The organism is Streptomyces sp. NPDC001380 (genome assembly GCF_042895785.1).
Classification (GTDB): Bacteria; Actinomycetota; Actinomycetes; order Streptomycetales; family Streptomycetaceae; genus Peterkaempfera.
The window spans coordinates 100,219-198,879 of the sequence record NZ_JBIAWP010000011.1 but is presented as its reverse complement, the minus strand read 5'-3'; the positions used below and the strand labels follow the sequence as shown (position 1 = coordinate 198,879).

At 76.2% G+C, this 98,661-nt stretch carries 81 protein-coding genes and 4 tRNA genes (1 of these 85 only partly in view); 33 read left to right on the top strand and 52 right to left on the bottom strand.

The features are described from left to right. The coding region (locus tag ACFY07_RS16300) for a carbohydrate-binding protein (RefSeq protein ID WP_390869254.1) at positions 1 to 340 on the top strand (340 nt) is incomplete at its 5' end. Between the two features lie 163 nt (positions 341 to 503). On the opposite strand, the gene ACFY07_RS16295 is transcribed toward ACFY07_RS16300, so the two are convergent. The 4 genes from ACFY07_RS16295 to ACFY07_RS16280 all read right to left on the bottom strand — a co-directional run bounded on the left by ACFY07_RS16295 (position 504) and on the right by ACFY07_RS16280 (position 5,836). Beyond that, positions 504 to 2,378, bottom strand: a complete 1,875-nt coding sequence (locus ACFY07_RS16295) for a putative bifunctional diguanylate cyclase/phosphodiesterase (protein WP_390869253.1) — start codon at positions 2,376 to 2,378, stop codon at positions 504 to 506. A gap of 659 nt (positions 2,379 to 3,037) precedes the next feature. After that, positions 3,038 to 3,463, bottom strand: a complete 426-nt coding sequence (locus tag ACFY07_RS16290) for an OsmC family protein (RefSeq protein WP_390869252.1) — start codon at positions 3,461 to 3,463, stop codon at positions 3,038 to 3,040. 121 nt (positions 3,464 to 3,584) lie between these two features. Next, positions 3,585 to 4,352: a VOC family protein gene (locus ACFY07_RS16285; protein ID WP_390869250.1), complete on the bottom strand. Its 768-nt coding sequence runs from the start codon at positions 4,350 to 4,352 to the stop codon at positions 3,585 to 3,587. A 425-nt stretch (positions 4,353 to 4,777) separates the two neighbouring features. After that, complete coding sequence (locus ACFY07_RS16280) at positions 4,778 to 5,836, bottom strand: SMP-30/gluconolactonase/LRE family protein (RefSeq protein ID WP_390869249.1); 1,059 nt, start codon at positions 5,834 to 5,836, stop codon at positions 4,778 to 4,780. 141 nt (positions 5,837 to 5,977) lie between these two features. Here ACFY07_RS16280 and ACFY07_RS16275 point away from each other — a divergent pair, with 141 nt between their 5' ends. Then, positions 5,978 to 6,328, top strand: a complete 351-nt coding sequence (locus ACFY07_RS16275; RefSeq protein WP_390869248.1) for a chorismate mutase — start codon at positions 5,978 to 5,980, stop codon at positions 6,326 to 6,328. A gap of 560 nt (positions 6,329 to 6,888) precedes the next feature. Here ACFY07_RS16275 and ACFY07_RS16270 read toward each other — a convergent pair. From ACFY07_RS16270 to ACFY07_RS16245, 6 genes are all read right to left on the bottom strand, one after another. Next, a complete protein-coding gene (locus ACFY07_RS16270; RefSeq protein ID WP_390869247.1) occupies positions 6,889 to 7,722 on the bottom strand; it encodes a ParB/RepB/Spo0J family partition protein in 834 nt (277 codons plus the stop codon). After that, positions 7,722 to 8,765, bottom strand: a complete 1,044-nt coding sequence (locus tag ACFY07_RS16265; RefSeq protein WP_390869246.1) for a ParA family protein — start codon at positions 8,763 to 8,765, stop codon at positions 7,722 to 7,724. Before ACFY07_RS16265 ends, ACFY07_RS16270 begins: the two co-directional genes overlap by 1 nt. Before the next feature lie 288 nt (positions 8,766 to 9,053). Next, positions 9,054 to 9,545, bottom strand: a complete 492-nt coding sequence (locus ACFY07_RS16260) for a GNAT family N-acetyltransferase (RefSeq protein WP_390869245.1) — start codon at positions 9,543 to 9,545, stop codon at positions 9,054 to 9,056. A 66-nt stretch (positions 9,546 to 9,611) separates the two neighbouring features. After that, the gene (locus ACFY07_RS16255; RefSeq protein ID WP_390869244.1) at positions 9,612 to 10,733 is read right to left on the bottom strand and encodes a DMT family transporter; all 1,122 of its coding nucleotides are present in this window, start codon (positions 10,731 to 10,733) and stop codon (positions 9,612 to 9,614) included. 273 nt (positions 10,734 to 11,006) lie between these two features. Further along, a tRNA-Lys gene (locus ACFY07_RS16250) sits at positions 11,007 to 11,079 on the bottom strand. A 44-nt stretch (positions 11,080 to 11,123) separates the two neighbouring features. Beyond that, a complete protein-coding gene (locus ACFY07_RS16245) occupies positions 11,124 to 11,666 on the bottom strand; it encodes a DUF4232 domain-containing protein (protein WP_390869243.1) in 543 nt (180 codons plus the stop codon). 471 nt (positions 11,667 to 12,137) lie between these two features. On the opposite strand from ACFY07_RS16245, the gene ACFY07_RS16240 reads away from it, so the two are divergent. Both ACFY07_RS16240 and ACFY07_RS16235 read left to right on the top strand, forming a co-directional pair. After that, positions 12,138 to 12,503: a hypothetical protein gene (locus tag ACFY07_RS16240; RefSeq protein WP_390869242.1), complete on the top strand. Its 366-nt coding sequence runs from the start codon at positions 12,138 to 12,140 to the stop codon at positions 12,501 to 12,503. A 434-nt stretch (positions 12,504 to 12,937) separates the two neighbouring features. Continuing rightward, positions 12,938 to 14,014 (top strand): nitrous oxide reductase family maturation protein NosD, encoded by a 1,077-nt coding sequence (locus ACFY07_RS16235; protein WP_390869241.1) that lies wholly within the window; start codon positions 12,938 to 12,940, stop codon positions 14,012 to 14,014. A 305-nt stretch (positions 14,015 to 14,319) separates the two neighbouring features. On the opposite strand, the gene ACFY07_RS16230 is transcribed toward ACFY07_RS16235, so the two are convergent. Beyond that, a tRNA-Lys gene (locus ACFY07_RS16230) sits at positions 14,320 to 14,392 on the bottom strand. Positions 14,393 to 14,549: 157 nt separating this feature from the next. On the opposite strand from ACFY07_RS16230, the gene ACFY07_RS16225 reads away from it, so the two are divergent. Further along, a complete protein-coding gene (locus ACFY07_RS16225; RefSeq protein WP_230651777.1) occupies positions 14,550 to 15,746 on the top strand; it encodes an acyl-CoA dehydrogenase family protein in 1,197 nt (398 codons plus the stop codon). 98 nt (positions 15,747 to 15,844) lie between these two features. Here ACFY07_RS16225 and ACFY07_RS16220 read toward each other — a convergent pair. The 6 genes from ACFY07_RS16220 to ACFY07_RS16195 all read right to left on the bottom strand — a co-directional run bounded on the left by ACFY07_RS16220 (position 15,845) and on the right by ACFY07_RS16195 (position 21,754). After that, positions 15,845 to 15,917: transfer RNA gene (locus ACFY07_RS16220), tRNA-Lys, on the bottom strand. Between the two features lie 18 nt (positions 15,918 to 15,935). After that, positions 15,936 to 16,514: a bifunctional DNA primase/polymerase gene (locus ACFY07_RS16215; RefSeq protein WP_390869240.1), complete on the bottom strand. Its 579-nt coding sequence runs from the start codon at positions 16,512 to 16,514 to the stop codon at positions 15,936 to 15,938. A gap of 297 nt (positions 16,515 to 16,811) precedes the next feature. Then, complete coding sequence (locus tag ACFY07_RS16210; RefSeq protein ID WP_390869239.1) at positions 16,812 to 17,183, bottom strand: hypothetical protein; 372 nt, start codon at positions 17,181 to 17,183, stop codon at positions 16,812 to 16,814. Between the two features lie 257 nt (positions 17,184 to 17,440). After that, positions 17,441 to 18,793, bottom strand: a complete 1,353-nt coding sequence (locus ACFY07_RS16205; protein ID WP_390869238.1) for an AAA family ATPase — start codon at positions 18,791 to 18,793, stop codon at positions 17,441 to 17,443. A gap of 7 nt (positions 18,794 to 18,800) precedes the next feature. Continuing rightward, positions 18,801 to 20,471 carry a hypothetical protein gene (locus ACFY07_RS16200; protein WP_390869237.1) on the bottom strand — a complete coding sequence of 557 codons (1,671 nt, stop codon included), beginning with the start codon at positions 20,469 to 20,471 and terminating at the stop codon, positions 18,801 to 18,803. Then, on the bottom strand, positions 20,468 to 21,754 hold the full coding sequence (locus tag ACFY07_RS16195; RefSeq protein WP_390869236.1) for a hypothetical protein: 1,287 nt from the start codon (positions 21,752 to 21,754) through the stop codon (positions 20,468 to 20,470). The genes ACFY07_RS16200 and ACFY07_RS16195 overlap by 4 nt, the downstream gene beginning before the upstream one ends. A gap of 449 nt (positions 21,755 to 22,203) precedes the next feature. On the opposite strand from ACFY07_RS16195, the gene ACFY07_RS16190 reads away from it, so the two are divergent. After that, positions 22,204 to 23,463: an MFS transporter gene (locus ACFY07_RS16190; RefSeq protein ID WP_390869235.1), complete on the top strand. Its 1,260-nt coding sequence runs from the start codon at positions 22,204 to 22,206 to the stop codon at positions 23,461 to 23,463. 193 nt (positions 23,464 to 23,656) lie between these two features. Here the strand turns inward: ACFY07_RS16190 and ACFY07_RS16185 are convergent, their stop codons facing one another. Then, complete coding sequence (locus tag ACFY07_RS16185) at positions 23,657 to 24,592, bottom strand: phosphatase PAP2 family protein (RefSeq protein WP_390869234.1); 936 nt, start codon at positions 24,590 to 24,592, stop codon at positions 23,657 to 23,659. Positions 24,593 to 24,737: 145 nt separating this feature from the next. Between ACFY07_RS16185 and ACFY07_RS16180 the strand changes: the two genes are divergently transcribed. Further along, the gene (locus tag ACFY07_RS16180; protein WP_390869233.1) at positions 24,738 to 25,619 is read left to right on the top strand and encodes a TetR family transcriptional regulator; all 882 of its coding nucleotides are present in this window, start codon (positions 24,738 to 24,740) and stop codon (positions 25,617 to 25,619) included. A gap of 15 nt (positions 25,620 to 25,634) precedes the next feature. Then, the gene (locus ACFY07_RS16175) at positions 25,635 to 26,273 is read left to right on the top strand and encodes a histidine phosphatase family protein (RefSeq protein ID WP_390869232.1); all 639 of its coding nucleotides are present in this window, start codon (positions 25,635 to 25,637) and stop codon (positions 26,271 to 26,273) included. A gap of 80 nt (positions 26,274 to 26,353) precedes the next feature. Here the strand turns inward: ACFY07_RS16175 and ACFY07_RS16170 are convergent, their stop codons facing one another. Further along, complete coding sequence (locus ACFY07_RS16170) at positions 26,354 to 27,772, bottom strand: tetratricopeptide repeat protein (RefSeq protein WP_390869231.1); 1,419 nt, start codon at positions 27,770 to 27,772, stop codon at positions 26,354 to 26,356. 250 nt (positions 27,773 to 28,022) lie between these two features. Between ACFY07_RS16170 and ACFY07_RS16165 the strand changes: the two genes are divergently transcribed. After that, positions 28,023 to 28,448, top strand: coding sequence for a hypothetical protein (locus ACFY07_RS16165; protein WP_390869230.1), 426 nt, complete (start codon positions 28,023 to 28,025; stop codon positions 28,446 to 28,448). 72 nt (positions 28,449 to 28,520) lie between these two features. After that, positions 28,521 to 29,399, top strand: a complete 879-nt coding sequence (locus ACFY07_RS16160) for a spermidine synthase (protein WP_390869229.1) — start codon at positions 28,521 to 28,523, stop codon at positions 29,397 to 29,399. Between the two features lie 250 nt (positions 29,400 to 29,649). On the opposite strand, the gene ACFY07_RS16155 is transcribed toward ACFY07_RS16160, so the two are convergent. The 5 genes from ACFY07_RS16155 to ACFY07_RS16135 all read right to left on the bottom strand — a co-directional run bounded on the left by ACFY07_RS16155 (position 29,650) and on the right by ACFY07_RS16135 (position 35,397). Then, positions 29,650 to 29,964: a hypothetical protein gene (locus ACFY07_RS16155; RefSeq protein ID WP_390869228.1), complete on the bottom strand. Its 315-nt coding sequence runs from the start codon at positions 29,962 to 29,964 to the stop codon at positions 29,650 to 29,652. 277 nt (positions 29,965 to 30,241) lie between these two features. Beyond that, complete coding sequence (locus ACFY07_RS16150; RefSeq protein ID WP_390869227.1) at positions 30,242 to 31,720, bottom strand: GH1 family beta-glucosidase; 1,479 nt, start codon at positions 31,718 to 31,720, stop codon at positions 30,242 to 30,244. 206 nt (positions 31,721 to 31,926) lie between these two features. Continuing rightward, on the bottom strand, positions 31,927 to 32,856 hold the full coding sequence (locus ACFY07_RS16145; protein ID WP_390869226.1) for a carbohydrate ABC transporter permease: 930 nt from the start codon (positions 32,854 to 32,856) through the stop codon (positions 31,927 to 31,929). A 5-nt stretch (positions 32,857 to 32,861) separates the two neighbouring features. Beyond that, entirely contained in the window at positions 32,862 to 33,863 is a 1,002-nt protein-coding gene (locus ACFY07_RS16140) for a carbohydrate ABC transporter permease (RefSeq protein ID WP_390869225.1), read from the bottom strand. A 193-nt stretch (positions 33,864 to 34,056) separates the two neighbouring features. After that, on the bottom strand, positions 34,057 to 35,397 hold the full coding sequence (locus ACFY07_RS16135) for an ABC transporter substrate-binding protein (RefSeq protein WP_390869224.1): 1,341 nt from the start codon (positions 35,395 to 35,397) through the stop codon (positions 34,057 to 34,059). 432 nt (positions 35,398 to 35,829) lie between these two features. Here ACFY07_RS16135 and ACFY07_RS16130 point away from each other — a divergent pair, with 432 nt between their 5' ends. Continuing rightward, a complete protein-coding gene (locus ACFY07_RS16130) occupies positions 35,830 to 36,882 on the top strand; it encodes a LacI family DNA-binding transcriptional regulator (protein WP_390869223.1) in 1,053 nt (350 codons plus the stop codon). A 361-nt stretch (positions 36,883 to 37,243) separates the two neighbouring features. Further along, on the top strand, positions 37,244 to 38,248 hold the full coding sequence (locus ACFY07_RS16125; protein ID WP_390869222.1) for a slipin family protein: 1,005 nt from the start codon (positions 37,244 to 37,246) through the stop codon (positions 38,246 to 38,248). A gap of 108 nt (positions 38,249 to 38,356) precedes the next feature. Here ACFY07_RS16125 and ACFY07_RS16120 read toward each other — a convergent pair whose 3' ends face one another. The 4 genes from ACFY07_RS16120 to ACFY07_RS16105 all read right to left on the bottom strand — a co-directional run bounded on the left by ACFY07_RS16120 (position 38,357) and on the right by ACFY07_RS16105 (position 41,534). Beyond that, positions 38,357 to 38,809 carry a DUF4442 domain-containing protein gene (locus ACFY07_RS16120; RefSeq protein ID WP_230651833.1) on the bottom strand — a complete coding sequence of 151 codons (453 nt, stop codon included), beginning with the start codon at positions 38,807 to 38,809 and terminating at the stop codon, positions 38,357 to 38,359. A gap of 419 nt (positions 38,810 to 39,228) precedes the next feature. Continuing rightward, a tRNA-His gene (locus tag ACFY07_RS16115) sits at positions 39,229 to 39,304 on the bottom strand. 239 nt (positions 39,305 to 39,543) lie between these two features. Continuing rightward, positions 39,544 to 40,146 carry an oligoribonuclease gene (gene orn / locus ACFY07_RS16110; protein ID WP_230651837.1) on the bottom strand — a complete coding sequence of 201 codons (603 nt, stop codon included), beginning with the start codon at positions 40,144 to 40,146 and terminating at the stop codon, positions 39,544 to 39,546. A gap of 5 nt (positions 40,147 to 40,151) precedes the next feature. Then, a complete protein-coding gene (locus tag ACFY07_RS16105) occupies positions 40,152 to 41,534 on the bottom strand; it encodes a GlxA family transcriptional regulator (protein WP_390869221.1) in 1,383 nt (460 codons plus the stop codon). A gap of 952 nt (positions 41,535 to 42,486) precedes the next feature. On the opposite strand from ACFY07_RS16105, the gene ACFY07_RS16100 reads away from it, so the two are divergent. After that, positions 42,487 to 43,371 (top strand): GNAT family N-acetyltransferase, encoded by an 885-nt coding sequence (locus tag ACFY07_RS16100; RefSeq protein WP_390869220.1) that lies wholly within the window; start codon positions 42,487 to 42,489, stop codon positions 43,369 to 43,371. Here ACFY07_RS16100 and ACFY07_RS16095 read toward each other — a convergent pair. Beyond that, positions 43,311 to 44,219: an HAD family hydrolase gene (locus ACFY07_RS16095; RefSeq protein ID WP_390869219.1), complete on the bottom strand. Its 909-nt coding sequence runs from the start codon at positions 44,217 to 44,219 to the stop codon at positions 43,311 to 43,313. The genes ACFY07_RS16100 and ACFY07_RS16095 overlap by 61 nt on opposite strands. 579 nt (positions 44,220 to 44,798) lie before the next feature. On the opposite strand from ACFY07_RS16095, the gene ACFY07_RS16090 reads away from it, so the two are divergent. Together ACFY07_RS16090 and ACFY07_RS16085 are read left to right on the top strand one after the other, a co-directional pair. Continuing rightward, positions 44,799 to 45,275 carry a universal stress protein gene (locus ACFY07_RS16090; protein ID WP_390869277.1) on the top strand — a complete coding sequence of 159 codons (477 nt, stop codon included), beginning with the start codon at positions 44,799 to 44,801 and terminating at the stop codon, positions 45,273 to 45,275. Positions 45,276 to 45,323: 48 nt separating this feature from the next. Further along, positions 45,324 to 46,168, top strand: a protein-coding gene (locus tag ACFY07_RS16085; RefSeq protein ID WP_390869218.1) for an IS5 family transposase whose coding sequence is annotated in 2 segments (ribosomal slippage) — positions 45,324 to 45,668 and positions 45,671 to 46,168 — 843 coding nt in all. Because the reading frame shifts where the segments join, the coding sequence is not laid out codon by codon here. Here ACFY07_RS16085 and ACFY07_RS16080 read toward each other — a convergent pair. The 5 genes from ACFY07_RS16080 to ACFY07_RS16060 all read right to left on the bottom strand — a co-directional run bounded on the left by ACFY07_RS16080 (position 46,150) and on the right by ACFY07_RS16060 (position 53,166). Beyond that, entirely contained in the window at positions 46,150 to 46,602 is a 453-nt protein-coding gene (locus tag ACFY07_RS16080; RefSeq protein ID WP_390869217.1) for a DUF5959 family protein, read from the bottom strand. The genes ACFY07_RS16085 and ACFY07_RS16080 overlap by 19 nt on opposite strands. Before the next feature lie 234 nt (positions 46,603 to 46,836). Next, positions 46,837 to 48,027 (bottom strand): acyl-CoA dehydrogenase family protein, encoded by a 1,191-nt coding sequence (locus ACFY07_RS16075; protein ID WP_390869216.1) that lies wholly within the window; start codon positions 48,025 to 48,027, stop codon positions 46,837 to 46,839. Between the two features lie 80 nt (positions 48,028 to 48,107). Then, positions 48,108 to 49,070 carry a hydroxymethylglutaryl-CoA lyase gene (locus ACFY07_RS16070; RefSeq protein ID WP_390869215.1) on the bottom strand — a complete coding sequence of 321 codons (963 nt, stop codon included), beginning with the start codon at positions 49,068 to 49,070 and terminating at the stop codon, positions 48,108 to 48,110. Continuing rightward, positions 49,067 to 51,301 (bottom strand): acetyl/propionyl/methylcrotonyl-CoA carboxylase subunit alpha, encoded by a 2,235-nt coding sequence (locus ACFY07_RS16065; RefSeq protein ID WP_390869213.1) that lies wholly within the window; start codon positions 51,299 to 51,301, stop codon positions 49,067 to 49,069. The genes ACFY07_RS16070 and ACFY07_RS16065 overlap by 4 nt, the downstream gene beginning before the upstream one ends. Before the next feature lie 200 nt (positions 51,302 to 51,501). Continuing rightward, on the bottom strand, positions 51,502 to 53,166 hold the full coding sequence (locus ACFY07_RS16060; RefSeq protein WP_390869212.1) for a carboxyl transferase domain-containing protein: 1,665 nt from the start codon (positions 53,164 to 53,166) through the stop codon (positions 51,502 to 51,504). A 96-nt stretch (positions 53,167 to 53,262) separates the two neighbouring features. On the opposite strand from ACFY07_RS16060, the gene ACFY07_RS16055 reads away from it, so the two are divergent. Further along, positions 53,263 to 54,030, top strand: a complete 768-nt coding sequence (locus ACFY07_RS16055) for a TetR/AcrR family transcriptional regulator (RefSeq protein ID WP_390869211.1) — start codon at positions 53,263 to 53,265, stop codon at positions 54,028 to 54,030. Between the two features lie 94 nt (positions 54,031 to 54,124). Here ACFY07_RS16055 and ACFY07_RS16050 read toward each other — a convergent pair whose 3' ends face one another. Next, entirely contained in the window at positions 54,125 to 54,517 is a 393-nt protein-coding gene (locus ACFY07_RS16050) for a VOC family protein (RefSeq protein ID WP_230651866.1), read from the bottom strand. 127 nt (positions 54,518 to 54,644) lie between these two features. Between ACFY07_RS16050 and ACFY07_RS16045 the strand changes: the two genes are divergently transcribed. Then, a complete protein-coding gene (locus ACFY07_RS16045; RefSeq protein ID WP_390869209.1) occupies positions 54,645 to 56,384 on the top strand; it encodes a molybdopterin-dependent oxidoreductase in 1,740 nt (579 codons plus the stop codon). A gap of 166 nt (positions 56,385 to 56,550) precedes the next feature. Further along, on the top strand, positions 56,551 to 57,207 hold the full coding sequence (locus ACFY07_RS16040) for a fasciclin domain-containing protein (RefSeq protein ID WP_390869208.1): 657 nt from the start codon (positions 56,551 to 56,553) through the stop codon (positions 57,205 to 57,207). Positions 57,208 to 57,301: 94 nt separating this feature from the next. On the opposite strand, the gene ACFY07_RS16035 is transcribed toward ACFY07_RS16040, so the two are convergent. From ACFY07_RS16035 to ACFY07_RS16020, 4 genes are all read right to left on the bottom strand, one after another. Further along, on the bottom strand, positions 57,302 to 58,201 hold the full coding sequence (locus tag ACFY07_RS16035) for a phosphatase (protein ID WP_390869207.1): 900 nt from the start codon (positions 58,199 to 58,201) through the stop codon (positions 57,302 to 57,304). Positions 58,202 to 58,224: 23 nt separating this feature from the next. Further along, complete coding sequence (locus tag ACFY07_RS16030; protein ID WP_390869276.1) at positions 58,225 to 59,772, bottom strand: protein kinase; 1,548 nt, start codon at positions 59,770 to 59,772, stop codon at positions 58,225 to 58,227. Positions 59,773 to 59,828: 56 nt separating this feature from the next. Continuing rightward, entirely contained in the window at positions 59,829 to 60,503 is a 675-nt protein-coding gene (locus ACFY07_RS16025; RefSeq protein ID WP_390869206.1) for a hypothetical protein, read from the bottom strand. A 145-nt stretch (positions 60,504 to 60,648) separates the two neighbouring features. Beyond that, positions 60,649 to 62,649 carry an N-6 DNA methylase gene (locus ACFY07_RS16020; RefSeq protein ID WP_390869204.1) on the bottom strand — a complete coding sequence of 667 codons (2,001 nt, stop codon included), beginning with the start codon at positions 62,647 to 62,649 and terminating at the stop codon, positions 60,649 to 60,651. Positions 62,650 to 62,807: 158 nt separating this feature from the next. Here ACFY07_RS16020 and ACFY07_RS16015 point away from each other — a divergent pair, with 158 nt between their 5' ends. The 5 genes from ACFY07_RS16015 (at position 62,808) to ACFY07_RS15995 (ending at position 70,954) form a co-directional block, all read left to right on the top strand. Next, the gene (locus tag ACFY07_RS16015) at positions 62,808 to 63,581 is read left to right on the top strand and encodes a hypothetical protein (RefSeq protein WP_390869203.1); all 774 of its coding nucleotides are present in this window, start codon (positions 62,808 to 62,810) and stop codon (positions 63,579 to 63,581) included. Between the two features lie 172 nt (positions 63,582 to 63,753). Further along, positions 63,754 to 64,209 carry a PPOX class F420-dependent oxidoreductase gene (locus tag ACFY07_RS16010; RefSeq protein ID WP_390869202.1) on the top strand — a complete coding sequence of 152 codons (456 nt, stop codon included), beginning with the start codon at positions 63,754 to 63,756 and terminating at the stop codon, positions 64,207 to 64,209. 11 nt (positions 64,210 to 64,220) lie between these two features. Further along, a complete protein-coding gene (locus ACFY07_RS16005; protein WP_390869201.1) occupies positions 64,221 to 68,276 on the top strand; it encodes an ABC transporter transmembrane domain-containing protein in 4,056 nt (1,351 codons plus the stop codon). 352 nt (positions 68,277 to 68,628) lie between these two features. Continuing rightward, complete coding sequence (locus ACFY07_RS16000) at positions 68,629 to 69,633, top strand: DUF4142 domain-containing protein (RefSeq protein ID WP_390869200.1); 1,005 nt, start codon at positions 68,629 to 68,631, stop codon at positions 69,631 to 69,633. Between the two features lie 115 nt (positions 69,634 to 69,748). Then, a complete protein-coding gene (locus ACFY07_RS15995; RefSeq protein WP_390869199.1) occupies positions 69,749 to 70,954 on the top strand; it encodes a DUF1996 domain-containing protein in 1,206 nt (401 codons plus the stop codon). 240 nt (positions 70,955 to 71,194) lie between these two features. Here the strand turns inward: ACFY07_RS15995 and ACFY07_RS15990 are convergent, their stop codons facing one another. Next, complete coding sequence (locus tag ACFY07_RS15990) at positions 71,195 to 72,088, bottom strand: ATP-grasp domain-containing protein (protein ID WP_390869198.1); 894 nt, start codon at positions 72,086 to 72,088, stop codon at positions 71,195 to 71,197. 25 nt (positions 72,089 to 72,113) lie between these two features. Further along, positions 72,114 to 72,797, bottom strand: coding sequence for a helix-turn-helix domain-containing protein (locus tag ACFY07_RS15985; protein WP_390869197.1), 684 nt, complete (start codon positions 72,795 to 72,797; stop codon positions 72,114 to 72,116). Positions 72,798 to 73,271: 474 nt separating this feature from the next. Here ACFY07_RS15985 and ACFY07_RS15980 point away from each other — a divergent pair, with 474 nt between their 5' ends. Further along, positions 73,272 to 74,099, top strand: coding sequence for an SGNH/GDSL hydrolase family protein (locus ACFY07_RS15980; RefSeq protein ID WP_390869196.1), 828 nt, complete (start codon positions 73,272 to 73,274; stop codon positions 74,097 to 74,099). Between the two features lie 190 nt (positions 74,100 to 74,289). Here the strand turns inward: ACFY07_RS15980 and ACFY07_RS15975 are convergent, their stop codons facing one another. The 4 genes from ACFY07_RS15975 to ACFY07_RS15960 all read right to left on the bottom strand — a co-directional run bounded on the left by ACFY07_RS15975 (position 74,290) and on the right by ACFY07_RS15960 (position 77,936). Further along, positions 74,290 to 75,690 (bottom strand): S8 family serine peptidase, encoded by a 1,401-nt coding sequence (locus ACFY07_RS15975; RefSeq protein ID WP_390869195.1) that lies wholly within the window; start codon positions 75,688 to 75,690, stop codon positions 74,290 to 74,292. A gap of 92 nt (positions 75,691 to 75,782) precedes the next feature. After that, positions 75,783 to 77,306 carry a WXG100 family type VII secretion target gene (locus ACFY07_RS15970; protein WP_390869194.1) on the bottom strand — a complete coding sequence of 508 codons (1,524 nt, stop codon included), beginning with the start codon at positions 77,304 to 77,306 and terminating at the stop codon, positions 75,783 to 75,785. Further along, positions 77,306 to 77,668: a hypothetical protein gene (locus ACFY07_RS15965; RefSeq protein WP_230651916.1), complete on the bottom strand. Its 363-nt coding sequence runs from the start codon at positions 77,666 to 77,668 to the stop codon at positions 77,306 to 77,308. Before ACFY07_RS15965 ends, ACFY07_RS15970 begins: the two co-directional genes overlap by 1 nt. Before the next feature lie 106 nt (positions 77,669 to 77,774). Then, a complete protein-coding gene (locus ACFY07_RS15960) occupies positions 77,775 to 77,936 on the bottom strand; it encodes a hypothetical protein (RefSeq protein WP_390869284.1) in 162 nt (53 codons plus the stop codon). 568 nt (positions 77,937 to 78,504) lie between these two features. Between ACFY07_RS15960 and ACFY07_RS15955 the strand changes: the two genes are divergently transcribed. Further along, entirely contained in the window at positions 78,505 to 79,509 is a 1,005-nt protein-coding gene (locus ACFY07_RS15955) for a cytochrome P450 (RefSeq protein ID WP_390869193.1), read from the top strand. A gap of 86 nt (positions 79,510 to 79,595) precedes the next feature. Here the strand turns inward: ACFY07_RS15955 and ACFY07_RS15950 are convergent, their stop codons facing one another. After that, positions 79,596 to 80,024 (bottom strand): PPOX class F420-dependent oxidoreductase, encoded by a 429-nt coding sequence (locus tag ACFY07_RS15950; protein WP_390869192.1) that lies wholly within the window; start codon positions 80,022 to 80,024, stop codon positions 79,596 to 79,598. 108 nt (positions 80,025 to 80,132) lie between these two features. Between ACFY07_RS15950 and ACFY07_RS15945 the strand changes: the two genes are divergently transcribed. After that, the gene (locus tag ACFY07_RS15945; protein ID WP_390869191.1) at positions 80,133 to 80,933 is read left to right on the top strand and encodes an NAD-dependent deacetylase; all 801 of its coding nucleotides are present in this window, start codon (positions 80,133 to 80,135) and stop codon (positions 80,931 to 80,933) included. A 269-nt stretch (positions 80,934 to 81,202) separates the two neighbouring features. Next, positions 81,203 to 83,266 (top strand): hypothetical protein, encoded by a 2,064-nt coding sequence (locus ACFY07_RS15940; RefSeq protein ID WP_390869190.1) that lies wholly within the window; start codon positions 81,203 to 81,205, stop codon positions 83,264 to 83,266. Between the two features lie 100 nt (positions 83,267 to 83,366). Here ACFY07_RS15940 and ACFY07_RS15935 read toward each other — a convergent pair whose 3' ends face one another. The 3 genes from ACFY07_RS15935 to ACFY07_RS15925 form a co-directional block, all read right to left on the bottom strand. Further along, positions 83,367 to 84,182, bottom strand: coding sequence for a VWA domain-containing protein (locus ACFY07_RS15935; protein ID WP_390869189.1), 816 nt, complete (start codon positions 84,180 to 84,182; stop codon positions 83,367 to 83,369). 211 nt (positions 84,183 to 84,393) lie between these two features. Next, positions 84,394 to 85,188 carry a metal-dependent hydrolase gene (locus ACFY07_RS15930; RefSeq protein ID WP_390869188.1) on the bottom strand — a complete coding sequence of 265 codons (795 nt, stop codon included), beginning with the start codon at positions 85,186 to 85,188 and terminating at the stop codon, positions 84,394 to 84,396. An 81-nt stretch (positions 85,189 to 85,269) separates the two neighbouring features. Next, positions 85,270 to 85,482 (bottom strand): hypothetical protein, encoded by a 213-nt coding sequence (locus tag ACFY07_RS15925; protein ID WP_230651935.1) that lies wholly within the window; start codon positions 85,480 to 85,482, stop codon positions 85,270 to 85,272. Between the two features lie 179 nt (positions 85,483 to 85,661). Here ACFY07_RS15925 and ACFY07_RS15920 point away from each other — a divergent pair, with 179 nt between their 5' ends. The 5 genes from ACFY07_RS15920 (at position 85,662) to ACFY07_RS15900 (ending at position 91,779) form a co-directional block, all read left to right on the top strand. Beyond that, the gene (locus ACFY07_RS15920; RefSeq protein WP_390869187.1) at positions 85,662 to 87,839 is read left to right on the top strand and encodes an N-6 DNA methylase; all 2,178 of its coding nucleotides are present in this window, start codon (positions 85,662 to 85,664) and stop codon (positions 87,837 to 87,839) included. Between the two features lie 188 nt (positions 87,840 to 88,027). Then, a complete protein-coding gene (locus ACFY07_RS15915; protein ID WP_390869186.1) occupies positions 88,028 to 88,345 on the top strand; it encodes a type VII secretion target in 318 nt (105 codons plus the stop codon). A 7-nt stretch (positions 88,346 to 88,352) separates the two neighbouring features. Next, positions 88,353 to 89,618 carry an amidase domain-containing protein gene (locus ACFY07_RS15910; RefSeq protein WP_390869185.1) on the top strand — a complete coding sequence of 422 codons (1,266 nt, stop codon included), beginning with the start codon at positions 88,353 to 88,355 and terminating at the stop codon, positions 89,616 to 89,618. A 6-nt stretch (positions 89,619 to 89,624) separates the two neighbouring features. Continuing rightward, positions 89,625 to 90,173, top strand: coding sequence for a hypothetical protein (locus tag ACFY07_RS15905; protein WP_390869184.1), 549 nt, complete (start codon positions 89,625 to 89,627; stop codon positions 90,171 to 90,173). Between the two features lie 187 nt (positions 90,174 to 90,360). Beyond that, a complete protein-coding gene (locus ACFY07_RS15900) occupies positions 90,361 to 91,779 on the top strand; it encodes a uracil-xanthine permease family protein (protein WP_390869183.1) in 1,419 nt (472 codons plus the stop codon). Positions 91,780 to 91,966: 187 nt separating this feature from the next. Here the strand turns inward: ACFY07_RS15900 and ACFY07_RS15895 are convergent, their stop codons facing one another. The 3 genes from ACFY07_RS15895 to ACFY07_RS15885 form a co-directional block, all read right to left on the bottom strand. Continuing rightward, the gene (locus ACFY07_RS15895) at positions 91,967 to 92,647 is read right to left on the bottom strand and encodes a DUF6308 family protein (RefSeq protein WP_390869182.1); all 681 of its coding nucleotides are present in this window, start codon (positions 92,645 to 92,647) and stop codon (positions 91,967 to 91,969) included. Between the two features lie 28 nt (positions 92,648 to 92,675). Continuing rightward, complete coding sequence (locus ACFY07_RS15890; RefSeq protein ID WP_390869181.1) at positions 92,676 to 94,775, bottom strand: TerD family protein; 2,100 nt, start codon at positions 94,773 to 94,775, stop codon at positions 92,676 to 92,678. Between the two features lie 235 nt (positions 94,776 to 95,010). Beyond that, positions 95,011 to 96,897 carry a DNA/RNA helicase domain-containing protein gene (locus tag ACFY07_RS15885; protein WP_390869180.1) on the bottom strand — a complete coding sequence of 629 codons (1,887 nt, stop codon included), beginning with the start codon at positions 96,895 to 96,897 and terminating at the stop codon, positions 95,011 to 95,013. Positions 96,898 to 97,826: 929 nt separating this feature from the next. On the opposite strand from ACFY07_RS15885, the gene ACFY07_RS15880 reads away from it, so the two are divergent. Further along, positions 97,827 to 98,661, top strand: partial view of a Re/Si-specific NAD(P)(+) transhydrogenase subunit alpha gene (locus ACFY07_RS15880; RefSeq protein ID WP_390869178.1) — the 5' portion only. It continues 725 nt past the right edge of the window; only the first 835 of its 1,560 coding nucleotides appear in the window; its start codon is at positions 97,827 to 97,829; its stop codon lies off the right edge, out of view.

The window sequence follows — 98,661 nt, the reverse complement described above, 5'->3', positions numbered from 1 at the left end:
GTACAGCGGGGGTGCGGTGGTGTCGTACGGCGGGCACGTGTGGACGGCGAAGTGGTGGACGCAGGGCGACACCCCGGGCAGCAACGGCCAGGACGTCTGGACCGACGGCGGCGCCTGCAGCGGCGGCACGGGCTCCCCGACGCCCACCCCCACGTCCCCGACGCCGTCCCCGTCGGTGCCGGCCGGGTGTGCGGCGCCGGCGTGGAGTGCGGCGACCGCGTACAGCGGGGGTGCGGTGGTGTCGTACGGCGGGCACGTGTGGACGGCGAAGTGGTGGACGCAGGGCGACACCCCGGGCAGCAACGGCCAGGACGTGTGGACCGACGGCGGCGCCTGCTGAACCCTCCGGCTGCGGCGGGCCGGGACCGCGACCCGGCCCGCCGCACCGCTCCCGGCCCGGCCCGCCGCACCGCTCCCGGCCCGGCCCGCCGCACAGCTCCCGGCCCGGCCCGCCGCACCGCTCCCGGCCCGGCCCGGCCCGGCCGGGCCGGGACCCGGTCCGCCTACGCCGGACCGCCGGGGCCCGCCCGCCCCGGCAGCGCCCCGCCCGCCGCCCGGGGGCCCTCGCGCAGCATCCGGGCCACCCGGTGCGGCGGTCCGGGCCGGGCGAAGTACCAGCCCTGGGCGGTGTCGCAGCCGGTGGCGCGCAGCCGCTCGGCCTGCGCCGCGTTCTCGACCCCCTCGGCCGTCACCGACAGGCCCAGCGCGTGGGCCAGCCGCACCATTGCGGTCACGATCTTCTCGTCGGCCTCCCGCCGGTCGCCGCCCGGGTCGCGGAAGCCCTCCACGAAGGACCCGTCCAGCTTCAGCGCGTGCACCGGCAGCCGGGAGAGGTACGCGAGGTTGGAGTAGCCGGTGCCGAAGTCGTCGATGGCGATCCGCACCCCCATCTCGGCGAGCGCCTGCAGCGCCTGCAGCGGGCGGCCCGCCGGGCCCATCACCGCGCTCTCGGTCAGCTCCAGCTGGAGCAGCCGTGGCGGCAGCCCGGTCCGTTCCAGGACGCCGGCCACGTCGGCGACCACGTCGGAGTCCCAGACCTGGCGCACCGCCAGGTTGACGCTCACGAAGACCTCCGCGGCAGGGAACTCCTCCAGCCAGCGCCGGGCCTGGCGGCAGGACTCCTCCAGCACCCACTTGCCCAGCGGCACGATCGCCCCGGTCTCCTCCGCCAGCGGGATGAACCGGTCCGGCGACAGCGTCCCGAAGCGCGGGTGCCGCCATCGCACCAGCGCCTCCGCCCCGTGCACCCGGCCTTCCTCCAGGCCCACCAGGGGCTGGAACTCCACCGCGAACTCGCCGCGTTCCAGCGCCGGGCGCAGCGCCGTCGCCAGCAGCTGGCGGGTCATCTGGTGGGCGCCCCGGTCCGGGTCGTACAGCGTCCAGCGGGCCCGGCCGTCCGCCTTGGACCAGTACAGGGTGGCGTCCGCGTCCTTGACCAGCTCGGTCGGCGTGGTGCCCCGCACCGGCCGCTCCACCACGCCGACGCTGGCGGTGACCGCCAGGCGGTGCCCCGACACCTCGAACGGCTCCTCCAGGACCCGCAGCAGCTCCTCCGCCAGCCCGGTCAGCTGGTCGCCGCCCTCGCTGTCCGGGACCAGCAGGGCGAACTCGTCGCCGCCGAGCCGTGCCACCAGCCGCCCGCCGCCGGTGAACCGCTCCCGCAGCCGGGCGGCCACCGCCACCAGCAGCCGGTCGCCGACGTGGTGGCCCAGGGTGTCGTTGACGGCTGCGAAGCCGTCCAGGTCGACGTAGCAGAGCCCCACCCGGCGGCGCCCGTCGTCCGCGGCGTCGCAGGCGGCGGCGAGGCGTTCGAAGAAGCAGGCACGGTTGGGGAGCCGGGTCAGCGGGTCGTGCATCGACTGGTACTGCAGCCGGTCGCCGAGGCGGCGCTGCTCGCTGACGTCCTCCACCATGGCCAGGGTGCAGAGCGGCCGGCCCTCGCCGTCCCGGATCAGGGAGACGGTGATGTTGGTCCACACCGTGCCGCCGTCGCGGTGCCGCAGCCGCTTCTCCAGGCGCAGCCGCTCGCGTTCCCCGGACACCAGCTCCAGGTAGAGCCGGCGCGCGGACTCCTCCGGGTCGATGAAGGCGTGGATGTGCATCCGCACCAGCTCGGACACGTCCCGGCCGACCATGGCGCCCAGTGCCGGGTTGGCCTCGATGATGCAGTCGTCGGCGTCGACCAGCGCCATGCCGATCCCGGCGTCGGCGAAGGCGGCGCGGAAGCGGGACTCGCTCGTCCGCAGGGCGTCCTGCAGGCGTTCGGCCACGCCGTGCAGGGGGGCCTCGCAGGAGGGGCAGACGATCTCGGCCGGGAGGTGTCCCGGAGGTGTCGTGAAGGGTGCGGCGGCCGGTGCCGCCGCCACCGCTGGTGTCATCGCCGTCGCCCCTGCCCGCGTCCCGGCGTGGGCCACGGAGGGGACCGCAGCCAGTGGCGCGGTCGGTGGCGCAGCCGGTGCCGTGACCGGGTTCCCGGCCGGTGCCGTGCGGGACGCCGCCCGGGAGGTGCCCGGCCGCTCCGGTGGAGGGGAGCCGCGGCCCGTGCGCTCCCCGGGGCGGTCGTGCCCGTCCCGTACCCGGCGTTCCTGGTGTCCCTGGTGTCCTGCGTGGACACCGGCCCCGTCGTCCATGTCGGTCCCGTCGTGCGCTTCGGTCCCCCGGGTGTGCGTCCGCCCCCGGTGTGCACCGGTCCGCCGACGGGCCTCCGGTCGCCGGTGCCCCGGCGCCTCCGGCCGGTCCGGTACGGCAGACCCGGCCTCCGGCGCCGGTCCTGCCGGGTCCCTGCGGTCAGGACCGGGACCGGTCCCGCCTCCGCGGCCGCAGCCACGGGTGTGCGGTGGCCCGCGGACCGGGAGGCCGGCCGGTGCGGGGTGCTCCGCCGCGGTCCGCGTCCGCGCGCACGCACCCGGCGTGGAGCCCGGGGTTCACACCGGGTGCGTGCGCACGGTCACGCCTGCGGTCCGGCCTGCGGCCCGGGTGCGCCCGCCCGGTGGGCACGGGCGCGTCGTACCGGTCCGCCGGACACGGGACCGTGCCCTCAGGCCAGGCGTGCGGTGAGGGTGATGGTCGTGCCCGACAGCGCCTGGCTGACGGGGCAGTTGGCCTTGGCGTCCTCGGCGGCCTTGGCGAAGCCCGCCTCGTCCAGCCCCGGCACCTGGCCGGTCACCGTGAGATGGATCCCCGTGATGCCGGTACCCGGCTGGAAGGTCACCTCGGCCTCGGTGTCGAGCCGGGTGGGCGGGGTGCCCGCACCGGACAGGCCGTGCGAGAGGGCCATCGAGAAGCACGCCGAGTGGGCACCCGCGATCAGCTCCTCCGGGCTGGTCTTTCCGTTCGGCTTCTCGGCGCGCGACGGCCAGGAGACGGGGAACTCCCCGATGCCCGAGGAGGCGAAGGCCACCTGCCCCCTGCCCTCCATGAGGTTGCCTTCCCAGGCCGTACGCGCGATTCGCTTGGTTGCCACGATCCGTTCCTCCTGTGCTGTGCTGTGCTGTGCTGGGTTGGACTGTGCTGGACTGGGCTGTGCTGGGACCCGCATCCGGTCGTCCTCACCCTATGCCGGTGAGGCCGCAGGACCTCTGACGTCAGGGCAGGCGACACAGCGTCAGCCGGGCGCCCGCCGGGTCGGTGCAGGGCACCATCCGGCCGTGCGGGGAGTCGAACGGGTCGACCAGCACCTGCCCGCCGAGCCGCTGCACCGCCTCCGCCGCCGCGTCGGCGTCCGGCACGGCCAGGTACACCGACCAGCGGGGCTCCGCCGTACCGGTCCGGTGGCGCCCGCACACGGGCGAGTCGCCCCCGCCGGGCACCTTCCACGCCGTGTAGTCGAAATCGCGCCCGTCCCCGATCTGCTCCTGCTCGTACGGGAAGAGCGTGCGGTAGAAGGCGTCCGCCTCCGCGCCCTCCGACGTCTCCAGCTCGTACCAGCACGGCGCGCCCGGCTCGCCGACCAGCTCCGCGCCGGTGTGGCCGCCCGCCTGCCACAGCCCGAAGGACGCACCCGCGGGGTCGAAGGCGTACGCCATCCGCCCCGCGCCGGGCACGTCGTGCGGCCCCATCACGGGCTTGCCGTCCGCCGCGGCGACCCTGCCGTACACCGCGTCCACGTCGGAGGCCGCGAGGTAGACGTTCCACATCGACGGCATGCCCTCGCCGCCCGGCGGCGGGGGCATCAGGCCGGCCACCCGCCGCCCGCCGCTGCGGCACATCGTGTAGCCGTTCATGGCCGGGCCGAGGTCCTCGAACTCCCACCCCATCACCGGGCCGTAGAAGGCGCGGGCGGCCTGCGGGTCGGGCGTGGTCAGGTCGGCCCAGCAGGGGGCGCCGTCCGGGTACGAGTCGCGTGGGGGCATGAAGTCTCTTCCTCGCTGCTCCGGTCTTCCGCGCCCGGGGAGGGTCGCTCCCCGCAGGCGTGTGCGGTCGCTCCGCGTGCCCAGAATCCGGCCGTCGGCAGCGGCCCGCAACCGCTCCGCCGCCGACCGTGGACGGCCCGCCGGGGCGGGTGCCCCGGGAGGCGCGGAGGTGGGCCTTGAACCGGTCGCCGCAACTGTTCCGTCCTGCCTGCCTCCGTCCCGCCTGCCCCCCGCCCTGTGCGCTCCCGGCCCGTGCGCTCCTTGTCCGGCCGCTCGGCCCCTGTGTCCTGCGCACCGCCCCTTCCGCCCGGCCTGCGGCAGCGCTCCTCCCCGGCAGGCAGCCGCCCTCACGACCCCGGCCGGGCCTGCCGGTCAGGTCGGCCCCAGGCCTGGCCTGCCCGAGGCCCGGTCGGTCCCGGCCCTGCTCAGCCCGAGGCCCGGCCGGCCTCCGGCAGGGGCACCACGGCCACCGCGCGCTCCACCAGCGAGCCCAGGTAGAGCCGCCCGCCGTGCTCGCAGACCCCCGTCACCTGGCTGAAGCGGTCACCCGGCCCCTGCAGGTCGTGCACGACACGCCCGTCGGAGTCGACACCGATCACCCATACGGTGCGTTCGGGGGCCGGCTGCAGCCGCGGCGGCAGCGCCCACACGGCGCGGCGCACCGCCGGGTGCGTCCGGTGCAGCAGGTCCAGGACCGGGTCCCGGTGGCTCGGCATGGCGATCCAGACCACCCCGGACGGGCCGGTGGACATGTTGTCCGGGAACCCGGGCAGCTCCACCAGCACGTCGCGGTCGCCGGCCCGCCCACCGGCCAGCCACAGCCGTGACACCCGGTACGCCCCGGTCTCCGCCACCGCCACCCAGGCCTCGTCCGGCCCCAGCACCACCCCGTTGGCGAACTGCAGTCCCTCCAGCAGCACCTCCGGCTCGCCGCCGTCCGGCCCCACGCGCAGCAGCCGTCCGGTGCCCGAGTGCTCCAGGATGTCGGCCTTCCAGTCGTCGATCGTCCAGCGGCGGCTGGACTCGGTGAAGTAGACCGTGCCGTCGGCGGCCGTGACGGCGTTGCTGCAGAACCTCAGCGGCTCGCCGTCCACGCTGTCCGCGAGCACCTCCACGGCGGCCTTCCGGTCCGCCGTGCCGACCGCCGTGCCGACCGCCGGGTCGACGCGCAGCAGCCGGCCCAGCCGGGCGTCGCAGACCAGGAGCCGTCCGTCGGGCAACGGCTGGAGCCCGGCGGGGCGTCCCGGAGCGATGTCGGCGACGGTCTCCGCCACCGAACCGTCCGGGCCGAGCCGCAGGATCCGGCCGTCCGCCACCCCGCACAGCAGGCGTCCCTCCGCGTCCACCACCACGTCCTCCGGGCCCTCGCCGCTGATCGGCAGCAGCTCCGGCGGCGGCATGGTGTGCGGCCCCTTTCGCTCCCGGGCCCGCTCGGTGGGGGCGGGCGGCTTCCACACGACCGGCTGCAGCGCGGTACGGGGCACGACGGGCTCCTCTCGGCGGGCGTATCGGCCGGCGCCCAGACTACGGACGGCCGGGCCCGGCGACGAGATGCTTGTTACTGTGGCGTTCGCCCACCCGTCCAGTACCGGCCGGCGAAAGCCCCGACGCCCGGAGAGGCCCCGATGACGGACCAGCCCACCACCGCCCCCGCCGACAGCACGGAGAAGGCCGGGGCCGGCGTGGCGGACCCGGCGGTGCGGGCGGAGCTCGAGCGACTGCGGCAGTCCATCGACAACATCGACGCCGCCGTCGTCCACATGCTCGCCGAGCGGTTCAAGTGCACGCAGCAGGTCGGCCGCCTCAAGGCCGAGCACCGGCTGCCCCCGGCCGACCCGGACCGCGAGCGGCGGCAGATCGAGCGTCTGCGCGGCCTGGCCGCCGACGCCCACCTGGACCCGGTCTTCGCGGAGAAGTTCCTCACCTTCATCATCGCTGAGGTCATCCGGCACCACGAGGACATCGCCCGCTCCTGAAGCGCGGCCCGGGTCCGCTCGCAGGCACTGCTCCGGTCCGGGCCTCAGGCCTGCGGGCAGTCGGCCGTCCGGGCACCCCTTGGCGCGGACGCCGGGTCGGAAGGTGCGTGAGGTCCGCCGGTCCGCGACCGCGATGTGCTCGTGGCTGCCGTGGTGCGGTGGTGTCCGGCGGCGGCCGCCGGGTGTCCTCCGGCTGCTGGGCCCGTAGGGCCTGCTGCACCTGCCGGGATCGCTCCTCGGTCGCGGCGTGGGCGTCCCGGCGCTGTCGTCGCGCACTGGGAGGACGTGGTGCCGATGTCCGAAGTCGGTCCGGTTATGACGACGCATTGGTGCGCACTGCAGCGGAACCGTGCCTGCGGTGTTTCGGGCTGCCGGGACCGGCCCTCGTCCGGCACGTCCGGCGCGCCCGTACTGTCGGGCTGCTCGAATCCGGCGGCGGTCCGAGGGTGCGGCAGGTGGAGGGGCCACGGCCTGGTCCCGCCGGTCCTGGCATTCCCGGAGGGCCGACGCGGGGCCCGGCGGTGCGCCGGGCCCCGGAACTGCGGATGCTTCTGCGGAGGTCAGCCGTCGGCGAGCAGGACGATCAGGCGGTCCAGCAGGCGTGGGGTGAGGTGGCGGCGCAGGGCCGCGGCGATGTTCTCGGGTGTGTCCAGGGTGATTACGGCGTAATCGCCCTGCGGGGCCGGGGGAGAGGCCGTCGGACGGCGGGAGCGTTGGGTGGGCGCTGCCGGAGTCGGCAGGGTCTGCTGCTCTTGGGGGAGCCGTGCGATCCGCCGGGCGTCCTCCACACCGAGGGCGCCCTCCGCGAGCGCCTGCTGGAGTTCGGGCCGCAGCCGCAGCAGGGCGAGCCGCTGCGAGATGAACCCCTGGGACTTTCCCAATCGGGCGGCGAGCTCCCGTTGCGAGTACGCATAGACGTCGACCAGCCGTTGGATCGCGCGGGCCTGTTCCAGCTCGGTGAGGTCGTCCCGCTGGACGTTCTCGATCAGCGCGTCCTCCCCCGAGTGGAGCGCGTCCCCCCGTACGTGCACCGGTACCTCGGCCAGCCCGGCCATCCGCGCGGCGGCCAGCCGCCGGTGCCCGTGCAGCACGACGTACGGGGCGTCACCCACCGCACGGCGGTGCTGGGGGTAGTGGAGGAGGAACGCCTCGCGGGTCACCACGCCGAGCGGCTGGAGTACGCCGCGTTCCCGCACGGTGTCGGCCAGGCCCTCCAGGTCGCGCAGCTCCTCGCGCGGGTTGTCGGGGTTCTCGGCCAGAGCGGTGAGCGGCAGCACCGTGGGGTGGGGGTCCACCGTGGCCGTGGCCGTGGCTGCGGTTGCGGTCGTGGCCGGGACCAGGACTGCCGTGGCCCCGGGCGTGAGCAGGGTGGCGAGGTCGATGCGGCGCCCCATCACCGGCCTCCCTTCCGGGCGGCGGCTGCCTGCTTCCGCCGCCCCCTCGGCCGCGGCGGCCTGCCGTTCACGGGCGCGGCCGGTGTGACGGCCGATGTGACGGCCGGTGCCGCCGTGGTCCCGCCGGCCAGGGGTTCCGGGGCGGTCGTGGCTGCGGACGTGGCCGGGTCCGTGCCCGCTGTGCCGGGCGTGCGCTGCGACGCCTGCGCGTTCCGCCCGCTCCGTACGCCCTTCCCGCTCCGCCCGCCCCGGCCGTCGGCCGGGGCGGGAATGCCGCCGACCACCGCCGCCGGTCCCGACGCTGCCGATGCTGCTGCGGCCATGGGTTCGGCGGCGCCGAGGCCGACCTCCAGGGCGAGCCGGAAGAAGTCCTCCCGGGCCTGCAGGGCGACCCGGTTGCCGCCGTACTGGGTGACGACCAGTCCGTCGGCCGAGGCGCGGGTGTGGAGCTTGTAGTGCCGGACCACGGTACGGGCCACCGGCCACCCCTGGGCCTCGACGAAGGCCCGGGTCTGCTCCAGGTCCGCCCGTCCGTCGCGCGGGTCCCAGTTGTTGACCACGACCCGGAACGGCAGCCCGCGCGGCTTCACCACCCGTTCGATCGTGCGCTGGGTCGGTTCGAAGCCCAGCGGTTCCGGTTCGATGGGCACGATCACGTCGTGGGCGTGGTCGAGGACGGCCCGCAGCGCCTCCGCGGCGGGCCCCTCGCCCAGGGGGCACCGCTCACCCGGGTCGGTGCGCCCGGAGAGGTCGAGCCAGCCGGGGGTGTCGACGAAGACGTGACGCGCCGAGGGGATCAGGTGGAGCGCCGCGAGCCCGGCGGGGTCGTCGTGCGCCTGGACGAAGTCGAAGGGCAGTCCGTCGCCCACCCGCTCCGACCACCACACGGCGGAGCCCTGCGGGTCGATGGAGACCGCGACGACGGGCGGGTCCTCGCCGGCGGTCCCGCCGAGGACGTCGGCGGTGACGGCGGCGAGGTTGACGGTGAGGGTGGACTTCCCCACGCCGCCCTTCTGGTTGAGGATCACGTGCACCTGGGCCATGGACCGTCCCTGGGGTATGTCGAATCGGACATTCAGGATGTACGGCCACTCTGACAGTGCCACCGGCGCGCACCCTGCACCTGCGCCCGGTGTCGTGGTGCACGCCCCCGTTCACGCCCCTCGTTCGGCCCTCGGTCGGGAGGGGGGCCAACGTCCTTTCGGGAAGCAGGACTTGGCGGCCCGTCGGCGGCCGCGTCGCGGTCCGGGAGCCGCGCCGATGCGTGCCGGAGGGACCGGCCCGGCCGTCCGCACCCCCGGACGCGGCCGCCGCACGTCCCCGCGGCCCGGTCAGGCGCCCGCGCCGAGCTCCTTGCCGTACCAGACCTCCATGTACGGGCCCGTGCAGTACGCCGGGATCTCGGCGTACCCGTGGCGTGCGTACAGCGCGCGGGCCTCGACCAGATCGAGGCGGGTGTTCAGGACCATCCGGCGGGCGCCGAGCGCGCGCGCCTCGTGCTCCAGCGCCTCCAGCAGGAGGCCCGCGCCCCCGCGGCCGCGGAAGGCGGGCCGCAGGTAGACGCGGGTGAGCTCGGCGCGTCCGTCGTCCAGCATCAGGACCCCGCCGCAGGCGGCGGCCTCACCGCCGCGGCGTCCGACCACGAACTGCCCGGTGGGCGGGGCGAGGAGTTCGGCACCGTCCCCGGCCAGGCCCCGGTCGACCTCCTCCGGCGTTGCGGGCCGCCCCCAGTAGCGGCTCGCCACCTCGTCGTAGTAGGCGCGGCGCAGACCGGTCGCGTCGGGGGAGTCGAAGGCCTCGGGGGCCAGGGTCCAGGACGTCATGACGCACTCTCCTACCCGAGGCGGCCGGGGACCGGCCGGCGCATTTCGGCGGGCCCGGGGCCGCCCTCAGAGCCGCCGTCCGGCCCGGCCCTCCCCGCCGTCCGCCCCGGTGCAGGCCTCCGCCCCGGTGCAGGCCTCCGCCCCGGGGGTCGGCCCGCCGTCCGCGGGCACCGACGCCACCGGCATCCCCTCCGGCACCGGCATCCCCTCCGGCACCGGCACCGGCACCGGCACTGGCACCGGCACCGGCGGCGCCGACGAGGCCGAGGTCTGCGCGATGAACGCGCCCGCCAGCACCAGCAGCCCGCCGAGCACCTGGGGCGCTCCCAGGTGCTCGTCCAGCAGGACCCACGCCGCGACCGTGGCGACCACCGCCTCCAGGCAGGCCACCACCCCTGCCACCGGAGGCGACAGGCGACGCACCGCCACCACACCGGTCAGGTACGCCAGGACGGTCGCCACCAGCACCACCCAGGCCACCAGCAGCAGGGCCGGAACCCGTTCGCCGCCCATCGCCACCGAGCCGCCCAGCACGTGCCACTCCGTCTGCCACGGACGCGCCACCGCGGTCAGCGCCACCGCGCCCACCAGCAGCCCGTACGCGCTGACGGCCAGCGGGTCCACGGGCTCGCCGCCGCCGCTCCCGGCGTCCGAGAGCACGAAGTACCCGACCTGGCAGCAGGCCGCCCCCAGCGCCAGCAGCACCCCGAGCGGGTCGAAGCCCAGACCGGCCCAGACCTCGACCACGCACCCCAGGCCGCCCACCGCCAGCACCGCGCCGAGCGCGGCCGCCCGGGTGACCGGCCTCCGCTGGACGAACCGCACCCATCCCAGGAGCAGCGGCGGCCCCAGGTACTCGATCAGCAGGGCCACCCCGACCGGGATCCGGGAGATGGACGCGAAGTAGAACGCCTGGACGCCGGCCACCCCCAGCAGTCCGAACCCGACCAGCAGCCCGGGCCGCCGCCGCAGTTCGCCCCGGTGCCGCACCGCGACCGGCAGCAGCACCAGGGCGGCACCGGCCACCCGCAGCCACACCACGTGGAGGGGGTCGAGGCCCGCGGAGATCAGCGGCTTCGCCGCCGTCCCCGAACCGCCGAAGGCGAACGCGGACAGCAGGGCGAGGGCGAGTCCGCCGGCTCTGCCGGAGTGCGGCGCGGACCCGCCGTGTGTCTCTGAATCGGGCATCCGGCCATTCTGGCAGGGGCGCGCTGCGGGCTGCTTCGCAGGTCAGGATGGATGCGGCGGTGTTCCCCGCGGCACTGTCGGGCTCCCGTCGGTCCACCCGCCAGCCGGATACGGGCCGTCGGACGCGGTCCCGCCGGACGCGAGCCGCGGGCCGCCGGGCGCCGACGGTCGTGCGCGGCGGTGCCGCACGGCACCGCCGCCGCCCGCTCCCCGCCGCCCGGAGACGCCGAGGGCCCCTCCGTGTCTCCACGGAGGGGCCCTCGGTACCGCATGTGCGCCGCCAGGGACTCGAACCCCGAACCCGCTGGTTAAGAGCCAGCTGCTCTGCCAGTTGAGCTAGCGGCGCTCACCTGCGGGAAGAACTCTACCGCATCCGGCGGGTGCTCCCGTTCACGGCCGGTCGGCCAGGAAGGCCGTGGTCCGCGCCCGGTCGTCGCACTCCGCGAAGAGCCCGCCGTCCGCCACCCCCACCTGGATCCCGCCGCCCGGGACCCCCAGCACGAGCGAGGGCGGCGCCGCCGGGGTCGCGCCCGACGCGCAGTAGCCGTCGCCCTCGCCCAGCACCGACACCAGGGTGACCCGCACCCAGGCCCTGCCGCCCGGGGCCAGCCGCACCGGCCGCGCCGCCCCTTCGCGGACGGTCCGCAGCGGACGGTTGCGGCGCGGGTCGCCCTGCCCGGCGACCGCGACGGAGGGGAAGCCCTGCAGCACGCAGGAGCCTGGTCCGCGGTTGGTGAGGGAGACCAGCACCGCATAGGTCCCGTCGGGGTTGGAGGGCTCCAGCCGCCGGGCGCCGGAGGCGGCGAGCCCGCCGGGGGAGCAGGCGGCCGAGGCGGTCCCGCCGGGGGCCGGACGGCCCGACGCGCCGCCCGCCGGTCCCCGGGACGCGGGCGCCGACGGCACGGGCGCCGACGGCACGGGCGCCGACGGCACGGACGCCGACGGTGCTGGAGCAGCCGGGCGGGACGCCGGGCCGCCGGGCTCCGCGGTGCCCGAGGGGCGTCCCGAGGGGGCCGGGGAGGCGGACGCCGCACGCGACGGAGCCGCCGTACCCGGGGCGGCCGCCCCCACCGTCCCCGGACCGCACGCCGCCAGGAGCCCGCCCGCCGCCGCCAGCACCGCGGCCCCCCGGACCGCCCCCAGCCGCCGGACCGTCCCCAGCCGCCGGACCGCCCCGTACCCTCGCGTCCTCGCCATGACCGCGTCCCCCTGCCGTCCGTCCTCCGGCGGCCGCTCCGGCCGTCGTCCGCATCCACGCGGCCGCCGCCGGGCGGGTTGCGGCCGTGCCGGGCTGTGACACGGTGGTGACCGGCCCGTCGCGCCCCGCGCCCGGTGCCGCGCCCGCGCTGCTCCCGGCGCCCGCCGCCGGTCGCGCGGCGCGTCCGGCTGCCGCATCCTGGGAGCATGGACAGCGGTGGCGCAGGTCGGATGCAGGAGTCCTTCGAGGGCTGGCTGCGCGGTCACGGCTGGAAGATCCTGGACGAGCACTGCGACCACGACTGCGTCGACGTCGAAGCATGGCACGCCGACGGCGCGCGCCTGCTGGCGGAGGTTCAGGAGGACACCCCTGACGTGGACCGCGACCTCGACACCGCCTACGGCCGGCTGCTGCGCCGGATGGACGACAACCCGGGCACCCGGTACGCCGTCGTCGTCCCGGAGGACGCGGCGGAGGCGGCCCTGCGGGTCTCCGTGCGGGTCCGCGGACTGCTGGGGGTCGACCTGTACGCGGTCGGCGCGGGCGGTGCGGTCCGCCGCCTCGACGGCTGACGGGACTCCCGGTCCGCATCCTCCCGCTCCCGGCCCCGCCCGCCGCGACCCCGTCCACCGCGGCCGTGCACGTCGGCGGGCGACCGGCGGGCGGTTTCCGGACCCCGGGCCCCCTGCAGCCGTCGGCCCCCGGGGCCCGGCCGACCCCACGGTCCGGGCCGGGCCGGTTCCGGGGGCCCGTCCGACGGCACCCCGGCCCCGCACCCCGGCCCCGCACCCCGGCCCCGCACCCCGTCCTCGGCCCCCGGCCCGTCCGGCCCGCTGCGGACCCCGCCCGAAGCGCCGCCATGTCCGCCACCCGGCGGTCACCTCCTGCGCCCGAAGGGTGACAGCGCGTGCGCGACCTGTGCGCCCTGCGTAGCTTCGACCGGGTGCGGGTGCTCCGGCCCGCAGCCGGCAGCAGGCCACACACCAGGGGAAGCAGGTCACCACCGATGCGCCTACGCAAGCTCACACACCTCCGCGGGGCCTGCGGCCCCGTCGCCCTCGCCGTCCTCGCCGTGGTGGGTGCCGCCGCGCCCGCACCCGCGCGCGCCTCGACGGTGCTGGTGGTCCGGCCGGGGGAGACGGTCCAGCAGACGGTGGACCGGGCCGCCCCCGGGGACGTCGTCTTCGTGCCGGCAGGCGTCTACCGGGGGAGCGTCGACATCCGCACCGACGGCGTGACCCTCATGGGCTCCGGCCCGGCCACCCGCTTCGTGCCCGCTGCGGCGGCGGGCAACGGCGCATGTGCCGCAGCAGGGCACGGCGTCTGCGTCACCGGAAGCCCGGGGCACCCCCTGGCGGGCGTCCGCCTCCGGTCGTTCTCCGTCTCCGGTTTCACCAAGGACGGCGTCATGGCGACCTGGACCGACGGCCTGTCGGTGCGCGGCGTCGTCTCGCGCGGCAACGGCGAGCACGGCATCCGTCAGGACCGGTCGGTGCGCGGCGTCTTCCGGGACAACACCGCCGCGGACAACGCGGAGACCGGCATCTTCCTCGCCAACACGGTGACCGAGGAGGGCGGCGCCACCGACGCCGAGGGCGCGGTGGTGAGCGGCAACCGGCTCTCGGGCAACCGTGTGGGCATCACCGTCCGGCGCCTGCAGGACCTCGTGGTGGAGCGCAACACCGTCATCGGCAACTGCGCCGGGATCTTCGTCGTCGGCGACGAGGGCACCCCCCGGGCCGGGAGGCTGGCGGTGCGCTCCAACCGGGTCTGGGAGAACAACCGCTACTGCCCGTCGACCGCCCGGCTCCCCGTGATGCAGGGCGCCGGCATCGTCCTCACGGGCGTGGAGGAGGTGTGGGTCATCGGCAACGACGTCCGCGACAACCGCGGCACGTCCCCGCTCTCCGGCGGCATCGTGCTCTTCCCGAGCTTCGTCGGCGTGGCCAGCTCCCGGAACACGATCGGCGGCAACACGGCCACCGGCAACCAGCCGGCCGACGTCGCGGACCGCGACAAGGGCACGGACAACGTCTTCGACGACAACCGGTGCGAGGTGTCGCAGCCCGCCGGGCGCTGCTGACGCGGGCTCACCGGTCCCGGCCCGCAGCCCGGCCCGCAGCCCGGCCCGCAGCCCGGCCCGCCCCGGCCCCGCCCGGACCCGCAGCCGGGGCGCCCACGCCCGGTGCCCCGCCGCCGCGGTGCCGGGCCGGCCCCGGCGGCGGACGGCGGCGGAAGGCGGCGTCGCCCCGCGTCCTGGCCGCTCCTGGCCGCTCCCGGCGGCCCCGGACCGGCCCGCGCCACCGGGACGGCGGGCGCGCGGGCTGCGGCCTCCGACACGACGAGGGCCCTTCCCCGTGACGGGGAAGGGCCCTCGGTCCTGCACAGTGCGCCGCCAGGGACTCGAACCCCGAACCCGCTGGTTAAGAGCCAGCTGCTCTGCCAGTTGAGCTAGCGGCGCCCGCTGACCAGGAGAATGTACACGGTGCCGCGGCGGATCGCCGAATCGGCCCGCCCCTCGACGCGCGGCCGCCCACCTGCGAGCGTGGCCCCCGGGCCGCCCGGCACGCTGCCGGCCCGCCCGCCCCCGCCGCCCGCCCCCCCCGGAGGAGCCGCCCATGAGCGCCGCGCCCGCCCCCCTTCCGCCCTTCGACCCCCGCGACCCGCTCGGGGTGGACGACCTGCTCGACGAGGAGGAGCGGGCGGTCCGGGACACCGTGCGCCGCTGGTGCGCCGACCGCGTGGCCCCGTACGTCGCCGACTGGTACGAGCGCGGCGAGCTGCCCGGGGTCCGCGAGCTGGCGAAGGAGCTGGGCGCGCTCGGCGCCCTCGGCATGCACCTGGAGGGGTACGGCTGCGCGGGCGCCTCCGCCGTGCAGTACGGCCTGGCCTGCCTGGAGCTGGAGGCGTGCGACTCCGGCATCCGCTCCCTGGTGTCGGTGCAGGGCTCGCTGGCCATGTACGCGATCCACCGGTGGGGGTCGGAGGAGCAGAAGCAGCGGTGGCTGCCCGGCATGGCGGCCGGCGAGGTGATCGGCTGCTTCGGCCTCACCGAGCCCGACCACGGCTCCGACCCCGCCTCGATGCGCACCCGGGCCCGCCGCGACGCGGGCGGCGACTGGGTGCTCGACGGCCGCAAGATGTGGATCACCAACGGCTCGGTGGCCGGGGTGGCGGTCGTGTGGGCGCAGACCGACGAGGGCGTCCGGGGCTTCCTGGTCCCCGCGGGCACCCCGGGCTTCTCCGCCCCGGAGATCAGGCACAAGGCGTCGCTGCGCGCCTCCGTCACCAGCGAGCTGGTCCTCGACGGGGTGCGGCTGCCCGCCGACGCGGTCCTCCCCGGCGTCACCGGGCTCCGCGGGCCGCTCGGCTGTCTCAACCAGGCCCGCTACGGCATCGTCTGGGGCGCGGTGGGCGCCGGCCGCAGCTGCTTCGAGGCCGCGCTGGACTACGCGGGCAGCCGGGTGCAGTTCGGCAGGCCGATCGGCGGCTTCCAGCTGACCCAGGCCAAGCTCGCCGACATGTCCCTGGAACTGCAGAAGGCCCTGCTGCTCGCCCTCCACCTCGGGCGCCGGATGGACGCGGGGCGGCTGCGCGCCGAGCAGGTCAGCTACGGCAAGCTCAACAACGTCCGGGAGGCGATGGGCATCGCCCGGACCGCCCGCACGATCCTGGGGGCCAACGGCATCAGCCTGGAGTACCCGGTGATGCGGCACGCCGCCAACCTGGAGTCCGTGCTGACCTACGAGGGCACCGTGGAGATGCACCAGCTGATCGTCGGCAAGGCCCTCACCGGGCTCGACGCCTTCCACTGAGGCCCGGGCGGCGGGCCGCCGGCCCGCCGCCTCCCCGGCCCGCCTCCGATGCACGGAGAAGGGCGCCCCCCCGTGAGGAGGACGCCCTTCCCGCTGTGTGCGCCGCCAGGGACTCGAACCCCGAACCCGCTGGTTAAGAGCCAGCTGCTCTGCCAGTTGAGCTAGCGGCGCTCACCGACACCGCAGACTCTAGCAGTCGGCCCCCTCCGACTGAAATCGGTTCTCCCCGCGCGCCGGGAGCACCCGCTCCCGGGCCGTGCGCCGGGCGGCGCGCACGCAGGCGCGCAGCAGCACCCCCGCGTCGGGCAGCCACGGCTCCCGCTGGTCCGGGGCGACGATCCAGCGCCCCGAGCCGAGCCCGGGGGAGTCGGGGGCGTCGACCATGCGCTGCAGCGGGGGCACGGTCACGGCGTCGCCCGCACCGTGGCAGAGCGCCGCGGGAGTGCCGGGGCCCCACTCCTCCCAGCGGAGCAGCGGGCCCAGCCGCTCGGCGGTGCCGGGCCGGGCGAAGAGCAGCAGCCGGCCCCGGGAGGAGGCGGCGGGTCCGCATCCGGGCCCGGTCGTCCACAGCTCCTCGAGGACACGCCGCCCCGGCAGCCCCGGCAGGCTGACCACGTCGAAGACGCGGCCGCAGGGCAGGACGGTGGCGGCCCAGGGGCGTTCCCGCCACAGGGCCTGGATGCTGCGCGGGTACTCGCTCGCGGACGCCAGCCAGGCCTCTCCGGCCACGGTGACGTACTCCACGGATTCATACGTCCAGATGTCCACGGACAGCAGATCTACCGGCCGTGCCGTTCGTGTGCGGCGGGAAGCGGGGTTTGCCGGACAGGACCCCCGGGCGCGGCGTACCCTTCCACCCGCATATGCCGGAGGTCGGCGGTTGCGGGACGTCCACCGGACGCCGCGGCCCAGCGCCGGGGGGCGGCCGCAGGCCGGGGCCCCGGCGGGCGGACCCGCACGGACGCCCCCCACGCGCCGCTCACTCCGCAGGGGCCGCCGGGAGGGCCGCGTCCGGGGTTCCCGCCGTCCTCGCCGTCCTCGCCGTCCTCACGGCCCCCGCGGTCCTCACTCCGCCCTGCGCCCCTGCTTCTGCAGGACGCGCCCGTACTCGACCATCTTGGCGGCGTAGTCCGGCGTCCAGTCCGCGCGGTCGGCGATCTCGGCGCAGCTCAGCGCGTCGAAGCGGCGCGGGTCGGCCAGTTCGGCGGCGGCCACCGCCTGGAAGTCGGTGGCCCGCTCCGCCGCGGCCCGGAAGGCGAGGGCCAGTTCGGTCGAGCGGCGCAGCAGCTCCCCCGGGTCCTCGATCGACTCCAGGTCGAAGAAGTGCTCGGCCTCGGCCTCGCCCGCGCGCGGTTCGAAGAGCAGCGGGGCCGGGCGGAACCGCCGGGCGGCTCCTGCGCCCTCCGCAGAGCGCTGGCGGTCGGCCGGGTCGGACATGGGCACCTCCATGGGGTGGCGGGGCGGGTTCCTGCGGACACGTCGAGTGGCCGATCCGCCGGACGTGCCTGATCCGGCGTCGGCCGTGACGCGCAGGGGCGACGCAGGCACAACGGCTCACCCCCACGGTGGTATTCCTCGCCGGGTGCCGCCGTATGCGCGGCGCGCGCCGGCACGGCGGGCGGCCCGGCGCGCAGGGCCTCCCGGCGCGCGGGGGAGCGGCGCCCGCCCCGCCCCCGCCCGCCCCGCCGCCCGGCTCACCGCAGGCCGACGCGGTGCTCGGCCAGGTGCGCCAGGACGGCGTGGTTCGCCTCCCAGCCGTCGGGGAACTTCACGCTGACGCCCAGCTGCACCGGCTCGGTCGACGGGTGCTCGTCCAGCAGTTCGGCGATGCCGGCCCGTGCCACCACGATGCAGGCGTGCCGGTGCCGGGAGGCCAGCACGCACAGCCGCCCCGTCTCCAGGTGGAAGGCGGTGGCGTCCGGGCGGCCGGACAGCGGGTGCAGCACCACGGTCACGTCGTACTCGCGCCCCTGGAGCCGGTTGGCGGTGTCCACGGTGACGGCGGGGCCCGGCGACCCGTCGACGGGGACGCCCAGGCCGGTCAGGGCGGCCCGGACGGCGGCGGCCTGGTCCCGGTGGGCGGTGCCGACCGCGATCCGGTCGGCGGTGACCGGTGCCGTGCCCTTCTCGGAGACGGCGGCCAGGCCGCGGTCCAGCAGCCGCCGCACGGTCCGCGCCACGGCGTGCACGGCCTCGGGGTCGGTCCGCACGGTGTGCCGGGCAGGAAGCTCCAGCAGCCCCCAGCCCGACTCGGCGGCCTCGTCGATCACCGCGTCCACCGGCCCGCCGTCGCCCGCCGTGCCCACGGTGAGGCGCCGGTCGCCCTCGCCGGTGCCGGAGCGGAACGGCGTGAACGGGTAGAACGCCCGCGAGACCAGCCCCGCCGCCGAGTACGGCAGCCGCCAGGAGACCGGCAGGTTGTGCGGGCGGATGCCGGGGTTGTGGTCGAGGAGCGCGGTGACCGCACTGCGCGAGGGGTCCCAGGACAGGCCCGCCCACTGGTCGGTGCCGACCACGGTGAACGGGTCGAGCTGCCCGGGGTCGCCCACGAACAGCGCCCGCTCGAAGAGCCGCGCCACGGCCAGCAGTGCGTCGGACCGCATCTGGTACGCCTCGTCGACGATGGCGTGCCGCCACGGATCGACGTCCTTGACCCACTGCCACTTGGCGGCGGTGGAGACCACCACCTGCTGCTCGGCGAGGTCGCCGATCCGGGGCGAGGCGGTGACCCCCGCGTGCCGCAGCGCCTCCGGCGCGGGCCGGCCGTCGCTGCTGTGCAGGCGGCCCACCGGCAGGTCGGGGGCGGCCGTGGCGAGCCGGTCCACCAGGTCGTCGACCTGGCTGTTGGTCTGCGCCACGATCATCAGCCGCTCGCCGGCGGCGACCAGCTCGCGGGCCGCGCGCACGACGAGGGTGGACTTGCCGGCGCCGGGCGGGGAGTCGACCACCACGCCGCGCTCGGTGCCGGAGAGCACGGCGGCGAGGATCTCGGCGGTGACCCGGTCGGCGGCCGCCCCGGGGGAGGCGGCGGGGTCGGCGGGGTTCACGGTCGGGCTACTCCCATTCCTCGTCGGCCGTGGCGGCCGCGGCCGGACCGCCGGTGTGCGGACCGCCGGTGTGCGGCCCGCCGGGGCGCGGGCCGGGCACGGCGGAGGCCGAGCCGGGCGGACCGCCGTGCGTCCAGGGGGTGTCCTGCGGGTCGGGCAGCGGCGCGGCCTGCCGCACGGAGAGCTCGAACAGGGTGAAGCAGACCCGGTCGCCGGGCTGCGGCACCGTGCCCGGCTCGGGCTCCCTCCGCCGCCCCATCCCCGAGGTGAGGCGCAGCACGACGGTGCCCTCGGCGGGGTCGTGCCGCACGACCTCGGCCTTCTGCGCGGCGGGCGCCGCCCCGTCCTCGCCCGGCGGCCCCCACACCCGGTGCACCTCCCGGCCGGGGTCGGCGTGCGGGCGGTCGCCGGTGCGCACGGTGACCAGCGGCCGGGGCTTGGGGGTGCGGCCCGAGGTGTCGTACGCCGCCTCGACGGCCTCCACGGTCCCGGCGAAGGCCTCGCCGGAGAGGCGGTGCTCGGCCATCGCCAGCGGGTCGTCCAGGGCCTCCTGGAGGTCCAGCCTCGCCTGCTCGCGCTCGCGCTGCGCCAGCTTGCGGGCGGCGGTGACCGCGTCGTCGAACCGGGGCTGCGGCGGCTCCCCGGCGGCGAGCCGCTCGCGGTGGCCGGTGTAGGACCAGCGGTCGCCCTCCCACCGCTCCGCCACACGGGCGCCGGGCGGCAGCGCGCGCAGCAGGTCGAGGCCCCGCCAGACCTGGTCCCAGGTGGGCCGCAGCACCTGCTCCAGCAGGCCGCGGACCTCGTCGGCGGTCCGCCGCACGTGCGCCTCCGCCCGCGCCGCCTCGCCGGGCGGGGCCGCGCGCAGGGCCGCGCGGGCGGCGTCGTGGCGGGCGACGGCGGGGCCGAGCAGCTTCTCGTCGAAGCGGGGGTCGGTGGCCGGTCCGGCGGGCGGGCAGTGCAGCTGTCCGCGCCCGTCGCGGGCGGACTCGGCGTACCGGGCGGCCTCGGCGCCGCCCAGGCCGGGCGGCGGGGCGATCCAGGCGAGCAGGGCGCCCAGGTGCTGGTCCTCCAGGTGGGACTGGCCGGTGGCCCAGTGGCGGCCGAGCAGCGCCGTCATGGCGAGCAGCATCGAGGAGCCGGGCACCTCGGCGCGCTCCCGCAGGTGGGTGAGCCAGCGGCCGAGCAGCGGCACCCGGCTCGGCACGGGGTAGGGCCCGGCGTCCGCGTCGTCGGCGGTGCGGCGGAACCGCGTGGAGCGGCCGAGCAGGCCCAGGTGGTGGACGCCCGCGCTGTTGGGGACGACCAGCTGCGGGGCGTCCGCGCACAGCTCGCGCACCACGGGGAGCCGCTCCCCGGTCTCCGGGTCCTTCTCGGTGCCCTCGACCTGCTCGGTCTCCTCGCCGTAGCCCTCCAGGTAGGGCAGCAGGTCGCCGGCGAGCGCCGCGAGGAAGGCGAAGCGCTGGTCGCGGTCGAGGGGCTGCGGCACCACGTGGAGCCGCGGTGCGTCGCGGTCGGTGCCGAGCATGGCCGCGAGCGGTGCGCCGTCCTCGCCGGCGGCGGCGAGCGGCACGACGACCATGGGGCGGTCGGAGAGGTGGCGGTGCCGGACGGTCGCCAGCGGCTGCGCCCGGTCCTGGTGCACGGCCTCCAGCCGGGCGAGGGTGGTCAGCAGGCTCACCGGCGCAGGCCCCCCTCGGCGAGGGCCTCGGCGCGCAGCGCGGCCGCCCGGGCGAGGCGGGCGGCGGCCTCGTCCACGGCGTCCGCCGGACCGCCGGCGCCGTCGTGGGCCCGGCCGCCGTCGTGGGCCGGGCCGCCGCCGTCCCGGGCGCCGCGGCCCGGGACGCCGCCCGCCGCCGCGGCCAGGGCCCCGCCGACGGTCCGCAGGGAGCCCAGCTCGCCGCGGACGGAGCGGCCCAGCTGTCCGACCGCGTCGGCGCAGCGGGCCTCCCGGCGGCAGTGGAAGCCCAGTTCGCAGGTGGACAGGCAGTCGGGGGCGTAGGCGGCGGGCACGGCGGCGACCGCGCCGGCGAGCTGCCCGTCGGTGCGGGCGGGCGTGCCGTCGTCGGCGGTGGACAGGTCGAAGCCCGCGTCGGCGGGGAGCGCGTCGAGGATGCGGTCGATGCGGGTCATCCGCCGCAGCTGGCGGCGGGTGACCGCCAGCTCCCGGCGGACGTCGACGGCGGCGGCGGTGGGCCGGTTGGAGAAGTCCCGGGGGCAGACCAGCAGCACCGTGGGGTCGGGCGCCGCGGCCGGGCCCTCGGGCTCGTCGTAGGGGCCGTCCCCCGGCTTGACGCCGGCCAGTTCGGCCGCGGCCTCGCGCAGTGCCAGGACGTACACGGCCGCCTGGCGGGCCGCCGCGCCGACCTTGGCGGGGTCGGCGGAGCCGTCCAGGATCGGGAAGGACTTGATCTCCACGACCGTCCAGCGGCCGTCGGGGCGCACCACCACGGCGTCGGGCTCCAGGTGGGCGGGGGAGCCGGCGACGTCCAGGCGGAGCATGGGATGGTCCAGCAGCGTCCAGCGGCCGGGCCGGGCGGCGGCCTCGGCCAGCGCCTGCCGGGTCCGCCCGGCCCGCACCGCCGTACCGGCCCGCGGCAGCAGGTCCGGTACGGCGACCCCGTCCGCGTCCGGCTCCGGCAGGCCGAGGTGGCGCTGGAGGAGGAGCAGCAGCTCGGCGTACCCGTCGGCCTTGACCCGGGCCTCGAAGACGTTGCCGCGGGCGATGGCGAACGGCGACCGGCCGAAGGGCGCGGGACTGCCCAGGCGCTCGGCGAGGACCGTCTTGTCGACCCCGGCGGCGTCCAGCAGGGCGCGGCGGCGGCAGCCGGGGTTGGCGGCGAGCGCGGCGAGGGCGCGGGCGTCGAGGCTGCGCTGCGGCGCGGGGCCGCGCAGCCCGGCGAGCCGCTGCGCGGGGGGCTCGGCGGACCCGTGGGACGCGTACCCGGGGTGCGAGTCGTTCATGGTGCGCGCCAGTCTTGCATCCGCCGCCGACAAACGGGCGCGGCGGCCCGGATCCGGCCCGTTCCCGCGGCCGGGCACGGCAGTTGCCGCCCGGGCGTGCCGTCCGCCACCGGGCCGGGGCGGCCGGCCGGCGGGCCGTCTGACGGTCCGTCCCGTCCGCGCGCCGCGCCGGGCGTGCCGTGGGACCGGCCCGGAGGGCCGGGCCGCAGGGGCCCCTGCCGCCGGACCCGTGCCGCCGTCCGGGGCCCGGCGGCGGTGTCCTGGAACCGCCCCGCGTCCGCGACGGCCGCGGAGGCGCGCCCGGCGCCGAGGCCCGCGCCGGCCGGGCCGCCGGCGCACCGGACGGCCGTGTCCCCTGACGGGCCGGCGGTTTGCCCCCGCCGTCCGCTCCTCGCTTTCATGCCGGGGGCGGCGGGTCGCCGTCCCGTGCGGCGAGGAATGCGGTGGACATGAGGGGCAGGCGGGCGCTCGGGCGCCGGTTCGGGTGGCTGTGGGCGGCGTACGCGGTCAGCTCGTACGGCTCGGGGCTCGGGTTCGGCGCGTTCCCCCTGATCGCGGTCCTGGTGCTGCACTGCGGGCCGGCCCAGGTGGCGGCGCTGTCCTCCGCCGGGCGGGCCGTCGGCGCCCTGGTCGCGCTGCCGCTCGGCCCCTGGGTGGAGTTCCGCCGCAAGCGGCCGGTCATGGTGGCGATGGACCTGACCCGGTTCGCGGCGTTGGCGACCGTCCCCGTCGCGTTCGCGCTCGGTCGGCTCGGCTTCGCCCAGCTCCTCCTCGTGTCCGTCGTCACGGCCGCGGCCGACATCGCCTTCAGGGCGGCCTGCGGCGCGTACCTGAAGGCGCTGGTGCCGGCGGAGGACCTGCTCGTCGCGAACAGCCGGTTCGAGTCCACGATGTGGACCTCGACCACGGTCGGACCGCCGCTGGGCGGGGCCGCGATCGGTCTGCTCGGCCCGATGGCCACGGTGGTGGCCGACGCGGTCAGCTACCTGCTCTCGGCGCTGGGCGTCCGGGCCGTCGGCGGGACGGAGGCGCCCCCCGCGCGCACCGGTGCGCCGCGGCTGCGGGCGGGCGACCTGCTCGAGGGCTGGCGCCACATCCTGGCCCACCCCGTGCTGCGCCCGCTGTTCCTCAACGCGGTCGTCGTCAACGGCCTGATCATGGCCTCCGAACCGCTGCTCGCCGTACTCCTGCTGGGCCGCCTCGGGTTCGCACCCTGGCAGTACGGCCTCGTGTTCGCGGCCCCCTGCGTCGGCGGGCTGATCGGCTCACGGCTCGCGCGCCCGCTCGCGGCGCGGTTCGGCCGCCACCGGGTGATGCTCACCGCCGGGGTGCTGCGGGCCTGCTGGCCCGTCGGGCTGGCCCTCGTCCGGCCCGGTGCCCCCGGGATCGTCCTCGTCGTCGCCGTCCAGCTCGGCCTGGTGACCTGCTGCGGCCTCTTCAACCCGCTGCTGGCCACCTACCGGCTCGACCGCACCGCCCCCGACCTGGTCGCCCGCACCCTGTCCGCGTGGTCGGTCGGCAGCAGCGCCGCCATCGCGGCCCTGACCGCCCTGTGGGGCCTGCTGGCCGCCGTCACCGGCCCCCGCACCGCGATCGCCGCCGCCGGCGTCCTCCTCCTGGCCACCCCGCTGCTGCTCCCCCGCCGCGGGGACGCGCCCCGGGGCGGGCCCGCCGGTGCCGGGGTCCCGGAGGCCGCCGGACGGGTCTGAGGCCGCAGTCCGGCGCCGGCCCCGCCCGCCCGACCCGGGACCGCTGCTCCGCGCCGGTGGCCGCCGGCCGGCGGACGCCGCGCGGGTGACGGCTCCGGCGCCCGACCGGTGGCGGCCGCCGCGCTCGGCGCGGGCCGGAGGCCCTGCCCGCCGGGCGGCACCGGGGACGGCCGCCCCGCACGGCCGCCGTGCCTCAGCGGGCGGGGACCGGCGGCCGGGAGGCCGGCGGTGCATCGGCCCCGGCCCCCGGCGCCGCGCCGCCCCGGGGCCTCGCCGCGCCGTCCCCGGGCCCCGCCGGGGCGGGGACGAAGGCCGCCGGTGCGGGGGCCGTACCGGCCGCCGCGGCCGCGCCCCGCCCGCCCGCGCCCGCGCCGCGCCGCAGGCGGTCGGCGAGGCGCAGCGCGGGCCCCGCCAGCAGGGCGCCCGCGCCCATCACGGCGCAGCCCGCCACCGCGTCCAGCAGGTAGTGGTTGGCGGTGCCCATCACGACCACGGCGATCAGCACGGGGTACAGCAGTCCGGCGATCCGCACGGCGGTCCGGTCGGCGCACCGCCAGACCAGGACGCCGCACCACAGGGCCCAGCCCACGTGCAGGCTGGGCATGGCGGCGAACTCGTTGGTGAGGTGGCCGAGACCCTTGGGCGCGCTCGCCTCCGCGCCCCACCAGCCGACGGCGGCGTGCTGCCGCATGGAGTCGGTGAAGCCGTACGAGGCCTCCAGCAGCCGGGGCGGGGCGGTCGGCAGGAGGGTGAACCCGGCGAGTCCGAGCACCGTCGAGATGCCGAGCCAGGTGCGGGCGCGCCGGTAGCGGCCGCGGTGCCGGTGCCACAGCCAGGCCAGGACCAGCGGGGTGACCAGGTAGTGGAGCGAGGCGTAGGCGAAGTCGGCGGGGACGGCCAGCCAGGCGTGGCGGGTGAAGGCGGTGTTCAGCAGGTGCTCGGGCGACAGGCGCAGCCGGGCTTCCGCGGACAGCAGGGCGTGGCCGTTGCGCAGGGCCCGGGGGAGGCCCCCGGCGACCAGCAGCCGGCTGCCGTCGTAGGCGGCGTAGATCAGCGCGAGCAGGAGCAGCTCCCGCCACCAGTGACGGGGGGCGCCTGCGGCGGCGGGGGATGCGGACGGCGACGACATGCGGGTGAACTCCGGGTGGCGAACGGGCGTACGTCATACCGTACGCTGTACGGTGGCAGAAGGCGCTGGCGGCCCGGATTCGGTGTCCGGGAACGGGGGAGGCGCCCGGCGCCACCGTCGACCGCGACCCGCCGTGACAGGACAGATGCACCCGGAACCCGCCCGTCTCCCGCAGAACGGCCCGCGGCCCGGCCCGGAGCGGAGCCCCGAGGGCGCTCACGCCCCCGGCTCCGGGCCCGCCCCCGGCGAGGGGGGCCGCACCGGCCGGGACCTCCCCCGGCAGGACCGCCCCGCCCGCCGCCCCCGCGCGCCCCGCCACACCCTCAGCGCCGAGCGCATCCTCGACACCGCCCTGCGGCTGCTCGACGAGCGGGGCATCGACGTCTTCTCGATGCGCGCCCTCGCCGAGGAGCTCGGGGTGGGCACCATGGCGCTGTACACCTACTTCCGCTCCAAGGAGGAGCTCTTCGGCGCCGCACGCGAACGCGTGTTCGCCGAGCACGCGCCCCCGGCCCGCACCGACGCGCCCTGGCACGACCAGCTCCGCGACGCCTGCCTCGCCCTCTACCGGCTCTTCACCGGGCGCCCCGCCGTCCTGCAGCTCCTGGCGGAGCAGCACCGCGCCGAGCAGCACCGCGCCGGACCCCCGGCCGACCGGGTGCCGACCACCGGCGCCGTCGGCGCCATGGAGCACATGCTGGGGCTGATGTGCGGCGCGGGCCTCAGCCGGGAGGAGGCCGCCCGCGCCCAGACCGCGCTGATGCAGTACACCGTCGGCGCGGCGCTGCGCGCCGGCCGCGCCTGCGGCGACGCCGAGGCCCGGCGGCGCTTCCGGGCCCGCCTGGAGTCGCTGCCCGCGCGGGACTTCCCGCTGGTCGTCGACCTGGCGCCGGAGCTCGCCGAGGCCCAGGAGAGCGCGGCCCAGTACGCCTTCGGGCTGGACCTGATCCTCGCCGGCCTGCGGGCTGGGGGATCATGGGAGGCAGTGGGCCGCGACGACGGGGCCCGGCCCGAACGGCCCAGCTGAGGAGGCACGGCTCCCATGCCCGCCCGCATCCTGATCGTCCGGCACGGCGAGACCGAGTGGTCCGCCACCGGCCGCCACACCGGACGTACCGACATCCCGCTCACCGAGGAGGGCCGCCACATGGCGCGCGCCCTGGGCGAGCGCCTCAAGCGCGCGCCCTGGGACGGCCTGCCCGGCGCGCGCGTCCTCACCAGCCCGCTGGCGCGGGCCCGGGAGACCTGCGAGCTGGCCGGGCTCGGGGACCGCGCGGTCCCGGCCCCCGAGCTCATGGAGTGGGACTACGGGGCGTACGAGGGCCGCACCGGCGACGCCATCCGCGCCGACGGCCACCCGGGGTGGGTGATCTGGCGCGACGGCGTCCCCGGCGGCGAGACCCTCGCCGACGTGTCCGCCCGCGTCGACGCCTTCCTCGCCCGGATCGACGAGGAGCACGGCCGCCCCCACCGCGCCACGGTGACCATGGACTGCGCGGACTGCACGGTGGTCCTCTTCGCCCACGGCCACCTGCTGCGGATCCTCACCGCCCGCTGGCTCGGGCTGCCGCCGGAGTACGGGCAGCGCTTCAAGCTGCGCCCCGCCTCGCTGGGCGTGCTCGGCTGGGAGTACGCGGAGCCCGCCGTGGAGCTGTGGAACGACACGGCCCACCTGGCCTGACACGGCTCATCTGGCCTGACGCGGCCCTGCGGCCCGGACCGCCCGGCACGGCCGGTGCGGTCCGGCTGCGGACGCGCCGCTCACCCCGCCAGGTCGCAGCGCTCCACGAAGGCCGCCACCTCCGGCACGTCCCGGTGGGGCCGCAGCAGGGCCGCCGTGCCGGCCAGCATGGAGCGGATCCGCGCCGAGCGGACCTCCTGCAGCAGGTGCAGCGCCTGCGTACCCCCGGCCGCGGCGGCCGCGAGGTCGCCGCGGCCGAGCCGGCAGCGGGCGAGCTCCGCCGTGTAGAGGGCCCGGTTGCGGACGAAGTGCGGCTCCTGCAGCTCCACCGCCCGCCGGGCCAGGTCGGCGGCGCGGTCCCAGTCGCCCAGCGCGGACCGGCACTGCGCCTCCAGCCCGGTGATCTCCGCCGGACCGTAGAAGGACATCCACTCCGGGTCGGCGTCGCGTCCGCCCTGCTCCAGCAGCCGGTGGGCCCGCAGCAGCGCCCGCTCGCAGGCGCGGCGCTCGTGCAGCACCGCCCAGCCCCCGGCCTCCCGCATGGCCAGCAGCGACAGCAGCCGGTCGGATCCCACCCGCTCCGCCGCGTGCTGCCCCGCCTGCGCGGCGCGGACCGCCTCCCGCGGCCGCCCCGCGTCGCGGGCGAGGAAGGCGCTGTTGCAGAACGCGTGGGCCTCCAGCGCCGGGTCGCCCGCCATGCGTGCGGTGGCCAGCGCCTCCGAGTAGAAGGAGCGCGCGTCGGCGAGGCGGCCCGAGTCGTGGGCCAGCCAGCCGACGGAGATCGCCAGCTCGCCCGCGCCCGCCTGCAGGCGGCGCTCGGTGGCCGCGCTGTAGCTGCCGGTGTTCAGCAGCAGGTAGGCGCCGCGCAGGGAGCGGCCGGCGGACTCGAAGAGGGCGTCGGCGCCCTGCCGGTCGTCCAGCAGCCTGATCCGGCGGACGGCCTGCTCGACGCCCTCGGCCTCCTCGGCGCCGACCCGGCGGGGGGTGTCCGGCCCGGCCCACGCCGGCCGGTCCAGGCCGAGCGCCGTCACCAGGGCGGCCGGGCCGCCCGCCATGAACGTGCGGCGGTGCACGTCGTCGTTCTCCTTGCCGCTGGTGGTGCCGGTCGTACGTGTCGTACCCGTCGCACTCGTCGTACTTGTCGTGCCTGTCGCGCCGGCGCCGGTGTCCCGACGCCCGCCCCCGGATACGCGGGCGGAGCGGGACGGGTTCGCCCGGCCCCGCACCGAACCGCGCGGGGCGAACCCCAGGTCGGTCAGGGACAGGTCCGGGAACATGTGGCGGAACACACGCTCGTAGGCGTAGTTGGGACAGCGGATCTCGCCCGCCTCCACGCGCCCGATGTACCGGGCGTCGCACGAGACGTGCTCGCCGATCTCCCGGCCCGCCCGCCGCACCCGGGCTGCGAACTCCCCCGGGGAGAGTCCGCCGCGCAGGGCGCGCATCGCGCTGTTGGCCGGGGGCCGGTCCGACGGGTCGAGGGGTCGGCTGGGTGCCATGGCTCTGCTCCCCGGGTGGCTCCTGGGTCCCCCGTGGCCGCCGGTGCGGCTGCGGGGGGACGCACCGACAGTACCGGGAGTGCCGATGCGGACACGCAGAGTTTCCGCCCAAAGCGGACACGCCCGCGCGGATCCGCCATGAAATGCCACGGCCCGCCCGCATCCTGCCCGTGGCCTGCGCCCCTCCCCGGCGTTGTGCTGGTCGGGAGACCGTCCCGCCGACAGCTGTGAGGTGCGCATGGACGCCGGAGTGCCGCAGTCAGTGCCCCGAGCGGGCGGCGCCCTGCTGCCGCCGGCCGTGGTGGACGGGCTGCGCGCCGCCGTCAGGCGCGTCCCCGAGGCCGTCGAGGCGCTGCCCTTCGACACCGTCGCCGTCCCGCTCCGCCACGGCCTGGAGGCCGCGGACATCCTGCGGCTGCGCGGCGTCTGCGGCGCGGTGCTGAGCGACTCCGGCGGCACCCGCCTCCTCTTCCTGGTGCCGCCCGGCACGAGCGAGCGCTGGCACCTGGCCGGCAGCTCCTGCACGCCCGGCGCGGCGGCCGCCCCCGGCGCCGGCTGGCTCGTCGGCACGCTCGGCGCGGGCGCCGCCCTGTGCGCCACCGACCCCTGGGTCCTGCGCGCCGTGCTCTGCGAGGCCGCCGGGACGCTCATGGCGGGCGGCTTCGGCCCCTACTGAGCACGCCGCCCGGCCCCCTCCGGCGGGTCCCCTCCGGCGGGCGCCTCCGGCCGGCTCCTCATACTGGTCGCCATGGGACGCAGCAGCCGAGGACCGGACCACCGCACCCGCGAGCGGATCGCCCGCCGCACGGCCACCGGCCTCGCCGAACTCGTCCCCGACCGCGACCGCCCCCGCGGATGGACGCTCCTCCTCGACGGCGCCCCGCAGTCGTACGTCGACCTCGACGACCCCGCGCACCTCTCCTTCGAGTACCAACGGCGGCTCGGCCACGTCGCCGACCTGGCCGCACCGCCCGGCAGGCCGCTGACCGCGCTCCACCTCGGCGGCGGCGCCCTCACCCTCCCCCGGTACGTCGCCGCCACCCGCCCCCGCTCCCGGCAGCAGGTCGCCGAGATCGACACGGACCTCACCGAGCTGGTCCGGGCCGAGCTGCCGCTGGACCGCGGCTGGCAGGTCCGGGTGCGCGGCGGCGACGCCCGCGCCGTGCTGGAGCGCGCGCCCGAGGGGGCCGCCGACCTGGTGGTGGCCGACGTGTTCAGCGGCGCCCGGGTGCCGGCGCACTGCGCCACCGCCGAGTTCGCGGCCCTCGCCCTGCGCGCCCTCGCCCCGGGCGGCCTGTACGCGGCGAACATCGCGGACGGCGCGCCGCTCGCCTTCGCCCGCTCCCAGGTCGCCACCCTGCTGGGGCTCTTCCCCGAGGTGTGCCTGATCGGCGATCCGGCGGTGCTGCGCGGCCGCCGCTTCGGCAACCTGCTGCTGATCGCCGGCCGGCTCCCCCTGCCGCTGGCCGAGCTGACGCGGCGCACCGGCGCCGACCCCTTCCCGGGGCGGGTCGACCACGGCCGGGCGCTGGCCGACTTCACCGGCGGCGCGGCCCCCGCCACCGACGCGACCGCCGCGCCCTCCCCGGCGCCGCCCCCGGGCGTCTTCCGCGACGCCGCCCGCTGACCGGCACGCCCGGGCCGTGGCCGGGACAGGACCGGTGCGGGACCGCGGCGCGTGCCCGGCCGGCGCATGCCCGGCCGGCGCATGCCCGGCCGGCGCATGCCCGGCCGGCGCATGCCCGGCCGGCGGATGCGCCGGTCCGGCGCACGGGGGTGCACCCCGGCGCGCCGTGAACCCGGTACGCCCCTGTGTGCGGCGCGCTCCGGCCCGCCGCAGCCGCGCCGGGTGCGCCCGGCGCCGCTGCCTGCGGCCGTCAGTGCCCGCCCGGCAGCCCGCGGCGGCGCCAGACGGCCAGGCCGGTGAGCAGCAGTCCGGCGGTGATCGGCGCGATCACCGCGGCGCCCGTCCCCGAGGGCGCCCGCGGCAGCCGGGACGAGGCGTCGGCGGCCCGGGGCCCCGGAGCCGCGGCCCGCGCAGGCGCCGGGTCCCGGACGGATCCGGCGGGCCCGCCGGCGCTCCCTGCGGCGGAGGCGTCCTGACCGGTCGTCATGAAGGAGGCCGCGAGCAGCAGCGCCCCGGCGGCGGTGGTCCTGCGGCGGGCGCCGCACGCCCGGTGAATGTCGTGCACGTCAGGGGAGAACGACCGTCGGCCGAACGGGTCACGACCGGCCGTGCGCCCCGCCTCTCCCGCCTCTCCCGCCTCCCCTGACGGGCCGTCGGCCCGTCGGCCCGGCGCGCTGCCGGCCCCCGGGCGGGACCACGCGCGACGCGCGACGCCGCGCCGGACCCGCCACTCCCGGTCCGGCGCGGCGCGGCGGGCGCGGCGGCCCCCTCACAAGCCGCCGCGCCCGCCCTGCGGCGGGGTGCCTGCCCTCCGGGGCCCCCGCCGGTCCTGCCCTCCCCGGCTACGCCCGGCCGTCGGCCGCGGGGAGGCCGTGGCGCCGGATCACGTCCGCGTACCAGTGCGCGCTGCTCTTCGGGATGCGCCGCTGGGTGGCGTAGTCGACGTAGACCGCCCCGAAGCGGCGGCCGTAGCCGTGGGCCCACTCGAAGTTGTCCATCAGCGACCACAGGAAGTAGCCGCGCACGTCGACGCCGTCGGCGATCGCCCGGTGCACGGCCGACAGGTGTCCGTGCAGGTAGGCGATCCGCTCGGGGTCGTTGACGGCGCCCTCGGGGTTGACGTAGTCGTCGAAGGCCGCCCCGTTCTCGGTGACCATCAGCGGCAGGCCGGGGTACTCGCGGGCCGTGTCGCGCAGCAGGTCGTACAGGCCGCTGTCGTCGATCGCCCAGCCCATCGCGGTGGTCTCGCCCGGCGGCAGGTGGAAGACGACCTGCTCGGAGCCGGGCCAGGGGGAGTGGTCGCTCTTCCCGTGGGCGTCGTTGCGGGAGGCCTCGCCGGCGGTGGCGGACGGGTCCGGGGCGGAGACCAGGGTCGGGGTGTAGTAGTTGATGCCCAGCAGGTCGACGGGCCGGGAGATCTCCGCCAGGTCCCCGTCGCGGACCAGGTCGTCCCAGTCGACCAGGTGGGCGGTGTCCTCCAGCAGGTCGGCCGGGTAGGCGCCGTGCAGGACCGGGCCGGTGAAGATCCGGTTGCCCACGGCGTCGATGCGGCGGGCCGCCTCCAGGTCGCCGGCCGAGGGGGTCAGCGGCCGGACCTGGTGGAGGTTGAGGGTGATCGAGGTCCGCGCGGACGCGGGGACGGTGGAGCGCAGGACCCCGATCGCCCGTCCGTGGGCGAGGTTGAGGTGGTGGGCGGCCCGCAGGGCGGCGTCGGGCTCGGTGCGGCCGGGGGCGTGCACACCGGACCCGTAGCCCAGGAAGGCCGAGCACCACGGCTCGTTGAAGGTCGTCCAGATCTTGATCCGGTCGCCGAGCGCCTCGGCGACCAGGGCGGTGTAGTCGGCGAACCGCTCGGCGGTGTCGCGCGCGGGCCAGCCGCCCGCGTCCTCCAGCTCCTGGGGGAGGTCCCAGTGGTAGAGGGTGGCGACCGGGGTGATGCCCTTCTCCAGCAGTTCGTCGGCGAGGGCGCGGTAGAAGTCGAGGCCGCGCTCGACGGCCGGGCCGCGGCCGGTGGGCTGGACCCGGGGCCACGAGACGGAGAAGCGGTAGGCGTCCAGGCCGAGGTCGGCCATGAGGGCGACGTCGTCGCGGAAGCGGTGATAGTGGTCGGCGGCGATGTCGCCGGTGTCGCCGTTGCGGACCCTGCCCGGCGTGCGGCTGAAGGTGTCCCAGATGGAGGGGGTGCGGCCGTCCTCGGCCGCGGCGCCCTCGATCTGGTAGGCGGCGGTGGCCGCGCCCCAGGTGAAGCCGGGCGGGAAGGACAGCGCGGCGGCCTGGTGGGGCAGGGTGCCGGTCAGGGGCTCGGATCGTACGGCTGTCATGCGGGAGCGCTCCCAGGATGGTGAGGGCGGGTGGGGGTCGGCGGGCGGGCGGGGGCCGTTCCTCCCGTACGGCCGCGGCCGGTGCGGCGGCCGTACGGAAGGTGCCGGTGCGGCCGTGCGTGCGGCCGGCTGCCGGGCCCGGGGGAGGGGCCGCGGCCCTGCCGGAGGAGCCGCGGCTGTGGGGGAGGGGCTGCGGGACGGCGCGGTCAGTTCTTGACCGCGCCCGCGGTGATGCCGCCCACGATGTGCTTGCCGAGCACGGCGAAGACCACCAGCAGCGGCAGCGTGGCGACCAGGGCCCCGGTGATGATGACGGCGTGGTCGGTGGTGTGGGCGCCGGCGCCGAGTCCGGCGAGCGCCACCTGGACGGTCGGGTTCTGCTGGCTCAGCGCGATGAAGGGCCAGAAGAAGTCGTTCCAGGACTGGACGAAGACGAGCATGCCGAGCACCGCCATCGCGGGCCGGGCGACCGGGAACACCACGTGCCAGACCACCCGCAGTGAGTGGGCGCCGTCGACCCGGGCGGCCTCGATCAGCTCCATCGGCAGCGCCTCCACCAGGAACTGCCGCATGAAGAAGACGCCGAAGGCGGCCACCAGCGACGGCAGGATCACCGACTGCAGCCGGTCGCCCCAGTTCAGCTTCGTCATGATCTGGTACAGCGGGATCACGCTGAGCTGCGGCGGGATGGTCATCGTGGCGACGACCAGGGCCAGCAGCGCGTTGCGGCCCCGGAAGCGCAGCTTGGCGAACGCGAACCCGGCCAGGGTGGAGAAGAGCACGGTCGAGACGGTGACGCAGACCGACACGATCGTGGAGTTGAGGAGTGCGTCCCCCATGTGGACTTCGTTCCACACGACGTTCAGGTTGTGGAAGAGCTGGCTGCCGGGCAGCAGCGGTGTCGGCGGCTGCACGACCTCGGTGTCGGTGTGGGAGGCCGCGACCACGGTCCAGTACAGCGGGAAGAGCGAGACCAGCGCGGCCACGACCAGCACGGCGTAGGTGAACGGGCCGGCGCGGTGGGTCTGCCCGGCTCCGCCGCCCAGGCGCCGGGGCCGGCCGGTGCGGTGCTTCTGCGGGGCGCGGGGCGCGGCCGCGGGCGGCGGGACCGGCGCGGCGGTGGAGGAGAGGGTCATGGCGGTCAGGCCCCCAGCTTCGTGCGGTTGGCGCGGGCGACGGCCGCCTGCACGGCCCCGATGAGCAGCAGGAGCAGGAGCATGACCCAGGCGACCGCGGCCGCCCGGCCGAGCTGGCCGTTGGGCCAGCCGAGCTCGTACAGGTACAGGCTCAGCGTCTGGTACTGGTGCGCCGAGCCGCCGCTGACGCCGACGCCGCCGCCGAAGAGCAGCGGCTCGCCGAAGAGCTGGGTGGCGCCGATGGTGGAGACCACGATGGTGAAGAGGATGGTCGGCCGGATCGACGGGATCGTCACGCTGACGAACTGCCGCCAGCGGGAGGCGCCGTCGATGGCCGCGGCCTCGTAGAGGTCGCCGGGGACGGCCTGCATGGCGGCCAGGTAGATCAGGGCGTTGTAGCCGGTCCACCGCCAGGTCACGATCGTCGAGATGGCGATCTGGGCCGGCCACTTGCCCGCCTGCCAGTCGACCTTGCCGAAGCCGAACCAGCCCAGCACCTCGTTGACGATGCCGGCGTCGTAGCCGAAGAGCTGCACGAAGACCAGCGAGGCGGCGGCGATGGAGGTCGCGTACGGGGCCAGGATCGCCACCCGGAAGAAGGTGCGGGCCCGCAGCTGGTAGTTGAGCAGGTGGGCGAGGCCCAACGCCATCATCAGCTGCGGGACGGTGGAGATCACACCCAGGGTGAAGGTGTTGGCCAGCGCCCCCCAGAACTGGTCGCTGTCCCAGAGCCGGGTGTAGTTGTCGAAGCCCCGCCAGTCGCCCGTGCCGCTCTCGCCGAGGGAGAGCCGGTGCAGGGAGATCCAGCCGGTGTAGATCAGGGGGAACAGGCCGAAGGCCGCGAAGCAGGCGAAGAAGGGGGCGACGTACGCGTAGGGCGACGCCTTGAGGTCGAGGCGGTAGAGCCTGCTGCGCCACGACGGCCCCGGTGAGGGCGGGGCGGGGCGGTGGGCGGCGGGCGGGGTCTGCGGCGGGCCGCCGCCTGCCGTCGTCACGGAGGTGGCCACGAGTGGCGTCCTTCCCGGGCGTGTCGGTCCGGGCGTCGAGGGCCCGGACGGGTCTGGCGGTGCGTCGGGTCCGGCGGTGGGCCGGACCCGGCGGTGCGTCGGCGGGGGCGGGCCGCCCGGCCGGGGGCGTGCGCCCCGGCCGGGCGGCCTCCTCACCGCCTGCGGCTGCGGCGGGTGAGGGCCTGCCCGCCGACTAGCTGTCGGTCTTCTCCTTGACGTTCGACACGACGTTCTCCCAGGCCTTGGCCGGGTCGGTGCCGTGCTGCTCGATGTCCAGCAGGCCGTTCTTGGTGATGATGTCCTTCACCTGGCCGTCCCACGGGCCGACGGGCGCCGGGGTCACGGACTTGGCGATCTCGGAGTAGATCTTCCCGGTGGGCGCGTCGCCGAAGTACGGCTGCGTGGCGTTCTGCACCTCGGGGGAGTCCAGGCCCGCCTTGGTGGAGGGGATGTTGCCGAACTTGGCGAAGATCTTCGCCTGCTGCTCGGGCGCGGTGAGCCACGCGGCGAGCCTGGTCGCCTCCTCCTGGTGCTGGCCCGCCTTCGGCACGCCGAGGAAGGAGCCGCCCCAGTTGGCGGGGACGGGCGCCGCCGCGATGTCCCACTTCCCCTTGCCGGTGTCGCCGGCGTTCGTCTGGATGATGCCGGTCATCCAGCTGGGGCAGGAGATGGTGGCGAACTTGCCGTTCTTGAAGCCCGCCGCCCAGGTGCCGCCCTCGTCGAACTGCTGCAGGCGGGCGCTCAGCCCGTCCTTGATGGTCTGGACCGCGGTGTCCCAGGCCAGCTTCACGCCGGGGCTGTCCTTGTAGACGAGGTTGCCCTGGCCGTCGGAGTACTGCTGCGGCTGGCTGGAGACCACGGCGTTGAAGACGCCGCCGGAGGAGTCCACGAACTTGCTGCCCGCCGGGGCCTTCGCCTGGAACTGCCGGCCCACCGCGAGGTACTTCTCCCAGCTGCCGGCCCACAGCCTGCCGACGGCCTCGCGGTCGGTGGGCAGCCCGGCCTTGGCGAAGAGGTCCTTGCGGTAGCAGACCGCCATCGGGCCCACGTCGGTGCCCAGGCCGATGGTCTGGCCGCCGCTGGTGGTGGCCTGCTTCCACTTGTAGTCGACCCAGGTGGAGGGGGAGACGCCCGGTGCCTTGCTCAGGTCCGTGAACTTGTCGTACAGCTTCGAGGTGGCCTCGGCGATGTAGCCGACCTCGATGGCCTGGATGTCGTCCACGCCGCTGCCGCTCGCCAGGTGCAGCTTGAGGGCGTCCCAGTACTTCTGCGCGTCGGTGTTGTTGTCCTGGACGATCTTGATGTTGGGGTGGGCCTTCATGTACTCGTCGTACAGGCCCGCCTCGGCGTAGCCGAACTGGCCGAAGGTGCCGATGCGCAGCGTCATGGCGCCGCCGCTGCTCCCGCCGCCCTTGGCGTCGCCGCCCTTGCCGCCGCTGCTGCCGCAGCCGGTGGCCAGGGCCGCGCAGGCCGTGAGTCCCGCGACCGCGGCCAGCAGGGTTCTGCGGCTGCGGGGGCTGCTTGTGGTGCGCATTCCACTCTCCTAGGTCCAGGGTGGGTCCGGGGTGCGCCACAACGGCTCGGAGGCCGTGCGGATCGTGGCGTGACGGGATGGTGCGGAGGAAGGGTGCTGTCGGCGCTGTCCTCGCGGTCGTTTCACCGCTAGTGTGTGGGAGCGCTCCCATGAGGCATGTCGGAAGACTCGTGCCTCGGGGGGGTGGGTGTCAAGGGTTGGCGTCGCTTCCGTTGCGCGAGCGTGTCCGGCACGTCACGCGTCCGTGTCCCGCCGAGGGCCTGCCGACGGCCTGTCGCGGGCCCGCCGGCCGGGGCGGCCCGCGCCGGAACCCCCGGCCGCGGCCGCCGCTGCGCAGCTCAGGGCGGCGGCCCGGGGCAGGAGCGGCGACATCCGTTCGCGGACCGGCCACAATGAGGCCAGCCCGCGTCCGCCGAGTCCGAGAGGTGAACCATGAGTCATGCCGCGCAGCGTCCCGCGGGCCCTGCGGTGAGGGGCGGCGGCCGCCCCACCCTGGAGGCCGTGGCCGCCCTGGCCGGCGTGGGCCGCGGGACCGTCTCCCGCGTCATCAACGGCTCCCCGCGGGTGAGCGACCGGGCGCGCGAGGCGGTGGAGCAGGCCATCGCCGAACTCGGCTACGTCCCCAACCGGGCCGCCCGCACCCTCGTCACCTCCCGCACCGACTCCATCGCCCTCGTGATCCCGGAGACCGAGACCCGCCTCTCCTCCGAGCCGTTCTTCAACGACATCATCCGCGGCGTCTCCGCCGAGCTGGCCGACACCGACATGCAGCTGCTGCTCATCCTCGTCCGCACCGACAAGGAGCGGGACCGGCTGGCCACCTACCTGGCCGCCCACCGGGTCGACGGCGTCCTGATGGTCTCCGTCCACGAGGACGACCCCATCCCCGGCCTGCTGGAGCGCATCGACATGCCGTCCGTGCTCGTCGGCCGCCGCTCCGAGCTGGAACCCCTGTCGTACGTCGACGCCGACAACGCCGGGGGCGCCCGCATGGCGGTGCGGCACCTGCTGCGGCGCGGCTGCACCCGGATCGCCACCGTCACCGGCCCTCTCGACATGGAACCCGCCCGCGCCCGCCTCGCCGGCTACCGCAGGGCGCTGGAGGAGGCCGGCCTCGGCGGCGACGAGGGCCTGGTCGGCCGCGCCGACTTCACCGAGAGCGGCGGCCGCGAGGCGATGCGCGGCCTGCTCGGGCGGCGGCCGGACCTCGACGCCGTCTTCTGCGCCTCGGACGTGATGGCCGCCGGCGCCCTCCAGGTGCTGCGCGAGGCCGGGCGGCGGGTGCCGGAGGACGTGGCGGTGATCGGCTTCGACGACTCGATCATCGCCCGGCACACCGACCCCCCGCTGACCAGCGTCCGCCAGCCGATCGAGGAGATGGGCCGCACCATGGCCCGCCTGCTGCTGGAGGAGGTCTCCGAGGAGGGGCGGGCCCGACGGCAGGTGGTGCTGGCGACCGAGCTGGTGGTGCGGGCCTCCGCCTGACCGGGGGCGCGGGATGCCGGGCGTAGGGCGCGGGACGGCGTGCGCGGGACGGCGTGCGCCGACCGTGGGTCGCGGGTCGCGGGTCGCGGGTCGCGGATCGCGGGTCGCGGGGCACGGCCCGGTGACCCGCACCGTGTCCCGCGGGTGCTGCGGGTGCTGCGGGTGCTGCGGGTGCTGCGGGTGCTGCGGGTGTGCGGGCGCGGGGCCGCCGCGCCGCGGCTGTGCGCCGGGGCTGTGGGCTGCGCGCCCCCGGGCGCGGGGTGGGGCCGGACGGGCCGTTCCGCTGCCGGGCGGCGGCGCGTAGCGTGGGGCGGAGGGGGAGCGGTGCTCCCGCGCCGCACGGTGGATACGGAGGCCCGTGATGCTGGGCGTGGATGTGCTCGCCGGACTCCTCGCAGCCGGTGCCGTGTGGGTTGCCCTGGGCGTCCGGGTGGTCCAGCAGTTCGAGCGGGGCGTCGTGTTCCGGTTTGGCCGTGTCCACAAGGTGGTGCGCGATCCGGGGCTGAGGCTGCTGGTGCCGGTCGCCGACCGGCTGCGCAAGGTGAACATGCAGATCGTGACCATGCCGGTCCCCGCCCAGGAGGGCATCACCCGTGACAACGTGACCGTCCGGGTCGACGCGGTGATCTACTTCAGGGTCGTCGACCCCGTGCTGGCCACCGTGAACGTGCAGGACTACATGTTCGCGATGCTCCAGGTGGCGCAGACCTCGCTGCGGTCGATCATCGGCAAGAGCGAGCTGGACGACCTCCTCTCCAACCGCGAGGAGCTCAACCAGGGCCTCGCCGTGATGATCGACAGCCCGGCGCTGGCCTGGGGCGTCCACATCGACCGGGTGGAGATCAAGGACGTCGCGCTGCCCGAGTCGATGAAGCGCTCGATGGCCCGGCAGGCGGAGGCGGACCGGGAGCGGCGCGCGAGAATCATCACCGCCGACGGCGAGTACCAGGCGTCCCAGCGGCTCTCCGAGGCCGCGAAGATCATGGCGGAGACGCCGGCCGCGCTGCAGCTGCGGCTGCTGCAGACGGTGGTGGAGGTGGCCGCCGAGAAGAACTCCACCCTCGTGCTGCCCTTCCCGGTGGAGCTCCTGCGCTTCCTGGAGCGGGCCACGCCGGGCGACGTGTTCCAGGCGGCCGCCGGGGCGGCGGCGGCCGGGGCGGCCCCCTCCGCCGCCCCGGCCCCCGCCGCCCCGGCCCCCGCGCAGGGCGGTGCCGGAGGCCCTGACAGGACGGCGGGGACGGCGCCCGCCGAGGCGCCCGCGCCGCTGGACGGCGCCGGGCACCCGCAGCTCGCGCCGCTTCCCGACCTGTCCGTCCCCCCGGACCTCGTCGAGCGCACCGGGCCCACGGAGCCCATGAACCGGTAGCCGCGCCGCCGGGCGGCGGACCGGCTCCCGGCCCGGCCCCGTGGGCCCGGTCCCGCAGGCCCGGTCCTGCGCGCCTGGTCCCGTGGGCAGGGGACCAGGGGCTGGGGATCAGGAGTTGGGGCGCAGCGTCCAGACGACGGTCATCTCGCCGGTGACGGCCCCGTCCTCGCGGGTGATCTCCACGGTGACGGGGAACTCCGGCCGCTCGCCCCGGTCCAGTTCGGCCACCACGTCCGCCGCCGGGCGTCCGAGCACCGCGGTGGCGGTGACCGGGCCCATGGCGAGCTTCCGGTAGGCGATCTCGGCCCGCACGGCCAGCGGCACGGCCCGCGAGAGCTGGTCGCTGAAGGCGGCGAGCACGATGCAGCCGCTCGCCGACTCGGCCAGGGTGAACATCGCGCCGGCGTGCGGGCCGCCGACGTGGTTGTGGTAGTCCGGCTGGTCGGGCAGGCGGAGCACGGCCCGCTCCGGGGACGTCTCCAGGTACTCCAGCCCGAGGGTGCGGGCCATGGGCACGGTGGCTGCCAGCAGTTCGCCGATCGAGGGCGTGGTTCCGGTCATGGGGCGGATGTTACCAGTGGGTAGCTTGTGGTGGGCGGCCCGTGCCCGCATCCGTGCGAGCCCCGGGCCGCCGCCCTCCCGGACCGCCGTCGGCGACGGGGCCCCGGCGTCCCGGGCCGGCTGTTCCCCCGTCTCCTCCCGGGCCGGTCGAGCTGTCGAGGCGTCACGGCCGTGCCGTCGCACCTGCTGTGGCCGTCGTGGGCGTCGTGGCCGTCGTGGGTCGCAGGGGCCGCGGTGTCCGGCCCGGGGCGGGCTCCGGCATGCGGGGCCGGGTGCGGAGGCGGTGTTCCGTGCTCCGGCCGCGCGGCCGCTGCGGATCGCCCGGGTTCCGTCGGCGCGGCCGCTGCGGGCGGGGGTGCCGGCGGCGCCGGGGAAAGCGAAGGGCCCCGGCCGGTCTCCCCGGCCGGGGCCCTTCTTCATGGGGTGAGCGACGGGACTTGAACCCGCGGCCCCCGGGACCACAACCCGGTGCTCTACCAGCTGAGCTACGCCCACCATGTGTCCGGACCGCTCCGCGTTCCGACGTGGATAACTCTACAGGATCGGCGGGGGTGCTCGCGCCAGCCTTTCCGCGCGTCCGCCCCGCGGCTCCGGGTCCGCCCCGTGGTCCCGTCCCGCTGCCCGGGCCGCAGTGCCGGGCCGCAGTGCCGGGCCGGCGGGACGGCGCCGCGGCCTCCCGCGCCTCGGCACCGCCGTGGCGGGCGCGGGACGCGGGAGGCGGTGCGCGGAGCCGGTCAGGACGGCGGCAGCACGTGCTTCGCGGCGATGGACCGCGCCGTGTCGCTGTCCGGGCCCGGCTGCGGCACGAACACCGCCTCGCGGTAGTAGCGCAGTTCGGCGATGGACTCCCGGATGTCGGCGAGCGCCCGGTGGTTGCCGTTCTTCTCGGGGCTGTTGTAGTACGCCCGCGGGTACCAGCGGCGCGCCAGCTCCTTGATCGAGGACACGTCCACGATCCGGTAGTGGAGGTGCGCCTCCAGCCCGGGCATGTCGCGGGCGAGGAAGCCGCGGTCGGTGGCCACCGAGTTGCCGCAGAGAGGGGCCTTGCCTGCGTCCGGCACGTGCTCCCGGACATAGGCGAGCACCCGGGCCTCGGCCTCCGCGAGGGTCGTGCCGGCGTCGAGCTCGTCGAGCAGCCCTGAGGCGGTGTGCATCTGACGCACCACCTCGGGCATGCCCGCCAGCGCCTCGGCGGGCGGCCGGACCACGATGTCCACGCCCTCGCCGAGGATGTTGAGCTCGGAGTCCGTGACCAGCGCGGCGACCTCGACCAGGGCGTCCTGGGCGAGGTCGAGGCCGGTCATCTCACAGTCGATCCATACCATCCGGTCGTTCACATGTCTCACCCTACGGCGCGGTCGCGCTGGCCGGGGAGCGCACGCGCCTGCCGGGCCTCCGCGGCCGGGGGACCGGCCGCCTGCCGGTCCGCCCCGCCGGGGCGCTCCGGTCGCTCCGGGGGGTCCGGCCGGTCCGAGCGGTGGCCGCGCCCGCGGGCGCCCGGCTGGGGGCGCCCGTCGTCCGCCGCCGCGTGGTCCGGCAGCGCGGAGGGCGGGGCGGACCGGCCGATCCGCTCGCCCGGCTGCCAGGGCTGCCCCGCGGAACCCTGCGGGCCGGGGTGGACGGCCTGTCCGGGCAGCCCGCCGCCCCCGCCGTTCGGGTACTGCCCCGGGGGCGCCGCCGACGTCCGGTCGCCCGGCGCGGACTGCTGCGGCACCGCCGCGGCCGCCTGCGGGCGCCGGGAGCGGAAGTTGGTCCGGTAGACGGCGGGGGAGACCCCGAGCTGGCGGCGGAAGTGCCCGCGCAGCGCCACCGGCGAGCGGAACCCGCAGCGGCGCGCGACCTCGTCCACCGACAGGTCGGACGTCTCCAGCAGCCGCTGGGCCTGCAGCACCCGCTGGGTGATCAGCCACTGCAGCGGGGCGCTGCCGGTCAGCGACCGGAAGCGGCGGTCGAAGGTGCGGCGGCTCATGTACGCGCGGGCTGCCAGCGCCTCCACGTCGAACTGCTGGTTGAGGTTCTCCAGGGCCCAGGTCACGACCTCGGCGAGCGGGTCGTTCCCGATCTCCTCCGGTAAAGACCTGTCGATGTACTGGGCCTGCCCCCCGGGCCTGCGGGCGGGCACCACCAGGCGGCGGGCCAGCGCGTTGGCGGCCTCGGCGCCGTGGTCGGTGCGCACGACGTGCAGGCAGAGGTCGATGCCGGCGGCCGTGCCGGCGGACGTGAGGACGTCGCCGTCGTCGACGAAGAGCTCCCGCGGGTCGACGTGCACCCGCGGGTAGCGCTTGGCGAGGGTCGGCGCGTACATCCAGTGGGTGGTGGCCGGGCGGCCGTCCAGCAGGCCCGCCGCGGCCAGCACGAACGCGCCGGTGCACAGGCCGATGATCCGCGCCCCCTCCTGGTGGGCCTTGCGCAGGGCGGCTATCGCCTCGGACGGGGGCGCCTGGGAGATCGAGCGCCAGGCGGGCACCACGATCGTCCCGGCCCGGGCCAGCGCGTCCAGCCCGTACGGGGCGGTCAGGGTCAGGCCGCCGGTGGTGGCGAGCGGGCCGTCCTCGCCCGCGCACACCAGCAGGCGGTAGCGGGGGACGCCCGCGTCCTGGCGGTCCACGCCGAAGACGGAGAGGGGGATGGACGACTCGAAGATCGGGGCCCCGCCGAAGATCAGCACGGCGACGGTCTCCCGCCGCCGGCGCCCGGAGAGCTTGCGGAACGCGCCGGAGGGCACCGCGGCCGCGCCCGGCCGTTCCGGGGGCGCCCCGGTGCCGGGGGAGGCGGCACCCGGACCGGCCGGTCCGGCGGCGTGGCCCGTGACCGGTGCGGCGGACCCCGCCGCAGGGGAGGGCGAGCCCGGATGTGCGGGCGGGCCGGCAGCTCTCGGGTCACCGCCCGCGGGGCGGGACGGGCCGCCGGCACCGTCCAGCGCTGCGCCGCTCCTGCTCACCCTGCTCAAGGCGCTCAAGCCCCCCTACCTCGTGTGGCCCGCGGGCGCCGGTGTCCGCGGTGCCCCGCGGCGTCCCGGGGACGCGCCGCCGCGCCCCGTGCCGCCGCCGGGATCCGCGGTGTCAAGGATGCCCGTCCCGTCCTGCTCCAGCACTGCTCGCTCCCCCGGCGCCAGCCAAGATCGAATCTACTGGTTCCGGACCGGCCGTTGCGACACCTTCACCGTCCAACGTTATGTCGACATGGCAATTTGGCGTGATGCATTCGATCACGAAGCGTGGCATCCGTGGGCCCCGCTGGGAAGAGGGCGTTCCGTCGGGTGGCTTGTTGTCGCACGGCGGGCGGGGTGCGGACGACCGCACCGCCATGGTGCCTCACCCTCTGGGCTGCGTATACGTTCAAAACCTTTTACCTGTGCGGAAGTTGACCGAAAACCGGCGTTGCGGGACGCCGTCCGCGGTAGTTCGATGGCGCGCCCGCGCGGGCGCGGGTGGATCCGGTGCGCACAAGCACGCGCGGGGCGCCCGCCGCGCCTCGGCGTACCGGTGCCGGCGCCGCCCGGCCGGCGTTCTCCGGCCATCGGCGGCTCGTCGGACCGTGTCACCGGCCGGTGCGTCCCGCCGGCCCGATCCGGGGGCGCGGCCCGGCGTCGCGGGCCGGGGCGGCCGGGCGCTCGGGGCCGGCCGGGCGGCCCGGTGCGGTCCCCGGGGCCGCCGTCCGGGGCTAGGGTCTGCGGCATGGACAGCCGCATCCCCGTCGAGGCCGCCCATCGCAACGTGGCCGGCTTCTGGCTCGCCCGGGCGCGGGCGCTCGGCCTGCCGACCCGCACCGCGGCGGGATGGACGGAGGTGCGCGCCGCTCCCGGCGGCGCGGACGCGCACCGCCTCGTGGTCACCCGGCCGTACGGGGGCGCCGCCGCGCTGGCCGGGGAGCTCGCCGGGCTGGTCCGCGAGTGGGGTGCGGGCCAGGCCTGCGTCGAGGACCCCTACGGCGGACTGGACCTGGCCCCGTTCGGCTTCGAGGCCGCTATTCCGCAGCCGGTGATGATGCGTCAGCCGGATGCGTCCGCGCCGGGGAACGCCCACCGGTCCGCATCGGGGAACGCCCCCCGGACCGCACCGTTGACGGCCGACGGCACCGCATGCGTCCGGCGGGACGCCGTGGAGGTCCGCCAGGCGGTGGACGGCGCCGCACTGGCGGACGCGGAGCGGGTCGTCGCCGAGGGGTTTCCGCTGACGGGGATGCTGCCGTGGCGGCGTGGTGCGCTCCTCCCCGAGGCGCTCCTGCGCGAACCGGGCTGGCGTGCCTGGCGTGCCTGGCGCGCCGACCGCGGGGGCGTGCCGGCCGGAGCGTGCGTCAGCTTCGACGACGGGTCGGCCGTGGGGCTGCACTGGGTGGCGACCCTGCCCGCGCACCGGTCGCGGGGTGTGGCGCGCGCGCTGGTGCGGGCGGTGCTCGACGCCCATCCGGAACGGACGGCCGTCCTCACGTCGACGCTCCTGGGGGAGCCGCTCTACCGGAGGGCGGGGTTCACCGAGCGGGGGCTCTCCCGCTGGTGGTGTCACCCGGCGAGCCCCCCTGCCCTCGCACCCGCTGCCGCGCCCGCCGCCACCGGGCGGTAGGAGGGCCGGCCGCCGCCGCCCGGCAGGGCGGCCGGGGCGGCGAAGCGCGTCCGGGCCGGCGGCGCCGTTCTGGCCGGGGCGGCGGCTCCGCGGGCGGTGGGGAGGGCGCCGGCGGTGGGGAGGGCGCCGGCGGGGGAGGGGGCGGCGGAGGGTGCCGGGCGGGCGCTGAGCACCATGCCGACGGCTTCGGGCAGGCCGGACGCGGACAGCGTGGGGTGGTACCCCAGCTCGGGCCACGGGCGGCCGTGGTGCAGCCAGACGCTCTGCAGTCCGCTGAGGCTCGCGCCGGCGATGTCGGCGGGCGCGTGGTCGCCGACCATCCAGGTACGGGCCGTCCACGCGCCGTCGGTGGGGACGCCGCAGCGGCGGGCGGCGATGCGGAAGATCTCCGGGTCGGGTTTGGCGAATCCGGCCTCCTCCGAGATCACCCAGCCGTCCACCAGGGCGGCCAGGCCCGTGCGGCGGATCTTCTCCAGCTGGGGGGCCGTGCCGCCGTTGCTGACGATGCCGAGCGTCCAGCCCGCGGCACGGGCGGCGCGCAGGGCGGCGAGGTGGGGGGCGGGGCAGTGGATGTGCGCGTTGATGCCGCGGCGGTAGTGGGCGAGGAGGGTGTCGAACGTGGCGTCCAGGCCGTAGCGCTGCCGCAGGGCGCCGAGCAGGGTGCCGCGGGGGACGAACCCGCTGCCGTCGAGGGTGGTCAGCCAGCCGATGTCCTGGGGCGGCAGGCCGTGCTCCGCGAGGAAGTCCCGTGCCCAGCTCCGGAAGGCGGCGTCCCGGGGCAGCAGGGTGTTGTCGAGGTCCATCAGCAGCAGCGGCATGCGCCGCATGGTGCCAGCGGCGGCGGTCATGCATCCGGCACTTGCCGCCGAGCGGCCGGAAGCGCGGCCGGAAGGCCGCGGGGATGGCCGGAATGCCGCCTGTCGCCGGTCCCCGGCGCGGTGGCGCACCACCGGGACAGGCGCTGTTGCGCTTCGATCCGTGCTCCGGCATCCTCCTGTCAACCTCAGGGAACGGGGCGCCGGGGTGCAGTCCCCGCCCGCTGCGGGGGACGTGGGCGCGACGGCGCGCACACGCCCGCGCACGGCGGCTGCAGAGTCTCTCCGCGCTCCGCACCTGGGCGGGAACGCCCTGTCGCCGTACTCTGGAAGGGAGAAGTCGCGCAGTCGCGCCGCGGCCTTCCGGGCCGGGTCCCGTGCCGCATGCGGCGTCCTGCTGCCACCCTCCGCCGCGCCCTCCCCAGCCGTCCCCCCTCTCGCCGAGAATCCCGAGTCATGGCCGCTCACGAGCCCCACAAGCCCGCCGACGGCGACCCCGCCGCCCGGCCGACGGGGCCTTCCGCCTCCACGGGGGAGCCCTCCGCCGCCGGTCCGCGCCGGGCGGCCGAACCGCGCAGGCACAGGTCGAAGCCGAGGCAGAAGCCCGGCGCCCTGCCCCACGTCCAGGAGCCGTTCGGAGAACCGCAGTCCGTCCGCGCCTGCGATCCCGCCTTCCAGCACGGGGTCGTGGTCGGCTTCGACGGCTCGCTGTCCAGCGAGCGCGCCCTCGCCTACGCCGTCGGTATGGCCCGCCGCTCCGGTTGCGGACTGGTGATCGTGCACGTCGCCAACCGGCTGCCGGCGACGGTGTGGGCGGGCTGCGAGCCGCCGGTCTTCGTGGACGTCCCGGACCACCGCACCGAGGTGCTCGGACTGGAACTCGCCTGCTCGGACTACCTGGCCGACGTGCCGTGGGTCCTGGTGGAGCGCGGCGGCGACATCTGCCACGAGCTGGAGGAGGTCGGGCGGGAGTACGCCGCCGACGCCATCGTGGTGGGCAGCACGCACGGCCTGGTCGGCAAGATCTTCGGTTCCGTGTCGGGGCGGCTGGCCCGCCGGGCCAACCGCCCGGTCGTCGTCATCCCCTGAGAACCTCTACGAAATGATCTTCGAGGTGGTTGGATCGCTCCGGGACTGATGATCCGCGGGTGCCGGGTGGCTCGGCCGAAGCCGTGGGAAGTCGATGACGAGTTGTGGGCGGTGATCGAGCCGTTGTTGCCCAAGGTCGAGCGTCGGACCCGGCATCCGGGACGCAAGCGGCATCCGGACCGCCTCGTGTTCCAGGGCATCCTGTTCGTCCTGCACACCGGGATCGCCTGGGAACACCTGTCGCAGGAACTCGGCTTCGGCTCGGGCATGACCTGCTGGCGCCGGCTGGCCGAGTGGACCGGGGCCGAGGTGTGGCCGCGACTGCACGAGGCCCTTCTCGCCAAGATCCGCGGCGCGAACGCCCCGGACTTCTCCCGGGCGGCGGTCGACGGTTCCCACATCCGGGCGTCAAAGGGGGCTCCAAGGCCGGACGAAGCCCCGTCGACCGGGGCAGGACGGGCAGCAAGCACCACTTGATCACTGACGCCACCGGCATTCCGCTCGCCGCCACCCTGACCGGCGGCAACCGCAACGACGTCACCCAGCTGATCCCACTCCGCCAGGCCGTGCCGTCCGTGCGGGGCAAGCGTGGCCGGCCCCGGCGCCGCCCGGACGTACTACTGGCCGACCGCAGCTACGACCACGACACGTACCGCCGTCTCGTCGGGGACCTCGGCGTGAAGCCGTTGATCGCACGACGCGGCACCGAGCATGGCTCCGGCCTGGGCACCCAACGCTGGGTCGTGGAACGCGCGTTCGCCCACCTGCACTGGTTCCGCCGCCTGCGGATCCGCTGGGAGATGCGCGACGACATCCACGAAGCCTTCCTCACCCTCGGATGGGCACTTATCTGCCGGCGGCGCCTGGCCGCAGTTCAGCGCCGCCACTCATAGGCACCCGGTGAAGACTCCAGTACTTCGCTCGGCCACTCCTGCAGCACCTGACCGAGTAGCTTGCGCTGCTGGTCGATCCAGCCCTCTTCAAGACTCATGGGAAGGAACACGGAGACGCACGAACTGCCCAGATCTTCTACACGGACAGCGACAGTCTCATGTTCTTCGCTGTACGGCTGGATCTTGATCTCGGGGCTGTGGTGGTCGTCCCTCCAGCAGATGTCCTGACCGGCAGCAAGCAGGTCCAGAGCACGGGACCACTTCTCCAGGTCGGAAGGGAACAGAGACATGGCCAGCCGACCGCCGACGAAGCTGCTGGTCACAATGACCTCTGCGTCGAGCTGGTCGTGAAGATGCAGCACGCCCGGCGACCTGCGCCCCAGCACACGCACCCGAAAGCTGTTGTCGCCATCCGAGAGGCTGATCAGTTCCACCCTGCACCCTCTGTCCTGCCCGCTCACATCTGTCAGAGCTCAGGGTCTCTGAACCAGATCAACGGACACAAGCAGGTGTCCCCGCCTCATTCCGTTAGGAGTTCTGAGGGGCCGAGGACGGTCCGCCTGCGGTCCTGACGGGCCGTCCCCCGGCCCGCGGCCGGCCACGGGCCCGATGCTCCCGGCGCGCCCCCGCCCTTCCGCTCCGTCCGGCGGGGGCGCGCCGACGGTCCGTCACGGGGTCATGCCGAGCTCCCTCGCGATGAGCATGCGCTGGACCTCCGAGGTGCCCTCGCCGATTTCGAGGATCTTGCAGTCCCGCCAGAAGCGGGCGACCGGGAACTCGTTCATGAAGCCGTAGCCGCCGTGGATCTGCGTGGCCTCCCGGGCGTTGACCACCGCGGCGTCGGAGGAGTGGAGCTTGGCGATCGCGGCCTCCTTCTTGAACGGCTCGCCGTGGAGCAGCCGGGACGCGGCGTCCCGCCAGGCCAGGCGGGAGGTGTGCGCGCGCATCTCCATGTCGGCGATCTTGAACTGGATGGCCTGGTTGGCACCGATGGCGCGGCCGAAGGCGTGCCGCTCCGAGGCGTAGGCCAGCGACTGGTCGACGCACCCCTGGGCCAGGCCGGTGGCCAGGGCTGCGATGGCGATCCGCCCCTCGTCGAGGATGCGGAGGAACTGGGCGTACCCGCGGCCGGGCTCGCCGAGCAGGTTGGCGGCCGGGACGCGGCAGTCGGTGAAGGAGAGCTCCCGGGTGTCCGAGGCGTTCCAGCCGACCTTCGAGTACTTCTTCGACACGGTGAAGCCGGGTGTGCCGACGGGGACGATGATGGACGAGATCGCGGGCCGGGTCGAGGCACTCCCGCCCGCTTCACTCGAACGGGTGGTCGGTTCGGTGAGGGCGGTCACGGTGACCAGGCCCGTGATGTCCGTCCCGGAGTTGGTGATGAAGCACTTGGTGCCGTTGATCACCCACTCCCCGGTCGCCTCGTCCAGCCGGGCCGTGGTCCGGGTCGCGCCCGCGTCCGAGCCGCCCTCCGGCTCCGTCAGGCCGAAGGCCCCCAGCATCTCGCCGGAGCAGAGCCGGGGCAGCCACTCCCGCTTCTGCTCCTCGGTGCCGAACCGGTACACCGGCATCGCGCCCAGCGACACCCCGGCCTCCAGGGTGATCGCCACCGAGGAGTCCACCCGGGCCAGCTCCTCCAGGGCCAGGCAGAGCGCGAAGTAGTCGCCGCCCATGCCGCCGTACTCCTCGGGGAACGGCAGCCCGAACAGGCCCATCCGCCCCATCTCCCGCACGATCTCGTACGGGAACTCGTCGTGCTCGTAGTAGTCGCCGATCTTGGGTGCGACGACGTCGTTCGCGAACTCGGCGACCGTGCGCCGCAGGTCCTCGTACTCGGAGTCGAGCCGGTGGTCGAGCATGGTGACGCTCCTGGGCCTCTTGGGGGTGGCGAGGGTGGGGGAGGCCGCGGCGGGGTCCCCGCCGCGGCCGGCGGGGCGGGTCAGCCCCCGGTCAGGGCACGCACCGTGCGCGAGGGACTGGGGCGGCCCAGGTGCCCGGCGAGCCAGACGCTGGTGGCGGCGAGGGCCCCGAGGTCCACGCCGGTCCCGATGCCGAGCCCGTGCAGCATCCAGACGAGGTCCTCGGTGGCCAGGTTGCCGGTGGCGCTCCTCGCGTACGGGCAGCCGCCCAGGCCGCCCGCGGAGGCGTCCACCACGGACACGCCCGCCCGCAGCGCGGCGAGCGTGTTGGACAGCGCCTGGCCGTAGGTGTCGTGGAAGTGCACCGCGAGCCGGTCCGGCGCCACCCCCGCCCGCCCCAGCGCCTCCAGCAGCGCCGTGACCTGGCCCGGGGTGGCGACGCCGATGGTGTCGCCGAGGCTCAGCTCGTCGCAGCCCATCTCCAGCAGCCGCCGGCCCGTCGCGACGACCTGGGGGAGCGGCACCCGCCCCTCCCAGGGGTCGCCGAAGCACATCGACAGGTAGCCGCGCACCCGCACGCCCTCCGCCGTCGCGCGCGCCACCACGGGCGCGAACATCTCCAGCGACTCCTCCAGGGAGCGGTTGAGGTTGCGGCGGGCGAAGGTCTCGGTGGCGCTGGCGAAGACCGCGATGTCCGCGACCCCGTGGGCCAGCGCCCGCTCCAGGCCGCGCTCGTTGGGCACCAGCACCGGCAGCCGCAGACCCGGGTGGCGGCCGGGGAGGTCCGCCAGCAGCGGCATCAGCTGCTCCGCGTCCGCGAGCTGCGGCACCCACTTCGGGTGCACGAAGCTGGTCGCCTCCACGGTGCGCAGGCCGGCGGCCGCCAGCCTGGCGACGAACTCCGCCTTCACCTCGACGGGCAGCGGCAGCGCCTCGTTCTGCAGGCCGTCGCGGGCGCCCACCTCGTGGATGCGCACCCGTGCCGGCAGTCCCGGCAGGGGGACGGCCTCGGGGAGTCCGAGGTCCAGCACCGAACCGGTCACCGCGCCGCCTCCGCGGGCCCGCGGTCCGCGGCGGCCGTCCCGTCGCCGTCGCCGTCGCCCGCCGAGACCACGGCGAGCACCTCGTCCATGGACACGCCGGCCCCCTGGACGGCGCGCAGCTGCTCCACCGTGCCGTCGTGCGGGGCGGCGATGACGTGCTCCATCTTCATGGCCTCCAGGACCAGCAGCGGCTGGCCCTTGCGGACACGCTCGCCGACGGCGGCCTTCACCACGGTGACGGTGCCGGGCATCGGGGCGGTGAGGGTGCCGTGGTGCGCGCCGGGACCGCCGCCCGCCGCGCGCTCCGCGACCGGGTCGTACGGCAGCACCGCCCAGGTGTCGCCGTCCAGGCCGAGCCAGAGGGCGGGCCCGCCCGCGGCGGGGGCGGCGGTGTCGGCGGCGAGTGCGAAGGTGTGTCCGACGCCGTCGAGGGAGACCTCCAGGCGGTGGCCGCGGCGTGCCGCCCTGGCGGTGCGCACGGGCCCGTCGCCGAGCCGTACCTGCAGCTCGGAGGCGCTGCCGGGGCCGTTGTCAGTGGTGGCCGCTACGTTGTCCGTCGAGGTGGGCCGCACCCGCACCTCCACCGGTTCGCCGCCCGGGAGGCGGAGCCGGTGGACGGTCCAGGCGGGCTCGCCGCCCAGCCGCCAGGCGGAGGGCAGGGAGAACGGGTCGGTCCAGCCGCCGGGGGCGGGGGCCGGTGCGAGGGCCAGGTGCCGGGCGAGTGCCGCGGCGCACAGCACGGTGTGGGGGAGCGGGGCCGCGGGAGGGGCCCCGGAGGGTGAGCCGTCGGGCAGGCCGGCGGCGTCGGCCGGGGATGCCAGGAGGCCGGGGGTCTGCTGGACGGTGCGCTCGACCAGGCCGGTGTCGAGTCGCCCCGCGACGACGTCGGGATGCGTGAGGAGCCGGCGCAGGAAGCCGGTGTTGGTGGTCACGCCGAGGATCAGGGTCTCCGCGAGGGCGGCGCGCAGCCTCCGCAGGGCCGTGTCCCGGTCGGGACCGTAGGCGACGACCTTGGCGAGCATGGGGTCGTAGGTGGAGCCGACGAGGGTGTCCGGGGCGAGCCCGGAATCGACCCGGACACCCTCCCCGGTCGGCTCGCGCAGCAGCAGGACGCGGCCTCCGGTGGGGAGGAAGCCGCGCGCCGGGTCCTCGGCGCAGATCCGGGCCTCGATCGCGTGGCCCCGGAAGGAGACGTCCTCCTGGGTGACCGGGAGGCGCTCCCCGGCGGCGATCCGCAGCTGCCACTCGACGAGGTCCGGCCGCCCGGGGCCGGCCGGGCTGTCCAGGCCGCGCACGTGGGCGGCGAGTTCGGTGACCGGGTGCTCGACCTGGAGGCGGGTGTTCATCTCCATGAAGTAGTACGCCGACGGGTCGTCGCCCGGAACGATGAACTCCACCGTGCCCGCGCCGGTGTAGCCGCACGCCTCGGCGGCGCGGACCGCGGCGGCGCCCATGGCGGCGCGGGTGTCCTCGTCGAGGAGGACGGAGGGGGCCTCCTCGACCAGCTTCTGGTGGCGCCGCTGGAGGCTGCACTCGCGCTCGCCCAGGTGCACGGTGGTGCCGTGGGCGTCGGCGAGCACCTGCACCTCGATGTGGCGGGGCCGGTCGATCCAGCGCTCCACCAGGAGCGTGTCGTCGCCGAAGGCGGTCCGGGCCTCGCGCCGGGCGGCGGCGATCTCGTCCGGCAGGGCGGCCGGGTCCCTGACCAGCCGCATGCCCTTGCCGCCGCCTCCGGCGGAGGGCTTCAGCAGCACGGGGAAGCCGATGCCGGCGGCCGCGGCGGCGAGGTCCGCGTCGCTGCGGGCGTCGTCCCGGCTGCCGGGGACGACCGGCACCCCGGCCGCGCGCACCGCCTCCTTGGCGTTGATCTTGTCGCCCATCAGCTCGACCGCGGAGGGAGGAGGACCGACGAAGACCAGGCCCGCCTCGGCGCAGGCGCGGGCGAAGGCCGCGTTCTCGGCGAGGAAGCCGTACCCCGGGTGCACGGCCTGGGCCCCGGTGCGGCGGGCCGCCTCCAGGAGGCGCGGGACGTGCAGGTAGGTCTCGGCCGCACCGGAGTCCGACCGGTCGGGCGGGCCCAGCCGGACCGCGGTGTCGGCCTCCCGCACGTGCGGTGCGTCGGCGTCGGCGTCGCTGTGGACGGCCACCGCGCGCACGCCGAGGCGGCGCAGGGTGCGGATCACCCGGACGGCGATCTCACCGCGGTTGGCGACCAGGACGGTGTCGAACATGGGAGGTGCTCCTCCGATGGCAGGGTAGGCGTGCCGGCGGCCCGTCACGTCGGTGGTCGCTTCGGTGGACGCTTCGCCGACTGCGTCGTCGGCCGCACCGGTCGGTGTTCCGCCCGGTGTTCCGCCCGGCGATCCGGTCGGCGATCCGGTCGCCCGGCCGGCTCGCGCCCCGGTGGTCACGTCGGTGGTCACGGCCGCCGTCACATCCGGAAGACGCCGTAGGGGCGGGGCTCGGCGAGCGGGGCGTTGGCGCAGGCGGTGAGGGCGAGACCGACCACCGTGCGGGTGTCCTTCGGGTCGATGACGCCGTCGTCCCAGAGCCGCGCGGTGGCGTAGTAGGCGCTGCCCTGCCGCTCGTACTGCTCCCGCACCGGGCGCTTGAACTCCTCCTCCGCCTCGGCCGGCCAGTCGGCCCCCTGGGCCTCCAGCTGGTCGCGGCGGACGGTGGCCAGCACCGAGGCGGCCTGCTCGCCGCCCATGACCGAGATCTTGGCCCCCGGCCACATCCACAGGAAGCGGGGTGAGTACGCCCGGCCGCACATCGAGTAGTTGCCGGCGCCGTAGGAGCCGCCGACCACCACGGTGAGCTTGGGCACCCGGGTGCAGGCCACCGCGGTGACCATCTTGGCGCCGTGCTTGGCGATGCCGCCCGCCTCGTACTGGCGGCCCACCATGAAGCCGGAGATGTTCTGCAGGAAGAGGAGGGGGATGCCGCGCTGGTCGCACAGCTCGATGAAGTGCGCGCCCTTCATGGCGGACTCGGAGAAGAGGATGCCGTTGTTGGCGACGATCCCCACCGGGTGGCCGTGCACCCGGGCGAAGCCGGTGACCAGGGTCGGCCCGTACTCGGGCTTGAACTCGGCGAAGCGGCTGCCGTCCACGATCCGGGCGATCACCTCCCGCACGTCGTAGGGGGTGCGCGGGTCCACCGGGACGGCGCCGTACAGGCCCGCCGGGTCGACCGCGGGCGGCTCGACCGGGGCGACCTCCCACGGCCGGGGCGGCCGCGGGCCCAGGCCGCCCACGACGGAGCGGACGATCGCCAGCGCGTGCGCGTCGTCCTCGGCCAGGTGGTCGGTGACGCCCGAGGTCCGGGAGTGCACCTCGCCGCCGCCCAGCTCCTCCGCGGTCACCACCTCGCCGGTGGCCGCCTTCACCAGCGGCGGGCCGCCGAGGAAGATGGTCCCCTGGTTGCGCACGATCACGGCCTGGTCGCTCATCGCGGGGACGTACGCACCGCCCGCCGTGCAGGACCCCAGCACCGCCGCGATCTGCGGGATGCCGGCGGCCGACATCCGCGCCTGGTTGTAGAAGATCCGCCCGAAGTGGTCGCGGTCGGGGAAGACCTCGTCCTGCATCGGCAGGAACGCTCCTCCGGAGTCGACGAGGTAGATGCAGGGCAGCCGGTTCTCCAGCGCCACCTCCTGCGCCCGCAGGTGCTTCTTCACCGTCATGGGGTAGTACGTGCCGCCCTTGACCGTGGCGTCGTTGGCGACCACGACGACCTCGCGGCCGGCGACCCGGCCGATCCCGGCGACCACCCCGGCCGCCGGTGCCGCACCGTCGTACATCCCGTCGGCGGCCAGCGGGCACAGTTCCAGGAACGGCGATCCGGGGTCCAGCAGGGTGTCCACCCGGTCGCGGGGCAGCAGCTTGCCGCGCGCGGTGTGCCGCTGCCGGGCCCGCTCCCCGCCGCCCAGCGCGGCGGCCGCCAGCTTCCTGCGGAGCTCGCCGACCAGGGCGGTGTGCGCCTCGACGTTGCCCCGGTAGGCGTCCGACCCGGGGTCGGCGGCGGTTCCCAGCCGCGGTGCCGCCGCCTCGGCGGCCCACGTCGGGGGAGCAGCGGCGTACGACGAGAAGACCATGGCCACGAGCTCCTTTGCCCTGCACCGCCACGTTAATTAACGTTAACTTACGCGCCCAGGTTAACCATCGATAACCGCACTGTCTAGGATCGGACCATGTCCCGCACCGACGCCCCCGCCGCGACCCCGCGTCGCGACCAGATCCGCCGCGAGGCCGCCCGGCTCTTCGCCGCCCGCGGCTTCCTCGGCGTCGGCGTGGACGAGATCGGCCGGGCCGTCGGCATCAGCGGCCCCGGCCTCTACCGGCACTTCGCGGGCAAGGACGCCATGCTCGCCGACCTGCTCGTCGGGATCAGCGAGCGTCTGCTGGACGAGGGGCGCCGCCGCGCCGAGGACGCGTCCGGCGCCGCCGCGGCCCTGGACGCACTGGTCCGCGGCCACATCGACTTCGCCCTCGACGACCAGGACCTCATCACCCTCCACGACCGGGAGCTGCTGCACCTGAAGGACGAGGACCGCCGCCGGGTCCGCCGCCTCCAGCGCAGCTACGTCGAACTCTGGGTGGACGTGGTGCGCCGGGCATTCCCCGCACCCTCCCCGCTGGCCGCCGAACCCGGGGCCCGCGCCGCCGTCCACGCCGTCTTCGGACTGCTGAACTCCACCCCGCACAGCGCCGTCCGGCGCGGCGCCCAGCCGGCCCTGGGCCGCGACGCCATGGCGGCGCTGCTGCACCGTCTCGCCCTGGGCGCCCTCGCGGCGGCCGCCGGGACCGACGGCGGTGCCCCGGCCCCGGTCCAGGCCCCGGTGCAGGCCCTCGACCCGGCCCCCGGCCCTGCCGCGGTCCCCTCCCCGCCGGACGGCCGTGCCGCCGCCGGGCCGGGCGGCTCCGCCCGACCGGGCGACCGGCCGCTGCCCGGCGGCTGACCTCGGCCTGCGCCGGGCGGCCGGCCCGCAGCGCCCGCCCCGCCCGGCCTCGTCGTCGGCCCGTCCGCTGCGGGCCGCGCCCGGCGGCATCCCGCTACCCGTCCGCCGACGAGGCCGCCGCGGCGGCCTCCCGGTCCGGGCCCTCGGGCGGTACGACCACGCAGAACTCGTTGCCCTCGGGGTCGGCCAGCACCGCCGTGCACCACCCCTCCTCCTCGAAGGGCTCCCGCACCACCCGCGCGCCCAGCGCGCGCAGCCGTGCCAGCTCCGGCTCCATCCCCGCCACCCGCAGGTCGAGGTGCATCCTGTTCTTGCCCGCCTTGGGCTCCGGCACCTGCTGCAGCAGGAGTTCCGGCCGCCGTCCCGAAGGGTCCGTCAGGCTCACGTACGGCGGCTCCCACGGCCCGGCCCGGTAGCCGAGCACCGCCGACCAGAAGCCGGCCAGCGCCTCGGGCTCCGCACAGTCGAGCACCCACACCAGTTGCATTCCTGCCCACTACCCCGGAATCCGCGTCCTCCGCCGGCACCGCGCCGGCCGCAGCAATGAGATCACTCGGAAGGGTGACTTCCGAGATCGGACCCAACCGGCCCAGCGGCGGCACCGAATAAGGGTCATGACAGTCACCCAGGAGCAGCAGGCGCCGCAGGGCGGCCGGACGGCCGGGACCGGCCGGACCGCCCGCACGGGCGTCGGCGCCCTGGCGGGAGCCCTGTCCGCGGCATCCGCCCTGGGCGCGGGCGAGCTGGCCGCGGTCCTGACCGGCCCGCAGTCCTCCCCGGTCGTCTCCGTGGGCTCCCAGGCCGTCGACCTCGCCCCGACCCCGCTGAAGGAGTACGCGGTCCGCACGTTCGGCACCCACGACAAGGCGGTGCTGCTCGGCGGGATCTACGCGGTCCTGGCGCTGCTGGCGCTCGCCGCGGGCGTCGCGGCGCTGCGCCGCCCCCGCCTCGGGGTGCCGCTCTTCGCGGTGTTCGGCGCCGTGGGCGCCTGGGCCGCGGTCAGCCGTCCCGCCGGCACCGCCGCCTGGAGCGTCCCCTCGCTGGTGGCGGCGGCCTGCGGCGCGGCGGTGCTGCACCTCCTCGTCCGTACCGGCCGGGCCGCCGTGGGCGTGGGCGCGGGCGCGGGCGCAGGTCACGCCCGGCCCGCCGGGCCCGGTTCCGCCGCCGCGGGCGGCCCCGGCGCGGCGGACATCCCGGAAGCCGGGGACGCCGCCGCCCCCGAGGAGCGTGCCTCCGGGTCCTCCGGCTCCGGGGCCCCCGTCGCCGCGACGCCCGCTCCCGCCGCCCTCGACCGGCGCCGCTTCACGGCCGCGGCCGGCGCCACCGCCCTCGCCGCTGCCGGCGCCGGCTTCGGCGGCCGGGCCCTCGCCTCGCGCCGGTACGACCGCAGCGCGGCCAGGGAGGCCGTCCGCATCCCCGCCCCCGTCCGCCGCGCCCCCGCCGTCCCCGCGGGTGCGCACCCCCGGGTGCCCGGCCTGTCCCCGCTGTTCACGCCCAACGCCGGGTTCTACCGCGTGGACACCGCCCTGGTCGTGCCGCAGGTCGACCCGCGGGACTGGAGGCTGCGCATCCACGGCATGGTCGACCACCCCGTGGAGATCACCTTCGACGACCTCCTGCGCCGCCCGCTGGAGGAGCACGACCTCACCCTCTCCTGCGTCTCCAACGAGGTGGGCGGCCCCTACGCGGGCACCGCCCGCTGGATCGGCGCGCCCCTCGCGGCCCTGCTCCGCGAGGCGGGGGTGCGGCGCGGCGCCGACCAGCTGGTCGGCCGCTCCGTGGACGGCATGTCCATCGGCACCCCGGTGGACGCGGTGCTGGACGGCCGGGCCGGGATGCTCGCCGTCGCCATGAACGGCGAGGTGCTGCCGGCGGCCCACGGGTTCCCCTGCCGGATGCTGGTGCCCGGCCTCTTCGGCTACGTCTCCGCCACCAAGTGGCTGACGGAGCTGGAGGTGACGACCTTCGACGCCTACGACCCCTACTGGGTCAGGCGCGAGTGGGCGCCGCGGGCGCCGGTGAAGACCGCCTCGCGGATCGAGGTGCCCAAGCCCTTCGCCCGCGTGGCGTCCGGCGCGGTCACCGTCGCGGGCACCGCCTGGGCCACCCACCGCGGCGTCGACGCGGTGGAGGTCAGGGTCGACGGCGGCCCCTGGGCCGAGGCCCGCCTCGCACCGCAGGTCAGCGAGGACGTCTGGCGCCAGTGGACATGGGACTGGACGGCCCCGCCCGGTACGCACCGCATCGAGGTGCGCGCCATCGACGGCACCGGCGCCGTCCAGACCGAGGCCCGCGCCACCCCCTTCCCGGACGGCGCAACCGGCTGGCACAGCACGGTGGTCACCGTGACCTAGCCGCCCCTTCCCGGGTTGATCCCCCGGGACGTCCCCACGACAACCCCATACCGCGCGGCCGTCCGGTCGCCGGCGTCCCCGCCGCAGCCCGGACGGCACGCCACCCCCATGCCCTGAACGGGCCGGACAGAACCAACCACACCCCTCACCACAGGAGAAGAAGGACATGAACGCCCTGCGCACCACCGCCTCCCTCGTCGCCGCCGGCGCCCTCGCCCTCACCCTCGGCGCGTGCAGCAGCAGCGGCAGCGGCACCAGCGACTCCGCCTCCGCCCCGGCCTCCGCGTCCGCCCCGGCCCCCGAGAGCAGCATGCCGATGGACTCGGCGAGCCCCTCCGCCTCCATGGCCTCGGGCCCGTTCGGCGCGGCCTGCTCCGCGGTGCCCGCCAGCGGTGCCGGCAGCTTCACCGGCATGGCGAAGGACCCGGTGGCCACGGCCGCCTCCAACAACCCGGTGCTCTCCACCCTGGTCACCGCCGTCAAGAAGGCCGGCCTGGTGGACACCCTCAACTCCGCGAAGGACATCACCGTCTTCGCCCCGACCAACGACGCCTTCGCCAAGCTCCCGAAGAAGACCCTCGACGCGGTGCTCGCCGACAAGGCCAAGCTGACCAAGATCCTCACCTACCACGTGGCCCCGGGCAGGATCGCCCCGGAGCAGCTGGCCGGCGAGCACAAGACCCTCGAGGGCGGCACGGTCAAGGTCGCCGGCAGCGGTGAGGACTTCACCGTCAACGGCAACTCCAAGGTCGTCTGCGGCAACGTGCAGACCTCCAACGCCACCGTCTACATCGTCGACACCGTGCTGATGCCGGCCTCCTGACACCGGGTCCGCACAGGCGGGGCCGGGCTGCCGACCGCTGGTCGGCCGCCCGGCCCCGCCGTCTGCGCCCCGCCCCGCGGGCCGCGCGTCCCCGTCAGCCGCCCAGGCCCGCCTCGGCCAGCAGGTAGGCGGTCAGCGGCCCGTAGAGCTCGGGGCTGACGTTGTCGTCCAGCGGCACGGTGACCCGCAGCGTCCCCTCGGCCTCGGCGAGGAAGAGCGCCGGGTCGTTGCAGTCGGCGAACCCCACGGTCTCGATGCCCCGCAGGCCCGCGTGGCCCGCCCAGCCGTGGTCGGCGACCACGAGGTCCGGCAGGCCCCCGTCCGCCTCCAGGACGTCCAGCACCGCCCGCATGGGCCCGGGTTCGTGGGTGTGCAGGAGGCGGGACCCCTCGTGCAGCACCGCCACCCGGTCCACGGCCCGCACCCCCCGCCGGCGCCGGCCGCCCGTACCGTCCGCACCGTCCGCACCGTCCGTGCCGCCCGCATCGCCCGCGCCGTCCGGCGGCAGCGGCAGGTCCCGCGGCACCACCACGGTGCACCCCGCCCCGGCGAGCGCCCGGGCCAGTTCCCGGTGGACCGCGAGGACGCCGCCCGGGTGCCCGGTCGCGAACAGCACCCGGGCCCGCCGCCCCACGGCCTCCCGCAGCACCGCCGCCATCCGCTCCAGGGCGTCCGCGCACAGCTCGGCGCCGATGGTGTCCTGCCCGCGCACGTGCCCCGGGTCGGCCACCACGCCGCAGCGCTCCGCCATCACGGCCAGCACCGCGGACTCGTCCGCCCACCGGTCGCCCAGCTCCAGGCCCAGCCAGTAGTACCGGTCGCCCTCGGCGAGCGCGCGGTAGTGGTCGAGATTGTTCTCCCTGGTCGTCGCCACCTCGCCGGCGATCCGGGACGCCGTCAGGTGGGCCAGGAGCCCGGCCCGGGAGGGGGCGCGCCCGGGTGCGCCCCCGGTGGTCACGTCTGCTGCTTCCGCTGCTTCCGCGTCAGTCGACATGCGGCCATTGTGCCGGGGCTGCCTCAGCCCGCCACCCTGCCGAGCCAGTCCAGCATGCCGCGGACCTCTGCCGCCGCCGGGTGGTGCGGCCCGTGGCGCCGCTCCAGGTCGGCCAGCAGCCCGGTCAGCACCTCCCGTGCCGCCGCCCGGTCCCCGGTGGACAGCAGCAGGCCTCCCGCCCGGCGCCGGACGTCCAGCGGCAGGTCGGGGTCGCCGCCCGCCGCCCGCTCCGCCCACGGCAGCAGCGCCCGGTACTCGGCGAGGGCGGCCACCGGGTCCCCCAGCTGCTCCACGCACTGCGCCGCCTCGTAGCGGAACCGCAGCACCTGCGGGTCCGCGGGCCCGTACGCCTCGGCGCGCTCCCGGGCGAGGAGCCGCAGCTCCGGGAGCGCCTGCCGGTACCGGCCGTCCTCCAGCAGGGTGGCCGCGTACTGCTTGCGCAGCAGGTGCACCACCGGCGACCGCTCGCCGTGTTGTGCCGCCGCGGCGGGGACGAGGTCGCCGAGGACGCCCACCGCCTGGGTGATCCGCCCGGCGTCCAGCAGCCGCCGCACCTCGTCGACCGCCTCCGCCACACCCCCGGCGCCCGGCGGGCCCCCCGTCGCGCCGACGGCGCCGCCGCCCCCCGGGACGGCCCCCGCCGCTCGCGGGGCCGCCGGACCGCCCGGGGCCGCCGCGCCGGCGCCCGACGGCGCCGCGGTCCCCGGCCGGTCCGGCCACGGCGCGTGCGGGCGCAGGAACGGCCGGGTCGGGTCCATCGGCCCGCTCCCCCCGCGCCCGGCGGCCCCGCCGGGCGCCGGGAGCAGTCCGGCCAGCGCCCCGTACACCTCCCAGGCGTCCGCCGGCCGGTCCCCCGGGTCCTTCGCGAGCAGCCGCAGCACCAGCGCCTCCAGCGGCCCGGGCACCTCCGGCCGCACCTCCCGCAGCGGCACGGGCGGTTCGTACAGGTGCCGGTGGAGCACCCCCAGCGCGGTCGAACCGGCGAACGGCACGGTGCCGCTGAGCAGTTCGTGCAGCAGCACGCCCAGCGCGTACAGGTCGGTGCGCGGCCCCACCGCGCCGCCCATGGCCTGCTCGGGCGCCATGTACGCGGGGCTGCCGACGGGCGCCCCGGTCCGGGTCAGCCGGGTCCCGTCGGCCTCCAGGACGGAGGCGACGCCGAGGTCGAGGACGGTGAGCGTGCCGTCGGGCCGCACCATCACGTTGCGCGGCTTCAGGTCGCGGTGGACGACCGGCACCGCGTGCACCGCCGCCAGGACCGAGCACAGCTGCGCCCCCACGGCGACCGCCCACGGCCAGGGGTAGGGGTCGTGCTCGGCGAGGTGGTCGGCGAGGTCCGCGCCCTCCACGTACTGCATCACCAGGAAGAGCTCGTCGCCGTCGCTGCCCGCGTCGTGCACGGTGACCAGGCCGGGGTGGTCGACCCGGGCGGTGACCCGGCACTCGCGGGCGAAGCGCAGGCGCAGCTCCTCCGCGTCCTCGCCGCCTGCTGCCACCCGGTCGGCGCGGACCAGCTTGACGGCGACCCGCCGGTCCAGCGTCCGGTCGTAGGCGGTCCAGACCTGGCCCATGCCGCCCTGTCCGACCACCGTCGCCAGCTCGTAGCGGCCCGCCACGACCCGTGCGCTCAACGCCCCTCCTGCTCGCGCAGGTAGGCGCTCAGCTCGTCCAGCTCGGCCCGCACCCGGTCGATCCGGCCGCCCTGCGGCGGTACCGCGGGCGGGGGCGGCGTCGCGTCCGCGAACGGCGAACCCGGCAGCGGCGAACCCGGCGGCGGCGAGGTGGCCGGCGGCGAGGCCGGCGCCGGCGCCGGCCCGGTGCGGGCAGCGCCCGGCGCGTCCGGTGCGTACGGGGCGCCCGGGGTGTACGGGCCGCCGTACGCGCCCCCGGGGGTGTACGGCCCGGCCGGCGGGTACGGGGCGTAGCCCGGGTGCGTCCAGGCGCCGCCCGTGGGCGACCGCCTCGGCCGGGTGTCGGCGTACAGGAACCACGCCGCCGAACCCGCGCCGAGCAGGAGCAGCAGCGCCACGCCGGTGTTGGTCTGCCAGTCGTTCTCGTCCTGGGTGTACCCCGCGAGCACGAACGCGCCGGTGGAGGCCGCCGCGACCGCCGAGAACGCCCACCAGTCCGCCGCGCGCTGCCGCACGAGGGCCAGCCGCAGCAGGGGGACCCACGCCAGGATGCCGACCGACGCCACCGGCACCGCCGCGAGCAGCACCCGCAGGACCACCGCCGCCACCGCCGCCGCGCGGCTCCGGGGCCGCTCCGCCCACGGGGGCGGGGGAGGGGGACCGAAGGACATGACTGCTCCTGCTGGTCGGCGGCGCACGCGGCGGTGGCGTGTGCGGTGGTGACGTGTGCGGCGGGTCCGGGCGGGCGCCGCCCGGCGGTGGCGGTGCCCGGTCCGGTGGTGCCCGGTCCGGCGGTGGTGCCCGGTCCGGCGGTGCTCAGTCCGGGCGGACGCTGCCGTCCGCCAGCCCGTCGTACAGCCCCCGGACGAGCTGCCCGCCCAGCTCGCCCGCGAGCCGCAGGGCGGCCTCGAAGGCGGCCAGGGTCCGGAAGCGCTCACTGTAGCGGCGCTGCTCCCCGAGCGGGAGCCGGGGAAGCTGCAGCCGCCGCACGTCCAGTCGGGTCGCGGCCGTGGTGTAGCTGCTGGCCTGCCTGGTGTTGGCGCTGCCGCGCAGGAACCCGGCGACGAACCAGGGGTCCAGCGCCTCCGGGTCGCACCGCAGCAGGTGGACGCCGCGCCCCAGGGCCGCGCCGTCCAGGGCCGCGTCGGCGACCCGCGCCACCCCGCCCCGGCCGAGCACCGGCACCACCACGTCGCCCTCCCGCACGAGGACCGGCTCCTCGGCCGGGCCGTCGGGCAGCGTCCCGCTGGGGGCGGTGCCCGCCACGACGTCGTGCTCGGTCAGCACCCGCGGCCCGCCCCCGCCGGGGGCCGTGCCGCCGCCCCCGGCCCGCATCACCAGCGCCCCGTCCCGGGCGAGCTGCCCGACGGTGGTCACCGGCCACCGCGCCGGCCCGGCGGGGGGTGCCTGCGGGGCCAGTTCGGAGGTGCGCAGCAGGGCCGCCGTGAGCCGGTCGCGGACCCCGGCCAGTCCGTCGGCCCCGCCGTCCCGCGGCGGCGGCAGGTGCCGGGCCGGTGCCAGGTCGACGTCGTCGTCCAGCAGGCCGATCACGGGCAGGACCCGGCTGACCCCGGGCCGCTCGGCCCCGGCGCCGCCGGCCTCGAACGCGTCCCAGGCGTCGAGAACCGCCGACCGCACCGCCTGCCACGGCTGCCGCCCGCCGTCCCCGGCGGGCAGGGCGCCGGCGTCGACGACCAGCAGCCGCGGGTCGGCGGCCGCGCCCACCGAGGGCCGCCGCAGCACCCACAGGTGGAGCGGGATCGCGTGCGGCGGCGCGGCCCCCGCGGGCAGCGCGACCACGGCCCGCAGCACACCCCGGCGCAGCAGGTCGGCGCGGATCCGCCGCCCCGACCTGCGGGAGGCGACCGCGGGGGGCAGCAGCAGCACCGCGACCCCGCCGTCCCGCAGCCGGGCGAGGGCGTGCTGCACCCAGGCCAGTTCGGACTCGGCCCGCGCGGGCAGCCCGTACTCCCAGCGAGGGTCGTAGGCCAGCTCCTCGTGGCCCCAGGCGCGCTCGTTGAACGGCGGATGGCACAGCGCCGCGTCGGCCGCCAGGCCGGGGAAGGCGTCGTGGCGCAGGCTGTCGCCGACGTGCACCCGGACCCGTCCGGGCCCGTGCAGGGCCAGCCGCAGGGCGGTGAGGGCCGCCGCCTGCGGGTCCGACTCCTGCGCGTACACGGCGTCCGGCGCGCCTGCCGCGCGCAGCAGGGCGCCGGTGCCGGCCGCCGGGTCCAGGACGGCGGCGGCGGGCCCGGCCAGCGCGGCCATCAGCTCCGCCGTGCCGGCGGGAGTCGCGGCGCCGGCCCGGGGCCCGGTGTCCGGCAGCCGGCCCAGCAGGAACTCGTACGCCTGGCGGGGGCCCAGCTCGTCCGCCAGCGAGGCCGCGCCCCGCAGCAGCGGCAGCCGCTCGGCGTACCCGTCGACGGGCACCGGGTGGCCCGGGCCCAGCCGCTCGGCCAGCACCTCCGCGACGGCCGGTCCGAGCCCGTCGCGCACCGCCGCCGGGCCGCTCCACTCCCCGGGCCGCTCCTGCGCCAGCAGCAGGACGGCCCCGGCGCGGGCGAGGGCGGCCGCGGCGCCGGCCGGGTCGGCCAGGAGCAGCTGGCCCACCTGCTCGCGCAGGGGGATGCTGGTGAGCTTGCCGCGGCGCAGGAGCCACGCCTCGACCTCGGCGGCGTCGAAGGCCGGGCTGGTGTCCGTGCCGCCCACCGGGCGGGGGAAGTCCGCGTGCCGGCGCCGCCAGTTGCTCACGGCGGCCCGCCCCACGCCGGCGAGGCGGGCGATGCCGCCCGCGGTCACCTCGGTCCTGTCCGGCACGTGTCCCCCTGTCACCTGCGGTCGCCGCGATCATAGCGACCCCGCGTGTTCACGGCGTGTAAAACTTCTAGAGGAATTTACTACGTTGACTCCGTTAACAAGACATGCCCTGATGGCTTCGCCCCCGCCGCCTCCACCGTCCTCGCAGGAGAACCACCATGGGCCGCCGCACCCGCAGCACCCTCCTCCTGGCCGCCGCCTGCGGTGCCGCCGTCGCGCTCACCGCCTGCGGCCCGGGCGGCCCGGGCGGCGCGGGCGGCGGGAGCGCCTCCGGGGCGCCCGCCGCGGCCTCCCCCGCGCCGTCCCCCACGGGCCTCGCCGACCCGGGCGCGCAGCAGATGGCCGCCAGGGCCTCGGCCGCCATGACGTCCCTCCGCTCCGTCACCGTGGACATGAAGGGCGCGCCCGGCGGGGACGTCCCCGGGTTCCCCATGCGCATGGACACCAGGGGCGACTGCGCCGGCACGCTGGACCCGGGCAAGGGCGGCGCCGAGCCGGTCGAGGCCGGCCGGACCGTCCACCTCGGGTGCGACGAGGCCTTCTGGAGGTCGCAGGGGAAGGACGGCGCGGCGGCCGCCCGCTGCCTCCACGGCCGCTGGGCCAGGATCCGGGGCACCGACTCCGACTGCAAGGACATGGCGTCCATGTGCGACCTCCGCGACCTCCGCGACCTCCTCGGCGGGTTCGACGAGGACACCGCCGGCATGGGGAAGGGCGCCCGCACCGCCGTCGGCGGCAGGGCCGCCGTCGTCCTGAGCGGGAGGGACGGCAGGGCGACCGAGACCGCGTACGTCGCGACGGAGGGCAGGCCCTGGGTGCTCCAGCTGGTGCCCACGGGCGGCGGCGACGACGGCACCGTCCGCTTCGGCGGCTTCGACCGGCCCGTCGCCGCCCAGGCGCCGGCGGCGAAGGACGTCACCACCCTCGGCTGACCCCGCGGCGCCCGCCGGTCCGGGCCCGGCCCCGGCCGGGCCCGGACCGGCGGGCGCAGGACCACCGCCGGGCGGCGCACCCGTCGGCGGACGGGTGCGCCGCCCGGCGGCGGAGAGGGATGCTGGAGCGGTACCCGCACCCCCGTCCGCACCCCGCCCGAGGTGGAAGCGCATGGCAGAGCACCTCCCGCCCGCCCTCGAAGCCCTCCTGGGCTCCGCCCGCACCGCGGCCCTGGCCACCCTCAAGCGCGACGGCCGACCGCAGCTCTCCAACGTCAGCTGCACCTGGGACCCGGCCTCGCGCACCGTCCGTTTCTCCACCACCGACGGCCGGGCCAAGACGGCCAACCTGCGCCGCGACCCGCGGGCGAGCCTCTACGCCACCACCCCCGACTTCGGCGCGTATGCCGTCGCCGAGGGCACCGCCGAGCTGACCCCGGTCGCCGCCGACCCGCACGACGCGGTCGTGGACGAGCTGGTCGAGGTGTACCGGCTCATCCAGGGCGAGCACCCCGACTGGGAGGAGTACCGCGCCGCGATGGTGGCCGACCGGCGGCTGGTGGTGCGCCTCCGCGTCGACCGCCTGTACGGCTGGGCGCCGGTGGACGCTCCCCGGACAGATGATTAGTATCTCTAAATATGTATGAGGCTCATGACTCCGCCGGAGAACAGCCCGCCCCCGGCTGGCTGCGCCGCCTGACCGGTTACTGCCGCCCCTACCGGCGCAACGTGCTGCTCTCCTTCGGCGCCTCACTCGCCGGCATGGCCGTCACCGCCGTCGTCCCGCTGATCACCCGGCTCATCATCGACGACGTCGTCACCGCCCACACCCGCCCCCTCACCCCCTGGGCGGCCCTGCTCGTCCTCGCCGCCTTCGCCGTCTTCGGCCTCACCTGGGTCCGCCGCTACTACGGCGGGCAGCTCGCGCTCGACGTCCAGCACGACCTGCGCACCGACCTCTTCCGCTCCCTCACCCGCCTCGACGGCGTCCGCCAGGACCAGCTGGACACCGGCCAGGTCGTCGGCCGCGCCACCTCCGACCTCCAGCTGATCAACGGCCTGCTGTCGATGCTGCCGATGATGACGGGCAACCTCCTGCTCTTCCTCATGTCGGTCGCCGTCATGCTGTGGCTCTCCCCGCTGCTCACCGTGGTCGCCCTGGTCATGGGCCCCGCCCTGTGGTGGTTCGCCCAGCTCAGCCGCAAGCGGCTGTTCCCGGCCACCTGGGCCGCCCAGCAGCAGGCCGCCGCCGTCGCCGGCGTGGTGGACGGGGCCGTCACCGGCGTCCGCGTCGTCAAGGGGTTCGGCCAGGAGGAGCAGGAGCTCGGCCGCCTGGAGCGCGCCTCCCGCCGCCTGTTCGCCTCCCGGCTCCGCGCCGTCCGGCTCAACAGCCGCTACGGCCCGGCCATGCAGGCCGTCCCCGCCCTCGGCCAGGTCGCCGTGCTGGCCCTCGGCGGCTGGCTGGCCGTGCGCGGCCAGGTCACCCTCGGCACCTTCGTCGCCTTCTCCTCCTACATCGCCCAGATGACCGGCCCCGTGCGGATGCTCACCATGCTCCTCACCGTGGGCCAGCAGGCCAGGGCCGGCGTGGAGCGCGTCCTCCAGCTCGTCGACGAGCGGCCCGTGGTCACCGAGCGGCCCGGCGCCCACGTCCTCACCCCCGCCGAGGCCGACGCCGACGCCGACGACGGCACCCCCGCCCTCGCCTTCGACCACGTCACCTTCGCCTACACCGGCACCGGCACCCCGGCCGGGGGCGGCGACGCGCCGGAGCCGGTCGTCCGGGACCTCACCCTCCGCCTCGCCCCAGGCGAGACCGTCGCCCTGGTCGGCGCCTCCGGCTCCGGCAAGTCCACCGTCGGCATGCTGGTGCCCCGCTTCTACGACGCCACCGCCGGAACCGTCCGCGTCCACGGCCACGACGTCCGCGACCTCACCCTGGACTCCCTGCGCGCGGCCGTCGGCATCGTCCCCGAGGACAGCTTCCTGTTCTCCGAGACCGTCCGCACCAACATCACCTACGGGCGCCCCGACGCCACCGACGCCGAGGTCGAGGCCGCTGCCCGCGCCGCCCAGGCCGACGGCTTCATCGCCGCGCTGCCCGACGGGTACGACACCGTCGTCGGCGAGCAGGGCCTCACCCTCTCCGGCGGCCAGCGCCAGCGCATCGCCCTGGCCCGCGCCATCCTCACCGACCCCCGCATCCTGCTCCTGGACGACGCCACCTCCGCCGTCGACGCGCGGATCGAGGCCGAGATCCACGACGCCCTGCGCAGCGTCATGCGCGGCCGCACCACCCTCCTCATCGCCCACCGCCGCTCCACGCTGCAGCTCGCCGACCGCATCGCCGTCCTGGAACGCGGCCGCCTGGTGGACCTCGGCACCCACGAGGAGCTGCAGGAGCGCTGCGCCCTGTACCGGACGCTGCTCACCGACCCGGACGCCATGGCCGCCGACGTCCGCACCGCCGACCCGGCCGCCGGCACCCCCGCCGCGGCCGACGGCCACGCCCCGGACGGCGTCACGGCCCCGGACGGCGTCACGGCCCCGGACGGCCACGCCCCGTCCCCCGACGGCCACGTCCCGGACGGCCACGCCCCCGGCGCCGCGTCCCCCGACGGCCGCGTCCCCCGCGGCACGGTCACCCCCGCCCTGTGGGACCGCGAGCGGTACCCCGACACCGACGGCGACGACGACCCCGCCGCCACCGCCGCCCGCGCCATGGCGGCGGCCGGCTCCGGCGGCCCCGTCTCCCGCAACCTCGGCTCGCTGCCCGCCACCCCCGACCTGCTCGCCAAGGTCGCCGCCCTCCCGCCCGCCGCCGACACCCCCGACCTGCCGGCCGGGGAGGCCCGCGCCGCCGACCCCGACTTCACGCTGCGCCGCCTGCTCAGCCCCTTCCGCCGCCCCCTCGCCGCCGCCCTGCTGCTCGTCGCGGTGGACGCGGCGGCCGGCCTCGCCCTGCCCGTCCTGATCCGCCACGGCATCGACGACGGCGTCAGCAAGGCCGCGGTCGGCGGCGTCGCGGCGGCCTCCCTGGCCGCCCTCGCCGTCGTGCTCCTCGACTGGCTGGTGCAGACCGCCGAGACCCGGCTGAGCGGGCGCACCGGCGAGCGCGTCCTGTACGTCCTGCGCGTCAAGATCTTCGCCCACCTCCAGCGGCTCGGCCTGGACTACTACGAGCGCGAGCTCGCCGGCCGGATCATGACCCGGATGACCACCGACGTCGACGCCCTCTCCACCTTCCTGCAGACCGGTGTCGTCACCGCCGTGGTCAGCCTGCTGACCTTCTTCGGGATCTTCGCCGCCCTGCTCGTCATCGACGCGGGGCTCGCCCTCGTGGTCTTCGCCGTGCTGCCCTTCCTCGTCGGCGCCACCCTCGTCTTCCGCCGCAAGTCCTCGGCGCAGTACACCCTGGCCCGCGAGAAGGTCTCCACGGTCAACGCCGACCTGCAGGAGAACACCGCCGGCCTGCGGATCGTCCAGGCGTTCCGCCGCGAGGACGTCAACGCCGACCGCTTCACCGCCCGCAGCGACGAGTACCGCACGGTCCGCATCCGGGCCCAGCTCTACATCGCGCTGTACTTCCCCTTCGTCCAGTTCCTCTCCAGCACGGCCGCCGCCCTCGTCCTCATCGAGGGCGCCCGGCGGGTCGACGCCGGCACCCTCACCACCGGCGCCCTGGTCGCCTACCTCCTCTACATCGACCTGTTCTTCTCCCCGGTGCAGCAGCTCTCCCAGGTCTTCGACGGCTACCAGCAGGCCGCCGTCGGACTCGCCCGCATCCGCGACCTGCTGCGCACCCCCACCAGCACCCCGCCGGCCGCCGCCCCGCTCCCGGTCACCGGGCTGCGCGGCGAGGTCCACCTCGACGACGTCCACTTCGCCTACGACGGCGGCGGCGGCACCGTGGACGGGCCGGCCACGGCGAACGGCGCGGGCGCGGGCGGTCCGGGCCGCGGCGGGCGCAAGCCCGAGGCGCTCACCGGCATCTCGCTGCGCATCCCCGCCGGGCAGACCGTCGCCCTGGTCGGCGAGACCGGCGCCGGCAAGTCCACCCTGGTCAAGCTGGTCGCCCGGTTCTACGACGCGACCGGCGGCGCCGTCCGCGTCGACGGCACCGACGTGCGGCACTACGACCTCGCCGGCTACCGGCAGCGGCTCGGCGTCGTCCCGCAGGAGGCCCACCTCTTCGCCGGGACCGTCCGCGACGCCATCGCCTACGGCCGCCCGGACGCCTCTGACGCCGAGGTCGAGGCGGCGGCCCGCGCCGTCGGCGCCCACGAGATGGTCGCCCGCCTCCCCGGCGGGTACCTGCACCGCATCTCCGAGCGCGGCCGCAACCTCTCCGCGGGCCAGCGCCAGCTCCTCGCGCTGGCGCGCGCCGAACTCGTCGACCCCGACATCCTGCTCCTCGACGAGGCGACCGCCGCCCTCGACCTCGCCACCGAGGCCGCCGTCAACCGCGCCGCGGACCGCCTCGCCGGGCGCCGCACCACCCTGGTCATCGCCCACCGCCTGACCACCGCCGCCCGCGCCGACCGGGTGGTCGTCCTCGACCGCGGCCGCGTCGTCGAGGACGGCACCCACGACGCCCTGCTGGCCGCCGACGGCACCTACGCCCGGCTCTGGCGGGCCTTCACGGGCGAGGAGGACGAGGCCGACGCCCGCCGGCTGCCCGCCCCCGTGCGCTGATCCGCCCCCCGCCCCGCACGACGACCCCGCCCCGCACGATGACCCCGTCCGGCCGCGTCCGACCCCTCCGGGGGCCGGGCGCGGCCGGACGCGCACGAGCCGCCGCTCCGCCTGCCGGACGGGCCGCGCCCCCCCTCCACGTCCCCTCCCCGGGCCCCCTCCGCCTCCGCCCGCCCGCCCTCCCTCCGGCCTTCCCGTCCCCTCCTCGGAACCCGCCCGGCGCGCCCCTGAACCGAACCGCGCGCCGGGGCGTACGAGAGGCGACCGACACGGCACCCGCGCGGTGCACCGTCCGCCAGTAGCCGGCAGCCCTGCTCTTCCCGCAGGCTCCCGCCGCCACCGAGGAGGCCTGATGCGTATGCGTACGCCCAACCGACCGCCGACGGACGACCGAAGGCCGTCCCGCGGCGGCCCCGGACAGTCACGGCTGCTGCGGATGCTGGCCGTCGGCCTCGTCGCGGTGGTCGTGCCCCTGTGGGTGTACAAGCAGGGCGGCGGCAGCACCCCGGCCGCGCAGGCCGTCGCCTCGGACAGCCTGCCCGCGGGCACCGTCCAGACCGCCTTCGGCCCGCTCACCCCGGACGAGCGGACCTTCGTCACCAAGGTCCGGCTGGCCGGGCTCTGGGAGCTGCCCAGCGGCATGATGGCGCAGACGCACACCACCAACCCGTCCGTGCACGTCGCCGCCCAGCACCTGATCGACGGCCACAAGAAGCTCGACGCCCAGACCCTCAAGATCGCGGCGCAGCTCGGGATGGGCCTCCCCAACCAGCCCTCCGACCAGCAGCAGGGCTTCCTCCAGCAGGAGCAGGCCGCGCAGGGCCCGGCCTTCGACCGTACCTTCGCCCAGCTGCTGCGCACCCAGCACGGGATCATCTTCGGGGCCATCGCCAAGATCCGGAACAGCACCCGCAACACCCTGGTCCGCCAGCTCGCCGACAGCGCCAACAACACCGTGCTGGACCACATCACCGTGCTGGAGAGGACCGGCGTCGTCGACTTCGACTCCATCGCCGCGGCCGCCACGCAGCCGCCCGCGCCGCCGGCCCCGCTGCCGCCCGGCGTGGCCGTGGGCCAGGCACTCCCCGTCACCCAGCTCGCCAACGCCTGGGCCGCCAGCAGCGGCGCAGCGGGCGTCCCCGCCGCCGGCACGGTCCAGGGCACCACCCAGCAGCAGTCCGGCCAGGTCGGGCAGCCCGGGCAGCCCGGCCAGCCCGGCCAGCCGGGCCAGGTCGGCACCGGCGTCCAGAGCGGGCAGGGCGTCCAGAGCGGACAGGGCGTCCAGAGCGGACAGGGCGTCCAGGACGTCACCGGCACCTCCACCGGCACCACGACGGGCTCCACCGGCGGCTACTGACCCCGCCCCGACCCGCCGGCCACGGCCTGCCGACCCGCCCCTCGCCACCGGCCACCCGCCAGCGGCCGCCCTCCTCCCACCGCCACCCACCGTTGAAAGGGAGAGTGCTTCGACGATGTTCGGGACCTCCGACCCGCAGACGCCGGCCCCGCGCAGCGCGCACCGGTTCCGCCGCACCCGCCGCACCTGGACCGCCCTCGCCGTCGGCCTGGCCGTGGCCGGCGGCGGCCTCGCCGTGGTCAACCAGACCGCCCTCGCCCACACCTGGCGCTACGGCTCCGGAACGCCCGTGGCAGCCGCCTCCCCGGCCCCCTCCGCCACGGGCGTCCAGAACCAGAGCAGCCAGGTCGGCCAGGAGGGCCAGGCCCAGGGCGGCCAGGCGCCGAGCGGACAGGCCCAGAACGGCCAGAACGGCCAGAACGGCGGCGGCGCACAGAACGCCTCCCCGCTCTCCCGGCGCGACTTCACCGACATCACCAGGGTCGGGCCCAACGTCAGGGAGCCCCGCACCCGCCGCGGCGGATCACGCGGCGTCTTCTTCTCCCGCTGCGGCGTGAGCGACCACAACAACCCCGACAACTTCATCGTCGCCCCGGGCGTCTCCAACGGCGCCCACCACATGCACGACTACGTCGGCAACAAGACCAGCGACGGCTTCTCCAACGACCAGACCCTCGCGGCCGCCGGCACCACCTGCGTCCGCAACGACCGCTCCGCCTACTTCTGGCCGGTCCTGCGGCTGCGCAACAACGTGCAGGAGGCCGACGCCAACGCGCCCGGCGGCGGACAGGACCAGAACGTCGGCCAGATCCTCAAGCCCGCCGCGGTGAGCCTGCAGTTCCGCGGCAACCCCGTCGCCAAGGTCGTCCCGATGCCCCGTTTCATGCGCGTCATCACCGGCGACGCCAAGGCGGTCACCAACGGCACGGCCAACGCCAGGGCGCAGTGGACCTGCAGCGGCTTCACCGACCGCCGCCTCTCCGACACGTACCCCGTGTGCCCCGGCGGCCGCCGCACGATCCGGGTCCTGGACTTCCCCAGCTGCTGGGACGGGAAGAACACCGACAGCGCGAACCACCGCACCCACGTGGCCTTCCCCGACCCGCGCACGGGACGCTGCGCGGCCGGCCTCAAGCCGGTGCCGCAGCTGCGGATGGTCCTCTCCTACAACGTCCCGCGCGGCCAGGTCTTCGCGCTCGACACCTTCCCGGAGCAGCTCCACAAGGCGGTCACCGACCACGGGGACTTCGTCAACGTGATGTCCGACCGCCTGATGCGCGCGGTGGTGGGCTGCATCAACGCCAACCACCGCTGCGCCTGACCCCGGGCAGCCCGAGCAGCCGAACGGCCGGGCAGCCGAACGGCCGGGCAGCCGGGCCGCACGGCGCACCGGCTCCCCGGTGCCGGGCCGCGGCCGCTCCGCTGCCGCCGCAGCGGAGCGGCCGCCTCCGTACCAGGGGGCGCCCCCGTCGTGCCGCGCGCCGGGGGCGACCGCCATCCGGTCTCCCGGTCTCCCGGTCTCCCGGTCTCCCGGCCCGGGCCGTCGGCCGGCCCGCCGTCCTCAGCAGGAGACCAGCGCCGCCAGCAGCGGCGCGGGGTCCGCGCCCTGCGGCAGGTCGCTGACCTGCCCGTCGCCGACCTCCACCACCTGCAGGCGCCCGTCGTCCTCCCGGACCGCCAGGTCGGTCGTCACGAACCGGCACCCCAGCGCGTGCACCAGCGGGCGCACCGCCCCCAGGTCGGGATCGGCCGCCGGTGTGCCCCCGGCGAGGACGGCCGCGTCCGGATGCGGCGTCACCAGGGCGGCCTCCCCGTCCACCCACCACACCCGCCACTCCTCGGCCCGGCCCCCGCGCAGCCGGTACCGCTCGAAGCGGCGCAGCACTACACCCCCGGTCAGGAACTCCCCCTGCAGCTCGACGAACCGGGACACCACCCGGTGCAGCGCGGCCGTGTCCGCCAGGTCCGGGACGAAGCAGGCCTCCTCCCATTCGTCCTTGCGGGACTTCACGAAGTCCTTCACGACCGCCGGTCCCGTACCGCCCAGCCGGCGGGCCGCGGCGGCCAGCTCGTGCGGCGGCGGCACCGCCGCACCCGGCAGCCAGGTGCTCTGCGGCGTGGCCCCCTCGAACGCCCCGTACCAGCCGGGGAGTTCGTGCGCGGCCGTGTACCCGGCGGGCGTCGTCAGCAGCGTGCAGCCCCGCGCCGCCAGGGCCCGGGCCAGGGCCGCGTAGGCCGCCGACGGGACCATCCAGCCCCGGTACCAGGCGGCGGACGGTCCGCGCGGCACCCGGCGCACCGCCGCCTCCGCGTCACCGGCCAGCAGCGCGTCGTGGTCCACGAGCGCGGTGTCGCCGCCCAGTTCACGGACCACCTCCGCCTCGCCGGCGAAGTGTCCGTCCGTACGGCGCGGCGCGAGGGGGTCGCAGGGCAGCAGGATCACCGGAGCGGTCACCCGGCCAGCGTAGGCCCCGGCCGTCTCACCCGGTCCCGGCTTCCGCGCACTCCGCCCCGGCGGCCTCCGTGCCGTCGGCGCCCGTACCGGTCACGTCGTGCGCCGCCGAATCCGTCGGCCCGGCCGGCCCGGCCTGCCCCGACGCGCTCCCGTCCGGGCGCCAGCCCTCCGGCGCGAGGTCCCGGTCGTGCACGGCGCCGGGGTCCACCACGGCCGACAGCTCCGCACCGCGCAGCCCCTCGCGCGGCAGTCCGGTGGCGGCCAGCAGGACCGTCGTCGCCACCGGGACCGCGATCGCGGGCCGCCACTCCGGCAGCACGACGAAGGACGTGTCCGCGCCCACCCGGACCACCCGCGCCCGCAGACGCTGCCGCTCCACCGTCGCGGACCGCCCCGGCACGGACCCTCCGGACACCGCGGCCCCCGCCCCGGCAGCACCGGCCCGGCCGCCCCCGGCCGCCTCCCCGGACGTCTTCCCGGTCGGCGGCGCGGCTGCCCGCACCCGCCCCGGACGCCGCCGCGGCGCCCCGCCCAGCACCACCCCGGCCTCCCGCAGCAGCCGCCGCACCTCGCTCTGCGCCCGGTGCGACGCCACCGCGAGGTCCTTCACCCGCGCACCGTCCTCGTACGCCGACCTGAGGTCTGCGGCGAGACGGGCACGCGCGGCCACGTCCGCGGGCTGCTGGCCGGACTCTTCGACGGCGGTCATGGGGCGGGGTCCTCCGGTCTGGGATTCCGAAGATCATCCCCCATGCCCGTCACCGCACACCAGGGCACCCGTCACAACGGACCCCGCGCCCTCTCCCCCTCGCGCGGACCGGTCCGAGGACGACGTGGAGGAGTGCTGCCGGGCGGCACCGGGCCGGGTCCGCCGACCGGAGACGGGCGGGGGTGCGGACGCCGGACCCCCGGCTCGGACGCGCCGCACCGGACGCCCGGTGCCGGCGGACTTTTGTGAGCGTCATGACAACTTCGACATGGTCGATCAAAAAAAGTCACAACGAGACAGTTGTGACCTGAGTTACGCACGCAATCCTGTGTCCACGTGTCACGGCCTGCCGGTCCGGCCCCATCGGATCCGTACGGCAGCCGTCGGCACGGAGCCGCATTCGCACAGGCCAGGAGCACCGCACGCGATCCGTGCGGGGCTGCCTGCCGCCCGGTTCCCACAGTGAGGTGAAACATGGCGCACGACCGCACCAGACCGAACAGAAGAGCCCTGGTCCGCACCTGGGCCGTCGTATGGGTGGCGGCGGCCACTCTGTTCGGCGGAGGGGTGATGGCCGCCGGCACCGCCCAGGCGAGCACGCAGACCGACTACGTCGCCCTCGGCGACTCCTACAGCGCGGGCGTCGGCACCAGGACCTACGACCTGGACAGCACCTGCCAGCGCTCCTCGAAGTCCTACCCCGCCCTGTGGGCGTCCCGCTACGGCACCCGGAGCTTCTCCTTCACCGCCTGCACCGGGGCCACCACCCAGACCGTCCAGAGCGGCCAGCTCGGCCCGCTCAACAGCGGCACCGACCTGGTGACCATCACCGCGGGCGGCAACGACGCCGGCTTCGCCGACGTCGTCACCGCCTGCCGCACCAGCAGCGACGCCGACTGCTTCGGCAAGCTCGACAACGCCGAGTCCATCATCCGCAACACTCTGCCGGGCCGACTGGACAGCCTGTACGGGGCGATCCGCAGCAGGGCGCCCTACGCCCGGGTCGTCGTCCTCAGCTACCCCCAGCTGTACGAGACCGGCAGCTGCTTCGGCGGGATCGCCCTCAACCGCCGCCAGCGCATCGACGACGTCGGCCTCATCATGAACTCCACCCTCCGGGACCGCGCCCAGGCGGCCGGCTTCACCTTCGCCGACGTCGACGGCAGGTTCGCCGGACACCGGCTGTGCTCCGGCACCCAGTGGCTCAACGGCCCCTCCATCCCGCTGTCGGACTCCTACCACCCCAACGTCGACGGCCACGCCTCGGGCTACCTGCCCACGCTCAGCGCACTCGTCCAGTAGCCGCCGCCCGCGCACGGCGCGGCCTGCGACGCACCCTTGCGGAGTCGGAACCGACGGGGTGCACCCCAGCCGGCCCGCTCCTGCCCCCGTGGGCAGGGGCGGGCCGTTCCGCACCAGCCTCCCGGACCAACGGGCGGCACCCGTGCGTCCGGAGGCCGGAGAGCGAGGGGCGCCGGCCGCATCGGCCACGTCAGTGCTGCTGCGGGGGCTGGCCGTACCCGCCCTGCGCGTACGGGTTGCCGGGCTGCGGCTGTCCGTAGGGCAGGGGGTACTGCTGCTGCGGCGGCGGGTAGCCGCCCGGCTGCGCCTGGGCGGGCCAGGGCTGCGGCGGGTACGGCGGCGCGGTGCCGGGGTGACCGCCGCCCGGGCCCTGCGGCCCGCCAGGGCCGCCCGGGGGCCGACGCCGGCCGCGGGACACGGCGGCGATCACCACGACGACGACGACGAGCAGGGCGACGCCTCCGGCCGCGATCCCGACCAGGGCACCGGTGGACAGGCCGTCGTCCTGGGCGGCGGCCGTGCCGGGCCCGTTCCCGGAGGGCGCGGGCGCGCCCGACTGCGGCGTCGTGCCGCTGCCGGCCGAGGCGCCCGGCGCTGCGGCCCGGGGGAGCGGGCCCTCCTCAGGACCGGGCGGGATGTCGGCGGTCAGGGCCTTGTAGGGGCGGATGATGCCGTAGCCGTAGTGGGGGTCCGGCAGTTTGCGTCCCTTGAGCTCCTCAGGCACATATGCCGTCTTGACGAGCCGGTTGACGACCTGCCCGGCGGTCAGGTCGGGATACTTGGCCCGGATCAGCGCTGCCGCAGCCGAGACGAAAGCTGTTGCGTCCGAGGTTCCCGTCCCTGATCCGTAGCCACTTGCGGTTGCTGTCGTAGCAGAGGTCACGTCTACTCCGGGTGCGGTCAAGGCCAAATAGGATCCGTAATTGGAATCCCGCCAAACCCTGAGCCCCTTGTCCACCGCTCCGACGGCCACAACCCCAGGCAGTGCTGCCGGAAAGTTTTCCTGACTGCTTGCCTCGTTGCCCGATGCCGCGATGAGAACCACGTCGTGTCGCTGGGCGTACGCCACTGCTTCTCGAAGATCGGGTGGCTCATCGACACCACCGATGGACATGCTGATGACTGAAGCGCCGTGGTCTACAGCGTAATGAATGGCCCGCCCTGTACCGTTGGTCCCATCAGCGCCGAACTTTGCAACCGGCAGGATTTTGACACCGGGTGCCAGGCCGACAACACCGTCGGAGTTGTTCGACCCGTGTCCATGGCCGGCGATGATGCTGGCCATGCTCGTCCCGTGCTTCTCCGGGTCGTAGTCCTTCCTTCCGTCGCCGCCGTGTCTGGCGTCTGTCCCAGGAAGGATCTGGCCCGTAAGATCCGGGTGGGATGCGTCGATTCCCGAGTCGATAACAGCGACCTTCACCCCGGATCCGGTCGTGATCCTCCAGATGTTCTGGACATTGAAATCCTTCAACGGCCACTGCATCTGAAGGTCTCTGATGTTGTCTGCGTGGGCGGCGGGCGCGCCGACGAGCGCGACGGCGCCTGCGAGCAGTACTCCGGTCAGTGCCCGCAGTGTTCGTGTGGGCTTCATGCGGTGCTTCCTTCCCTGTGCAGGCCAGTGGCCCCGCGCGGTGCGCGCGGGGCCACTGCCGACGTTCTGCTCGGGCTCGCGGCGAGTCCGGTTCATTCGATCACGGGCGGGTTCACCGGGCCGTCTCCGCCGGTCCAGGTGTCCTCGTCCTCGACCAGGTAGTCAGGACGACTGCCCCGCTTGTCCTTCTTGCGCTGGCCCCCGGCCCCCGCACCGGGCATCGCACCACCGTTCCGGCCGTTGGCGGACGCGTTGCCGCGGTTGCGGCCGAGCCCGGAACCACCCTCGGTGAAGGCGCCACCGGCGCGCTTGCCGTCTGCGCCGATCATGCCGCCGCCGCGTCGCGCCAGTCCGCTTCCGCGCGAGCCGGCCCCGGCTCGGCCGCCGCCCATGCCCGACATGCCGCCCATGCCTCCGGCGCCGGTTCCGGTACGGCCCTGCCCGGCGGCGGAGCCACCGCCTGCCCCTGTGCGGCCCGCGGTCGTACCGCCTCCGTACCCGCTCCCTGTACGGCCGCCGGTCGACGACGTGCTGCTGCCGCCTCGCGCCCCGCCGTAGCCGCCGCCGGGCAGGCCGCCGCCGGTGTATCCACTGCCGGAACCGACGCCTCCGCCGGCGGACCCGCCGCCGTATCCGCCGCTGCCCGATCCGCCGCCTGTCCCGGAGCCGATGCCGCCCGGGACCTGAGTGCCCGGTGTGGTCGAACCGCCGCCGTGGCTGTCAATGCCTGTGTGGGAGGGCGGCTGTGTGTCGATCCGGTGGTCCCCGCCCGGAGGCGCCGTTCCTCCTCCGGGCGGAGTCCCGCGGGTCTGGTGAATGCCGATGTCACCGTTGCCGGTGTGTGTGCCGTCGCCCACCGAGCCGGGATCGCGATAGGTCGGACGGGTGCTTACCCGGCGATCGCCGCTTTCGGTGCCCCCGCCGATACCGCGAGGACTTTTCGGGGCGGGGCCGACGTCACCGGGCGAATTGATCCTTTGCTTCGGCGGCGACGGGATCGGGTTGAGGTGTCCCTTGCCGGACGAGTCCGGCGGAACCATCACGTTGCTGGCGGCCTTGTACTGCGGCGCCAGCCGCTCCATCACCGCGATGGCCTGCTGGTGCCGCTCCTCCAGGAGCGACAGGCTGCCCGAGTTCCTCTGCACCGCCGCGTCACGGTCCATGCCGGCGGCGACGTCGGCGCGGAACTGCGTGTCGCTCCGGCTGCCGTCGCCCAGCTTGTCCTTGGCCTTCTCCCACGTGCTGGGCACGTGGATGGAGGCCATCTCGGTCTTGGCCGCCTGGAGGGACCGGCTCGCGTGCCTCAGCGCGTGGGAGGTGTTCTCGGCGTGGAGGCCGGTGTTGCTGATGCTCTCCTGGAGGACGGCCGAGCGCTGGGCGAAGCCGTCGGCGGCCGAACCCTCCCAGTGGGCGGCGATGTGGTCCGTGGCGGCCTTGAGCTCCCGGGCGGCCGTGTCGAGCTCCCGCTTGACGCTCATCCAGTGGTCGGCGACCTCGTCCATCCGCTCGGGGCGGCTGTTCTCGACCATCTGCTTGATCGGGATGAGGTCCCAGTGCTCGAAGTTGGTGATCCCCGCACGGGTGGTGCCCATCGGGACGTCGACCCTGTCGCTCATCAGGCCAGCCTCGATCCGGACTCGGGCTGCGCGCCGCCGCTCATGGCCGTCCGGATGCTGTACTCGCTCTCGCGGTACGAGTCCGTCACGGCCTTCGTCTTGCCGCCGAAGTCGTCGATCATCGCCTCGAGCTTCCTGATCAGCTCCTCGAGGGACGCCTTCATCCGCGTGTGCGCCCCGTGCAGCTCGTGCGCCTCGGGGAAGTCCCATCCCACGTCCGACGCCGCGAGCACGGTGTTGTACGTGGCCTTGCCGGCCGTCTCGCCGAGGTTCCTCTGCAGGTTCCTCAGCCTGGTGACGACCGCCTCCAGTTCGTCCGTATTGACCCGGTAGCCGTTGGCCACTGCGCGTCCCCCTGCCATCGCTGGTTCCCCGTCAACGTCAGCTGCCCCACAGCCCGGGGCCGGACGATCCTATCCCGTCCCGATCTGACAGGAACACTGCACCATCGCCGCCCCGGACGGCCGGTCAGCGGTCGGGGAGGAGGTCCACCCGGTCGAAGTGCCGGGCGACGGTCCGGCCCCCGGGGCTGCGTGCCGGGTAGACCCGGCCCATGCCGCCAGCCCCGAGCCGTGCGACCAGGCGGTAGGGGCCGGGACGTGCCGGATCCGCCGCCTCGAGGTGCTTCATCGCGCTGTCGCTGCCTTCCGTGGCGTGGTGCGGGAGGACCGGCCGGGCGGTACGTGCCCGGAGAGCGCCGTGGTGCCCGGGCCGCCGCCGACAGGCGCACCGGGCGGTTTCCCCGCGTCCGCCGGGTCCGCGACGGGCGTCCCGCTGCTACCGTCCTGCGAGGGAAGGCTGTTGACGTCCGATCGGCCGGGGGGCGGCGTGCGGGGAAGCCGGGACGGACAGGACGGCCGGAGCCGGCGTGACGGCCGGGACCCGTCCGCCGCCGACGGCGGGCACCGGGCGCAGGCGCAGGCGCCGGCGCCCGGTGCGGACCCGGAGCCGCCCCTGGTCGGCACCCCGGACTTCAAGGCCGACGCCCACGCCCGCTAAGCCGCCCTGCGGGCTCGCGGCCCCGTGCACCGGGTGCGGTTCGCCCGCGGCCTGGAGGGGTGGCTGGTGGTCGGCCACGACGCCGCCCGCGAGGCGCTGCTCCACCCGGCCCTCGGCAAGGACACCCCCCCCGGCCGAGGCGGCCCTGGAGGCCGCCGGCTACCTGTCGAACCGGCCCGGCGTCGGCCTGGGCGGCAACATGCTGACCGCCGACCCGCCCGAGCACACCCGGCTGCGCCGCCTGGTCGCCGGGGCGTTCACCCCGCGCCGCGCGGAGGCGCTGGCGCCCCGCGTCCGGGACGTCGCCGACCGGCTCGTCGACGCCTTCGCCCCGCTCGGCGAGGCCGACCTGGTGGCGTCCTTCACCGCCCCCCTGCCGATGACCGTCATCTGCGAACTCCTCGGTGTGCCCGAGGAGCAGCGCGACGGCTTCCGCACCTGGTCGCAGCAGGCGCTCGGCAACCCGTCGTCCGCCGCCCGCGAGGGCGCCGCCGCGCTCAGCCGGTTCCTGGCCGACCTGCTCGCCGCCAAGCGTGCCCGGCCCGGCGACGACCTGCTCTCCGCGCTGGTGGCGGTGCGGGACGAGGAAGACGGGCGGCTCTCCGACACCGAACTCGTCGGCACGGCCGTCCTGCTGGTGGTCGCGGGCCACGAGACCACCGTCAACCTGCTGGGCAACGCCCTGGTGGCGCTGCTGCGCCACCCCGGCCAGGCGCGCCTGCTGCGCGAGCGGCCGGAGCTGCTGCCGGGCGCGGTGGAGGAGTTCCTGCGGTACGACGCCCCGGTGGAGCTCACCCCGCAGCGGTTCGCCGCCGACGACGTCGAGCTGGGCGGGTGCCTCATCCGCCGCGGCGACATCGTGCAGGTCGCCCTGACCTCGGTGGGCAGGGACGGGTCCGGTGCCGGCACCGCCGACCCGGGCGCGCTGGACCTGACCCGGGACGCCGCCCGCCACCTCTCGTCCGGCCACGGGATCCCCTACTGCCTGGGCGCCCCCCTGGCCCGCCTGGAGGCCGCGGTCGCGCTCGGCACCCTGCTGCGCCGCCTCCCCGGCCTGGAGGCGGCGGTCCCCCTCGACGAGGTGGCGTGGATCCCGTCGGGGATCATGCGCGGACCGGTGGCGCTGCCGGTGCGCTTCACCCCGCAGCCGGGCGCCGCCCTCCCCGGGCAGGCCGCCGCCCCGGACGCGCGCGTCCCGGACTGAGCCGCGCCCGGCGCACGGCGGCCCGCCGGGCCCCCACCGGACAGGCGGGACGCCGTGGCGAGGCGCGCGCCGGCCGGGGAGCCCCGTCAGTCGGCGAGGTCGCGGACCGCCACGGCCTTCTCCACCCGGATCCGCACGAGCAGTTCCCCCGGCACGCCGTTGCGGGCCCCGTACTCCTCGGCGCGGTCCTCCCCCATGTACCGGGCGGCGATCCGCGTCGCCCAGCGGCGGACCTCCGCCAGGTCCTCGCTCAGCTCCGCCCGCCCCTCCAGCACGGCGAAGGAGTAGGGCGGCCGCTCGTCGTCGACGCAGAGCGACACCCGGCCGTCCCGGGCGAGGTTGCGGCCCTTGACCGTCTCCTTCCCGGTGTTGAGGACCACGTCGTCGCCGTCGAGCAGGAACCAGACCGGCGCCAGGTGCGGGCGGCCGTCGGCCCGGGTGGTGGCGAGCTTGCCGGTGCGGGTGCCCTCGCTGACGAAGGCCCGCCATTCGCTGTCGGTCATCGGGGTTGCCATGCCGTCCATGGTGGCCGAGCCGGGCGGCCGGCGCACCCGCCCGCCGCCTCCGGCGGCCGCCCCGCAATCCGTTCGCCCTCCGCGAGGTGCGCCTCCTAGCCTTGCCGTATGGACGAGCAGCACCGCACCGCGCCGGACGACGGCGACGCAGCGCACCGCCTCCCCCTGGTGGCGGTCCTCACCGGTGCCGGGATCTCCACCGACTCCGGCATCCCCGACTACCGCGGCCCCGACGGCGTGTGGCGGCGCGACCCCGAGGCGGAGAAGCTCGTCACCTACTCGTACTACATGGGGGATCCCGGGATCCGCCGCCGCGCGTGGCGGGTCCGCCGCGACGCGCCGACCCTGCGGGCCGAGCCCAACGCCGGCCACCGCGCCCTCGCCGACCTGGAGCGCACCGGCGTGCCGGTCCGCGTGCTCACCCAGAACGTCGACGGCCTGCACCAGCGGGCGGGCCTCCCCGCCCGCAAGGTCCTCGAACTGCACGGCACCGCCCACCGGACCCAGTGCACCCGCTGCCACGCCCGCGACGACATGGGCGCCGCGCTGGAGCGGGTGGCGGCGGGCGAGGACGACCCGGCCTGCCTCGTCTGCGGCGGCGTCCTGAAGTCGGCCACCGTGATGTTCGGCGAGGGACTGGACCCGCAGGTGCTGGGACAGGCCCGCTCGATCGCCCGGGCCTGCGACCTCTTCCTGGCCGTCGGCACCTCCCTGCAGGTCCATCCGGCGGCCTCGCTGGTCGACGTCGCGGTCGCCAGCGGCGCCCGGCTGGTCGTCGTCAACGCCGAGCCCACCCCGTACGACCCGCTCGCGGCCGAGATCGTCCGCGAGCCCATCGGCACGGCCCTGCCGAGGCTGGTGCGGCGCATCGCCGAGGAGGCCGGCGCCCCGCTGCCCGGTGCCGGCTGAGGGGCCCGGCCGCGCTGCGGCCGTCCCCGGACCGGTCGGCGGCCGGAGGACGGCAGGCGGGCGACCGGCGGGCGATCGGTGGACGATCGGGTGTGACATCGCCGGGGTACGTGCGCGCGTTCACGCCCCACCCGTATTGTTGGCGTCCATCGCCGCTCCGGAGCACCAACCGCCCCATGGCGCCCGAACCGCGGCAGCAGCCCGGCCGGCCCCGTCGCTCACCGCGTCGGCCGGAACCGTCGACCTCCTCGCCCCGAACCGGACCCCACATGCCTGCGCCACAGCCCCACAGCACCGAAGAAGCCCCCGCCGCCTCCGTCCCCGAGCCGCGCTCCCACACCTCCGCACCCGCCCCCGGCGCCCCGGCGCCGGACCCGGCGGAGGCAGACGGCGACCGCTCCGGCATCCGCGACCTGCTGCGCGGCCACGCGGCCCAGGGCGGGTTCGCCCCCGCCGACGCCGCCGGCCCGTGGTCCGCGGCGGCCGGCACCGTCACCACCGCCGAGGAGGCCCGCGCCGCCTCCACCGCGCTCGCCGAGCTCCGCGGCCGCGACCTGCCCGCGCTGCGCGCCGCCGCGCCGCGCATCGCCGCCGCCACCCCGCTCGCCGAACCGGCCACCGCCGCCGAACTCACCGCCGCCGCGGCCCTGCTGGTCCGCGTCGCGGCCACGCTCGGCACCCTGCGGCCCGAGGCGTACGAGGCCGACCTCGACGCCCTCGCCGACGCCACCGCCACCGGCGGCCTCGCCCTGGGCCCCCGCCGCTCCCTGGTCAAGCAGGCCAAGCGGCTCGCGGTGTCCCGCTGGGTGCGGCGCGCCGTCCTGCACGCCGCGCTGGTGGAGGCCGCCGCGGTCCGGGCCGACTGGCAGAAGGAGGCGCCCGGCTCCACGCCCGCGGCGCCGTCCGACGCCGACCTCTTCGGCGAACTGGTCCAGCACGTCCAGGGGATGGAGGCGAGCCTGCGGGAACTGGACCGGCTCCTCCCCGACGCCGGACTGCAGGGCCTGCCGCTCGCCGAACTCGCCGAGCTCCTCGACGTCCTGGCCGCCGACGAGGGCACCCTCCACCGCCTGGCCTCGCTCCACCAGCAGCGCGCCGAGCTGGAGCGGGCCGGTCTGGGCTCCCTGCTGGAGAAGCTGGCGGACGTCCAGGCCGACGCCGACCGCGCGGTGGCGGAGTACGACGCCCTGCACGGCGGCGACGCCGGGGCCGAGGACGGTTCGGACACCGCCGCGCACGACGACGCCGGGTCCGAGGACGCCTCGCACGACGACGCCGCGCACGACGACGCCGCGCACGACGACGCCGCGCACGAGGACGCCGCGCACGAGGACGCCGCGCACGAGGACGCCGCGCACGAGGACGCCGAGGACGCCGGGTCGGAGTCGGCCGAGGCCGAGGCTGTGGCCGGTCCGGGCGACGACGCCGTCCCGGCTCCCGTGGCGGAGCACGGTCCCGACGCGGCCGAGCAGGTCGAGGACGTCGAGGCCGTCACCGCCCCTGCCGACGAGGTGGAGACCGCCCCGGCCCCGGCCCCGGCCGCCGTGGCCGAGGACGAGCCTGCTGCCTCGCCCATGCCCGCCGCCGAGGTGCCTGCTCCGGTCGTCGTTGAGCCCGAGCCCGAGCCCGTTGCCGTGGCCGAGCCTGTCGCCGAGCCCGAGCCCGAGCCCGAGCCCGAGCCCGAGCCCGAGCCCGAGTCCGAGCCCGAGCCCGTTGCCGTGGCCGAGCCTGTCGCCGAGCCTGTCGCCGAGCCGGAGCCGGAGCCCGTTGCCGTGGCCGAGCCTGTCGCCGAGCCCGAGCCCGAGCCCGAGCCCGTTGCCGTGGCCGAGCCCGTCACCGAGCCCGAGCCGGAGCCGGAGCCCGTTGCCGAGCCCGTCACTGAGCCCGAGCCCGTTGCCGTGGCCGAGCCCGTCACCGAGCCCGAGCCCGAGCCCGTCACCGAGCCCGAGCCCGAGCCCGTCACCGAGCCCGAGCCCGAGCCCGAGCCCGAGCCCGTTGCCGAACCCGTTGCCGAACCCGAGCCCGAGCCCGCCGGATCGGCCGCCCCCGCCACCGCAGAGCCCGTCGTAGCGGAGCCCGCCGCCGCTGCGTCGAGCCCGGCGGCCAGGACGCGCCGCCCGCGCAAGCCGTCCCTCACCCCGGGGCGCCCGGTCGCCGCCTACTCGGCCGCCGACCTCACCGCCCTCGCCCGCTGGATCGACAGCGACGGTGTCGGACGCACCGACGAGGAACTGCTGCGCGCGATCATGAAGGAGCTGGGCTTCACCCGCCTCGGCCCCCGTATCAAGGAGGCGCTCTCCGCCGCCGTCGGGGCGGCCCGCGCCGACTCCTGACACCCGTCCGGCCCGTACGCGTCCGGGGCCGCCTCCCGGGGACCTGTCCGTCCCCGGGAGGCGCCCCCCGCCGTGTCGGCGGGCCGGACGCGCGGTGCGGTCAGCGCAGGACGCCTGCGGCGCGCGCCGCAGCGAGCCAGGCGGGGAACTCCGCGAGCAGGCGGTCGTACAGCACCTGGTCGGGCACGGAGCGCGGGTCGCGCCCGGCGGCCAGGAAGCCGGCGTTGTCCACCACCCGCTTCGCGGGCACCGGCAGCTCGTCGAGCCTGCGCAGGAAGGCGAACTCCTTGCCGTCCGGGTCGCCGAAGCCCACGAACTGCCAGAACAGCGGCAGCCGCGAGGCCTCGCAGAGCAGCCGTTCGGCCGCGCTGCGGGAGGTGGGCCCGCCGTCGGTCTGGAAGACCACGAACGCCGGGTCGGTCGCCCCGGAGGCCCGGTAGTGGTCGATCACGGACTCCATCGCTGCGTGGTAGTCGGTGCGGCCCATGTGCCCGTACGACGCGTGGAGGCTGCCGATCCGGCCGGCGTGGTCGTCGAGGGTGAGGCCGGCGACGCCGTGGACGCCGGTGGAGAAGAAGACCACCGGTACCGTGCCGTCGTCGTCGAGGTTCGCGCACAGGCCGAGGACCTGCTCGGCCAGGTGCTGCACGGTGCCGTCGCGGTAGAAGGGCCGCATGGAGCCGGAGCGGTCGAGGACCAGGTAGACGGCCGCCCGCAGCCCGGACAGGCCGTTCTTGCGCAGGCTGACCCCGGCGGCCTTGTACAGGTCGACCAGGCCCGGTGCGGCGCTCGCCACCCGCTCGGCCCCCACTGCCGCGCCGCCCGCGGAGCCTCCCGCGCTCCCGGGACGGGGCCCGTCCCCGCCGCCGCCCCGGCCCTCGCCCGCGCGGGGCCGTTTCACGTAGTCGATCGCCATGGTCGTGCTCCTCCGCCGGGCGCCGCCGCCCGGCCCGGTCGCACGCTACCGCCCCGCCCGGCAGCCGTCAGGCCTTCCGTCCGGTCCGCGTCCGGAGGCCACGGGCGGAGGCCACGTCCGGAGGCCACGTCCGGAGGCCACGTCCGGAGGCCACGTTCGGAGGCCCTGCGCACCGCGCTGCCGCGCCGCCGCGCCGCCCCGTGCGGCGGCCTCAGCCGAAGAAGCCCAGGGCGGCCGCGGCGCCCACGCCGCCGCAGACCATGAAGATCGGCGTCAGCACCTTCACCTCGACCCAGCTGCCGGCCCGGAACCGCATGGCCTTGGGCGGCCCCAACGGGTACCAGCGCTTGCGGCCCAGCGGTATCGGCCACAGGATCGGGCAGCCCGACACCGTCAGCGCGTCGCCGATGCAGTGGACGAGGGCGCCGAGCACGATCGGCAGGCCGACCCACAGGTACTGCTGCCCCGGCTCCGTGAACAGCCAGGAGGAGCCGTTGCCGGGCTTGTCCAGGATGTCGGCGAGCATCCAGGCGCTGGTGGCGCCGAGGAGCCAGACCAGGACGTCGCTGGAGACGCGTGCCTGCCGCCAGAGCAGTCCCTCGATGGCGAGCACCATGTGCACGAAGAGCACCGCGAGCACGCCCCACCGGCCGCCGTACACGCAGACCGCCGCCGCGCCGCCGCCGAAGAGGACGGCCCACAGCCAGGTGTGGGTGAGGGTGCGGTGGCCGCCGGAGCGCCGCGGGTCGCCCGCGCCGCGGGTCGACTTGTAGACCGCGTACGACAGCTTGTCGATGACCTCGCACATCCAGCGCGACACCGGGCCGAACGCGCGGGAGATGGTGGCGGCCTTGTGGTCCAGGTCCGGTGCCAGGGCCGCGCCGGCGCAGATGAGCGCGCCAGTGACCAGCACCGGCCAGGGCATGGGGTGGTCGAGCGCGTACGCGCCCGCGCCGACACCCAGCCACGCGGCAGCCCCGGACAGCGAATGCGCCGGCCCCATCATGGTGATCCCCGCCCCTCGTTCCGCGTCCGGCCTGCCCCTCGGCGTCCGGACCGGCCGCAGCATAGCGGTCCGGATGATCGACTAGGGCGCGGGGGCGGTCGCGGTGACGGTCACGGTGGGCCCCGGGACCGGCGTCGACGCGTGGGTCCGGCCGGAGCCGAAGGCGGAGCCGAGGCCGAAGAACATCACGGCGACGCAGCAGCACATCAGCACCTGTCTGCGCAGGGCCGCCCGCTGCTCCCGGGTCGGCCCCTGCGGCGTGCCGTCGTACCAGCCGTCGTGATGCGAGCTCATGGGGCCCAAGCATCCGTGCGGATTGTGAACTCTGTCAAGGGTTGGGTTTTGTCGCGGCCGTCCACCTCTGTGACGGAACTGTGGCTCCGATGTGAGCTGGGTCAACGTGGGGCGCGTACTCGGTATATTCACACCAGGCCCCCTCGAAGACCGGAGACACCGTGTCCAGGAAAGTCACCGTGACAGCTGCGGAGGTCGCCCGGCTCGCCGGGGTGGGACGGGCCGCCGTCAGCAACTGGCGCCGGCGCCACGAGGACTTCCCGGCACCGGCGGGCGGCACCGACGTCAGCCCCCTGTTCGCCCTCTCCGAGGTCGAGGGGTGGCTGCGCAGGCAGGGCAAGCTCGCCGCCGCCAACCAGCGGGACTGGCTCTGGCCCCACTTCGACGCGCTCGGCGACCGCGACCGCATGGGCCTCGCCGTCGCCGCCGTCGGCGCCGCCTGCCTGCGCGGCGGCCCCGACCGGACGCCGCTCCCCCTCCCCGGCCTGCCCGACCTGGCCGAGCCCGCCGACCCGGACCTGGTGGACCGCGCCGTCGAGGTGGCCCGCGCCGAAGGGCCGTACGAGACCTTCGAGTTCCTGCGGGGGCGCTGGCTCGACACCCACGTGCGGCAGATCAGCTCCACCCCCGGGGAGCTCGCGGAGCTGATGACCGCCCTCGCCCTGCCCGACGGGGACGCCCCCTCCGCCGGGGCGTCCGCCCCCGCCCCCACCGTCCTCGACCCCGCCTGCGGCACCGGCACCCTGCTCTCCAGCGCCCTGCGCCGCACCGCGGCCCAGGGCCGGCCCGCCGCCCTGCTCGGCCAGGAGTCCGCCCCCACCTGCGCCGCGCTGGCCGCCGTGCGCCTCGCCTTCGAGTACCGGGCCGCCGCCGGGTCCGCCGGGTCCGCCGGGTCCGGACCGGCGGCCGGGAGCCCGCCGCCCGCCTTCCCCGCCCCCGACATCCGGACCGGCGACACGCTGCGCGCCGACGCGTTCCCCGACGTCCGCGCCGACGCCGTGGTCTGCAACCCGCCGTTCAACGAACGCGACTGGGGGCACGACGAACTCGCCTGGGACGACCGCTGGGCCTACGGCCTGCCGCCGCGCACCGAGTCCGAGATCGCCTGGGTCCAGCACGCCCTCGCCCGGCTGCGCCCCGGCGGCACCGCCGTCCTGCTGATGCCGCCCGCCGCCGCCTCCCGCCGGGCGGGGCGCCGCATCCGCAGCGCCCTGCTCCAGCGCGGCGCGCTGCGCGCCGTCGTCGCCCTGCCGCCGGGCGCCGCCCCGCCCCACGGCGTCGCCCTCCACCTGTGGGTGCTGCGCAACCCCGGCGACGCCCCGGCCCCCGACTGCCTCCTGCTCGTCGACGCCGCCGGGGCCCAGGCCCCCGCCGGCCAGCCCCACGCCCCGCAGCCCGCCGACGGCCGCACCGGCCCCGACTGGCCCGCCGTCCACGCCGCGGTCCTCGACGCCTGGCGCGAGTTCGAGAGCCGCGGGGAGCACACCGAGGACCGCCCCGGCCGCCACCGCGCCGTCCGGGTCATCGACCTGCTCGACGACGAGGTCGACCTCACCCCCGCCCGGCACATCCCGCAGGGCGTCGCCGCGGGGGAGGCCCCCGACCTCGGCGGCCGCTGGGACGACCTCGCCGCCGCGCTCCGGCAGGCGGACGTCCTCTCCGCGGACCTCCGCGCGCTCGGCTCGCCCGCCGGCACCGCCGCCCCCGCGTCCTCCGGGGACCGGCCCGCCGCGGCGTCCCCGGTCGGCGTTCCCCAGACCACCGTCGGCGACCTGCTGCGCAGCGGCCACCTCTCCCTCCACCCGGGCACCTCCGCCCACCAGCCCCTCGTCCGCGACGGCGAGGCGCCGCCCGGCGCCGTACGGGTGCTCACCGCCGCCGACGTCCTCGCCGGCGCCGAGCCGTCCGGCTGGCTGCCGGCCGCCGAGGTCGACCCCGCCTGGACCGTCACCCGCCCCGGCGACGTCGTCGTCGCCGTCGCCCCGCACCACGCCGCCACCCGGGTCGCCGACGGCGTCCCGGCCGTCCTCGGCCCGCAGGTCCACGCCCTGCGCCCGGACCCCGGCGCCCTCGACCCCTGGTTCCTCGCCGGCAGCCTGCGCAGCCGCGCCAACGTCCGCCAGGCCGGCACCCACGCCTCCACCACCTCCCGCGTCGACCTGCGCCGGATGCAGCTGCTGCGCCTCCCGCTCGCCGAGCAGCGCCGCTACGGCGCCGCCTTCCAGCGGCTCGACGCCTTCGAACGCACCGTCGCCCGCGCCGCCGCGGTCGGCGACGACCTGGTGCGCTCCCTGACCGACGCCCTCGCCGCCGGCCTCGTCCCACCGGAGCCGGAGGGCGCCGCCGGGACCGGCTGAGCCGCCCCCGCGGCGCGCCCACCCGGCCCGCACACCGCACCACCGCACAGCTGCACCAAGGCACCACGGCACCACGGCAAAGCCGCACCACCGCACCACGGCACCGCCGTCCGTACGGCGGAGCTGCACGAACGACCCGCACGCACGCAGACACGCAGACAGCAGACACGGACACACGGGGGAAACCAGTGCCCGACATCCACATACGTCCCGACACGCTCCGGCAGTCCGCCACCGGCCTGCGCACCGTCGCCGGCGGCGTCGGCCCGCGGGCCGGCCACTGGCTCGACGCCAGCTTCGCCGCCGCGCTCTCCCACGGCGGCTGGGAGTCCGCCGGGGCGCTCTCCGGCTGCGCCGCCGCCTGGCAGGACCACATGAAGCAGGTGGTCCGGCAGCTCCACGACCACGCGGACCGGCTGGACTACTCGGCGGGCTCGTACGAGTCCGCCGACGCCGAGGCCACCCGCCGCCTCCGGCAGGCGCTGACCGACCTGAACGCGGGCTGAGGCCCCCATGGTGACGATCGCCCAGCTCAAGCAGGCGAACCCGGCGATGTGGCAGTCCGCCGCCGAGGGCTGGCTCAACCTCGCCAAGGAGTCCGAGCAGGCCTGCAACGACATCCACGACCAGGGCAGGGGCCCCCTCGACGAGCACTGGCAGGACCGCGTCGGCCAGGCCGCCCGCGGGCAGCTCGCCCGCGACGCCGACACCCTGGAGGCCGGCGCCGACATCATGCGCGGCGTGGCCATGGTCCTCGACGGGCTCACCACCAGCATCGAGTACGCCCAGCGCACCCTCCAGGACGGCCTGGACCTCGCCGCCCGGTACAGCTTCGACGTCGACGGGCAGACCGGCGCCCTCACCCCCAACGGGAGCGGCGACGTCCCCGAGGGCCACCGCTACGGCGCCGAGGTCTCCGCGCTGCTCGACGAGGCGCTGCGGCAGGCCGGCCAGGCCGACCGGAAGGCCGCCGACGAGCTGCGCAGGCTCGCCGGCACCACCGGGGTCACCGACCCGGACGTCGCGCTCAACCGGTACCAGGGCGAGGCGTCCCAGACCGAGCTGTCCATGTACAGGGGCGACATCCCCGACGGCTCGGACCCCGCCCTGGTCTCCGAGTGGTGGGACTCCCTCACTCCGCAGCAGCAGGAGCAGCTCAAGCTCTCGAACCCCGTCGAGATCGCCGGGCTCGACGGCATCCCCGACGGCGTCAAGCAGGAACTGCGCGGCACCGACGGGAAGTTCGACCGCGTGGAGTTCGTCCGCTGGACGATGGAGCACTGGGACGACGACAACGTCGACATCGACGGCGAGAACAACTGCACCAACTTCGCCTCCGAGGGGCTGCACCACTCCGGCGTGCAGTACAAGGGCTGGAACACCCTCGACGACGACGGCTGGGGCAAGAGCACCGCCGGCGGCTGGGGCTGGGACTGGCTCGACCGCAACGGCCACACCCACACCAACTCCTGGGGCGGCGCCCAGAACCTGCACGACTTCCTGAACCGCAACGGCAGCCACGAGGTGCCGCTCTCGCAGGCGAAGCCGGGCGACATCATCTTCTTCGAGGAGGCGTCCGACCAGAACGAGCACATCAAGCAGGGCACCATCCACCACACCGCCGTGGTCACCGCCGTCACCCCCGACGGCGACATCCGCTACACCCAGCACAGCGACCAGCGGCTCAACGTCTCCCTCAACGGCCGCGAGCACCACGAGACCACCGCCGAGGGGCAGCAGAACATCCGCGTCGTCCGCGTCGAGCCGAACTGGTACTGAGAGCCGATGAGCAGCCACCCCGAACCGCCCCGCAGCCCCGCCCCGCAGCCCCCGCCGCCGCACGGGGCCCCGCCGCCCCACGGCCCGCCGCCCCACGGCCCGGTGCCGTACGGCACCGGACCCCACGGACCGGGAGGGCCCGTCCCGGGCCCGCCCGGCCCCGGCGGGTACGGGCCGGCGGCGCACCCCCCGCGGACCCTCCGCGTCCGGGGGCCGCTGGCCCTGCTCGTCCTCGGCCTGGCCGCCACCGGCTTCGCCCTGTGGTCCTGGAACCGCCACGTCGGCGCGTTCGTCGACGCCTGCAAGCCGGGGCCCGGCATCCCGGCGTCCGGGACGGCCGCCGCCGTCGGCGGCCTCCTCCTCGGCCTCGTTGCCACGGTCTGGCTCGCCCGCCGGGTCCTGGCCGCCCCGCGCCGCGGCGCGGGGGCCGTCGCCCTGGTGATCGCCGCCGTCCTGCTGCTGGTCCAGGCCGTCGAGGCCAAGGAGGTGCTGGGCTCCCGCGGCCCCCAGGCGAACCCCTGCTCCGGCAGCCACGCCCCGTCCCGCCTGCCCTGACCCGCCTCGGCCTTCCCTGACCCGCTTCCGCCCGCCCCGCCCGCACTCCCGCCCGCACCCGCCGGTCCCGACCCCGGCGGGTGCGGCCGTGGCGGTCGGCCCCGGGGCGCGCGCTGTGCGAGCATGGCCGACGGCCGGGCGCGGACCCGGCACGTGACCAGGACGGACGACGGCGAAGGGAAGCGGCATGGTGCTCGGCCTCGGATGGAGACTCCACGGGGACGGACGCACCCCCGGCCCCGGCGAGGTCGTCAGGCCCGGGGAGCGGCTCTCCTGGCCGCGCACGGTCGGGCTCGGTGCGCAGCACGTGGTCGCCATGTTCGGTGCGACGTTCGTCGCACCCGTCCTGATGGGCCTCGACCCGAACCTCGCGGTGATGCTCTCCGGCGTCGCCACCATCCTCTTCCTGCTGATCACCCGCGGGCGCATCCCCAGCTACCTCGGCAGCAGCCTCTCCTTCGTGGGCGTCGCCGCCTCCATCAAGGCGGCCGGCGGCGGCATCGGCACCGTCACCGGCGCCATGCTGGTGGTCGGCGTCGTCCTGGCGGCGGCGGGCGTGGCGGTCCAGGCGCTCGGCGCCCGGGTGGTGCACGCCGTGCTGCCCCCGGTCGTCACCGGCGCCGTCGTGATGATCATCGGGTTCAACCTGGCGCCGGTCGTCGCCCGCACGTACTGGCCGCAGGACCAGTGGGTCGCCCTGCTCACCATGGCCTTCACGCTCTGCGCGATGGTCGTCGTTCGCGGCTTCCTCTCCCGCATCGCGGTCTTCCTCGGACTGGTCTTCGGCTACGTGCTGTCCTGGCTCTTCGACCGGATCTTCGGGCAGATCCACGCGCCGAACGCCGCCGGCCAGGTCACCGACCACTGGCGCGTCGACCTCAGCGGGGTCGCGCACGCCGACTGGTTCGGCCTGCCGGCCGTCCACGCGCCCGACTTCAAGCTCTCGGCCGTGCTCCTCGCGCTGCCCGTCGTCGTCGCCCTCATCGCCGAGAACGCCGGGCACGTCAAGGCCGTGGCCGAGATGACCGGGGACGACCTCGACCCCGACCTCGGCCGGGCCATCGCCGCCGACGGCGCCACCACCGTCCTGTCCACCTCCCTCGGCGGACCGGCGACCACCACCTACGCGGAGAACATCGGCGTCATGGCCGCCACCCGCGTCTACTCCACCGCCGCGTACCTGTGCGCCGCGCTCTTCGCGATCCTCTTCGGCCTCTGCCCCAAGTTCGGCGCGGTCGTCGCGGCCACCCCCGGCGGCGTCCTCGGCGGCATCACCGTCGTCCTCTACGGCATGATCGGCCTGCTCGGCGCCAAGATCTGGCACGAGAACGACGTCGATCTCGGCAACCCGCTCAACCTCGTCCCCGTCGCCGCGGGCGTCATCATCGGCATCGGCAACGTCTCGCTGACCTTCAGCCAGGACTTCAAGCTCGACGGCATCCCCCTCGGGACCCTCGTCACCATCCTCGGCTACCACGCCCTGCGCCCCCTCGCCCCGCCCCACCTCAAGGGCGAGCCCCCGCTCATGGACGCCGCCGAACCCGGCGGCGACGGCGACGGCAACGGCCACGGGGACACCGGCGGCGGGCCGCGGACCGGCCGCTGAGCCTCCGCCGGAACCCCCGGGGGACGGCCGCCGGGAACGTGCGCGACGAGGCACCGCGAGCACGGATCCAAGCGGGGGACGGCGGCCCGGCCGGGCCGGGCCGCCGGTACCGTGGTCGACGCCCGGGGCAGCCGGGCACGCCTGTCGCATCGTCCGTACCTCCGGGCGGGAGGCTGCGGTCCGGTGCTCAGTTGCCCGAGTCCGTGCAGCGCCCCTTCGGGTGCAGGCTGTGCTCCTCGTGGTGGCGCATCCACAGGACGACGTCGAAGACACGCAGGGCGCTCACCTCCTCTGGGAGGCCTGCCGACTTCCGAAGGCCCAGCAGCAGGTGTTCCAGTGCGTGGCCGTCCGCCCGGAGCTCCTCACGCAACGGGGACCAGAAGACGGGCTTCGGCCACCCCAGGACGCAGCGGACCACGTCGTCGATGACGGGAAGCAGCCGCGGGCGCTTCCGGGCCAGGAGCTTCGAGGTGATCGTCTCGCCCATGCCCTTCCGGTCCCGCAGGAGCCGCCACGCGCGGTCGGCGGCCGATCCGCCGTCGACCACGTCCGGGGCGGCGTGGGCCAGGTCCAGATCAGCGGGGATCCCCGAGAGCAATGCGGCCAACTCGTCGCCGAGCGGGCCCTCGAGCAGTTCGATCGAGACCTCCGCCGGCACCTGTACGCCCAGCAGCTGAACCGCCACGAGATCGGCCGCCGTGACGCGGTCGCGGACGGAGGCTCCGCAGCCTGAAACAGCGAGCCGCTCGAAACGCGCACCCGTGTAGCGGCCCTCGTGGAAGTAAGCGGTCAGGGCCTGCTGGGCCGACGGGTTTTCGAAGAGGGCCCGCAGCGACGGTCCGTGCAGGCCCTTGGTCGTTGATGCCATGGAGGTCTCCTGGAGTCCTGGAAGGCCGTCAGACGCCGGCGTCGGCCGGGCGGCGCGGGACCGGCTGCCCCAGCTGGGCGACGACGTGGGCGTGGAAGTGGCCGACGGCGGTGTCGACGCTGCGGATGAACCCGGTCTCGGCGTTGCCGCGGGTGAGCCCGATGCTCTTGGAGAGCGTCAGACGGAAGCCGGTGATCCGGCCGCCGTCCCGGGGCACCAGGTCGCCGGGCTCGGGGCGGAGCTTCTCCAGGGTGCCGCGTGGACCGGCCGCCCCGGTGTCGAGCAGGCTCTCGACGTGCAGGTCGGCAGGGGCCTCGGCGAGCTGTCGCATCAGCCGCTTCGCCCGGGACAGGGGGTAGCCCTGCTCCGGGGACGGGATCTCGACGGAGGTACGGAGCTTGCCGCTCCGCAGGTCGGCGGTGATCGACAGCGTGCCCGGGGCGTTCTCGACATGGATGTCGGCCTGGAGTCGGCCCGTCTCGGCCAGCCGGTCCGCCAGCGCGGCGCAGCGGGCGTGCGGGTCGGTCCCTCGTCGGGGGCGCACCGGAGCGGTCCTGCAGCCCAGTTCGCCGCCGAGCCGCAGGCAGACCTGCTGGATGAGCCGTTCCCAGTTCTGTACGACCTCCACGGCTCGGGCGTCGCCCGGGCGCAGGGTGTCGTCGTCGACCGCGGTGCGGACCGGGACCCAGGAGGCGCCCATGTTCTGGAAGCCGTGGCAGCCGGAGTTCTCGTGCTGCAGGTAGTGCAGCAGTTCCTGGAGGAGCCAGGCGTGGGCGGGGCTTCCGACGCCCTCGTGGCGGATCAGCATCTGCGCCTGGTACGCCACCTCGGCCCAGGACAGGTGCCACAGGGCGACCTTGTGCCTGCGGCGTCCGTCGACCTTGACGTCGACGAGCGGGATGCCGTGCAGGGCCACGTCGTTGGAGAGGGTGACCACGGCCTCGTAGCCGCGCCGGGCCGCGATGTCCGCGTACGCCTGGACCTGGTCGGTCTTGAGCGGGTTGCCGTTGGTCTTGACCTCCACCAGTGCTGTCCAGATCTTGCCGGCGCGGGAGACCCGGATGACGCCGTCGGGGCGGACCGCTGTCGCGCCGTGGGTGAAGGAGGCCTCCACGAAGGTCTCCATGGTCCCGGCGGGGGCGTTGAAGCCGGCGGTGAGCCGCCGCCCGAACTCCGGGACCTGCGCCATGACGGACAGCAGCACGGAGGTGGCGCGGCCCTCGCGCTCCCGGTCGTTCTTCAGCGCGGAGGCGGGGAACAGCCGTGCCCCGCGCCAGGAGTCGTTCTCCGCGAGCGACGGGCGGGGCGCGCGGGGCAGCGTCACCTTCTTCCTGGTGATGCGCACCCGCTGCGGCGCCGGGTCCGGTCCGGATGACGCTGCCGCGGCGGCGGACGCAGCCGCCGCGGATGCACCCGGCCGGGCGGGAGCCGCAGGCACCGCGCCGTCAGGTGCCCTCCCGGCGGTGGCCTGGCGGGGGACGCGGGCCGGTCCGTCCGCGGCCGCAGCCTCCGTACCGGCGGCGCCGGCCGTCTCCTCTGCGCCGTCCTCACCGGTACCGGCCGCCGTCGGGGCCGCGGCCTCGTCGTCGTTGACGTCGATGCCGTGGTCGGTGGCCAGACCGGCCAGCCCGGAGCGGTACCCCTGCCCCACCGCCCGGAACTTCCAATCCCCGCCGCGCCGGTAGATCTCGCCGAAGACGAAGGCGGTCTCCACGGTCGCGTCCTCGATCGAGAAACCGAGCAGCGACTCCCCGGACGCGTCGGCCAGCACCAGCCGCAGGTCCTGCAGGTCCCCGAACCGCGCCCCGCCGTACCGGCTCGCGGCGATCACGACGCGCTCGACGTCGGCGGGCAGCGCAGCGAGGTCGAGGCTCACCCGGTCCTCGCTGCCGTCCGCCGTCGCGGTCTGGCCGAGCACCTGCACCGAACCGTCCGCGCTGGTCGGATGGTTGTAGAAGTAGAAGTCGTCGTCGCTCCGCACCCGGCCGTCAGGACCGAGAAGCAGGACCGAAACGTCCGCCTCGCCCGTCCCCGACGGATCGCTCCAGCGCAGGCCGACCTGCACCGAGCCGACGTCCTCGCTCAGGGCGGCCAGACCGATGTTGGCGCCCTTGGGCATCTCGTGCATGCGTGTGTCCTCGTGGCGTGTCCGGGGAGGGGAGGCCGTCCGTGCGGTGTCCGCGTGTCGCGTACGAACCGTGTGCTGGGGAGCGTAGTGCCGCTGCCGTGCCCGCGGGCCTGCTGTGTCGAATCCGGTACGCGTGAGTTCGGTCCGGGGTAGGGGTCCCGGGTCGGCACGGCTCCGGCCGCCCGTCTCCGCAGGGAGCGGTGGGCTGTACGGGTGCCGCTCACCCCGGACGGGCTCACCCCCGTCGGCCGGCCTCCACGGATACGGCCACCAGTTCCCGCAGCCGGGACCGGGTCTCGGCGTCGGGGGAGTACACCACCGTGCCGACCATGCCGCGGGTGAGCAGCACCTTGTAGGTGTGCCGGACGAGCCGGTCGACCTCGGCGTCACTGGTCGCCCGGGTGAAGACGTTGTCCCTGGACGCGGCCCGGTCGACCACCCAGCGGCCGTCCCGCCACAGCAGGTCGGGGCCGAGGATGACGCCGCTCCAGTCGTACTCGAAGCCCTGGGCGGTGTAGACGCAGCCGACCTGTCCGAAGCCGGCCGGGTCGGTCGCCCACAGCGCCGCCGGCGGCGCGCCGGACACGGAGCGGTCGCCGCGCAGGTTCCACGGCCGGGCCCAGTCGCCGATCACCACGTCCGCCGGGAGCGGCTGCCCGTCCTTCGGCTCAGGGCTCCACCGCCAGCAGTACCCGGCCGTGATCCGGGCGCTGCAGCCGTCCTCCTCCTGGCGCTCCCGCAGGAACTCCTCCATCTCGGACGGCGACTCCGCCACGCGCAGCTCCACGAGACCGTCGGGCTCCCACGCCACAGGGCCGCCGTCCTCGAGGCCCAGCAGGCGGTCCACCCAGGTCAGGTACGCCTCGCTGCCGCCGCACCGGAACTGGTCCCCGAGCCGCACGACCTGCACCTCCAGGCCCTTGGCGCGGGCGGCCGCCGTGATCTGGGCCTCGGTGCCCAGCTCGCCGGGCCGCACCACCTGGTTCTCGTCCAGCAGGAACACCGGCACCCGCGCGGCGTCGATCAGCTCGTCCACCTGCGGGCGGCCGGTGCGGTGCGCCGCAGGGGTCCAGCGGGTGCTGGAGGTCTCCCGGATGCGGTGCGCCTCGTCGCAGACGAGGACGTCGAGGTCGTTCCTCTCGGCGGCCACGAAGTCATTGAAGTACTTGAAGAGCTTCTGCACGGCGGGCTTCCGGGCCCCCGCGACCTTGCGCATCGTGAGGGTGAACGACCGCGAGCCGGTGGCGTGGATCGCGGTGCGGCCCTGCCTGTACAGCTCGCCGAGGAGCGACAGGGCGATGACGCTCTTGCCCGTCCCCGGCCCTCCGAGGACCACGACCACCTCCTTGCGGTCGGCCCGCCGCGACCGCTCGACGGCCCGCAGCACCAGCTCGTACGCCAGCCGCTGCCCGTCCAGCAGCACGAACTGCTCGCGCTCCCGGACCTCCTCGGCCGCCACCGCCATCAGCTGCTTCGACGGCTGCTGCCGCGCCTGGAGGAGCTCGTCGGCCGCCCTGGCACCCGAAGCCGGGGCCAGCACCGACCGCAGGTGGTCCAGGAAGGCGCCGCGCCGGTCCCCGGTGAACAGCCGTCCCCGGGCGTCCTGCTCCACCTCCTCCAGCCCCTGCACCCCGTACGCGGTGGCGTTGTGCAGGAACGCCACGCCGGTGATCCGCTGCGGGTGGCCGGCGAGCGCGCCGTTGAAGTCGGCGAGGTAGTCGCAGTAGCCGCGCACCTGCTCGACCGGGTTGAGCCTCGGCCCCGGGTACCCCTCCACGCGGCACAGCCGCGGCGCCCCATCCTCGGGGTACGCGCTGCTCCACTGCTTCAGCTCGACCACGACGTAGGACGGCTCGCCGGTCCGCGGGTGCACCCCGGCGAGCACCGCGTCCGCCCGGCGGCTCGTCAGCGGCAGCCGGTACTCCAGCAGGACCTCGACGTCCTGCAGCCCGGCGTCCAGCAGGGCGTCGGTGAGCACCGGGATGCTGCGCTCCCACGACCGCACCTCGGACGGCCCCGGCCGGTATCCGTGCTCGTGCACGAACTGCTCACTCAGACGCAGCGCGAGCGTGCCCGCGACCCTCTCGGCGGCGACGGCGGACACGGAACCGCGGAACAGCACGACATGCCCCCAGGCAGCACGAAGAGACTCGTGCGGGTGGGGGCATGTCCTGAGGCGGAAGCCCGTCGGGCCGCGATGACGACGTGGTGAACCCTAGCGCGGCCGCACGCCGGGCGATGGTGCGGCTGCACGGCCGGGGACCGCTCCTCACCTGGCACGTGATCGGTCATACCGAGATCCGCCCTCATGAAGTCGCGCAGACAGGTGAGGAATCCTCAGAAGTTCTGCGAGAGGCGATCCATGTGTTTGAGCGTTTCACCGGTGCGCGGGTTGCCGCCGTCCAGTCGCTGAACGCGGGGCGCCCGTGATGCACAGGAACAGGCCGGGGAGCGCCCGGTGTCGATCTCGTCGAGCCGCGACCGTAGTGCGTCGGAGCCTTTCCCCGCCGCCCCGGTGTGTGCCGGCCCCGTGCTCCGGCCGTGTGACACGCAGCACCCGCGGCGTCTCCCGCGCGGACGCCGCCGGGGCGTTCCGGTCCGCGCGGCGGGTGCGCCGGCGCGGGCCCCCGACCGGCCCTGACCTGCGGGGCGGTGCGGCCGGGGCGCCCCGTGCCCCGGCGCGCACCCCGGTCGCGGGGGCGTCCGGCGCCCCGGAGGCGGCGGCGGGCCGTCCCGGTCCGCGGACGAGGGGGTGTTGTCACCCCGTGCCGGAGACGCAACGATGACCGCCGGACGGGCCCGGCGCCCCCTGACCGGGGGAGAAGGCGGGGTGCGGGCCGTGCCGACCGCGGCTGCGGCCCGGCGGCCCCGCCCCGAACCCGCCGCCTGCCCCGCGCGTACGACACCGGCACGGCGGCCGCCCGGGCCGGCGGGCGTCCCAAGCCTGCGCCACCGGGTGGGAATCCGGCGAGGAACGACTGAAGAACCACCGGGGAACCACCGAAGTTCCAGGGAAGATCCGCGGAAGATCCAGGGAAAGAGGTCGCATCCATGGTCCAACGGCTCGGTGTGGTCGCGGAGTCCGCCGCGGGGGAGACCCGCGTGGCGGCGACCCCCGCGACGGTGCGTCAGCTGGCCGGCCTCGGCTACGAGGTCGTGGTCGAGTCCGGCGCCGGCCTGCGCGCGGGTTTCACCGACGCGTCCTACGCCGGGGCGGGCGCGCAGGTCGTCGGCCGTGAGGAGGCCTGGCGGTCCGACGTCGTCCTGAAGGTCGTCGCGCCCTCCGCCGGTGAGGTCGCCGCACTGCGCGACGACGCGACGCTGATCGGCCTGATCGGACCCGCCCTCGACCCCGCCCTCGTGGACACGCTCACCCAGCGCTCGCTCACGGTGCTGGCGATGGACGCCGTGCCCCGCATCTCCCGCGCGCAGTCGCTGGACGTGCTGAGCTCGATGGCCAACATCGCCGGCTACCGGGCGGTGATCGAGGCGGCCCACGCGTTCGGCCGCTTCTTCACCGGCCAGGTGACGGCGGCGGGCAAGGTGCCGCCGGCGAAGGTGCTGGTCGCCGGGGCCGGGGTCGCCGGCCTGGCGGCGATCGGGGCGGCGGGCGGCCTCGGCGCGGTGGTCCGGGCCACCGACCCGCGCCCCGAGGTCGCCGACCAGGTGCGCTCGCTGGGGGCGGAGTTCCTGGCCGTCGAGGTCGAGCAGGAGGCGAGCGCCGACGGCTACGCCAAGGCCACGTCCGCCGACTACGACCGGCGTGCCGAGGCGCTCTACGCCGAGCAGGCCGCCGACGTCGACATCATCGTCACCACCGCGCTCATCCCCGGCCGCCCGGCGCCGAGGCTGATCTCGGCCGATCATGTGGCGAGCATGCGGCCGG

Bases quoted from the DNA above. Each gene is read 5' to 3' on its own strand.
- ACFY07_RS16295 (WP_390869253.1), bottom strand. From the start codon at position 2,378: ATGACACCAGCGGTGGCGGCGGCACCGGCCGCCGCACCCTTCACGACA.
- ACFY07_RS16285 (WP_390869250.1), bottom strand. From the start codon at position 4,352: ATGCCCCCACGCGACTCGTACCCGGACGGCGCCCCCTGCTGGGCCGAC.
- ACFY07_RS16275 (WP_390869248.1), top strand. From the start codon at position 5,978: ATGACGGACCAGCCCACCACCGCCCCCGCCGACAGCACGGAGAAGGCC.
- ACFY07_RS16270 (WP_390869247.1), bottom strand. From the start codon at position 7,722: ATGGGGCGCCGCATCGACCTCGCCACCCTGCTCACGCCCGGGGCCACG.
- ACFY07_RS16265 (WP_390869246.1), bottom strand. From the start codon at position 8,765: ATGGCCCAGGTGCACGTGATCCTCAACCAGAAGGGCGGCGTGGGGAAG.
- ACFY07_RS16260 (WP_390869245.1), bottom strand. From the start codon at position 9,545: ATGACGTCCTGGACCCTGGCCCCCGAGGCCTTCGACTCCCCCGACGCG.
- ACFY07_RS16255 (WP_390869244.1), bottom strand. From the start codon at position 10,733: ATGCCCGATTCAGAGACACACGGCGGGTCCGCGCCGCACTCCGGCAGA.
- ACFY07_RS16240 (WP_390869242.1), top strand. From the start codon at position 12,138: ATGGACAGCGGTGGCGCAGGTCGGATGCAGGAGTCCTTCGAGGGCTGG.
- ACFY07_RS16235 (WP_390869241.1), top strand. From the start codon at position 12,938: ATGCGCCTACGCAAGCTCACACACCTCCGCGGGGCCTGCGGCCCCGTC.
- ACFY07_RS16225 (WP_230651777.1), top strand. From the start codon at position 14,550: ATGAGCGCCGCGCCCGCCCCCCTTCCGCCCTTCGACCCCCGCGACCCG.
- ACFY07_RS16210 (WP_390869239.1), bottom strand. From the start codon at position 17,183: ATGTCCGACCCGGCCGACCGCCAGCGCTCTGCGGAGGGCGCAGGAGCC.
- ACFY07_RS16195 (WP_390869236.1), bottom strand. From the start codon at position 21,754: ATGAACGACTCGCACCCCGGGTACGCGTCCCACGGGTCCGCCGAGCCC.
- ACFY07_RS16190 (WP_390869235.1), top strand. From the start codon at position 22,204: ATGAGGGGCAGGCGGGCGCTCGGGCGCCGGTTCGGGTGGCTGTGGGCG.
- ACFY07_RS16185 (WP_390869234.1), bottom strand. From the start codon at position 24,592: ATGTCGTCGCCGTCCGCATCCCCCGCCGCCGCAGGCGCCCCCCGTCAC.
- ACFY07_RS16180 (WP_390869233.1), top strand. From the start codon at position 24,738: ATGCACCCGGAACCCGCCCGTCTCCCGCAGAACGGCCCGCGGCCCGGC.
- ACFY07_RS16175 (WP_390869232.1), top strand. From the start codon at position 25,635: ATGCCCGCCCGCATCCTGATCGTCCGGCACGGCGAGACCGAGTGGTCC.
- ACFY07_RS16170 (WP_390869231.1), bottom strand. From the start codon at position 27,772: ATGGCACCCAGCCGACCCCTCGACCCGTCGGACCGGCCCCCGGCCAAC.
- ACFY07_RS16160 (WP_390869229.1), top strand. From the start codon at position 28,521: ATGGGACGCAGCAGCCGAGGACCGGACCACCGCACCCGCGAGCGGATC.
- ACFY07_RS16150 (WP_390869227.1), bottom strand. From the start codon at position 31,720: ATGACAGCCGTACGATCCGAGCCCCTGACCGGCACCCTGCCCCACCAG.
- ACFY07_RS16145 (WP_390869226.1), bottom strand. From the start codon at position 32,856: ATGACCCTCTCCTCCACCGCCGCGCCGGTCCCGCCGCCCGCGGCCGCG.
- ACFY07_RS16135 (WP_390869224.1), bottom strand. From the start codon at position 35,397: ATGCGCACCACAAGCAGCCCCCGCAGCCGCAGAACCCTGCTGGCCGCG.
- ACFY07_RS16130 (WP_390869223.1), top strand. From the start codon at position 35,830: ATGAGTCATGCCGCGCAGCGTCCCGCGGGCCCTGCGGTGAGGGGCGGC.
- ACFY07_RS16125 (WP_390869222.1), top strand. From the start codon at position 37,244: ATGCTGGGCGTGGATGTGCTCGCCGGACTCCTCGCAGCCGGTGCCGTG.
- ACFY07_RS16120 (WP_230651833.1), bottom strand. From the start codon at position 38,809: ATGACCGGAACCACGCCCTCGATCGGCGAACTGCTGGCAGCCACCGTG.
- ACFY07_RS16100 (WP_390869220.1), top strand. From the start codon at position 42,487: ATGGACAGCCGCATCCCCGTCGAGGCCGCCCATCGCAACGTGGCCGGC.
- ACFY07_RS16095 (WP_390869219.1), bottom strand. From the start codon at position 44,219: ATGACCGCCGCCGCTGGCACCATGCGGCGCATGCCGCTGCTGCTGATG.
- ACFY07_RS16075 (WP_390869216.1), bottom strand. From the start codon at position 48,027: ATGCTCGACCACCGGCTCGACTCCGAGTACGAGGACCTGCGGCGCACG.
- ACFY07_RS16065 (WP_390869213.1), bottom strand. From the start codon at position 51,301: ATGTTCGACACCGTCCTGGTCGCCAACCGCGGTGAGATCGCCGTCCGG.
- ACFY07_RS16060 (WP_390869212.1), bottom strand. From the start codon at position 53,166: ATGGTCTTCTCGTCGTACGCCGCTGCTCCCCCGACGTGGGCCGCCGAG.
- ACFY07_RS16055 (WP_390869211.1), top strand. From the start codon at position 53,263: ATGTCCCGCACCGACGCCCCCGCCGCGACCCCGCGTCGCGACCAGATC.
- ACFY07_RS16050 (WP_230651866.1), bottom strand. From the start codon at position 54,517: ATGCAACTGGTGTGGGTGCTCGACTGTGCGGAGCCCGAGGCGCTGGCC.
- ACFY07_RS16045 (WP_390869209.1), top strand. From the start codon at position 54,645: ATGACAGTCACCCAGGAGCAGCAGGCGCCGCAGGGCGGCCGGACGGCC.
- ACFY07_RS16040 (WP_390869208.1), top strand. From the start codon at position 56,551: ATGAACGCCCTGCGCACCACCGCCTCCCTCGTCGCCGCCGGCGCCCTC.
- ACFY07_RS16035 (WP_390869207.1), bottom strand. From the start codon at position 58,201: ATGTCGACTGACGCGGAAGCAGCGGAAGCAGCAGACGTGACCACCGGG.
- ACFY07_RS16030 (WP_390869276.1), bottom strand. From the start codon at position 59,772: ATGGGCCAGGTCTGGACCGCCTACGACCGGACGCTGGACCGGCGGGTC.
- ACFY07_RS16025 (WP_390869206.1), bottom strand. From the start codon at position 60,503: ATGTCCTTCGGTCCCCCTCCCCCGCCCCCGTGGGCGGAGCGGCCCCGG.
- ACFY07_RS16015 (WP_390869203.1), top strand. From the start codon at position 62,808: ATGGGCCGCCGCACCCGCAGCACCCTCCTCCTGGCCGCCGCCTGCGGT.
- ACFY07_RS16010 (WP_390869202.1), top strand. From the start codon at position 63,754: ATGGCAGAGCACCTCCCGCCCGCCCTCGAAGCCCTCCTGGGCTCCGCC.
- ACFY07_RS16005 (WP_390869201.1), top strand. From the start codon at position 64,221: ATGTATGAGGCTCATGACTCCGCCGGAGAACAGCCCGCCCCCGGCTGG.
- ACFY07_RS16000 (WP_390869200.1), top strand. From the start codon at position 68,629: ATGCGTATGCGTACGCCCAACCGACCGCCGACGGACGACCGAAGGCCG.
- ACFY07_RS15995 (WP_390869199.1), top strand. From the start codon at position 69,749: ATGTTCGGGACCTCCGACCCGCAGACGCCGGCCCCGCGCAGCGCGCAC.
- ACFY07_RS15985 (WP_390869197.1), bottom strand. From the start codon at position 72,797: ATGACCGCCGTCGAAGAGTCCGGCCAGCAGCCCGCGGACGTGGCCGCG.
- ACFY07_RS15980 (WP_390869196.1), top strand. From the start codon at position 73,272: ATGGCGCACGACCGCACCAGACCGAACAGAAGAGCCCTGGTCCGCACC.
- ACFY07_RS15975 (WP_390869195.1), bottom strand. From the start codon at position 75,690: ATGAAGCCCACACGAACACTGCGGGCACTGACCGGAGTACTGCTCGCA.
- ACFY07_RS15970 (WP_390869194.1), bottom strand. From the start codon at position 77,306: ATGAGCGACAGGGTCGACGTCCCGATGGGCACCACCCGTGCGGGGATC.
- ACFY07_RS15965 (WP_230651916.1), bottom strand. From the start codon at position 77,668: ATGGCAGGGGGACGCGCAGTGGCCAACGGCTACCGGGTCAATACGGAC.
- ACFY07_RS15960 (WP_390869284.1), bottom strand. From the start codon at position 77,936: ATGAAGCACCTCGAGGCGGCGGATCCGGCACGTCCCGGCCCCTACCGC.
- ACFY07_RS15955 (WP_390869193.1), top strand. From the start codon at position 78,505: ATGCTGACCGCCGACCCGCCCGAGCACACCCGGCTGCGCCGCCTGGTC.
- ACFY07_RS15950 (WP_390869192.1), bottom strand. From the start codon at position 80,024: ATGGCAACCCCGATGACCGACAGCGAATGGCGGGCCTTCGTCAGCGAG.
- ACFY07_RS15945 (WP_390869191.1), top strand. From the start codon at position 80,133: ATGGACGAGCAGCACCGCACCGCGCCGGACGACGGCGACGCAGCGCAC.
- ACFY07_RS15940 (WP_390869190.1), top strand. From the start codon at position 81,203: ATGCCTGCGCCACAGCCCCACAGCACCGAAGAAGCCCCCGCCGCCTCC.
- ACFY07_RS15935 (WP_390869189.1), bottom strand. From the start codon at position 84,182: ATGGCGATCGACTACGTGAAACGGCCCCGCGCGGGCGAGGGCCGGGGC.
- ACFY07_RS15930 (WP_390869188.1), bottom strand. From the start codon at position 85,188: ATGATGGGGCCGGCGCATTCGCTGTCCGGGGCTGCCGCGTGGCTGGGT.
- ACFY07_RS15925 (WP_230651935.1), bottom strand. From the start codon at position 85,482: ATGAGCTCGCATCACGACGGCTGGTACGACGGCACGCCGCAGGGGCCG.
- ACFY07_RS15910 (WP_390869185.1), top strand. From the start codon at position 88,353: ATGGTGACGATCGCCCAGCTCAAGCAGGCGAACCCGGCGATGTGGCAG.
- ACFY07_RS15905 (WP_390869184.1), top strand. From the start codon at position 89,625: ATGAGCAGCCACCCCGAACCGCCCCGCAGCCCCGCCCCGCAGCCCCCG.
- ACFY07_RS15900 (WP_390869183.1), top strand. From the start codon at position 90,361: ATGGTGCTCGGCCTCGGATGGAGACTCCACGGGGACGGACGCACCCCC.
- ACFY07_RS15895 (WP_390869182.1), bottom strand. From the start codon at position 92,647: ATGGCATCAACGACCAAGGGCCTGCACGGACCGTCGCTGCGGGCCCTC.
- ACFY07_RS15890 (WP_390869181.1), bottom strand. From the start codon at position 94,775: ATGCACGAGATGCCCAAGGGCGCCAACATCGGTCTGGCCGCCCTGAGC.